Genomic DNA, 115,343 nt, shown 5'->3' on the forward strand with positions numbered 1-115,343 from the left:
ATCTCGCCACGTAGCGTTTCCCAGTCTAGATGTAGCGGCTCTTGGCAGATTTTGTCCAAGTCGGCTTTGTACGTGTCAATTGGCAAGATACCTTGTGAGTACGTGGTCTCATTGAACGCAGGCACGCGCCTTGCTCTTTTGCTAATTTGTTTGACGCTTTCAAGAGATAGAACTGTAATGCTTCAAACGTCTGATGGGTCAGACCAAGCGCGCTGTCGTCAGAGTAGCGTGCGCCATTCTTGGCTAAGTAATAAGCATAGTTAATCACGCCCACACCAAGCGTGCGACGACGCATGCTGCCGTTTTGAGCGGCTTTTACCGGATAGTCTTGATAGTCGAGCAGGGCATCAAGCGCACGGACGATTAGCTCAGCTGGCTCTTCGATGTCACTGACGTTTTCGACTTTACCCAAGTTGACCGCTGATAGCGTACAAAGCGCGATTTCGCCTTCTTCGTCATTGATGTTATCCAGTGGTTTGGTCGGTAGTGCAATTTCCATACATAGGTTTGACTGGCGAATCGGGCAACCGTCGCGTCAAATGGGCTATGGGTGTTGCAATGATCGACGTTTTGGATATAGATACGACCTGTGCTGGCGCGCTCTTGCATCATTAGACTGAACAAATCTGCTGCTGGGATTTGACGGCTACGCACGTTAGGATCATTTTCGTACTTGGTGTATAGCTCTTCGAATTTGTCTTGATCTTCAAAGAATGCATCATATAGGCCTGGCGTGTCACCTGGTGAGAATAGCGAGATATCTTGGCCTTTGATTAGGCGCGTGTACATCGTTTTGTTTAACTGTACGCCGTAATCCATATGACGGACACGGTTGTCTTCGACGCCGCGGTTGTTTTTCAGTACCAGTAATGACTCAACTTCTAAATGCCATAGTGGGTAGAAAAGAGTCGCAGCACCGCCACGGACGCCACCTTGTGAGCAGCATTTAACAGCAGTCTGGAATAATTTGTAGAACGGGATACAGCCAGTATGCTGTGCTTCACCGCCACGGATAGGGCTACCAAGGGCGCGGATACGACCTGCGTTAATGCCGATACCAGCACGCTGTGACACATAGCGTACGATGGCGCTGGTGGTCGCGTTGATAGAGTCTAGGCTATCACCACATTCGATCAATACGCACGAGCTAAACTGGCGCGATGGCGTACGCACACCTGACATGATCGGCGTCGGTAGTGAGATTTTGAATTCTGAAGTCGCATCATAGAAACGTTTGACGAAATCAAGACGATCTGACTTGTCGTATTGGCTAAACAGACACATACCAACCAGCATGTACAAGAACTGCGGGCTCTCATAGACAGTCTTGCTCACGCGATCTTGTACTAGATATTTACCAGCCATTTGCTCAACAGCAGCATAAGCAAGATTCATATCGCGCCAGTGATCAAGATACTCTTCTAACTCATCAAATTCAGCACGGCTGTAGTCCGCTAGGATGTGCTGATCGTATTTGCCAGCATCAGTCAAAGTTTTGACATGGTCATATAGGTGCGGCGGGGTGAATTTGTTATAAGCAATCTTACGTAGATGGAAGATAGCCAAACGCGCAGCCAGATATTGATAGTCAGGCGTGGTTTCAGAGATTAGGTCGGCGGCAGACTTGATGATGGTTTCGTGAATGTCACGAGTCTTGATACCTTCATAAAACTGAATGTGCGACTTTAGCTCAACTTGCGACACAGAGACGTTGTCCAATCCATCCGCCGCCCACGCTATTACCTTATGAATTTTGTCTAAATTAATAGGCTCTAAACGTCCATCACGCTTGGTTACTTGGATTTTATCAATATGTGTCATGTTGGCCTCTATTTTGATTGCTTATAGTGATGCTGCGCGCCGAGTGGGCGGCAGACATTCTTTATAACGCTATTATGCTGGGTTGTGCTAGCTGGTTTTTTTTGGACAAAAAGCTACCACTACTCATAGTGACGGTTAAAATCACTGAGTACTACATATAGCGTGTTTGTTAATTGGTAGGCACAATATAGCGGGAAAATTTTGAAAATACTATATTGATTTTAGGATAAAACTATGTTGCTACAAGGTTGTAGGCAGTCCAAATTTTGGCAAAGGACGATGGGATAAGGGTTAGGCGCAAATGAGGTCAATAATAAAATTTTTGTAAAAATATCGTGAGATTTACTTTTCATTCTCTCGGTTATTGTCGACTGATAATGCGAATCATGGCGGCAATAATGCGGGCGCAGATTGTACATCAAACCACAAAAAATCGCCACCCATAACTTATTACCAGCGAGTGACGATTTGGACTAAAAAGGCGTGAAAGTTTTTTTTAGGCCACTTATAAAACAATACGAACCGTTTTTGCATTATCCAGTGAGGCATAAAGCGCATTCACTTGCTCAGCAGCGGTTAGGTATAAATTGACCCGTGCTGAGTGAAAACGACCTGTTTTAGACGGCTTAACTTCGATAGACGCCAAATCAAAATCAGGGAATTGGCTACCCAAAATTAGCTTCACTTCATTAAGCAAACTCTCACGCTCGCCTTCATGACCGATGATGCTCAGTGGGTAGTTCATCGGGAACTCCCAAAGCTCTGGGTTTTGAATATCAGTCTTTTTGCCTACCAATGCGCCCTTATTTGGCGTCAGGTCAGTGACTTTAACTGATGGCTGATTGCTGGTTGGGTTATTTGCGTTGTTGTCGACGTTATCATTGTTATCTTTTGAATCATCACTCATGATATGAGCCTCGCTTATATAGGTAAATAGGAAAAAGTTAATCAGTCATTAGTAGTAAGTAACTAACTAACATTAAGTCATTCGAAAATCGCTGCTTGCTATAGACATTTAGTTAGTTAGACATCTGCTCAAATCATGCCAAAAGCATAACGCCAGAAACTGAGACAGGCTCAGTATGGTCGTAAGTGGCATTTAAATCAGTCAAGCTATAGTCGATTCAGTTTAAAAGTAGTACAAGGCAACCGAGTGTAGATGTAACAGTGATACTTCAAGCGAGGTTAACGCTGTCATACTTTTATAGTGGAATGGCTATATTAGGCAGAGAATATATGCACTGTTTATAGTGGTCTATGGACGATTATTCAAGTGAAGTCTGTATTTAGTCCGTTCCATCTTGAAGTAAGCTAAGTGGCTTTTATTAAAACTGTTAATAGAAGCTATTGCAAATAACCATTGATAGGAGTGATATCAGGCGGAATATCCGTCTCTCCCAATGCTTCTCTTAGATTAATCTCGATGGTGCGTGATAAGGCAGTCAAAGGTAACTGATTAGCCGCCAAGCCAAAAGGTTCTTCTAACTCTTCACTAAGCGCATCCAAACCAAAAAAAGGTATAAGCAATCACTGCACAAATCAACGGGGTCGCCCAACCAAGTGAAGCTACTAGACCAAAGGGCAACATAATGCAGTATAGATAGGTGGTGCGATGTACCAGTAGCATATAAGCAAAGGGCAGTGGTGTGTTATGTATGCGCTCGCAAGCTGCCAGTACAATTGTCATAGAGGTCAGGCGCTCGTCCATGTTTTGTATGACTTGCTCCGATACCATTCCTTGACGTCGAATATCTCCAAGCTGCTTACCCATCAGGCGCATTATATAATCAGGTACGTTTTTTGCTTGGCGCATACGGTCATGATGTATCGCCGCGACAAAAGGCTCGATATCCGCCCAAGGTGGCGTACCACGCAATCGGTGGCGCACAGCATGGGCAAACGCAATGGTCAGATATACCATCGTTCGCTGAGTATCGCGTGCAGTCTCATTGCTATCCTCGCCATCATCTATGGCAGTCGCATTGCCATCATCTATAAAGGACAGTACTTGGCGCGTTAAGCTACGAGAGTCATATACTAGCTGACCCCATAGTCCGCGAGCTTCCCACCAACGCTGGTAACTGGCATTGTTTCGAAACCCAAGAAACAACGATAAGGCAATCCCGAGCAAGGTAAACGTTGCCATACCATAATAAGGAAACGAGTCAGGCATCCAGTGCTGAATAATCGTGATGAGCGTACTAAGAATAGTAATCAGCAAAATTTGCGGATAAATTTTTGGAATGATTGATCCACGTAGAGTGAAAAATATCTTAAGGGCATTGGGCGTTTGCCGGACAATCATGTCAGTTTCCTAGCGATGGGGTATATGGAGACACTATTCAATGTCTCGTGTGATTCTAATATAGAAACGAAATTTGTAAAGGGTGTTTTGCAATTAGGGAGGTGGTAACATTTCAATAAGATTCAATAGCATTCTTTATAATCAGGTAGTTGTATAACAGTGAAAATAAAAAAATGTGGAAAACTGTTAAAACCACTTTAGCCAATTAATAGCAAAAAGGGTATTATTCTAAAGGAACAAACTAATTTCGGTAGCTTTATTAACATTATTAGGTCGGATGAGTTTGCAATAAACACATTAAGATATTTTGAGTAGCGTGTATTTAAATTAATCATATATAAGGATATAAACATGGCAAATTGGTCAGAGGGTTACATTAGCGATATCGATTATACTTACGGCTATTATCCAGAACTTAGCCCTAATAATGTCAAAATCCCTTTCTTGATGTCAGGACTTGAAGTACCAAAATTCAATACGGCATGTGAACTTGGCTTTGGTCAAGGAGTATCAATCAATACACATTCCGCTGCATCGGATGTCCAATGGTATGGCACTGATTTTAATCCTTCACAAGCAAGCTTTGCTAAAGAATTATCTGATACTTCAGGCAGTAACACCCATATCTATGATCAGTCTTTCAGTGACTTTTGTAATCGTGATGACCTACCGGATTTTGACTTTATCGGTTTACATGGTATCTGGTCTTGGGTGTCTAACGAAAACCGTGGCATTATTGCCGACTTTATTCGCCGTAAACTAAAAGTTGGTGGGGTACTATATATTAGCTACAATACTTTACCAGGTTGGGCTGCAGCTTCTCCTATACGCCATATGCTAACAGAGCATGACCATATGCATGGTAGCCGTGGTAAAAGTATTAGCAGACGTGTCGAAGATTCTATCAAGTTTACGCAAGAGCTTCTTGAGCTTAGTCAGCCTTTAGTACAACAAGTCCCCTCTATTCCACAACGCTTAGAAAACATTAGTAAGCAAAACCCTAATTATTTGGCTCACGAATACTTTAACCGTGATTGGCAACCTATGTACTTTTCTGAAATGGCAGATTGGTTATCACCCACCAAGACCAGTTTTGCTTGTTCAGCCAGCTTTTTAGAAGATTATAGCCCTTGCAGCTATACCAATGAACAAAGCGAGTTTCTCAAAAGTGTCGATGATCCCATGTTTGAACAAAGTATCAAAGATTATATGCATAACAAACAGTTTCGCCGCGATTACTGGGTAAAAGGAGCACGAAAAATCTCCAGTGCTAAGTTAGAAATGACGTGGTACCAATTGCGTTTTATGTTGATTACTAGTGAACAAGACATTCAATACGAGCTGAACAGTGCAGTTGGTAATGTCTCTCTAAACAAAGACATTTATAAGCAAGTTGTCGGTCTCTTAAATGATTATAAGATACATCAAGTAGCTGATTTGCAAAAAAAATTGCCTGATGATTTTAAACAAAGTTGGTTATTCGAGTCTTTGGCTATCTTACACAGTCAAGGGGCAATTGTTCTTGTCCAAGATGATAATGTGATAAAAGAGGTCCAAGAACAGTGTAAGAAGCTTAATGCATATATTATGCAGCAAAGTCTTGTGAGTCCTGAATTGACAGCGCTGGCTAGCCCACTAACAGGGACTGCTTTAACATTTGGAAGATTCCCGCTTATTTTCTTGCATGCTTATATTCAAGGTAAAAACAAACAGGCAGACTGGGTAGATTATGCGTGGCAAGCGCTTAAGAAAAATAACCAGTTATTACTCAAAGATGGAAATACACTTCAAGCAGAAAAAGATAACATCGATGAATTGTATAAAATGGCTGATAACTTCGAAAAATACACCCTTCCTTTGGTGAAAAGATTAAAAATCGTCGAATAATAAGTGAAGTTGTGCTCTCATTTATGTGAAGGATTATGCTTTTCATTACATTGAGGTATGAAGCTATTCTCAACAATGTATATAAGCAGATGGTCTTATCAGAACGTCGAGCGCTCTTTAGAAGAGGGCTCGTTTAGTTAGATATGTTCAATCAAATTCTAAACTTTAAATTCAGATAGCATCGTACTGAAGGGAGTCACTAGGGCAGCGTTCATAGCAGAACCATTAATCAGAATAGCAGCGAGTTCTGGATCTACCTCTTTCTTTTTTCCTTCTCTTTGGTCCAGTTAGGCCATCTAATAAAATAATTCTCTGAATTTCTGGATCTAGCGCACCCTTAATGTAAATTTGTGCCTTAATTAGCAATCTTTCCCAAAGGCTCTCGCACCCTGCTGTTCTAGCCCCTGTATCTAAAATTATCGAGGGAGGTGATCTGAAATTTATAGCTAAAGGAGTTAAATGCTCGCCAAAAGGGCGATGTTTTTATTAATCCACTTTATGTATGTTAAAATGACGCCAAATATCACTTCTTAACTCCATAAAAGCTGTCACCACAAAGATGAATACGCCACCCTAGCTAACCCTCTTCTCAGTAATGATTGCTTCCTATAGCAATTACTCTTATAAAGCGTCTGACGCTTTTTCTTGTGCGCACGCACTGCTTTAACGTTTGTATCACTATTCAATATATCTAGTGGATCATAAAGATTACACCACTAAAAGTACGTTATAACGATAACTCGCTAACTATGATCGTTCACATTTTTATATTTGTCATTTGATAGGTAATGAGCAAAGTACCTAGATAGCAAAGGGTCTAAATATAGATATGCCTAGATAGAAATGTGTCAGACTTTTCATGTGAGCTGATTTTTAACTACTTTTTAGATGCTTTCCAATTAAATGTTTTCCAAATAATGATTAGATACCTCGTTTATTGACAGACTAAAGCAGTTACCCAAACTGAGTTAAATACGTTAAATACAATTAAAGAGCATTGGCTATCCAATGTGAGAGGCGATGTCTTGGCTGGCATGGTCGTCGCTTCGGCGCTTATTCCTGAAGCGATTGCGTTTTCTATCATTGCTGGTGTCGATCCCCAAGTAGGGCTTTATGCCTCATTTTGTATCGCAGTAGTGATTGCGTTTGTCGGTGGTCGTCCAGCGATGATTTCGGCGGCGACTGGTGCGATGGCGTTACTGATGGTGACGCTGGTCAAAGACTATGGCTTGCAGTATTTGTTGGCAGCCAGTGTGCTGACAGGTGTTATACAGATTATCTTTGGTTTCTTAAAGCTGGGTAATCTGATGAAATATGTATCGCAATCCATAGTGCTAGGCTTTATCAATGCCTTGGCTATTTTGATTTTTATGTCGCAGGTTCCTGAGCTGATGCCGCAGGCAGGTTCAAACCTAGTACATGTTTATGGTCTTGTAGCGCTAGGTCTAGTCATTATCTATGGCTATCCATATATTCCAAAGATCGGTAAAGTGATTCCATCGCCATTGGTCAGTATTGTACAGGTCACGCTATAGCCATCTTATTAGGTGCAGAGGCTCGAACCATCAACGATATGGGTCAGCTACCTGACACTCTGCCGATGTTTTTGATACCTGATATCCCGTTGAACTTAGATACATTGATTATTATTTTTCCGTATTCTATCAGTTTGGCGATAGTGGGCTTACTTGAGTCTATGATGACCATGACAATCGTAGATGATTTGACCGATACCAAAGGTGACCGTACGCAAGAGTGTAAAGGCCAAGGTATTGCCAATGTGGTTAGTAGCTTTTTTGGCGGGATGGCAGGCTGTGCAATGATTGGTCAGTCGATCATCAACGTAAAATCAGGCGGTTATACACGTCTTTCTACTCTAGTAGCAGGCGTGTTTTTATTATTGATGGTGGTGTTTTTAAGTGATTGGTTAAAGATTATTCCAATGGCCGCATTGGTCGCTGTGATGATTATGGTGTCTATCGGTACTTTTAACTGGGGTTCATTTAAAGAGCTAAAAACTAAGCCGCTGCAAAGTAATGTGGTCATGATTACGACCGTTGCTGTGGTGGTCGCAACGCACAACTTGGCCTATGGCGTATTGATTGGTGTATTGCTGTCAGCATTGTTCTTTGCCAATAAGATTGAGCGCTATATGAGCGTGCATAGTCACATGGATGAAGCAGCGCAAACGCGTTATTATCGAGTTGATGGACAAGTGTTTTTTTCATCAGCAGAGCGTATGATTGATTCCTTTGATATTAAAGAGTCTGTCTCTAAAGTAGTCATTGACGTGTCGCGCGCGCATTTTTGGGACGTGACAGCAGTCGCCGCCATAGATAAAGTCATCATTAAATTTCGCCGTGAAGGCACTGAAGTAGAGCTCATCGGTTTGAACGAGGCGAGCCAAGCGATGATAGACAATTTCGGTGTGCATGATAAGCCAGATGCTGAGCAAAGTTTAGGCGCGCATTAATTTAGCTACGTATTAATAGTATTATACTGATAAGGATAAAAAAAGCTGAGTGTACCTTGGCTTTTTTTTATGCAAATTAAAAACTGATTAGAAGACTATATTCTTTTATGGATAAAGTTTTTACAAGCTAATAGGATGGCAGAAGAGAAGGAATAGCTAGAAGGGAAGAAGTACTGGTTTGGATGATGCGGTATGAAGATAGTTAATCGTTATATTGAAATATCTAGATGTTATGTAGTAAAACAAAGTAGCTTTAAAGATCATGAGAAATTTTTAAAGCTTCAACAGCTCTTTTTCAACTTCATTGAGAAATGCTTCGATGTTAGCTTCATGACGCTGATAAAACGTCCATTGTCCATGGCGTTCGGACGTAACCAATCCTGCTTTTTTTAACACACCCATATAGTTTGAAATGGTTGATTGCGACAATCCAGCTTTTTCTTGAATGTAGCTGACGCATACACCATCCAGATTAGCATGCTCTGGTAATGACGCTGGGAAGTTTGATCTGTCCTTCAACCACTTTATGATTTGACGACGCATGGGGTTGTTAAGTGCAGATATTATGTTTTCTGTATTCATAAAATGTGTGATATCGATACCTAGTTAATAATCAACAACTGTCAGAGTAGAACATTAGATTTTTAGCTTACTCATTATGGGTCTAGACACCAAAGAGATGTAGATTCTATTTACCGCCAATGTGTCAACCATATATAAATAAACGGCTACTAGTAGAATACTGCTTATAACTAGCGTTTGTATTCTGACTATACGTTTCTATAACAGTAGAGTATACAGCCAAAACTAGATTAATTATGACAGTTGTACTGTCTAGTCATCGGAATATTGTCGAATAGTAACAATATATGACGAGTAAAAAAAGATTGTTTCAAACCGTATTTAATACTAAAGGTTGTTACGACTGACTTATTAAATACACGTTAGTTCTTTGCCAAACCAGCAGTAAAATAGTATTAGAAAGCTTCTGACATGACAAGGGCGTGTTGAATATTCAATACGCCCTTAATGCTTTATGTTCTTAAATTTTATTAACTTTTTTTCTTAATCTGGTTAGCTTCGCGGCAGAGTGCCAGGAAGCTTAATAAACATAGTCGTGATATTTTAGCTTTTTAGAAATGCCTCAATTTTTGGTTTAATAGTCATAGAAACAATGACCATTAACGTCAATCCTACTGGTAATGCAACTAGAAACCCTTCTAACCAACCATTTAAAAATGCTGTTTGATTGGCAAAACCAATCGTCTTTGAGGCAGTACTAAAGGCCAACATAGACTCCATTATGCAAGCCATTAATATGCCTGTGATGAGATTGCGCTTGTACGCTTTGGTATTAGGTAGCTTGTGATTAATAAATTTTTTTGACCAGACCCATCAGTAAGAAGCCAATCGGCATAATCGCATACGCTGCAAGTAGCGCTCTAGACCAGTCTATAAAAAATGTATCGGAATATCCGACATTCATATAAGTCATCACACCTGTTAAGAGATCACCTATGACCGTCATTAAGGCAAGTATTAATAACACTTTGTAGAGCAACGGTGTTTTTTTTAGTGCCATCATTATTAACGCCACTATTTTTATTGGCATCAATGAGCAGGGTCTCGGTATTTGACGGCATAGTATTTGGAGCCATAGTCATTTTCCTATCATCATAAAGAGCGTTTAATTAGTCGGTGTTTTTTTCTGCCTGTCGATCGCTTACAGATTGATCTTCTGCAACACCTGCTTTCCAGTAAGAAAAGGCATATAGCTCATCCTTAGACCACTGTTGCTCGACCTTTAGGTAATGACGAAGGGCTTTGACAGATGAGAATTCGCTAGCGATATAAGCAAAACGGCTCTGCTCTGCAGTTGGCAAATCGAGAGATTTTACTGTGTCGATTAATTGACTGCCTTGCGTTGGATTTGGGTTATGTAACCATGTCATGGTGATATTGGCTGCTGTGGACAACTCTTGTTCATCTTCTACACCGTGTACTTCGATGATGCATTGACCAGTCGCGCTGGCAGGCAAGGTTTCTAGTATTGAGCCGAGCACAGGTATCGCTGTGGCATCGCCAATCAGTAGAAAATTATCTGCATCGGGATAAAGCGCTTTGGTTTTAGGCTTCATTAAGATACCAATCTCGTCGCCAACCTCAGCATGAGTAGCCCAACCTGAAGCAGGCGCCTTGTCACCATGAGCGACAAAATCAATCCAAATCTGTTGTTTTGCTACCTCAGCGCCGCGGTGAGTATAAGTGCGGACAATGAAAGTAGTATTGTCACTTAGGTCAATTGGCTGAGCTTTATCGACAGGAATAAGTACTTTATTGTTTGCACCAACTGTCATAGTCGCGATATTGGCAATAGTATCTGCTTGGCCTGTGAGGTATATACGGATGTAGTGCGGAGTAATCATTTGCTTGTGAGCAACGGTCATGATTTCACGCACTGGTTTCTGATTTATGGTGTTATTCATACGGATCTGTCCTTACTTATTTATCGGTAGTCTTGCTGTTGCTAACGTTGTCTATCATGGTGCGACTGACACGGAAGAATAACGCAAGCTCTACGAGGCTTAAATCTTTCGTTAATTGCTGTCTTGTCCATTCTTCTGCTGCATCAAGCTTTGTCATAACTTCTTCGCCTTTAGAGGTCAGCTGTAGTAATTGGCTGCGACCATCAAGCGGGTTATCTGTCTTCAAGATTAGCTCAGCCGCCAAAAGGTCATTTAAGGCACGAGTGATTTGCGCTTTGTCTCGCTGCATATGTTTAGAGATAGATAGCGCAGTGCTATTGGGGTTATAACAGACACCTTTTAACGTTCTAATATTAGTCACGGACAACTCCACACCTTGCTGACGAATACCTTCTAGCAGCAGGTTGGTATAGGTATGCATCAATTGATGTAGTGTTTCACTCAATGAATTGTTAGACATAAAAACTCTTTGATATAGTTGATAGAAGCAACTATATAGAATAAGGTTGATAGTGTCAACTATAAAGTGATTTTTGAAGAATAGTCTGTGTCTATAATTAGATAATTCTTAATGAAAGAAGGTAGTAGAAGGTAAAGAAAATAGGGATATATTGAACGAGGAGCTCTCGGATTAAAGGGATTTATGACTAGGAGGCTATGCAATTAAAGATCTCTGTAATTAAAAAGCTTTGTAATTAACAAACACTGTGATTAATAAGTTATAGAATTAAAAAGCACGCACAAAAAAAGCTGAGATATACTCAGCTTTTTTATTTTTAGCAACTATCTGAAACCTATTAGCTAGGCTCAATATTTTTCTGAAAATTTAGTCATTTTCAAGGAAAGAGCGCAAGTGCTCAGAACGTGATGGATGACGCAATTTACGCAATGCTTTTGCCTCAATCTGACGAATACGCTCACGCGTTACATCGAACTGTTTACCGACTTCTTCTAGAGTATGATCCGTTGGCATATCGATACCGAAACGCATTTTTAGGACACGCGCTTCACGCTCAGTCAGGTTACCCAATACATCACGCGTCGCTTCTTGCAGACCAGCAGCTGTTGCATCATCGACAGGGCTTGAGATCGTACCATCTTCGATGAAATCACCTAGGTGCGAATCTTCGTCATCACCGATAGGGGTTTCCATAGAGATAGGTTCTTTAGCAATCTTCAGCACTTTACGGACTTTAACTTCGTCCATCTCTAAGCGTTCGCCTAATTCCTCAGGTGTTGGCTCGCGACCCATTTCCTGTAGCAACTGACGTGAAACACGGTTGATTTTGTTGATCGTCTCAATCATATGCACAGGGATACGAATGGTGCGCGCTTGGTCAGCGATAGAACGAGTAATCGCCTGACGAATCCACCATGTGGCGTACGTCGAGAACTTATAACCACGGCGATATTCGAACTTATCAACGGCTTTCATCAGACCGATGTTACCTTCTTGGATAAGGTCCAAGAACTGTAGGCCACGGTTAGTATATTTCTTCGCAATAGAGATAACCAGACGTAGGTTAGCTTCGACCATTTCTTTTTTCGCGCGGCGCGCTTTTGCTTCACCAACAGCCATACGACGTGCCACATCTTTCATATCATGGATTTTCATGTCGAGCTGTTGCTCGTAATCACGAATACGACGTTGTAATAAAATCACATCATCAGTGACTTTTTCTAGCGTACCAGCAAATGCAGGCTTACCTTTGATACGTTCAATCAACCAATCAACGTTGGTTTCATTGCTAGGGAAGGTCTTACGGAACTCTTCACGCGGCATACGACCACGACGAATCACCAAACGCATGATTTGACGCTCTTGCTTACGCACGTCGTCATAGACGTCATGCATGATAGCCATGACTTGGTCTGACAAGCGATTGTTTAGCTTTAACATCATAAAGCGTTCAGCAAGTAGGGCATACGCGGTATCAGCCTGTACGCTACCACGGCCATAATCTAGCAATGCTTGCTTGGCTTTGATAAATAGATGCTCGATCTCTTCTAGACGCAAACGAACCTCTTCTGGGTCAAGACCGCTGGTTTCTTCTTCAGCTTCGTCTTCAACGTCATCTTCGTCTTCGTCATCATCATCAAGCGCCGCTGCTTTCGCATTGACCTTGGCTTTGATAACCGGTGGGTTTTCTTTTTCTTCTTTGATGCGTTCACGCTCTTCTTTCGCTGCTTCTTTTGCTTCTTGGGCTGCGATTTTATCTTCTTCGGTTTCAGGATCTAAGAAACCAGTGATGACGTCAGATAGCTTTTTTTCGCCGTCCTGTACTTTTTGATACTCGTCAAGGACAAACTGTACGGTACCAGGCCAGTAAGACATGGCATGCTGCACATCACGAATACCTTCTTCGATACGCTTAGCAATGGCAATCTCACCTTCGCGAGTTAGTAGGTCAACCGTACCCATTTCACGCATATACATACGTACAGGATCAGTGGTACGACCAGGCTCAGTTTCAACAGAGGCGAGTACTGCCGCTGCCTCATCTGCTGCCATATCATCATCACTTGAATCATCGTTCATCAAGATGTCATCGGCATCAGGAGCTGATTCAAAGATTTTGATACCGACATCGGTCAGCATTTGCACAATGTCTTCGATCTGATCGCTTTCGGTAATAGAGTCGGGCAGCTGGTCATTCACCTCAGCGTAGGTAAGATACCCTTGCTCTTTGCCCATTTGGATTAAGGTGGCCAGTTGAGATGTGGACTTAGAAACTGACTTATCGTTCATAAATACTCGCTTACTTGCATCGGACATTTTTATATTGTGACTCGCTATCGCTCGCTCTTTGCGTTGATCTTATCAATCGATTGATCAAAATATGGCGTAGAGGTTGTCAATAATATCAAAAATGAGTTGATATGAATAAAGGCTCAAAACACTACAATAACAATGCTGAAAAACAGCTAAAAATCAGAAAAGCTAAAAAGACTTCAATATGGTACTTAAAAAAAATACAGTACTTAAAAAAATAGTATCTAAAAGCTGATACGTAAAATAATACCTAAAATTTGTGCTTAACGATGCATGCTCACAATCATTCACCAAGCAGTGCTGTCAATATACAGCGACACAGTTTAACACAGACCACAGTCGTCAAGCACGAGCTAGTGATAGCTACCGACCATTTTTTTACTGATTATTTGCCATCAGCTAAATGATTTGGGAGCGACTCATGCTACTGGGCATAATCATTAGTAGTGGGGGCAGCTGCTAGACTTTTAAAGGGTCAACATTTGAAATTAAACATTAAGACTGCACAGTGACCATCTGGCAGATTGCTCTGCCTGCTGTGCGCGTAGCCAATCATTTAATAATTGGGTTTGTTTACGGACGATCGCAAGCTTAATATGATCAGGGTTCTGTATCAGCTCTTGTATTTTTTTTCTTCATATTGCGCTCAAGCAGCTGGCTGACTAGCTCTTCGATCAGGCCATCAAGCCCCAAAATATTGCGCGCAGTTAGCGCTTTATAAAAGCCGCCCCAATTACGGCTCAGCATCTCTTGGGTCGCAGGCTTCACATTTGATAAGATAAAATGCGCTGCTGCGTTGGCATCTTTTGGCAAATAATTAAGACAGCGTTTGATAGTGCTCACGATGTCAAGCAGAGCCACGTCTTGCAGGTCTTCCCAAGCAAGCGGACGCAGCGTATCGGCTGAAGCCTTTTGTTTGATATGCGCAGGTAGGTGTAAGCCATTAATACCAGACTGTTGCCAAATCGAATCAATAGGGTCGTCGATTAACGCGCGCGGCTGAAACAAAAAGCAAAGCTGCAATTGCTGACTGATGGTCATATCACCATCAAAATCCAGCAGCGCATCTTTAGCCTCGACATTCTGACTGCGTTTACCGCCAAGCTTTTGATAAACGTCATTGTTGAGCAAATAGCGAAAGCTACTGCCTTTGGGCAAGGCGGTCGTCAATGATCGTACTTGGGACATAAGCTTGGCTTTGCCTTCAGCCAGACTCATGTCATAACGTTCACTCAAATACGCAAAAATATACTGTGATAGCGGCATGGCATTAGCGATTTGCTCACGCATGGCATCGCTGCCCTGACTCTTAATAAAAGTATCAGGATCATGATTGTTAGGCAGGGTTAAAAACCGCAGTTCTTTATCATCGGCTAGTACAGGCAGGGCAACTTCAAGTGTACGCCAAGCGGCTTTTTGTCCTGCGCTATCTCCATCAAAGCTCAAAGTAAGCGTTGGATTGAGTGTCAGTAACCGCGATATTTGGCTTTCATTAATCGCTGTACCCATCGAGCAATTGCCCCATAGATACCCGCTTGATAAAGAGCGATCACATCCATATAGCCTTCGACCACTAGCCAGCTATCTGCGCGCTGCTGACGTGATTCATAATAGCCGTATAGTACATGCTGCTTATGAAAGACGGGTGAGTCTGAGGAGTTGATATATTTAGGCTTTACTTCGTCATCAAGCGCTCGACCGCCGAAACCAATAGTGCGGCCTTGGTTATCACGAATTGGAAGATGACTCGGTCTCGCAATAGATCGTAGTCGCGGCCAGACTCTGACTGACGTACCAATCCTAAGGCTTTTAGTCCTTCAATATCCTGCGGAAATTGATGCTCAAGATGCTGCCAACCAAATGGCGCATAGCCAAGACCAAAGGTCTCAAAGATGTCTTCAGTGATACCGCGCGATAAAAAGTAGTGCTTGGCATGGGGGTGCGTGATCAGATTGTGCTGATAGAACTGCTGGATTTGCTCTAGCAGCTCATATAGGTTGCCATCTTTATCATCGCTTTGCTCAATGCCATGAGCGTCCTGCATACCAGCGCCAGTATCCGTATCTGTCAGCCATGCTGGTGGATAGCCACTGTCATCTGCATGGTTTGGCGTATACGGCTCTGAGGAATACGAGTCCATCGAGTAGGAGGCTGAATCATACGCCTCTAATGGTGGAAAGTTCTCATAGCCCTGATTGTCATCATAACTGGCTGATCGATGTAATTTTGGTCACTTTGGACGACATTATTTTGATGACTGTCTTGATAAATGCCTTGACGATTATTTTGATGATTGTCTTTATTTGTACCGTCTTGGCTTACTTTGCTATGTTCTACAGTTGGGCTAGGCACATTGTGAACTGGTGGCGGTGCAATAGGTTTGGGTGCGCGACGTTGATAACTAACGTTTTGCTGTTCTTCTTTCGGTACTTCAATGCCTGTTTGCTTTGATAGTTCATTAACAGCTTCAATAAATGTCAAATTTTCATAATCACGCAAAAAAACTGATGGCATTGCCACCGACGCTACAGCCAAAGCAGTGATAGATGTTTTTTTGTGGATTGACATAAAAGGAAGGCGATTTTTCACCATGAAAAGGGCAGCAGCTTTATATTCACTACCAGCCCGTTTAAGCGTGGTGTGTTTGCCAATGATGCTGATCAGGTCAGCTTGGCTATTTAGTTGTTCAAGAATATGGTTAGGAATGCTCATACAAAAAAACAGTTTACCATAGGTCGATTATGTTGGGGCAGAGGTAATAAGGTGCTGCTAGAAAAATAAGGCCAACATAATGTTGACCTTATTATCAATGAATACAGACTGTGTTAGTTAGGCTAAAAGACTTAACGTAATCAATTATTATCCATATCATTCACACTGTCGTCATTTAGTGTAGTGCGACGTGTCGGATTGGTATTTAGTGGATCGACGTTGGCTTCTCTTGCAGTTGAGCCAGTACTTGATTGGCTGGTCACGCGCTCAGCTGACGCTTCAGGCAGACCTAAGCCTACGCTAATACCATTACGTGCAGCAGCATTATTGGCGACTGGAGTATTGGCAGGCGTCGTGTTTGTTCCTGCTAGTCTCAACTGGGCGGCATTACGAATTATTTGTGTCTTGGTGGCGCCGTTATACTCGCCAGATGCGACTGATTTGTCAGTTGTGTTCGAACGACCAAGCTTGCCAAAGGTAATCTTATTGAGCCAAGTACGGTCACGTTTGGTGCTTAATTTCACACTACCGTTGCTGGTTAGCATTTCTGGGTAGTTGATCTGCAACAGCGTTTTGTACTCATTGGCCAAATCGTTTAGGCCAAGTTTTTCATGGCTATAAGCTAATACCGCAAGAGCATCTGGGGTTGATTCACTCAGCGGGTAATACTGGAATACCCATTTGGCACGGTTGACCGCTGCTACATAAGCTTCACGCTCGATATACCAATTGGCCGCGCTCATTTCGCTCTCAGCAAACTGGTTATAGATGAACGTCATACGCTGAGCGGCATCTGGCGCATATGGGCTGTTTGGATATTTATTGATAAGCTCTTGGAAGTTGGCAAAGGCAATACGCAAATACGCGGTATCACGCTCAGCTTGGTTCAGTTTAAATAACTTTAGGCTTTCAGATGAACCTTCCATATTGGCAACGCCGCGCACATAGTAGGCGTAGCTAACTTGTGGGTTAGACGGATACAGACGGATAAACTGCTCAGCACTTGCTGCCGCCATCTCATACTTGTCGCCTTCGTATTGTGCATACATCATGTCAAGCAAGGCTTGTTCAGCGTACTGTCCAGTTGGGTAGAATGTGCGCAGATTGGTCAGCTCTTCGATGCCTTGGATATAGTGACCTTTGTCAATCTGATTGACGGCCTCGTTATAATACCCTTGCTCTGATTTTTCAGCTGTTTCTACTGCCTCACCATCTTTGGCGCCAGTTAGATTTTTGAAAGTCTGGCAACCCACTAGATTGACGCTAAGCGCCAGTAGGGTTATTGAGGACAGTTTGATAAACGTATTGCCAACAGCTTGCATACTTCTTCTCCGACACAAGACGCATAATAGCAGCGGCGCTATCATGCTATATAAAAGGTTAGTGATAAAAAACGGCGCTAAATAGTCAGCGATCCACTAGCAAAAATTTTTTTATCGAATGCAGTTTTTGTTATGACGTATTGTACTGATAGATTGGGCCTGATACATAGCGCTTGTATAGTAAGCCAGTCATAGACCACATGCATTTAGCCATAATCAAACGGTTTAAATGGCAAACACGGTCAACAAAACTCAATGCTATTTTCAAACTGTATCTAAATACGGCATTCGCATACAGTGCCATAGCATACAGCAAAACATGGCTATACTTTATAGAATAACATTTGCTACGTCTATTTTTTTCGCCATCTATATTGTATAGGCAGTTTAACATGAGCGGCTGTCACGAGCGATATCGAATGTCGCTAGCATGAGTAAATATACAGTAAATTACAGCAATGTCATGTTCTAGAGAGTTAAGCGAGGCATCTTACAGCCCAAAGGTATGCTCAAAAATTATCAGATAGCATGCAGCTTCTATAGGGCTTATGCGTGCGACATGGTACACTAGAGCGGTATTGTCTTCGCTTTTTTGTACATTAAAGGTGGTTATCTACCATTTATAAGCAAAGACTATAATAAAAAAAACGACAATTTTTTATACTGATATTTATAATACTATCTTCGAAGTCACCTCACAAAACACTGTCAGGGACTTTGCCACGTATCAATGTATCAATCCGCTATGAATAATGATGCCATGACTACCAATTTATCACCGAATCAATCGCTAGATACTGATTCATCAGCACAAGAGTCACCAATGCCAAATGAAGTTTTGAACAATAATGAGCTACCTGATAATCAACCAATGATGAGTGAGCAAGTGCATGATGATGCGCTTGATAATGAAGAGTTGCTCATCGATGATGGTAATGATCTGAACGATAGCGACATTGATGATAATGATATTGATGACAGCGATATGGACGGCGACGACGATGAAGCCCCAGTAGCGGGTCAAGCTGTGCCAGTGATTGTAGATATGACGCATGTGGTCACAGAAGATCAGGCTGGTCTGCGTATTGATAAGGTCGCCTCACAAGCGTTTTCAGACTTTTCGCGTGTGCAATTACAGAACTGGATTACTGATGGTAGTCTGCTCTATAACGGCAGTGTTCAAAAACCGAAAGTCCGTGTCAAAGCAGATGACGTATTGCATCTATCAACGACGTTACAGCAGCATGGCGAAGACCAACCAGAAACATAGATATCGATGTTGTTTATGAAGATGATGACGTATTGGTAATCAATAAACCTGTCGGTATGGTGGTTCACCCAGGCGCGGGTAATCAAAATGGCACTTTGGTCAATGCACTGCTATATCATTATCCTCAGCAGCATCATTTACCGCGTGCAGGTCTCGTGCACCGTATTGATAAAGACACCTCTGGATTGCTATTGATTGGCAAAACCAAACCTGCTCAGATGGCACTAATGGAGCAGCTAAAAGACAAATCTGTTTATCGTCACTATAAGTGTGTGGTGGCAGGGGACCAAGCAAGTTTATCTCGTCATCGTCGTATCGATGCGCCGATTGGTCGACATCGTAACCAGCGTACTAAGATGACGGTGATGACTGCTGGCCGCGAAGCGGTAACGCATCTGCTAAATGTCACACCATTGAACGAAAACTACTGTCTACTAGATGTTGGACTTGAGACTGGACGTACGCACCAAATTCGTGTGCATCTAAGTCACATTACTTATCCACTAGTCGGTGACCGTGTCTATGGTGGCCGTCGTCAGTTGCGCTCTGGATTGACAGAAGCTCAGCGTCAAGCTATTAATAATTTCCCGCGCCAAGCACTGCATGCCTATACGTTAGGGTTTGTGCATCCGACGACAGGTGAGGACATTGAAGTCACGACGCCACTACCTGAAGACATGCAAAAACTGATGGCCGTACTAAGCGACGGTTATTATGAAGAGTAAACGCTAATGTTTACTAGATGAGAGGTGAGAGCGAGCAGCCATGACGAACACGTTCCCGATGACAATGATTGCGCAAATTGATGATGTGGCTGTTTTTCAGACGGCTGCTTTTGTGTATGATGATATTGATGACTCTGCTGCTAAAAACCAACGTACAGGGTATGCGGGTCAGTCAAATTACGGCGAGCTGAATTTAGGTCTTCATGTCAATGATAATGCACTGCAAGTATTAGATAACCGCATGAATCTATTAGCTGCTATCAATGAGCAACTGACAGATAAGTCTGCACAAAACGAGCAGCATGCGGCCATTAATCGCTTGCATTGGGTCAGTCAGGTTCATGGTAAACATATTCATGATGTCGACGCTACTACACTGAATATGGCGCCACTGTCTGCTGATGCGATGGTCAGTCAACAAAATGGTCGCGGTCTGGCAATCATGACGGCAGATTGTGTGCCTATCGTGTTATATCAACCTACCAGTGGCAAAATCGCAGCGATTCATGCAGGCTGGCAAGGATTGGCCTGCGGTGTGATACAAGAAACTGTTAATCGATTTACTGATTCAGGCCCTATACAAGCTTGGATAGCGTTTGTATCAGTCAGGAAAATTATGAAGTAAATGTAGACGTTCGTGATAAGCTATTGTCTGGGTGTATAGCCAACCAGACGTTGTCAAAGAAGCATATCGATGACTTTGTGTCGCTATTTTCCATATCGTCTTATGATGACAAGATAAAGTTGGATTTACCGAAGCTTGCTGCTATGCAGTTAGAAGCTGCTGGTGCTACAGTTGTGAATGACTTGCCTGTTGACTGTAGTTACGCAGATACTCACTATTACTCGTATCGCCGCCAGACTCATATGCACCAGCCTGCCACAGGCCGGATGGCACTGGTCATCGTCCGTCGCTAGCAGCTTTATAGTCAGCGAACTACTAAACCGCTACGGTGTTACCCTCCCTAGATGTACTATATGTACAATCTACGGTCGGCTGCCTTGTAGCTGTTTTAGATTTCTTTGGCTATATAATAATGAGTAGTGGTAAGGAAGTGATAGACAATAAAAAACAGCAGATTATTCTGCTGTTTTTTATTTAAGTGCTACATTTGTATTAACATAAGGCCTGCATTATTACAACATATGTATTAGCAAACGGAGTCGCTAGATTTTGGTACTGATAAGCCAAATAAAGGACGTAAATATAGTGCCAAGAACGTACCTGCCATTGCCAGTATGCCCCAGATATAGCCATGTAAGCTAAAAGAAGCGATACCACCGAAGTAAGCGCCGATATTACAACCGAACGCGAGACGTGCACCGTACCCCATCATCAAGCCGCCAATGACCGATGCTGCAAAGTTACCAGTAGTAATCTTAGTAAACTTGAACAAACCACCCGCAGCAGAAGCGATAAACGCGCCAATGATGATGCCGATATTCAATACAGTGGTCGAATCTGCAAAGATAGAAGCTTCAAGCGCCGCTGCATTAGCCCCTTGCCAATAGCCCCAGCTAGCCACATCCATGCCAAAGCCGTTTGCAATTTTAGAGCCCCACAATGTGAATGCTGACGTAATACCCCACGGTTGACCACGTGTAAGCAATGTCAGACCGTTGAGTAAAGCTAAGACGATTGCGGCAGCAAATAGCGGCCAAGAACCACGAAAGATTCGTTTCCAACCAGACTCAGAAGGCACGGGCGCCATCTTCGGTGCGTTTCTTTTTTTCTCAACGACTAACGTCACCCATGCGATAATGCCAAATATAGCAAGCGATACCAGCCATGCCCCTGTATAGCCAAGACCTGTAGAGGTTGCCAAAGAGAAAGGCGCATAAGCGGGCATCTCTTCTGTCCAGAATGGCAAGTGATAAGCCCAATCGTGGCGCCCACTATGAAGAAAATAAAGGTGATGAACATAACAGAGCGTCCACCGCCTACCGCATAGAGCGTACCAGAGGCACAGCCGCCACCAAGTTGCATGCCGATACCAAATACAAATGCACCTACGACTAGACTGACCCCTAATGGCGCGACATAACCTGCGACAGGACCGCCAAATAGCGTCGTGCCATAAGCAAGGATTGGCGCAAATAGCGTGACAGCAACTGCCAACATCAGCATGTGTGAACGCATCGCCTGACCGTTACCCACTGACATCATACGTCTAAAAGCAGAGGTAAAACCAAAGCGAGCATGAAAAAGGGTATAGCCTAACAAAAGACCTATGCCAAGCAAGAGTGATTGAGAGATATGTTGAGTGGCTAGTAGGTATGCAAGCACAATCAATCCTACGATGCCACCACCCATAATTAAGGGTTTTTGCGGTGCGTTTAGGGCCAGATCATCTCTGACGATAGGATCTTTTGTGTCGTTTACAGGTTGAACGAGAGTAGTCAAGGTAATAGCTTCCTTATCCGATGATGTTATCAGATATCATTTTTATAAGAATTTATATGAGTATAGTTGCGCAGGTTTGCAGAATTGGAAACTGTACGGCTGTTAATTCGATTGATTTGGTTTAGCAGTAAGAAGCGCTACATCATAATCCTATTGTTATCAATGTAAATACGAAGTGGTTAGAAAAAGTAGAATTAGTATATGATTATATGGAATAAATAAACCGCTGTGTATATGACCTTATATCAATAGTTATCTATAGTGCTGATAATTATAGGTTTATTAGGTATCAGGAATTTGTTTGTGTCACATTATCAGTTAACGCGACTGACCCATTTATACAAAATATATTAAAAGTATATGTGCTTTGCTTAGTCAGACTTTAATAAATAACTTAAAAACAAAAATACGTCTGATACAATGGGCTTGAATTCAATGAAGTTCATCGCATATATACTGGTATGTATACGTTGACATATAGAGACTATGCGATTGCTCCATCATTATTGATATTTCTGCCAGTTAAATTGACTCAAAGAAACGTTGCTTGATTCTGTTGTATCGCTCGAAAGCTTAAGTTATCGATAAGTACTTATCAGTGAAAATAAGGCCACTAGCTATCGACTGTGGCTAAGTATCCAATATTTTATAAGTTTTATTATTCAACCAATTATTTATTATTAGAGTACGTATGAATACACCTGCTAAATCGTCTAACACATCTACACCTACTGATAACGCGCCTAATGTCTCAATCGCTGTTATCTTCCATAGTAATTATGGTCATACCAAGCGTGTCGCTGAGGCGATAGTACAAGGTGCGCATCAGCAATTGCCAGCCGCGCAAGCCAAGGCTGTCGATGTGTATGATGTTGATTGGGATTATTTAGATCAGGCAGATTTGCTGGTTTTTGGTAGTGCGGTGTATATGGGCAGTGTGACGGCTGAATTTAAGACTTTTATGGATGAGACATCTAAGCGTTGGTATCATCGTAAATGGGAAGGCAAGTGGGCAGCAGCGTTTGCCAATTCGGGCGGCTGAGTGGTGATAAACTTGCTGTATTGCAGCAGATTTCTCTATATGCGATGCAACATGGTATGAACTGGATTGGTTTGCCATTGATGCCGACAGGTCATGAGGCTCATGATTTGAACCGTCTGTCTAGCTTTTTGGGTCTGATGACTCAGTCGCTTGATGGCCCACCTGAAGAGACACCAGGTTCGGGCGATATTGATACTGCTATTTGGTTTGGTGATCATCTGGCCAAAACGATTATTAAGCATCAACCAGCTGATGCTAAGCTATAAAAACAGCTAGAACCGACAGAGCGATCGAATAAAAAAGCAGACATTATTGATGTCTGCTTTTTATTCGCCAATTTTTATTGAGCGGTAAGTTCTATTAAGTGCTAGGATTTTTATGGAGTAACAAGCTTAATAGGGGCGGGCTTCACGGGGATAGGACTGTCAACGAATTGAAACGATTGACAACCTCCTAACAACATCGTTGCCACTAGCAAATAGGTAAAGGCAAATGACTTCATAGTAATATCTCAAAAACGATGCTAGCCCAACGATATGTCACGATTATCCATCATTAGAAATAATAGTAGTGAAGAGTCGGGCTTATTTGCAGACATTATATATAAAAATCAGCTGCTCATAGCAGTTTAAAGGCGATATATGTATTTGACACTGTTTTTACGCAAGCTATCTCACTGTTTGGAGTACGGCTTATCTAACGCTCAGCTTTATTATTCACTATGTATAAAATTAGAAATATTTATAAAAACAGTGTCTGGTTTTGAGTGGCTGAGTAATGAATAAAATCTACAAACCGTATAGATATTCCCTTAGATTTAAGTTATTCACCAATTATTTGCCAACTGTTCGATAGTATCTATAGGCATTTTAACGGGTTGTGTTATAAATAAGAATAGTGATAATATATTGAAAGCTGACCAAATAGTCAAGTATCGTATAGTACAAGTTTTCTAACAAAATTGTTCGATGCTTGCTGATATTTGCAACCGATTTACCTGATATAAAAAGTGCGCTGTGCTGATTTTTTTATCTCTTAAGAATGTATTAGCAAATAAAACAGAATAACCGTACTTAAAAGGTTGCAGCATGATGTAAACCAAGTGCTTACGTTCAGCATTTAAGCCGTCAAACTCCTTAAGCCTTATGCTTATCTTCATTATTTTATTTTAGCCGAGTCTTGCTATGATTAGTTTTTACTTAAATGGGAAACGCCACGAGCTAACCCAGCTTAACCCTAATACGACGGTGCTTGAGTATCTACGATTGCATGAAGGCCAAACGGATACGAAGGAAGGCTGTGGTAGTGGTGATTGCGGTGCCTGTACTGTGATGGTTCAGCGCCTGCCTAACGCTAGCCAGCCAGCGCTTAATGATGAAAATGGTAATAAAGGAAATGCTACGCCACCGTTCTATACGATTAACTCCTGTATTACGCTAGTGTCGCTCATGAATGGTTATCATCTGATGACGGCTTCTTATTTAGCAGATAATCCAGAACATCATCCAGAACGTGCTCTGCTGCATCCAGCGCAGCAGGCCATGGTTGAATGTCACGGATCACAGTGCGGTTTTTGTACGCCTGGGTTTGTGATGTCGCTAGCTTGCGTTTACGAAAACAATCGTATGCAGACAAGTCTAGAAGCAGCAAATCAGGGCGATGCCAAGCAGCTGAGCTATGATGAGGTGGTTGCTTCAATCTCTGGCAATCTATGTCGCTGTACAGGTTATCGTCCGATTATCGAGGCGGGCCTATTGATGAGTGATATCGGTCAGCAGAGAGAAGCAGAGCATTCAGCGGTGAAAGACTTGACTATCAGTCTAGCCACAGACGCGATGCGTAGTACAAAAGAATCAGCAGTATCTGAAAACGTGTCAACTGAGTTAAAGAATGAAGAGCCGAATGGTATGGTACCTGCACTTAATGATGCTGGGCGACAGTTATATATGCCCAAGTCACTAGATGAGCTTAATCAAGTATTGGCAGTCAATCCACAGGCTACGATTTGGGCAGGTGGTACGGATTTAGGATTGAGCGTGACGCAGCACTTAGTCGACCATGAGGTGATTATCCAGCTTTCAGCTGTTGAGGCCCTAAAGTCATGGTCACTACTTGACGCAAAGTCTGACCCAAGCGAAGGTTCAGATAACGAGCAAGCTTCTAGCCAATCTCTAGTACTAGGTGCTGGCATGAGCTATCAGCAGATGTTGCCTGTGCTTGAGCAGTATTTTCCAATCTTTGCACAAGTATTTGAACGCATTGCTTCTCCGCAAATCCGTAATATGGGCACCATCGGCGGCAATATAGCCAACGCTTCTCCAATTGGTGATTTACCACCGATTTTATTGGCGTTAGATGCGTCAATTCATCTGCGTCATTGCGCACCTAATCGTGAAGAGTCAGGTATCGATCTAGATCGTAGTGATTCGGTTTATACGGATGAGATCATACCTTTATCAGAATTTTTCTTAGATTATAAAAAGACCAAACTGCAAGCAGGCAGTTACGTAGTCGCTATCCATATTCCTCTGATGCATGACAATCAGCACTTATTTATTCATAAAATTAGCAAACGTTATGAGGATGATATTTCTGCTTGTTTACTAGCGGTGCGAATCGATGTATCAACAGATGGCATGACGATAGAGAATGCAAAGCTTGGGCTTGGTGGCATGGCTGCCATACCGTTATTAGCTACAACCTGTCAGCAAGCGCTCGTTGGGCAAGCGGCTGAAGTTGCGAGTTTTGAGCAAGCAGCACAAGTCTTGTCTGCAGACGTTACGCCTATGACCGATGTCAGAGCCAGCCGTGAATATCGCTCACATGTGGTACAGCGTCTACTGGTGAAGTGCGGTAAGCAATTGGTAGCAGGTAGACAGACTGAGACTGCTTAATTAGCAGAGTTGTAAATTGCTAATACCGCCTTATCGTTATATTTGCCAAGAATAAAAGAGCATTAATAAAAGCGTCCTAATAAAAGAGATCCGCCATGAGCCATCATTCGTCTTTATTTGACAGTTATAGTATCCGCCGCGTGCGTCCGCCAAAAAAACAAAATTGGTACCTCGGCTAAGCATGATAGTGCGATTAGCCATGTCATGGGGACGGCGACTTATGTGGATGATATTGCAAAACCGCAAGGCACGCTACATCTGGCAGTAGGTAAAAGTAGCCACGCTCATGCACGTGTACTAAGTATGGATTTGAGCGCTGTTAGAGATGCGGATGGGGTGGTAGATGTCTTAAGTTTTAAAGATTTGCCTGCGCAGACGGATATCGGTGCGGTGTTCGACGGTGAGCCACTGATGGTGGATGACATCACAGAGTATGTGGGTCAGACGTTATTCGTAGTAGTAGCGAGCAGTCATCGCGCTGCCAAAAAAAGCTGCGACAAAGGCAGTGGTGGAGTATGAGCCATTGCCAGCGGTACTTAGTATTGATAAAGCGTTAGAGCAAGAGTTATTTGTGCGTCCGAGTCATTTTATGAAGCGTGGTGACGCGGCGACTGCACTTGAGAATTCACCGATTCGCATTGAAGGTCATATTCATATGCGCGGGCAAGAACACTTTTATCTCGAAGGCCAAGTGTCTTATGTCGTGCCTTGTGACGATGGCGGGCTAGAAGTGTATACGTCGTCACAGCATCCAAGCGAAGTACAGCAGCTGGTCGCCGAAGTGACAGATCTGCCATTTCATGCGGTAAACACAGTCGTGCGCCGTATGGGTGGCGGGTTTGGTGGTAAAGAAACGCAAGCCGCTGCATGGGCATGTCTGTGCGGTATTATCGCCAAACGTCATAACGTTCCTGTCAGTATGCGTCTAGATCGTCAAGATGACATGGTGGTGACGGGTAAGCGTCATGAGTTTGCCAACCGTTACGAAGTCGGTTTAGACGAGTCTGGGCGTATATTGGGCGTTGATATGCAATTGGCTGGCTTGTGTGGCTATGCACCAGATTTGTCTGATGCTATTGTCGATAGAGCGATGTTCCATTGTGATAATGCCTATTATTATCCAGCTGCTCATGTTGCGGGTCATCGCTGTAAGACACATACGGTATCTAATACTGCCTATCGAGGATTTGGTGGTCCGCAAGGTCTGATGACTGCTGAATATATGATGGACCATATTGCCTATACGCTGGGGCAAGATCCATTACAAGTGCGTTTGGCAAACTTGTATCAAGATGGTCAAAGTACGCATTACGGTCAGACGATTGAGCATTTCGATTTGGCGACCATCATGACCAAACTGGCAGACGATTGCGATTATGACAACCGTCGCCAGCAAATCCTAGAAGCCAATCAAAAAGCTGCCGCTGAAGGCAGTGATAAACGTTTGGGTCTTGCTCTAACGCCAGTAAAATTCGGTATTTCATTTACAGTGCAAACGCTCAATCAGGCAGGTGCATTGGTACATATTTATACTGATGGCAGTATACATCTCAATCACGGCGGTACTGAAATGGGTCAAGGACTGTATATTAAAATTGCCCAGATTGTTGCCAATGAATTTGACGTTGATCTGGACACGGTCAAAGTATCAGCGACACGTACCGACAAAGTGCCTAACACTTCACCAACCGCCGCGTCATCAGGGACAGACATTAATGGTAAGGCAGCTCAAAATGCTTGTCTAAGTATCAAAGCGCGCATACTTGAATTTGCTGCTGAGCACTTCGAAGTAGCACAAGAAGACGTACGTTTTGAAAAGAACCATGTCTATATCGGTGATAAAGAAACGCTTACTTTTGCTGAAATGATTCAACTGTCGTACCAGAACCGCATCAGTCTGTCGTCTACTGCTATTATAAAACGCCTAAGATATTTTATGATCGCTCTAAAGCATGGGGACGTCCGTTCTTCTACTTTGCCTTGGGTGCTGCCTGTGCTGAGGTTGAGATTGATACCTTGACGGGCGAGTACAAGGTACTACGCTGTGATGTGCTGCATGACGCGGGACAATCGATCAACCCTGCCATTGATATTGGCCAGATTGAAGGTGGCTTTGTGCAAGGTATGGGTTGGCTTACAGCAGAAGAGCTGATCTGGAATGACAAAGGTAAGCTGGCATCTGATAGTCCTGCTAATTATAAAATCCCAACCGCGCATGACTTGCCTAAGCAGTGGAATGTCAAATTGTACGATCGCAAAAACGAAGAACAAACGATTTATAACTCTAAAGCCGTTGGCGAGCCGCCGTTTATGTTGGCAGCCAGCGTGTGGTGCGCCCTCAATAATGCGGTCGCGAGCCTTGGTGATTATAAAAAGAATCCAGAGCTGACCATGCCTGCGACGCCAGAAGCGGTATTAAAAGCAGTCATGCGTATGCAAGGCACGCCGTGGGATTTAACAACTGAAGCAGATACAGATACGATTGATAGTTTAGTCAAAAACGCAGAAGAAAATAGCGACTTATACAACGAAAAAGCAATGCCGCAAGACGTGCGTCACGCTAAAGACATCGATCCAAAAAAAGTCGAAGGTAAACAAACCGATGATCAGGCTAACGCGATAGAGCATCCAAATGTAGCAGGGGCAAGAGGTCCTGCGCACAGTGAATGAGTCGTTAGTACCGCCAGTCGTCTGGTATGAAGGTCTAGCGCGATATCAGCAGCGCGGCATCGCTCACGTGTTGGCGACGGTCGTAGCTGTGAATGGATCTGCTCCTCGAGCGCTACAGGCAAAGATGATTGTCACGCAAGATAGTATCGTGGATACACTAGGCGGCGGCGGTCTAGAGCATGACGTGATCAATACGGCACGGCAGCTATTGAATGGTGAAATAACGGCAACGGTATCAAAAGAATTAAAACCAAAAGTCGCTGAAACTGACGGTGAAAGCACGTTAATACCTTCTAAAGCAGTGCGCCGTGATGCTGTCTACACCAAGCACTACCCGCTAGGTGCGAAATTGGCACAGTGTTGCGGCGGTAGCGTCACCGTTATGTTCGAATGCTTCAATGTAACGCCGCCGATGTCAGTACTAGTGTTTGGTGCAGGGCATGTAGCATCAGCGCTAATGACCATCCTCGCTGAGCTACCTTGTCAGGTAGATTGGGTGGACAGTCGCCCAGAGATGTTTAAGCGTTACTTAGTTAATGAATCTACTACTAATCAATCCAAACTTTATAGCTTACCAGCGCATATTCGTCCGCATATTGATGATGATCCTGTCGATTTTGTGCGTCCATTTATCGAGCAGGGTGGTCAGCGTTTTATTTTGGTTATGACGCATGACCATAGTGTGGATTTTGAGTTAGTACGGGCGGCATTAGATACTGTTTCTGATATCTGCTTAGCTGATGGTAAGCGCTCAGATATCTCATTACCTTATGTTGGCTGTATTGCCTCATCCACCAAAGCCAAGCGTTTTAGAGACCGTTTGATTCAGCGTGGCTACAGTGAGCAACTAGTCAATCAGTTGGTCATGCCAATCGGATTGCCAGTTGGTGGTAAAGAGCCGATGGCGGTGGCCGTGTCTATCGTGGCACAGCTACTACAGCAGTATCATCAGGCTATTTCTTGAACGGCTCACCCCATATAATTTTTATACTTTTTATCAAATTATTAAAGCGCTCAGTACTATTTATCAAAACGCTCAGGACTACCAAGCCATTGTGAGATCTACGAATGACCCTACATATTTATCAAGCTCGACTGCTGCACTATTTGACCGAAAGCGATCGTACTGAGCGTACATCCTCTGATCATTCACAGACATTAGCTGTGGAACGAGACGTAACGTTACTACCAGTGATTGAAGGTGTCCGAATTTATCCTGAATATATCGCTGATGGTGCGCTTGTCGTAGATGGTGTGACAGGGTGCATTGTAGAGTATGGTCATAACGAGACAATATTAGCGAAATATACTAATACCTCTGAGCAAGCAGGACAGTTAGTAGTCAAAGTACATGATTATCGCGATAAGTTGATCATGCCAGGCTTTATTGATACCCATGTGCATTATCCGCAAATAGATATGATTGCTGCTTACGGTGAGCAATTACTTGACTGGCTTAACAATTATACTTTCGTCACCGAGCCAATTTTGGCGATCCGAAAGTAGCGCATGATACGGCACAGTTCTTCTTAAACCAGCTGCTGGCAAATGGTACGACGAGCGCCATGGTGTTTTCTACCAGTCATCCTGAATCAGTGAGCGCATTTTTTTACGGAAAGTCACAAGCTCAATACTCGTATGATCACGGGTAATGTCTTGATGGATCAAAATGCGCCTGATAATTTGTGTGTGCCTGCTGAGCAAGGCATTCGAGATACCCAGAACATCATTGATAACTGGCATGAGCGCGGCCGTCAGCATGTGGCGATTACCCCGCGCTTTGCTATTACTTCGACACCCAAGCAACTACAAATGGCAGGTGAGCTGTATGCCAGTTACGAGAGTGTTTATCTGCAGACGCATCTAGCAGAAAATCATGATGAAATTGCCTTTGTAAAACAATTATATCCCAATCATAAAGGCTATCTCGATGTCTATGATACGATGGGATTACTGGGTCGACGCACCACCTTGGCACATGGTATTCACCTTGAAATATCTGAGTATGAACGCTTACGCGATACTGGTACGCAGATATCACACTGTCCGACGTCCAATCTGTTTCTGGGAAGTGGACTATTCGATTTACCCAAGACGTTAAGTTATACCGGTGTCAGTATCGCCACTGACGTTGGAGCAGGGACAAGTCTGTCGATGCTGACGACTCTGTCAGAAGCGTATAAAATCCAACAACTACAAAGCAATCAACTATCCGCTCATCAAGGCTATATCAAATTACTTTGGGTAATGCCCAGTCGCTATTATTGGACGATAAAATCGGTAACTTTATGCCAAATAAAGAAGCGGATTTTGTGGTCATCGATATGGGTGCAACGGCATTGCTTGAGCGGCGTATGGCGCAGACCAAGACACTGGAAGAGCAGTTGTTTGTACTAATGATGCTGGGTGATGATAGAGTAATTGATCAGACAGTCATCGCAGGCGTGAGTCGCTATCGTAAATCTACTGCTTAATAAATTAGCGAAAAATATGAATAACGAAAAAGCCCTGTTTATGTTAAACATAAACAGGGCTTTTATCAGATTGATTTGTGCTTAATGACAGCTTAGTTGCATTCATCTTTTAACTCAATAGACACATGCCACTCCGTGATATCAATCTCATGACAGTTATTACCCTCGCCATTGATACGATCAATAACTAAGAAATCACTGTCACGCCCAAGCGCGAGTAGAGGGTGATGCCAGACATTAGCATCGTACTGTACACCTTGGTGAGATTTCGCGTAAAACACTGCTAGGTCATCAGGCGACTGCGGCGGCACACCAGCTTTAGCAACTACGACGATATAGTCTTGGCCTTCCATAGATACAAATGCTTGTGTCCCAAGCGGATGATATTCCATGACCGAAAGGGCAATCGGATTCTCACGCTTTTTGGCTCGAAAGATACTCATGCCAACTGCACCACCGTCTAGTTTACTTTCGGCAAGTGCATGATGACGAACCGCATAGCCATTATTGATCTCATAAGTATTATCAGCGGTTTGCTCATTATCACTATAGCGCTCGATGACCGAGCCATAGGGGGCAAAGTTTGCCTTGGTCAAAGGCTTAGCCGTTAGTGTGACACTCATTATTCAGCCTCTTTGCTATCAATATCAGTACATTGTCAGTATTAGCCTCAGCAATTTTGCCATACACGCGTACACGGCTGATACCACCATCTGGGAAGATATTGACCCGAATATGGGTGATAGGCTGGTCTATCTCAAGCTTATCTTTACTAAAAGTATGAACGTCGTCAGCATTGGTTTTTTTGCGGCTCAAGCAGGGTTTCCCAAAACATACTCTGAGTCACTAAAGTTTGCTCTGGTGTATTTGGTGAGTAGACGGCTTGGATCGATACTTTATCAGGATAGTTGCCTTTAAAGTGGGCAGTATCTATCTCGATGGAATCAACGATACCTGCTTGACCTAACGCGATGATGCACCAGTCATTACCTGGCTCACGGCGACGGCGGGTCTCCCAACCATCACCCATATTAGGCGCTTTAGTTGGTAGTAGTAAATTACTAGCAGCACCAAAATGTGCATCGTTACTAGCAATCGCACGACCACCGTTTAACGCGCCAGCCAAGTCAAGCGTCTCGCCTTGTATGTTTAGGCTGGCATCAAGTTGGATATCACCATAGACACGTATTCGGGCAACGCCGCCATCTGGATAGATGTTTAAACGAATATGGGTCACCGTTGGCTCATGATCAATCTCGATAAGCTTATGATTGTGACCTTGCAACGGGGTCATACCCACTAGCGCCTGCCAATTTTTATTGTCCCAGTCTTCTTTGCTTAGACTGGTAAGTTCAGTTTCATCTTGCTGCAGTAGCTCTGGCGCGTACAAGGCATCGACACTGGCGGAAGATGGGAAATTACCTGTAAAGTGACTGGTATCAATATCGAGACCAGTCACTTTGGTTGGGCGCGCAAGCTGGATAACTAAATAATCGTAACCCAAGTGGCGCTTGCGACGAGTTTCCCAGCCGTCCATCCACTTACCGTTGTCATCGAACTTACCCACGACAAAGATAGGCGCATCAGGATTTAGAATACGGCTTTTATCCGCAAAGAAATCATCGGTGGCGAACAGTGATTTTGCACCCAAGCGACTGTCAGCGACGTTTGATTTTTTTGGTAAATGCTGGCAGGGTATCAGGTAGATTATTTGCGGAGATAATTTGTCCAACTTCTGAAGTGTGTTGACTCACAATGATTCCTTTTTTTAATAATGGTGTTTATTAATAACGTATGGCTTATTTTATATATTAATCTATGCCAATTCGCACTCGCTCAGCTAAGCAGAACGAGTACTAGGACGATAGCCTAGCTTACATCCAGTTGGAAGTATTGTCTGACGTGGCAGGATGGTTTTCATACCAGTGCTTGGCGATATCATCACGGCGGCATATCCATACGTCGGGCTTAGCGGTGATATATTGCAAAAATTGTTTTAGCGCTTTGATGCGTCCTGCACGCCCGATAATGCGACAATGCAAGCCAATAGTCAGCATTTTAGGGGTGTGTGCGCCTTCTTCGTATAAGGTGTCAAAGCTGTCTTTGAGATATTGATAAAATGGTTCAGCGTGGGTGAATCCTGGGCTAGAAGAAAAACGCATGTCATTGGTCTCGAGGCTATAAGGTATGACCAAATGCGGCTTGCGCGTGATCAGATTGCCATCTTGGACCTTTACATTGAGCCAATATGGTAACTCATCACCGTACGAGTCAGAGTCATAGGTATAGCCACCTTGTTCAGCGACCAGTTCACGAGTATTTGGACTATCGCGTCCTGTATACCAACCAAGAGGTTGGCCACCGAGCATGCGTTTAAATATTTGGGTGGCACAGCGAATGTGTTCGCGCTCAGTCTCACGGTACATATCCTGATAAGTGATCCAGCGTAAACCATGACTGGCAATCTCATGACCATCTTCTAATACACGCTCGATGATATGCGGGGTCTTTTCAGCAGCGGCGGCACAGGTAAACGTGGTGATAGGAATACCATAATCTTTAAAGACATCTAACACACGCCACACGCCGACACGGCTACCGTACTCAAAAGCAGATTCAATAGACTGGTGACGGTTGTTAAATTCTGGCGTGCCTAAAATATCAGACAAAAAAACGCTCTGATTGTCCATCGCCATGGATGACGCTATTTTCTGCACCTTCTTCGATGTTTAATACAAACTGTACGGCGATTTTTGCGCCACCTGGCCAGTTCGCTTTTGGTGGATTGCCAGCGTAGCCTTTTAGGTCACGAGGATATGTGCTCAGATCAAAGTCACTGGTAATTTTTTTGCTCATTATTTATGTTCCTATATCGGTTAGAGCCTGAAATATTTGTTTGAATATTGCTCATAAAGGACAGTTATTTTTTATCACAAATTAAAGTGATGATGCATAGGCCACGAGTTGTTGGCGCTCGGCATCCGTCAACTGAGTAATATTACCAAGCGGCATATAGCCAGTTTGTACCGCAGTGACGATTTTCGCTTTATGTATTTTTAGGTCTTCTGGTGTCTGCAAAATGATTCCTGCTGGCGGTGCGGCGAAGCCTTGCTGTGTTGGCTGCACCGCATGACAGGTGCTACAGCGCGTATGCACGACATCCATCATGGCGTCATCTGCTGACGCGCTCACTGGTACGGCTTCAGCAATAGCGGCATCATTGTTAACGCTATTAGTAGCATTACTATTAGAATTGGTATTAGCGTTAGCAACAGTATCAGTGTTTGAGTCAGTAGTCGCGCTCGTAGCTGGCGGCGTGCTATCAGTTGTCGTAGGTGCTACTGAGGCAGTAGCAGGCATTGCAGGCGCTGGCTCAATCGGCTCAGGTCGCATCCAGATAATTAATAATACAGTTAATACGGCTGGAATAACCAAGTAGCGTGGTTTTTTATGACCCAAATGCTTTTGGTTAAAGTAATGACGCGCAGTCGCGGTAATGATACCGACGAAGACCAATACCAACCAACCTTTTTCATGAGCATACATCATTGGGTAATGGTTGCTGATCATGGTAAAAATCAGCGGTAGGGTAAAATAGTTATTCATCAGTGAGCGATTTTTGGCTTGTAATGCCAATTCAGCCACTTCTTTACCCGGTTTTTCGCCGCGCCGCACACAGTCAACGAGCGCACGCTGAGCTGGCATAATACCGAAGAATACGTTACCTACCATCACCGTGCCCAAGATAGCACCGATATGTATAAATGAGGCGCGATCACTAAATAGCTGGTAAGAACCCCAGCTCGCGATGACCAGTAAGATAAAAATTAGCGTACTAAAGATAAACGCGTTTTTACCCAAATGACTGCGCACGATTACTTCATAAATGAAGTAACTACCAAATAAGAAAAGCAAGCTGGTAGCAATGGCACCGATACTAGTAAAAGGTACTTTGCTTGGGTCAATTAGGTAGGCAGTTGCATTGGCATAATAGACGATAGACATCATCGCCGCACCCGTCAGCCAAGTGGTATAAGCTTCCCATTTAAACCAATGTAGCGTCTTTGGCATCTCTTCTGGTTCGAGTTTGTATTTGGCAATTTCATAAAACCCGCCGCCATGGACAGCCCAAAGATCACCTGAAATGCCTTTGTCTGTTTTCCACTGTGGCGGTTTGCGTAGCTTAGATCTAGCCACACAAAATAAAACGATGCACCAATCCATGCTACCCCAGCGATAACATGAAACCAGCGGAAAAATAAACTCAACCATTCGAGAAGATAGGCGCCCATGTAATAAATGTCCTTTAATATGACAGTGTCTTAATAAAATGTCTTGGTAATTTCTTTTGATAGTATTTCTTGCAAGCTAAAAACAAAGCAGAGAGCTAAACAGCACCAAAGCTACGATCCGCGATAAGTGCTATAGCCGTGCGCACTAAGCAGAAGCGGCACGTGATAATGACTGGCATCGTTTACTACAAAGTCGATAACCACTTGCGGGTAAAATGCTGTTAGCTGCTGAGCATCAAAATAAGACTGAGTATCGAACGTTACGGTATAGCGGCCAATATTTAGCTGACGCTCTGTGCTATCGATAGCTGTATCAAACTGCCAAGCGTCTGGTGTGACACGGCCATCACTATTGGTTGTACCATGCGCTAGTAATGTGGCGACACCATTGTCTTGTACGCGGTGTAAGGTAACGGCGACATCAGCCGCAGGTTTGCCAAGATGAGTGTCTAAGATATGTGATGATAGGGTGGCAGACATAATGCTTCCTTTAAATTTGTGAGAAATATAAATCGGGTTAAAATACTAGCCTAACTCTGCGACTACTATTTGGTTGTCGAAGCATTACCTAGCAATTTATTTAAACGTAGACGCGTAATTTTATTTTGCTCAGCGGCTGCATTGAGCAGTTCAGTGGCACGATCATTAGGCAGGCGCGCTAATAACAGATCCAGCATTTGCTGCGCGCTTTTACCCGTCGCAAAGACAATAAAAATAAAACCAAATTTATCGAGATAGTCTCGATTGCCTTTGGCAAGTGCTTTGAGCACCTCATCTGCTGCATCGTTAGCCCCTGATTGTTCGTGTGCAGCGTTACTTTGTGTGTTGCGGTATTTTTCTTTTAGAGATGCCACGTTACCGATTTGCGGATGCCCATCAAACGCTTCTAATAGGCTAGCCTCATCGTTTTGTACTTTGTCCCAGATAGCGTCGCTACTTGCTAACAGTACATCAAAGTCTGCAAAAGGGCGGGCGACTGCAAGTTTATAGGCCCATCTTTTACTGGTGCAGCAAGTCAATAGCTGAGCGATGGCGACTTCTTGTGATAGGTCGTTGAATTGCGCTAAGGTTAAGCTCACGATGACATCCTTTTCTAATAGGGTAGCCCGTTATCTGTATTGGGCGATAAATGTTTGATAGAGGTTTATACCTTATGATTATTTGCATAAACTTATAGGTACAAGCAGTAATTTTGATAAGTAGCGGTTGCTTCAGCTTCATAGATGATTTGATTAAGCTAGCAGCTATTAATTGGCTTGAAAACAAAAGCCAGTAATCTATGTGTTCGTAGTCAGACCTTTAGCGCTTATATACGCTTTGCATAATTTCAAGTTATAGTGAACTGACAATATGAAACAGATTTGCTAAGGAAACACTGATATTTTAGCCGTCCAAAACGTATGGCAAGAAGTGATTAATGACGGCGTAATTGATTTACAGTTCCCATTTTGCTAAAACCTGACTAATTGGTCAACTGTTTTATGCGAAATATTTTTATTTAACAGGTTATGCTGATCAAATCTATGTATTTATACAAGAATACACAGCAAAATATAGCGACTATTTTGTCGAACCTGTCTCTTAAAGTGAGATACCACTGCTATGGCTCAAAATAATCAAAAGGAAGAAACCTCAGTGACTGATACGCCTCGCACCGTAGCCAACAAGCCATTCGCGCACAGAACCAAGCGCTTATCTTAGCGGCAGCTGAAGAAGAGTTTGTGCTCCAAAGCTATCGCGGTGCTACGATGCAGGGTATTGCCGATAGAGCAGGCTTGCCTAAAGCTAATGTTCACTACTACTTTAAAAACAAAAAGAATCTCTACATGGCAGTGCTGCGTTCGATCATTCAAGAATGGAACGAAGGTTTGGTAACCATTACAGTAGATAGCGACCCAAAAACAGTCATCGAAAAATTCGTCCGTACCAAGCTACATCAAGCCTTTGTCAATCCAAGTCGCCATAAATTGTTTGCGATTGAAGTTATCGGCGGCGCACCGCATTTGCATGAATTTATGTCCACTACGATGAAGGAGTGGGTACACGATAAAGCACAGGTAATGAAAGAGTGGCACAAGCAAGGCAAAATTGGGATTACTGATCCTCTCCAACTACTGATTTTGATTTGGGCGACTACCCAACGTTATGCTGAATTTGAGATTGAAATCGTTGGATTGATGGATAAGACATCATATGACGCAGCAGATGAAGCGCGTGCGGCAGACTTTCTGGTGCCCTTTATTTTAAAAGGCTGTGGCCTTGAATGATAACAAGATAGCTATTTGACAAGGTTCCTATTTGACAGGGTGTCTATTTAATAAGTCAGGTGCTTAATCAGCGAAGTGCACAGATTGTTTCTATTTTTCTGTGCACCTCGTTTACGGCGAAACACTTCGATATGTTCAACCCTAGCTTGTGTTTAGCATTAAGCGACTTCCTGAGTTGGTTCTAAACCGTCTTTAGCATGCTGTGCTTTGGTATCAAACTCGATGCCATAGTTTTTGGGTAAAATCATATCAAGGGTGATAGCCACAATCCCTGCCATCGTTACCGCTGAGCCAAAGATATTCTGAAAGAACTGCGGCGTTTGTGACAGTACGTCAGGGACAAAGGCGATACCCGTTGCCAGACCCAGTGAGGTGGTAATGATTAAGACATTACGATGCGTAAATTGCACGGTAGATAAGATACGAATACCAGCAGTCGCTACCGTCGCAAACATCAGTAGCGTGACGCCGCCAACGACAGGCTTCGGTAACTGCGTAAAAATAGCACCAAGGACAGGGAATAGCCCCATCAGGCATAAGAGGCCGCCAACATAGAAACCCACGTAGCGACTGGCAATACCCGTCATTTGGATCACACCGTTGTTTTGGCTAAAGGTTGTCACAGGGAAGGTATTGAATACCGCCGCAATCAGAGAGTTAACACCATCTCCTAGTACGCCGCCTTTGATGCGTTTCTCATAGAGAGGGCCTTTGATCGGTTCACCTGATATCATCGAGGTAGCTGTCAAATCGCCTGAGGTCTCGATACTGGTAATAATGTACATAAAGGCAATGGGAATAAATGCCTGCCAATCAAAACCAAAACCATATTTGAAGGGAATGGGAACGGTGAAAAAATCCGCTTCAGACACCAATGAAAATCAATGCGCCCCATAAATACGGCAGCGAGCAAGCCTAACATCAGACCGATAAAGATAGCATTTGAGCGAACAACCTTATTGTTAATAATGCTAATGAGCACCACACTGACGAGTACGCCACCACCTAAGAGTAGGTTTGGAATACTACCGAAATCCTCAGCACCAAACCCACCTGCCAAATCAGTGAGACCTACCTTTGTTAGGGACAAACCAATCGTGACAATCACACAGCCAGTAACAATAGGGCTCATAAATGATTTGAGTTTGGTGATAAATTGACTCAAAAATATCTCAACAAATGCACCGAGAAACGACACACCAAAGATAACGGATAAAATCTCTTCAGGACTACCACCGCGGTTTTTTACTACAAATCCTGCTGTCAATACTGCCGCCAAAAAACCAAAACTGGTGCCTTGCAGTGCCATAAGGCCAGAGCCGATGGGACCGATTTTTCGAGTTTGAATAAAAGTCGCTACCCCAGATACGATCAACGACATGCTAAGAAGATAAGGAATATGTTCCCCTAGACCTAAAGTGCCACCGATGATTAATGAAGGGGTAATAATACCAACGAAAGCAGCAAGTACGTGCTGTATGGCACCTAAGAATGCTTTAATGGGGGTGGGACGGTCATGCAGTCTATACAGTAAATCGGTATTCGCTGGAACGTTTTCACTCATGGTGGTTTCCTCCTAAAATAACTGCTTAGCACCCGATTAACTGTAGATATCAGACAATGTGGTAGATCACGAGATCAAAGTCTTAACCCAATCCTTGACTTGTATTTTTTTGGTACTAGTGCGTTTACAGGTTTGTTACGAAGTAGGGAGGGTTAGGTAACATAGGAAGGTAGATCAAAGACGAGGGGTGCTGACTATTGAAAGTAAATAAGTACTAAGATTTATTGTTATTTCTATTACTGTTTTTTTAATCAAAAAAAGCCCCAACCATAACGACTATGATTGGGGCATTTCAATTTTGCTTGCTTAATATTTATTCCACTATAACCAAAATTGCTACTTTGGGCTTGATGACCATACGGGTGAGCGGATAACGCCTTGCCCTGATTTACCAAACGCTTCGCCACCATTGAGAGATTTGATGGTCAGCACCCCTTTGCCGCCTTGGGTCGAGGCGTAGACCACGCGTTTACCGTTTGGTGAGAAGCTGGGTGCTTCATCAATACCTGTATTGCCAAGATTGGTAGTGATAGCACCATTACTATTCATAATAGCCGCTGAGCGTCCACTCAAAAAGGCAATTTGTGTACCGTCACTACTAAACTGCGGACTGGTTGCATAACCACCGTTTGACACTTTAGTCGTTTGTCCCGTAGCAAACTCGTAGCGATAGACTTGCGGCTTATTAAAGCCAGTTTTATCACTGACGAAAACGAAAGATTTGCCGTCTGGTGCATAGCTTGGTTGTACTTCACTGCTCGGTAAATTAGTGAGCCTTCTAGGTGTGCCACCGCTAGCGCTTATTTCATAGATATCAGCGCTACCTTCAAAACTACTAGAGAATAATATCTTGCTGCCATCAGGAGAGAACGAAGGGCTTAGGTTGCTACCTGAAAAAGGCGTCAGAGTAGTTGCGCTGCCGCCACTGACGTTTTGTACGTAGATGATAGGATATGATTTTTCACGCTGTATTGAGTAGGCGATACGATTGCCATCAGGCGACCATGCTGGTGAAAAAATAGAGCCTGCGACTTCAGTAATGGTTCTAGCATTTTCGCCATCAGCGTCCATCACTTTGAGACGAGAGATCTTTTGCTTGCCAGTCCCTGTTTCCTCAATATAAGCAATGTGTCCTGAGAAGTCTCCTGGAATACCAGTAATCAGCTCGTACACTTTGTCTGCGATGACATGACCGGCATAACGCATACTTTCCCTATTATTGTCGGCGGTTAGGCTTTGCTTGCCTTCTATCACACGACCAGATTTGACATCGATGACTTCATAATCGGTGATTATTTTACCACGATTGGTACGCGTACTGCCGACAACCAGATACGGTATGCCCATGCTTTGCCAAACGGGTAATGTACCTGTCAGCTCTTTACTGCTGTGCGGCTGCTGTGGTAGATCTTGATGGGCTACTTTTAGCTCGGTTTTACTCAAGTCATTTAATATAATCGGTGATAAGACAGAGTCACCCGCAAACGATACAAACGCGACTTGGTTTTGCTGAACAGGAATCTCATAGTCCAGTTCTAGTACAACAGGTGCAGCGAGCACGCTTTGCGATACCAGCAATGCTGAAGTGCTAGCGAGTAACGATACTAGTAGTTTTTTGTGGGTACGCATAAGTAAGTGGAGCTCCTAAAATTAGTATGATATTCATTTTTTATTTAATGAGACAAGCATCTAGATGAGGCAGCAACCTATGCGAGACAAGCCGCTTAACGTCACGTTACCAATATTATAAGGACCTAGCAACTGATTAATTGCTGCCTTTAAACTGTATGGTAAAAGTCGGGTATTTAGGGTCATCAGCATCAATCGGGAGGCTGCCAGTATTGAGTACCGCTTGTCTTGCCGCTTCGTTGACCGTGCTATCAGGTCCAGAGGCAGTCACATTGATCACATCGCCATTTGCATTGACAGTGATGGTCAGGGTGGCGCGTTGAGTAGAACCCCGCGCGGCGGTAGGCGGCGTATAGTTGCGCTTGATTAAATTGATGATTTCGCTGTTGCTGGCACCGCGACTGCCACTGGATGCAGAGCGGCTACTGCCCTTGGACGTACTAGAGGTTGACGTATCACCAGACATAGTAGACTGCCCATCTGATAGGTTAAAGGTTTTCCCTGCATTGCCAGAGCCAGCAGTATCAATCTCAATATTTCGATCGCTAGCAGTGGGACGTTTTATCTTTGGTGGATTGTTTTGCTTTTGACGAAACTCTCCCAGCCTTTTTTTGTTCTTCTATGAGCTGGTCGCGTTTGCTTTGATCGACTTGGTCAAGCTCTTCCATAGCGGATTCGTCTAGTTGTGCTGCCCACTCAGCCATTTTGCGCTCATACTCTTGATTTTGCTCAAGCAGACGTTGTTGATGGTCTTCACTCATAAGTATAGGTTGACCAGCTGGCTCCTCAGATCGTGTAAATACAGGCACGCGCTGAGAGCTTGACTGACTTGGATTTTGAGCACTGACGCTACTGCCAGACACTTCTGGCTGAGCACTACTGGACGAGTCGCTAGTGCTGCTATCCATCTGCATTGCGCTAGCTGCTGCACGGTTGGCCAGTATTTGTCCTTGCATTTCAGCAAGTTGCTCGGGAGATACCATGACCGTCTCAATACTACCAGCAGTCTCAACTTCAGTGGTTTGATAGTTATAAACCAGTATGCCAATGACAAGGCCATGCGCCAGTAAGCTTAGCAACGTAGGCAATGTTAGGCCGTTGCTTTCTGGTTCGGTAGGTACATAGACGGCAGGAGCATTATGCATGGTAAGGATACTCATGAACGTGATTTGTCAGATTGATTACTAGGATTAGCTATTATGATATGAAACGTTTACTAAAGGATATTTATCACTATAAAGAAGGCGTGGGTAGAGGCGCACCGGTCAGTAATCCAACTTTTTCGATACCTGCTTGCTGCAAAGTTGCCATGAGCGTCATGATGGCACCATACTGATTGTTTTGATCGGCATTGATCATCACCTGTACTGGCTCAGCATTACTATTATCGCTCTGAGACTGTAGGTAGATAATGTATTAATCAGCTCAGGCTCACTTACAGGCACGTCAACATTGCTTTCATAACTGATAAAAATATCACCCTTGTCAGTCAACGAGACAATCACAGGTAATTGGCTTTGACTCATGGTATTGGTTTGTTCTTTTGGCAAATCAACATCGACGCCTGTAATCAGCATCGGCGCTGTCACCATAAATATCACCAGTAGCACCAGCATGACGTCAATGTAAGGAACGACGTTCATTTCTGCATTAAGGGCTTTTTTTCTCACGGCCGTAGGGGTTTGGTTTCATAGCCCTGTCACCTGACCTGCATTAACTTGGGTTTCTTTGCTAATAGGTGTTTGTACGCTTACGCTGGTCTCACGCTGCAGCATGCCCGTCATCTCATCACAAAATAAGGCACGCGAGTCATATAGTTGGCTCGATTTTGCTGTGAAGTGGTTGTATGCCAATACCGCAGGGATAGCGGCAAACAAACCCATGGCTGTGGCAATCAGTGCTTCGGCGATACCGGGAGCGACAGAGGCGAGGGTAGCTTGCTCAGTTTGAGACAGTCCCAAAAAGGCATTCATAATGCCCCAAACGGTTCCGAACAATCCGATGTACGGAGCAACGGAGCCAATGCTGGCTAGCGTCGTCAGTCCCGACTCTAGCAATTGCTGCTGGCGACCTAGGCCGACGCGTAGCTTGCGTTCAACACCATCGATAATGTCGTCTTTAGGTTGACGCTTTTTATGCATTCTTAGGTATTCTGAAAAGCCCACATAAAAAAATCTGCTCAAGTCCCTGACGATCAGGAGAGCCTTGAATGCCTTGATATAGTTTGGCCAAGTCTTCGCCTGACCAAAACCAAGTCTCAAATTGTTGATCAAAGTTTTTGGCTGTACCAAGTCGAGCACTCATGCGAAAGATAATAACCCAGCTGAGCAAAGAAGCTAATAGCAATAACGCCATCACAATCTGTACCAATAGACTGGCTTGGGTAATAAGATCAATAATATTTAATGATTCAGGCATGTAATGGACTCACGGATAATTGATAACAGCTGGCTGGAATAGTGGTATCCGAACCAGACAACCCCTAAACAAACACTATTTACTTTTTATTATTTAATACGCAGCACGTTTCTTCACTAAAAATTTGTAACTGTGCTTAGAAAAATACTGCAACGGTAAGTATCGCGATTTAGGTATCGGTATAATAACCCCCTAGTTTACTTCTAAATGAGAGAAAGGTCATTATTAATGTGTTAAACGACTATTTGGTTGGGCTGCTATTGATTCATTCAATAGTTAGTTGGATAACATGAATAATGACCGAGCAAATACTTACTACCTAAAACTTATGACTCAAACCGAATATTTCCTCAATGACGAGTAGAAAGTAGTTTTTCGAATAGCGTCGAGCAGCATGACTATATATAGCTTTTCATGTGGCTTTTCTGACCGATAGTCTTGAAGTCTCTCAAAATCCTATTTTGTACGAGATAGACATTATCAACGATTGAGTTTGTAAGATAACTGGTCTAATATGTTACGCTTTGTTACTACATTATTCTTATTGTGGCATCGTTATTTTTTTCGCTGAGGTCATGTTCAATTTTAGGTAATGATGACTTTTTATTAGCCAGTCGGGGGCGACACTTATGAATGCAATTGAACGCTATTTTGGGATTAATGGTGAAAATACCACGATCAAAACAGAAATCATCGCTGGTATAACCACGTTCTTGACGATGGCTTATATTATCTTTGTCAACCCTAACGTCTTAGCCGATGCAGGTATGGATAAAGGGGCCGTATTTGTAGCGACCTGTATAGCAGCAGCAGTAGGTTGTTTCATCATGGGTATCTACGCCCGACTACCAGTTGCGCTCGCACCAGGTATGGGTCTTAATGCCTTCTTTACCTATGGTGTGGTGCTTGGTATGGGCTACGCATGGCAGACAGCGTTAGGTGCGGTGTTCTTGTCTGGTTGTATCTTCGTACTATTGAGTCTATTCAAGATTCGTGAAGCAATCATTAATGCCATTCCAACGTCTCTCAAAAACGGCGTAGTCGCTGGTATTGGTGCGTTCTTGGCGTTTATTGCATTGCAAAGCGCAGGCATCATCGTCAATCATGATGCAACCTTAGTTGGCCTTGGTGACATGACATCATTTGGTCCTGTCATGGCTTCATTAGGTTTTGTTGTTATCATTGGCCTGTCTTATAAGAGAGTCCCAGGTGCGGTAACCATTGGTATTTTATTGGTTGCACTGATTAGCTTATTAATGGGCTATACGCAGTTCACAGGTATCATCTCTTCACCGCCTTCTATTGCACCGACGCTTATGCAGTTAGACATTGCTGGTGCATTTGATGTGGGCATGATTAGTGTTATCTTTGCTTTCTTATTTGTCGATTTATTTGATACTGCTGGTACTTTGATTGCTACCACTAGCCAAGCAAAACTAACGGACAAAGATGGCAATATCCCGAACATGGGCAAGGCACTACTCGCTGATTCAACAGCGACAGTAGCAGGTTCTTTACTGGGTACTTCATCGACGACCAGTTATATTGAGAGTATCTCTGGTATCGCCTCAGGTGGCCGTACAGGCTTGATGGCTGTTACGGTAGGTGTGTTATTCCTGTTCAGTATCTTCTTCTCGCCACTAGCAGGTATGATTCCAGCTTATGCAACGGCTGGCGCTATCTTTTATGTAGCCGTACTTATGATGGGTACTCTAAAGGACATTAACTGGAGCGACTTAACAGAAGCGGCACCAGTGGTCGTGGTATTGCTATTCACACCGCTTACATACTCTATCGCTGATGGTATCGCACTTGGTTTTATTACCTTCACGGCTGTAAAAGCAATTGCAGGCAAGTTTGCAGATATCAGTATCGCTGTCTGGATTTTGACTGCTATATTGTTGTTCAAGATTATTTTCTTATAATGCAAGGCGTGATAAGACATTGATAGTGTCTTAAACAAGAAACCCTCCTTATCAGCTGATGATAAGGAGGTTTTTTTGTCAGCATTATAAGACTATGGTCTTAATTTGAGCTCAGTATCTTTGGCATTAATGTTTAGTATTTCTGATACCAGTATTAAGTAGGGTGATGCCAAACTATAGGCAATAGTAAACAAAAAAACGTAACCAAAGCGTCATGGCCAATAAAGTGCTTGTAAGTTATTGTTATTTAGATATATATTAATTTATGAAAATAATAAATTTCGTTAGTTTGAAAAAAACTTTCGTGATATTATAGCCGAGTTAAGCGCATCACCTCAATCAACGCCGTAGAGGTTTTTCTTACAGTGAATTAGCATCACCAAAGATGACAGATTTGTGATTATTAGAGCGATTTTTCGGTTCAATAAGGCGATATTTGGTCATCACACTCCTTTCACTACTAACAAGAAGAAGGCACTAATGCCGCTTAGCTTTTCGTTGTTGCCTTTGTATTGTTAACGTAGCCCGTTTAACAGTCGAACGACCTACTTAACCGTCTCCAGCCTATGCTGGATTTTTAGTTTTGTGATGGCGCCGTTTGGTCTTTTGATTATTGCTGTGAATATCCGTCAATAACCACTATTTTTTTGATAGCGGTTATGAGCAGTTATACAGGACGATCAGACTTCCTAAAGCACCATTTATTATGGTTTTTAAACGATAGTTATGGAGTTATTATGAACCCAGTAGACCAGTTTACCCCGCAAGAGCCGATCTTGTTTAATCCTGTTGATATGCTGTCGCCTGAGTATCTCGCCCAGTCAGCAGAAGCGCTAAATAAGCGTATTTCGCCGCTATATAGCGCTGATGAAGAACGTTGGTTGTCTGAGTTATTGCCACTTGCCAAACCCAGTATAGAAGAACGCGATGCTGCTGCTGAGCAAACGCGCAAACTGGTCGAGCACGTGCGTAATGATGGTAAAGCCGTCAAGATGGTTGACTCATTGCTGCTTGAATATAGCCTTGATACTCAAGAAGGTATCTTGCTGATGAGTTTGGCAGAAGCCTTGATTCGTGTACCAGATAATTACACAGCTGATGCGTTGATTCATGACAAAATGAGTGTAGCCGACTGGAAAAAGCACATTAAAAATGATAATGGGTTTATGGTCAATGCCTCTACTTGGGGCATGATGATGACCGGTCGTGTTGTCAGTATTGACAGCAGTACCACGGCATCAGGTTTCTTGGATCGCATGACTAAGAAGATGGGTGAGCCTGTCATTCGCAGTGCGATGCAAAAAGCCATGCGTATCATGGGTCATCAGTTTGTATTAGGCGAGACCATCGAAGACGCCAATAAAAACAGCCAGCCATATCGTAACAGAGGCTATACCTATTCATTTGATATGTTAGGCGAAGCGGCCATCACGCATAAAGATGCGGAAAAATACTTCAACGACTATCTACATGCGATCAGAGCCACGGCGAACGTAAAAGTCAAAGAAGGCATGCCAAAGCCGTCAGTGTCTATCAAATTATCAGCACTGCATCCTCGCTATGAAGCCACGCAAGAAGCGCAAGTAATGGGCTTATTGCGTCAGCGCTGCCTGCTATTGATTGAAGCGGCACGTGAAGTCAATGTCGATATCAGTATTGATGCTGAAGAAGCAGATCGCCTTGAGATTTCTCTAAAACTGTTTGAGTCTTTGTACCGCGATAATTTAACGGCGGACTGGGATGGTTTAGGTATCGTTGTACAAGGGTACTCTAAACGCGCAATCGCTGTATTAGCGTGGCTTGCTCGTTTGTCTACTGAAGTCGGTGATCGTATTCCAGTACGCCTAGTAAAAGGCGCTTACTGGGATACTGAGATCAAACTTGCTCAGCAAAAAGGTCTATCAGGCTATCCAGTTTGGACACGTAAAGAAGGTACGGATACTGCATACCTTGCTTGTGCGCGCTTCTTATTATCAGACCATCTGCGCGGCCTAATCTGGCCACAGTTTGCCACGCATAATGCGCATACACTGTCTTCAATCATGACCATGACTGCACATAGAGATTTTGAATTCCAACGTCTGCACGGCATGGGCGATGCGCTTTATGATCATATTTTGCAAGCTTATGAGATTCCTGTACGTATCTATGCTCCGGTGGGCGCGCATAAAGACTTGCTACCGTACTTGGTACGCCGCTTGCTTGAGAACGGTGCCAACAGCTCGTTTGTTCATCAGTTGCTAGACAAATCTTACCCAATTGAAAAGCTAACGGTGCATCCATACGACAAGCTACTTGGTAATGCAACATTGCACAATCCAGACATCCCGTTACCGTTAGAGATTTACGGTGAACGCCGTGCAAGTTTTGGCCCTAATATCTTTGTAGAGTCACAATGGTTGCCGTTCAAATCAGCTATTGATAGCCATCTGCATAAGACATGGTCAGCAACCTCTATCATTAATGGTAAAGCTGTTGATACCTATGAAGTAGATGGTCAAACGAATCAGCTTGATAAGCAGACTGTACTTGCGCCTTGGAACCATGAAGTTAGTGCTGGTAAAGTAACTTATGCCAACGCTGAAGTGGCTCGCCAAGCGATTGACGTTGCTGTTGCTGGTCAAGATGTATGGAAAAATGTACCAGCTGCTAAGCGTGCTGAAATATTACGTAAGATTGCTGAGCTATACGAAGAGAACTACGCTGAACTAATGGCACTATGCCAAGTTGAAGCGGGCAAAACCATGCAGGATGGTATCGATGAAATCAAAGAAGCCGTTGATTTCTGTCGTTTCTATGCTGACGAAGCAGAGCGTCTAGATGACGTCGTACATGAGTTCACAGACTTGGCTGGTAAGCAGTCTCGTCAAGTGTATAAAGCACGTGGCACTTTCGTTTGTATCAGTCCATGGAACTTCCCATTGGCTATCTATACGGGACAGATTGTAGCTGCACTTGCTGCAGGTAACACGGTAGTAGCGAAACCTGCTGAACAAACCAGTTTGGTAGCTCACTTTGGTGCCCAGTTGATGTATCAAGCGGGTATACCTGCAGAAGCATTGCAATTAGTCATTGGCGCAGGCGAGGTAGGTGGTGCTTTGACGGCTGCTGACAATATCGCAGGGGTGATATTCACAGGCTCTACTCAAACAGCCCAACGTATTAACCAAAGCCTAAACGACCATGCACAAACCAGTGGCGAATTGCCTGTCTTTATCGCTGAGACTGGCGGTCAAAATGCGATGATCGTTGACTCAACAGCATTGCCAGAGCAAGTCGTTAGAGATGCGGTACTATCAGCATTTGGTTCAGCAGGTCAGCGTTGTTCAGCTTGTCGCATATTGTGCGTACAAGAAGAAATGGCGGATGATTTAATCGAGCTGTTGCAAGGTAATATGGCTGAGCTGTCTGTAGGTAATCCTCTATATGCTGCGACAGATGTAGGTCCAGTGATTGATGCGGATGCTAAGCATGGTTTAGAGGCGCACATCGAACGTATGAGTGCTGAGCCGACTGCTACTATTTTGGCACAGACGCCGATGAGCTCAAGCTCAGTCGTCAGTCAAGAGAAGTCTACCTTTGTACTGCCAACCGCAATCGAAGTGAAGAGCATCGATGTGATCGGTGGTGAGCACTTTGGCCCAATCCTACACGTACTACGTTATCAAGCGCGTGATTTGAATAAGCTGATTGATGCCATCAACAATACAGGCTTTGGTTTGACTCTAGGTATTCATAGCCGTATCGAAAATACTGTTGAGCACATTGAGCGCCGTGCCTTTGTCGGTAACACTTACATCAACCGTAACCAAATCGGCGCGGTCGTAAACGTACAGCCATTTGGTGGTTGTGGTCTGTCAGGTACTGGCCCTAAAGCTGGTGGCCCGCACTATGTCGCGCGTCTGATGCAACTTAGCTCAGAAACAGTCAACGCTGAACAGTCAGCTGCTTATATGACAGCGACTGAAACCCAAACTACCACTCAAACAGAACTCGCATAAGGAGTAGCAACATGGCGACTGAATTCAAAAAAAATCATGCCCAGGTTTGTGAATCTTGGCGATTACTCGGCGCAGTCAACCGCGCAACGTATCTACAAGCAGCCATTCCAAAGCTGGCATTGCTCACTGGTGACGCCAATAAAGCAAAGCGTTTATTCAACCATTTGTTGAGCGCTGCGCCTAGCTTGGATGAGATGCATCGTATGACAGGTGCGACAGGCGAGTCAAATGACTTGTATGTGACTGGTCGTGGTAAGACGATGGTCATCGGCGGCGAAACTGCTAGAGCCATGGCAGTATTAGGTCAGCTTATCGCGGCACTCCTAACAGGTAATGAAGTTATATTGCATTGCCCGAGCCAAGATGAGATGTGTAATGAAGCTGCTAAGATACTGCACGACACAGGTATCAGCGAAGATGTATTAAGTGTGGCTAATGATTCGCAAACTGTGACACTTTTATATATCGATCGTCTAGCGCAAGTGGCTGTCTCTGGTAGCCGCAGCGAAGTGCAAGCCGTCAGTCAAGAGCTTGCCAATACTGACGGTATTTTGACGCAGGTTATTAGTGTTACTGATATGGAAGGCTTGTCAGAAATGCTAACGCCTGACTACCTACATCGTTTTGTCACTGAGCGAGTCAAGACTATCAATACCACAGCAATCGGTGGTAACGCGAGCTTGCTTGAGCTTGGTACAGAGTAGAATCACTGCATTAATTACGAATCCGCTTCGCTTTTATATCAACTTTTATAAAGGCTAAGCGGTGTTTGGTAGCGCTATAACTACCAAACTATTGATTGCATAAGATGTATAAGAAAAACCGCTATCTGAGTAATTATCAGATAGCGGTTTTTTTTGTTTATGCTGTTTAACTGAAGCCTGATGACAGGATGTTATTCAGCAATATCAACCATACCCAGCCGTTCTCTAGCCATTCGCTCAAATCATCTGCATCAACATCGGTGACGTCGCTATGTTGTAATGCTTCACCATTGGCCAAGCGTACTAGTACTGCTATCGCCGATTCATCAAGCCCATCGATACGTTGACCATTAGCATACAGTACAGTGCCATCATCGGTCTGGCTATAGAGTAGGCGGTTGCTATAGTCCGCCTGCAATGTGGCCCCTTCTGATAGGGCCTGTATTAGCTCATCGGTATCTAACGTCTCTTCTGGCATCAGCGCATCATATTGGCGTTTACTAACTACTTCAGAAACTGCTTGGCGAATCATATCATCACCGCGATCAGATTGTAGCATCTCTAGTAATTGCGCCTTGATAGCGGCAATACTATCTGCTTGCAATTCACCTGACGCTTGTAGCGCTTGCGGTAGTAGCATCGGGATAAATAGCTTGCTGTCGTTAGTCGCAATATCGGCCACACTATCGATGATTTGCATCAGGTTTGGACGGCGGCAACCAAACGAGAAAGTCAAACAGTCATCTTGTGCCACACCGAAATGTGATAATTTAGGCGGTACATAAAGCACATCACCCGCTTCTAGTATTTCATCAAAAATAAGCTCGCCCATGTTGTCGAACAAGCGTAAAGGCTCATCAGCAACAAACTCTGTCTGGTCATCACAGAATTTGCCCAACTGCCAACGTCTAGAGCCATAGCCTTGTGCCAAAAACACATCGTAGTCGTCATAATGCTTACCAACCGAACCACCTGCTGGTGCGTAAGATACCATGATGTCATCGCGCTGCCATTGTGGAATAAAGTTAAACGCTTGCCACAACTGGCCAAGCTCTGGTGACCATTGCTCAAGATTCTGTACCAATACGGTCCATTGCTCTGGTAAGTTTTCAAAATCCGTTTCATTCAGTGGGCTTTTTTTAAGTTGCCACTGTGCCTGACCTTCTTTCTTACTGGCTGCTTGAGTCAGCAGTCTTGCGCTAGCATCTTCTTCAAGCGCAAGACCAATCATGTCATCTGGTTCAAACATGTCAATTAGCTGTGGCAACCCTTGCTTGATAAGCAGTGGCTTCTTTTGCCAGTATTCAGATAAGAATTGCTCAGGCGTGATAGAGTCGGGTAAACAAAGAGGAATAGAAGTCATTGATAAATCCATATTTTGGCGGTGTACAAGATTAATAATAAGGGATGCTTTATAGGAAGGTTTTAATAGTTTAAGATTGTCATCTATTTGATGTCTATTATTTTGGTGACGTTTATATAGTACATATAAGCAATAACGATTATCAAAATAATAGCTGTCATCAGAGCATCCACTCAATCTTAGGAACGTTATGAAAAAGCTGCATTTTGTTGTCATCATCGCTAGCGTGTTTTTGCTACAAGCCTGTGTCCATAAAATCGTCACAGTACCCGCAAAAATCGCTTACAAAACTACCAAAGGCGTGGTCAAAGGAACCGTTGCTGTAGGTAAAGCCATCATACCGGGTGACAGTGATGACGATGATGATAAAAAAATAAAACCTTACTTATCGACTATGGGTTTTGAATCAAAAGCAATCGAATCAAAAACAATCATAGCGTTCAAAGTAAGGTTGCTAGTTATTCAGATAATAGCTATTAAGATAACAACTGAATAAGATAAAAGTGCTAGCAAGATAGGAGCGAGTAAATAATACTAGGCGCTCCTACCTTTCTAGTCCGATCTTATTATTAGTATGCTCTTATCAGTTATTAAAGCTTGGAAATCCATTCTTTAATAGCGCGTGCTTGCTCAGCGGCATTACCGATATAAGTAGCAGGCGTCAATGCACGTAGGCGTTCTTTATCCGCATCACTAACTGCCGATAGCTCATCGCTTTCGACAAAGGTTAGCATGGCTTCACGAGTCATGGCATTACCACGAGTCAAGGCTTTTAGCTTCTCGTATGGGTTTTCAACACGATAGCGACGCATGACCGTTTGAATCGGCTCTGCCAACACTTCTTGCGCTTGATTCAAGTCATCATTTAAACGCTGTGCATTTAGCTCAAGTTACCTACACCTTTTAGGCAAGCATCAAAAGCAATCATGCTCTGTGCTAGGCCAACACCGATATTACGCAATACCGTTGAGTCCGATAGGTCACGCTGCATACGTGAAATTGGTAACTTCTCACCCAAATGTGCCAGCATAGCGTTGGCAACGCCTAAGTTACCTTCAGAGTTTTCAAAGTCAATTGGATTAACTTTATGCGGCATGGTAGAAGAGCCAACTTCACCGTCTTTTAGGCGCTGTTTGAAATAGCCTAAGCTAATATATTGCCAGATATCACGGTTAAAATCGATCAAGATGGTATTGAAGCGCTTAACGGCATCAAACAACTCAGCGATATAGTCGTGTGGCTCGATTTGAGTCGTATAAGGGTTAAATGTTAGCTCAAGACGCTGATTGATAAACGCTTCAGCATGGCTCTGCCAGTCGACGTCAGGATACGCTGAAAAATGCGCATTATAGTTACCAACGGCGCCATTGATTTTACCTAATAGCTCTACTTGATTGATTTGCTTGATTTGACGGGCTAGGCGGTAGGCCACGTTTGCCATCTCTTTACCCAATGTCGTTGGACTGGCTGTCTGACCATGTGTACGTGATAGCATTGGCTGATCAGCATGAGCAATAGATAAGTCGACGATGCTATCAGTCACTTGCTGCATTTTCGCAACGACCAGCTCGCGGCTGTCTTTGAGCATCAATGCATACGATAGGTTATTAATGTCTTCACTGGTACAAGCAAAGTGAATGAACTCAAGTGAGTCAATCAAGGCATCCTGACCACGGAACTTGTCTTTGATAAAGTACTCAACCGCTTTTACATCATGATTGGTCGTCGCTTCGATGTCTTTGATAGCTTGAGCATCTGCTTCGCTAAAGTCATCAACGATTGCATTCAAAAAAAGCGTTGGTCTGGTCATCAAATGCTGCTAATTCACCAATTGCGCTGTTGTCAGCTAAAGACTGCAACCAGCGAATCTCTACCGTAACGCGAGCTTTGATTAGACCAAATTCAGATAAATAAGGACGTAAACTGTCAGCCTTTGATGCGTAACGGCCATCAATTGGAGAGAGAGCGGTAAGTGGGGTCATGGTTATGCCTCAGTAGTTATGAAATAAAAAAACTGCAAGAGTCTAGATAAAAAAATTACCATATAATAAACGACGTCGAAATCGTTGCGCGTAATATAGCAGAAATATGATATTAAAAAAAGCGGTCTATGCAAATAAAGCGATGTTGACGCCCGTTAAAATCAATCTATTTACTGCATCAACATCTGTGCCTTAAGTTGGGTCTTAGGAATCAATTAAAATCCGCAAGGTGCATCGATAGATTCAATCACGCCGCCGCCTAGACATACTTCATCGATATAAAATACCGCTGACTGACCAGGGGTGACGGCGCGCTGTGGCTCATCAAATACCACACGCACTTCGCTGCCATCAACGTTGGTCGCAAATACGCGACACGCTTGATCTGGCTGGCGATAGCGAGACTTTTCCATACAAGCTAGACCTTCGTCGCTAAACACATCCGCAGGTGGTAAACCATCAATCCAATCGAGCTTATAGGCTTTTAGCTCGTTGCTCATTAGCATTGGATGTTCATGCCCTTGACCGACGATTAAACGATTTTTCTCTAAATCTTTTGCCAATACAAACCACGGTGCCTCTACACGGTCTTTAACGCCGCCAATGCCGATGCCGCCGCGCTGACCCAATGTGTAATACATGAGGCCATCATGAGTACCGATGACTTTATTATCATCAGTAAGTATCTCGCCTTTTTGGGCAGGCAGATATTGCTGTAAGAAGTCTTTAAAACGGCGCTCACCAATAAAGCAAATGCCTGTAGAGTCTTTCTTTTTAGCCGTCGCTAGGTCATGCTCTTCAGCGATCTGACGTACCACTGGCTTTTCAAGCTCACCAACTGGGAATAGCGTTTTGGCGATTTTGTCACCGCCAACCGCATGTAAGAAATAGCTTTGGTCTTTATTATTATCAAGACCGCGTAAGAGCTGCGCAACCTCTTCACCTTCGGCATTGGTATAGTTCACACTGCGGCGCGTGTAGTGACCGGTCGCGATATAATCTGCCCCAAGGGTCAACGCATAGTCCAAAAACGCCTTAAACTTAATTTCTTTATTGCACAAGATATCAGGGTTTGGAGTGCGTCCTGCTTTATATTCTGCCAAAAAGTGCTCGAATACGCGATCCCAGTATTCCATAGCAAAGTTGGCCGTGTGCAGCTTTATACCGATTTTGTCACATACGGCTTGCGCGTCTGCTAGATCATCCATCGCTGTACAGTATTCGGTACCGTCATCTTCTTCCCAGTTCTTCATAAACAGGCCTTCGACCTTGAAGCCTGCCTGTTGAAGTAATACGGCTGATACAGAAGAATCGACCCCGCCTGACATACCGACAATCACATGCTTGGTGCTAGGATTTTCGACATCAGCAAGTGTTAAAGGGCGATGAGCATTAAAAGACTCAGAAACGGTTGTGCTTGAGGTATTTTGTATGGCTGACATAAAACGGCTCAACTATTTATACGTTATCCAAAGTACATGCCGACGCCAAGTGTTATGCAATCACTACAATAGGTAGTCTCAGCACAACAACGTCAGCTTGTCTTTTGGATCTGGTATTATGATAAAATAAACGTCATATTATACCAGTTAATTGAAACTGGTGGCGACCGATGGTGTCTGGCTACCAGTAAAACCACTTTGAAAATTCAGATAGTGGTTTTGAATTATTTTAATCACCTTTAACTCATCTTGGAATAATAATGATAAAAATTGGTCAAGGTATCGATGTTCATGCTTTTCATAATAATGGTCAGCAGCAACAATATGTCATTCTAGCGGGCGTGCCTATTGAGCATACTCACAGTTTGCTCGCACACTCTGATGGGGACGTAGTCTTGCACGCACTGGCTGATGCGCTTCTTGGTGCTTTAGCACTTGGCGATATCGGGCAGCATTTTCCCGATACCGATGCGGCACATGCTGGATTGGATTCACGAGTATTGCTGCGTTATGTTTATAGTAAAGTGCAAGAGGCTGGTTATAGCCTAGGTAATGCTGATATTACGGTAATGTGCGAGCGTCCAAAGTTAGCGCCGCATAATCCAGCAATGCGCGCTAATATCGCTAGCGACTTACAAACAGATATTAGCAATATCAGTGTAAAAGCGACCACGACTGAAAAATTGGGATTTACGGGTCGTCAAGAGGGCATCATGGCCAATGCCGTGGTATTATTAGTCCCTAATGCTGTCGAACCTACATAGATTGAAATTCGTGCTTGTAATACAGCGGCAGTCGCCCCATGTATCAGCCACGTCTTTACACAATTATTTTATATAAATAATCATTTTAATGAACCGCTTTATCAATAGGAGCTTTTATGAGTGAGCAAACCCCAAACACTGCTGCAAACGACGTTGAACAATTGATCCGTGATCAAATTCGTGACAATAAAGTCATTATCTACATGAAAGGCACACCGCAATTTCCACAGTGTGGCTTTTCAGCGCGCTCTATCGAAGTGTTGACTCAGATTGGTCGTCCATTTGCGTTTGTAAACATTTTAGAAAACCCAGAAATCCGTGCAACGTTGCCAAAAATTGCGAACTGGCCAACGTTCCCGCAGTTATGGATTGATGGCGAGTTGATGGGTGGATCAGACATCATCTTGCAAATGTATCAATCAGGCGAGCTAAAGCCATTGGTTGAAGCAAACAGCCCTGCTGCTTAATACTTGAAAGTGTGAATTGGATGTCTTTGATGTCTAATTAGCCTTTGTAAGATACGAGCATAGCAAACCCAGATAGTCATTTAATGGCTATTTGGGTTTTTTTATTGTCGCTATTAGTGTTGTTGGTAGCGTATCTATTCTTGTTCCTATTATTATTTCCGCGCGCCTATGTCATTAGGCTTCGTTGTTTTTATAGGATTTACCCCCATATAGTGTCCAAGATACCAGCGATATAAATAATAATTATCAGATGAGTAAGAGAGCTTTATGAATAACCAAACCAGCGAACAGTCAAACGAGCAAAGAGAAGCGGCTGAGCAGGCGGCGATTGAAAAGCGCCGTGAACGTTTAAAAAATGAATCGACACGTATTATTGAGATTGCTAATACTGAGTCATACTCAGCACTTAAATGTATTCATCAGCTTAGTGTGGCAGGTGGTGCAACTGAAGCAACATATGTGGCTATCGAGCAGCGCATCGTTGTAGACCAAGATCCTGCAGGTGCTTATCATTTGGCACTGTTGGCACAGAACACACCAGATTTGCCTATCGATGCCCGTCAGCTTATCGAATTGGTAGTCAACAAGGGTGATAACCATCAACGCTTGGCATTGCTTAAAAACTTACCATTACCACCGGTTGAGCTTATCAAAGAGCAGATTTTGGCCAGTGATGATGGTGAGGCGATTGGTCAAATGAACGCCTATCTACAGATTAATCCAGAAGGGTATGGTAGCCATCATATGCTGTCTAGTGGTCAATCAGATCAGATCGTACCGCTTAGCCTGGCAATAATAACTAAAATGATGATCAAAATAGTAATTAGTAAGGCAACTAGCAAGACAGTCACCAGAGTAGAGAACTTTTTGCTTAAATTTAATAGTTTTTGTTCTAACGTTTTTTAAGTATCAAAAAAAATTGTTATAATTATGGGTTATTCAGGGCGTGTCCTTAATCTGAACAAAAGCATCTGAATGGGCTAAAAATGGTTAAATATTGCCAAACTATGTCAAATAGCTGGTTAATATCCTGATATTATCTGCGCTATTTTTCTTGTTTGACTGCAATTTACCTCATTTTTATCACCATTTTCAAAATAAGAACACGCCCTAACCAATTATGAACGACTTATCTGAGTCGTTATCTTCTTATAAATTCGACTGACGTTTATTTGCTGCCTGTTTTCTTATTTGAACATAGGATATGGCAATCAGCAGCGTTATGAGTCAAGTGAGGCACACATGCAATACCCAAAACATTACGACGTGATAGTGATCGGCGGTGGTCATGCTGGTACAGAAGCTGCACTAGCGGCTGCACGTATGGGCGCACAGACCTTATTGTTGACGCATAATATTGAGACGCTCGGGCAGATGAGTTGTAACCCTGCGATTGGTGGTATCGGTAAATCGCATCTAGTACGTGAGATTGATGCGCTAGGCGGTGCAATGGCGCTGGCAACGGACAAGGCTGGTATTCAGTTTCGCGTACTAAACAGCCGTAAAGGGGCTGCCGTTCGTGCCACGCGTGCGCAAGCAGACCGCATTTTGTACAAAGCGGCTATCCGTCATACGTTAGAAAATCAGCCAAATCTGGATATATTTCAACAAGCTGCTGATGATATCTTGGTCGAAAACGGCCGTGCGACGCAGTCGTGACTTCTACAGGTATTATCTTTAAGACCGAAACAGTCGTATTGACCTCAGGGACTTTCTTAGGCGGCGTTATCCATATCGGTTTGGAGAACTCAAAGGGTGGCCGCGCAGGGGATCAGCCTTCTATTAAATTGGCAGATCGTTTACGTGAGCTTAAGCTGCCAGTTGGTCGTCTGAAGACAGGTACGCCAGCTCGTATCGATGCACGTAGTGTTGACTTTAGCGTGATGACCGTACAACCAGGTGATACACCGTTGCCAGTGATGAGTTATATGGGTGATGTTTCTATGCATCCTGAGCAGGTCAATTGTTATATAACCCATACCAATGCGCGTACTCATGACATCATCCGTGAAAACCTTGACCGTTCACCAATGTTTTCTGGCAAAATCGAAGGCGTAGGCCCACGTTATTGCCCATCGATTGAAGATAAGATTCATCGCTTTGCGGATAAGGACAACCATCAGATCTTTATCGAGCCAGAAGGTCTGACCACGCATGAGCTATATCCAAATGGTATCTCGACCAGTTTGCCATTCGATGTGCAGTTAGATTTTATTCATAGTATGAAAGGCTTAGAAAACGCCCATATTACTCGTCCGGGTTATGCGATTGAGTATGATTACTTTGACCCACAAAACCTAAAGCCAACGCTTGAAACCAAGTCGATTGATCGTCTGTACTTTGCGGGTCAGATCAACGGTACGACAGGCTATGAAGAAGCGGGCGTACAAGGCTTGCTTGCAGGTACCAATGCGGCATTGGTCACTACTAATAATAGCGAGTTTGACACGTGGACACCGCGCCGCGATGAAGCGTATCTTGGGGTGCTTGTCGATGACTTGATTACCCACGGTACTACCGAGCCGTATCGTATGTTTACGAGCCGCGCAGAGTATCGTCTATTGCTACGTGAAGACAATGCAGATCAACGCTTGACTGAAACAGGTCGCAAGCTTGGCTTGGTTGACGATGTGCGCTGGCAGGCGTATCAAGAAAAAAATGGAAGCTATCGCGACAGAAACCTCACGTCTAAAAGATATGTGGGCAACGCTGCTAATGCTTTAGGTAAGCAAGTGACTGAGCAAACAGGTGAAGTGTTGTCTAAAGAGTCGACTGCCTTCGATTTGCTAAAGCGTCCGCAAATACATTTTGCTGATATCGCGGCTATCACGGACTCAACTGTTGATGCACAAGTGGGTGAGCAGATAGAGATTTCTGTTAAATACGCCGGCTATATCGATCGTCAGCAAGAAGATATTGATCAAATGAAGCGACTAGAAAATACGGCGCTGCCGTTAGACTTTGATTATAGTATTGTGTCAGGACTATCAAATGAGATAGTACAGAAACTTACGCAAGTTCGTCCTGCGACGCTAGCTCAAGCGGGACGCGTAAGCGGTGTAACCCCTGCTGCCATTCAATTGTTGGCGATGACGGTTAAAAAGCATAAAAAAAGCAAAAGCTGCATTGGACTCATAATAGCTATGCAATAAAGCCTTTTATAATAAAGCACTTATAGTATAAAAAGCCCGTAACGACATTTCGTTACGGGCTTTTGTTTGTCAAAAAAACAGTCAGTTTTAAAAGAAAGTCACCTGTAACCTTGTCCTACTTGCTACTTTGTCTCTATACTAGGTCAGTAAATTTTCTTACTACTTGTTAATTTGTCTCGCTGATGTCCATATATTGATGGGCTTGTCACCGAACTGAGTCTACTTATGATTGATGCTATTGTTTTTGCTATTACCATTGTCTTACCCAACCTTGCCTTAATGTGGTTGGGTTTTTTTATGCAACGACGCGGTGAGGCAAGCCAAACTTTTATCGATCAGGCATCAAGTTTTGTCTTTAATTATTGCTTGCCGTGTTTATTGTTTTTTAGCGTGGTTGATAGCGACGTCGATTATGGTAAGCAAATTACGCTTATCCTTGTTGGTATCTTGGTGACGTTTATATTATTTATTGGCGCAGAGTTTTATGCCAAACGCTTCGTCAAGCGTCCTGAAGACCAAGGTGTGTTTGTACAAGGCGTATTCCGTAGCAACATGGCCATCATTGGCCTTGCAACCGTGGCCAACGCTTACGGCGCACAAGGGTTAAGTATCGGTGCTGTCTATATGGGCGTGGTAACGATACTGTTTAATATCTTGGCAGTCATTACCTTGAGCCGCGTATCCAAAAGTGTAGATGACACATGGATTAGTCGCGGTACGATGATCGTAAAAAAATTGCTAACCAATCCTCTAATTTTGGCATTGGTTGGGGCATTCGTCTACAAAGCACTGCCATTGCCACCACTTACAGGGGTGATTCATACCACTGGTGACTTACTGGCAGCGGTGGCTCTGCCGCTAGCCCTGATCTGTGCGGGTGCTAGTATTAACCTAAAGTCTATGTTGCATCCTTCGGGCTTATCTATGCAGGCGAGTATTGGGCGAATTGTCATTGCACCATTAATTGCTATCGCTGTTGGGCTCGGATTTGGGCTATCAGGCGTGCATATGGGGGTGTTGTTTTTGATGGTCGCATCACCAACAGCTGCAGCCAGCTATGTCATGGCAAAAGCAATGGGTGGCAATGATGTATTAGCGGCTAATATTTTGGCATTTACCACTGTTGTCGGCATGTTTGGTATGGCGATTGGGGCAGCGACGTTACGTGCCCTTGGATTGATGTAATGCAGATTTTATACTATCTTTAAATAAGCAAGTACTTTCGCCTTATCTAATTTTGACAGCATTAAAAAAGCCCTCTTTTCAAATAAGGAAAGAGGGCTTTTTATTAATCTAGCGTTCACTATTACGCTTGTCTTCACGGCGCTGCTTACGCTTTGGGCTAGTACGATAGGTCAAATAACCACCGATAGCCATAACTGCAAGAAAGGCGATGATATACATAAATATTGATGAGCCAATCATGAGCGATGCACCGATAATGGGAGTTGCTTCCATGTCAAAAATCCAGTTAAGGTTCATCAATAATTATGCAAGTGTCTCATTTCATTGTAAAGTAAATAAGTTTAGCTCCGGTGTAAGTTCAAGTGAACGGATACGGGCGGCTTGGTCATAGATATTGGCCGTCACAATTAGCTCATCTGGCTGATAGGTTGCCAAAAATGCAGCGAGTCTTGGTTTGACCGTGTCGACAGAGCCAATGAATGATACTGACAATGCATTGTCTACCATCATTTTCTCTGCTTGACTCCAGATACTGTCCATATCGTGGGTAGCTTAGGCATTTGACCTGTTTCGCCACGACGCAGACGTACAAAACTCTGCTGTGCTGAAGTAAAATGATACTCGGCGGTCGCATCATCATCAGCCAGCAATAAGTTTGCAGCTAGCATCACATAAGGCTTATCTAGATAGACAGACGGTTTAAACTGTTCACGGTAAGCCTCAATTGCTTGCCCAAGCATTTGCGGGGCGAAGTGAGAGGCAAACACATAAGGTAGTCCTAAATGTGCAGCCAAAGTCGCACCAAATAGAGAAGAGCCTAATATCCAAATCGGTATGCCTGATTTTGCGCCAGGGAATGCCTGTACAGGGCTGCCATCTGTATCATTACCTAAGAAATACATCAGCTCTTGCACATCTTGTGGAAAGCGTTCGGCATCTTTCATTTGTCGACGAAGTGCCTGAAACGTCGCACCATCAGTACCAGGTGCACGGCCTAGGCCTAGGTCCACACGGTCACCATATAATGCCTGCAAAGTACCAAACTGCTCAGCAATCACGAGAGGGGCATGGTTCGGTAGCATAACGCCGCCAGCACCAATACGGATACGGTCGGTTTTACTACCGATATGCGATAGTAGTACTGAGGTGGCTGCACTGGCGATGCCCGGCATATTGTGATGCTCTGCCATCCAGTAGCGGTTTAAGCCTGATTTTTCTGCTTGCTGCGCGGTTTCCACTGTTTGGGCGATGCCTTCAGCGATGGTTTTGCCTTGAGGTACAGGCGCAAGATCTAAAAAGATAAAGGGATTTTATTACTCATAAATGTTCCAGTAGTGTGTAAATTATTTTCTACTGATATGCTTATAGACAGTGGTAGTTTCAAGTGCCGCTAGTCACTGTTAATGAATCATAACAAATTCAGTTAACTCTGTTTTTAAGCTCGCTTAACAATTATTAAGGTGTATTTATAAAGGTTGTCGTTTGTCAAAATAAGCGATAAATAAACCATAAGTAAGGTAATAAAAGGATTTAGCAGCATTATACTATGGCATTAAAAAAAGATGGCATTAAAAAAAGCAGGCAACCTAAGTTACCTGCTTCTCTAATTATAAGATTATAAGATAATGATAAATTAAATAATCATTATCTTAAGAACCAAATGCAACATTATTTATCTTGGTCGCTAAGTTTGTAAGCTAAGACATAATCACCGATGGTTGTTCCAACTGAACCATGACCACCTGCAACCAATACGACCATTTGCTCACCTTTAGAGTTTAAGTAAGTCATTGGCGTGGCTTGACCACCTGCTGGAATACGGACATTCCATAGCACGTCGCCATTTTTTTTAAGTCATAAGCTCGGAAGTTGTTTTCTGTCGCCGCTGACAAGAATGCGACGCCGCCTTTAGTGATGATAGGTCCACCGATACCAGGTACGCCCAGTTCCAGTTTGATAGGAATAGGAGACAAGTCTTGTACCGTACCATTTTTGCGTTGATAAGCGATATCACCTGTGGCTAGGTCAGCACCAGCGATTGTGCCCATGGTGCTGCTGACAAGGTACGCCTAATGGTGACAAGAAGGGCCCCAATTCTACTGCATAATCTGCACCTTCATTGGCATTGACGCCTTGCTCGCCTTTATTGGTCTCTGCATCGCCCAACGTGTCTCTAGGAATGAGTTTTGAGGTAAATGCCAAGTAAGTCGGCATACCAAACATCACGCCATTCTCAGGATCGACTGCAATACCGCCCCAATTAAAGGTACCAAAGTTACCAGGATAGACCAAGCTACCATTTGTTGATGGCGGGGTATAGCGACCATCATAGTTGAGCTGATTGAACTCAATACGGCACATCATTTGATCGACGAGACTGGCACCCCACATGTCTTTTTCAGTCAGTGGTTCAGGCTCAAAGCTCAAGCCAGAATAAGGCTGAGTTGGCGCTGCGTGCTCTCCCGCTATGAGATAGCCTTGCGGTGCAGGACGTTCTTTAATCGGTACAATAGGCTCACCCGTTGCGCGGTTCAAGACGTATACATCACCTTGTTTGGTTGGTACAACTAGCGCAGGCTGTACACCATCGGCCGTATCTAGATCAAGTAAGGTTGGCTGCGCAGGCGTGTCCATGTCCCAAAGGTCATGATGGACAAACTGCTGAACCCAGCGTGCTTCACCAGTCTCGATATCTAGAGCGACAACAGACGTTGCATACTTTTCTTCAGCGGCATTTCGGTAGCTGCCTAGCTGATCCGGTGTGCGGTTACCCATAGGGAAGTAGGCCAATCCAAGCTCTTCATCGGCAGTAGCGACTGACCATGAATTTGGTGAGCTGGTCTTATAAGTCTGGGTTGGATCATTGACATCGAAAGGTGCTGTATTGTCAGGATCACCTGAGTCCCAGTTCCAAAGAAGCTCACCGGTATTGACATCATACGCACGGATCACACCAGAAGGCGAGTTGACGTCATAGTTATCATTGACAGCACCAGCGACGATGATAGTATCACCCGCGATAACTGGTGGTGACGTAGAATAATAGTAACCTGCTTGATTGAACGGCATGTTATGCATCAAGTCTAATGCACCATCATCACCAAAATCTTGGCAGCGTTGCCCAGTATTTGGATCGAGTGCATACAACTTCGCATCAGACGTTGGGATAAATATCTTGGCATCGCATTGCTTAGATGCATTTTCAAAGGTATTACCAGCAATTTTCTGTACTTGCACGGGGCTGGTCGCTTGACCCGCATAATAAGATACGCCGCGACAGGTTTGGTGCTGACGTTGTAAGTTTTCCTCTACTTGAGGATCAAACTTCCACAGCGTCTCACCAGAGTCGGCATCTAGCGCTAGTACCCAGTTGTGAGGGTACATAAGTATAAACCGTTGCCAATCTTTAATGGTGTTGCCTGATAAGTGGTCTCACCGACATCGTTAGGACCTTTGACATCACCTGTTTGGATTTGCCATGCCAGTTCTAAATCTTTGACGTTATCGGTATTGATTTTATCTAGAGGTGAGTAGCGCTGACCATAATCAGTACGACCATACGCGCTCCATTCGCCATCTGGCGTTTGCTGACCGTTTGATAACGGGTCACCAAGGTTGGCTGAAGTCTCATCTGAGCTGACGTTTTGCTCGTCATCATTTGCAGCAGTCAAGTTAAGCTCACCGAGTTTGTCAGTGGCATTATTAGCTAGACTACCAAAAGAGAGTAGTGCACCTACGATTACGCTTACGAGCAGTCCCCAATAATACAGAGGGCTTTTCTTAGCAGTATTTGTGGTTGATGCATTAGCTGCAGCATTTGCGTTTACTTGAGTTTTAGGCCCACGCATTTTGTTGGATACCCATGGCAGTAGCATGAGCAAACCAAATATAAGCGGGAAGCCAACTCGAGGTGCTAGTGCCCACCAATAGAACCCAGATTCCCAAAGCGCCCAAGCCATGGTTGCTACGATAAATAGTGCATATAACCCGTAAGCACTCCAGTGTTTTTTTGAACAATAAAAAAGCTGTCGTTAGTATAATGACGCCAGCAATGAGGTAGTAAGGACTACCGCCTAAGGACAATAAATAAGCGCCGCCAATGAGTAGAGGGGCGGCAAAAATTGCCATAATGATCGCTACGAATTTTTCCATGAGCGGTATCACCTGTTTACAAAAGAGCAAGTTAATATGTATTGATATTTAGTCGCAAATCAATTTCATTCGACCAAATATCAATACAAGTGTGAATGATATATAAAAGAAACATTGAATAACGTTCTAGAATCTATTTTATCATCCACAGCTCAGTCTAGTAAGGGTGAGCAAGTCTGAGATACTTTATTTAACAAATGCTCATTAATTTGCAAATTGCTTTTGACATAGCTCTATGAAAGCGCGACCATATTGACGGATTTCTGCATCATCGCGTACCGCCATCCAACTGGTAAAGCGACCAAAATGATCGACGGGTATGGCAGTCAGGTTTTGATAATGGCTTGGCTCAAATGCCATTTCTGCGATGATACCAATACCTAGGCCTAGACCGACATAGGTGCTGATCACATCGGCATCGAGCGCCGCTAATACAATATCTGGCTCCAGTCCTGCTTCATCAAACGTCTTGTCAATCGCGCCGCGTCCTGTAAAACCACCGTGATAGGTCACAATCGGATAGCTGGCAAGCGTGGGCAAGTCGATAGACTCTTGGCTAGCCAGTTCGTGATCACTCGGTACGATAACGCGATGCGTCCAGTCATAGTAACGGTAGCATCTTAAATAGTTGTTATGCAGCAAGGACTCAGTGGCAATACCGATATCGGCTTGACCGCGGATGACCATCTGAGCGATGGTCTCAGGATCTGCCTGTTGCAAAATCAGATTTACTTTAGGGAAACGATCTTTGAACTCTTTAACCACTTGCGGCAGTACATAACGCGCTTGCGTGTGAGTGGTAGCAATCGTCAGCGTACCGATATTAGGATTATTAAAGTCTAAACTTAGGTTTTCAATGGTACGAATTTCAGCAAAGATAGACTCGATATGTGGCATAAGCGCTGTGCCCATAGTGGTAAGTCCTGTCAGGCGTTTGCCTTGACGCACAAATACTTCCGTCTTTAACTGGTTTTCTAGCGCAGCAATATGCTTTGATAAGCTTGATTGACTGGTATGTAGCACGGTCGCCGCTTGGCTTAAGTTATAACCGTTAATCACCGTATGCCATACTGTTTCTAGCTGTTTGAGCTGAATCTGCAAATGCCGTTGGTTGACCACTACGTCGATTGCCATAACTTAATCCTATTGTATAAATATACAAACCTCGTCTGTATATGAAAGTAAAAATGTCTGAACATACAGTAATAAAGTAGTGTAAAACAAAGCTATTATTCTTGTATATAATAAATAGCTATCAATTTATGATAATTATGAATATAGAATTTGCATTTTGCAATGCTAAAAAAATATTCGTTCAGTAAATGCTGCTTAGTAAGTGAATGCTTCTTTATTCAGTGAGGTAACTTGATCTAACAATTCATAAAGAACGGTCATTATTGAGCATAAAAAAACAGCTACCTTCTAAAAGATAGCTGTTTGTTAGTTATAAAGTTATTTATTACTATTAATATTTACTACTGTTAATCAGTTGATACTGACCAACTTCAAACTCAGCTTATTTAGCAATATCAAAGCGATCTGCATTCATAACCTTGTTCCAAGCGCGGACGAAGTCACGAACGAATTTCTCTAAGTTATCATCTTGCGCGTATAGCTCAGCATAAGCACGTAATATAGAGTTAGAGCCAAATACCAAGTCTACACGGCTTGCTTGCCATTTGACGTTTCCTGTACCACGCTCACGTACTTCGTAGCTATTAGCAGTGTTGTCTGCTGCTTTTACAGGATGCCATGTATAGTTCATGTCCGTTAAATTGACGAAGAAGTCGTTAGTAAGCACGCCAGCACGTTCAGTAAAGACGCCATGTTGGCTTTGACCATGGTTGGTATCAAGCACTCGCATACCACCAAGCAATACGACCATCTCAGGCGCTGTCAATCCCATTAGCTGCGTACGATCAAGCAGCATCTCTTCCGGTGATACCGCATAGTCGCCCTGAATCCAGTTACGATAGCCATCATGTAGCGGCTCTAAATCAGCGAAAGATTCGGCGTCAGTCATTTCAGCGTCAGCATCACCGCGACCTGGGCTAAACGGTACAGTAATATCTACGCCTGCATCGTTTGCTGCTTGTTCAATAGCGGCGTTACCAGCCAATACAATAAGGTCTGCCAAGCTAACGTCTTTCTCAAAGCCAGACTGAATACTGGTCAATGTCTCAAGCACACGCTGCAATTGTTCTGGCTCATTGCCTGCCCAGTCTTTTTGTGGGGCTAAACGGATGCGTGCACCGTTGGCACCGCCGCGATAGTCGGAAGCGCGGAAGGTACGAGCGCTGTCCCATGCTGTAATGATCAACTCACGACGACTAATGTCACTGTCTAAAATCTGTGCTTTTAGCGTTGCAATATCATCAGCAGTCAAGTCCGTATTACCTGTAGGAATAGGGTCTTGCCATACAAAGTCTTCGCTCGGTACGTCGGCACCTAAGTAACGAGACTTCGGTCCCAAATCACGGTGAGTCAGTTTGAACCACGCTCTAGCGAATACTTCATCAAAGTACTCTGAGTTGTTATGGAACTTCTCTGAAATCTCACGATAGATAGGATCTTTGCTCAATGCCATATCTGCATCAGTCATGATTGGGTTACGGCGAACACTTGGATCATGAGCATCTAACGGACGATCTTCTTCTTTGATATCAGTTGGTTCCCACTGCCATGCACCTGCTGGACTCTTAGTCAACGCCCATTCATGGTTGAACAACAAATCAAAGTACTCATAGTTCCACTCAGTTGGATTGGTGGTCCATGCGCCTTCGATACCACTTGAAACGGTATCACCTGCATTACCACGACCTTTAGGATTGCGCCAACCTAGACCTTGCTCTTTAATGTCAGCGGCTTCTGGCTCATCTTCTAATATCGTTGCATCACCATTACCGTGACATTTACCAACGGTGTGTCCACCAGCGGTTAGAGCGACAGTCTCTTCATCGTTCATTGACATACGAGCAAAGGTAGTACGCATATCTTGAGCAGTCTTTAGTGGGTCAGGGTTACCATCGACACCTTCTGGGTTGACATAGATCAACCCCATTTGCACAGCAGCTAAAGGATTTTCTAATGATTCGCGCTCTTCATCACTGTCGTAACGGTTTTTGGTAGCAGCTAGCCATTCGCGCTCAGAACCCCAATAGATGTCTTTTTCTGGATGCCAGATATCAGCACGACCACCAGCAAAACCTAGAGTTTTAAAACCCATAGACTCATAAGCCATGTTACCTGCCAAAATCATCAAATCAGCCCAAGACAATTTATTGCCGTATTTTTTCTTGATTGGCCACAATAGACGACGTGCTTTATCAAGGTTGACGTTATCTGGCCAGCTGTTCAATGGTGCAAAGCGTTGGTTGCCAGTATTAGAACCGCCGCGACCATCAGAACGACGATACGTACCAGCTGAATGCCATGCCATACGAATCATCAAACCACCATAGTGTCCCCAGTCAGCTGGCCACCATTCTTGTGACTCAGTCATTAGGTTTTTTTAAGTCAGTCTTGACCGCTTCTAGATCTAGCTGTTTAAAAGCTTTAGCATAGTCAAAGTCTTCACCCATTGGGTCAGTCTTTTTGTCTTGCTGATGCAATATGTCTAAGTTTAGAGCATTTGGCCACCAATCTGTCGCAGCAGAAGCAGTGGTAGTGTGCGCTTGATGCATAACAGGGCAGCCACCCATACTAGGACGCTGAGGCTCGTGCGAGTTATCAACGTTTTCGCTATGGATCGTTGGGCCTTGACCATCACCCTGCTCATAGGTTGTGTTAGTAGGCGCATTATTATTGTTGCTTTCGTGATCTACAGGACAACGAGCAGCATCTGGGGCAGTGTTTTTGTCGGTGGTGTTATTGGTTGAGTCGGACATGGTATAACTCCTAGGCTATGATAATCGAAAGAACAAACCGTGAATCTCGGTAGTCGTTGTTTATGTACAAAGCATAACTAAGCTGAGTGGATTTATAAAACTAATATATAAGAATTATAAGTTTTAAATTACCAATCATAAAATACTTGATGTTTTGTTTATCTCAATCATTATTAACGCCCTTGCTTATCATCGCCAGTTAAGAGTAAACCAATAGAGTGCACCTAACCAATCAAGCCTGCGTCAGTTTTACTACTACCTTTATATTACCTATAAATAATGTCATTGTCAGACATCCTTCAAAATAGAAATTAGCAATAAAAAAAGAGAGCTAAGATAACCTTGGTAAAACACTGCGGTTTTTTGCGTTACTATTAAGAAATATAAGCGATTGTACATGGCCTGCAATCGCTAAGTTAATGCAAAAACATCTAGTCAAGATAAAGGTTCTCAAGTACCATAACTGGATTTTGTTGTAATCATAATATTGGTGCAACGTAGAGCAATTTTTATCGATCCTTTTGTCGATAACTGATTCTAAAGATTGATAAAAATTGTGCGCGGTTGTGTTCTTTGTCTGAATTGTTGGTGAGTTATTATGTCTGCTGTCAAATCTGTACCGCCCAATCAACCAATTGCCAAAAAGTCATGGGGCGAGGCTACAAAAGCTTATCTCGATCCTCGTGTCATTATTATGCTGTTTTTGGGGTTCTCAGCGGGTATACCTATTCTGCTGATTTTCTCAAGTCTGTCGCTATGGCTGAGAGAAGCAGGCATTGATCGTAGTGTCGTCACTATGTTCAGCTGGGCAGCACTGGGGTATTCGTTCAAGTTTATTTGGGCGCCATTGATTGATGCGCTCCCTGTACCGTTTTTGACCAAGTGGCTGGGGCGTCGTCGTAGTTGGATGGTGGTATCACAGCTGCTTATCGTGCTGGCAATCTTTTTGATGGCAAGGGTAAATCCTGTTAGCGAAGATGTCTTGGTTTATATGGCAGGCGCGGCCGTGCTGCTTGGGTTCTCTTCTGCGACGCAAGATATCGTGATTGATGCGTACCGTATTGAGCTTGCGCCGCCGTCTATGCAGTCTATCTTGTCCTCTATCTATGTGTCAGGCTACCGTATCGGTATGATTGTCGCAGGGGCAGGCGCGTTATATTTGGCTGATTATTTCGGCTCAAATGAGACGTTTTATAGTTATGAAGCATGGCGCAATACCTATTACATCATGGCAGGAGTCATGACCTTAGGGGTGTTAACGACGTTTGCTAGTTATGAGCCAACCGCTGAGACCCTGCAAAGTAAAAAGCAGAAGGGTAACTTAAAAGTATTCCTAATTTATTCGGCGTTACTGCTTATCCCAGGTCTGCTGTTTGGTGTTATTTACCTGATTAATATTTTGATCAATACAGTATTTGATAGCACAGTGGCCTTGATACCACTAATGGTAATGCCAGCGATTAAATTTTACTTTTTAGCATTGGTCGCGTGCGCGCCATTGTTATTACTGTACTTTATTATCAATCAACCAAAAATCATTAACAAAGCTCCGTTGGTCGCTGAAACTCGTGAAGACTACGTCAGACTGGTAGCGTTGTTTGTTTTTTCAGTGATTGCCTTTATCGCTGCTTATATATTGATGGGACAAGTCTTACCAGAGTTCGAAGGCGCGTTTTCTAGCTTCTTTGTAGAAACCTTGCACTTATTAGTAAGCCTAGGCGCGGCGATGGCCGCAGGTTATGCCCTGGTACAAGTAGGACTGGTAAAAAAAGAAGTGGCCATGGCAACATGGATCGAGCCTGTTTTAGACTTTTTCCGACGTTATGGCAAAAAAGCCTTGCTGCTATTAGCCTTGATTGGTCTATACCGCATCTCAGATATCGTCGCAGGCGTGATCTCCAACGTGTTTTATCAAGATATGGCTTTAGCAAAACAGATATCGCCAATGCCGTAAAACTGGTCGGTGTGATTATGGCAATTGCAGGTGGCTTCTTGGGCGGGATTTTGGCTCAACGTTTCCGTATTATGCATGCCATGATGATTGGTGCAATTTTAGCGTGTGCGACTAACCTGTTGTTTGTAGTATTGACATATAACCCAGGTAGCCTGCCAATCATGTATATGGCAGTGATATTTGATAACTTGGCTGCGGGCCTTGCGAGTGCTGTATTCATCGCTTTCTTATCAGCACTAACCTCGATTCGCTTTACTGCTGTACAGTATGCGATTTTTCCTCATTGATGACGTTGATACCAAAAGTGATGGGTGGTTATTCTGGTGCTATCGTCGATAATATGGGTTATCCGTTTTTCTTTATCTTTACCTTTGCTATCGGTATTCCAATTCTGGCACTGATCTACTTTGTTGATAGACATATTGTCATTGGTGATAACGACGATATTTATGGCGATGACAATAATGATGGCAGCGGTGGCAATGGGGTAGGTGACAAACTGAGCAAAACCAATCCTAACCTGACCGATACCAAAGAGCCGCCACGCGCATCAGAGTAGTTTAGGCCCTTTACTGATCTTTCTATTATTTTTAAGAGTGACTTATGTCAGCATCAACCATCGGTCAAATTAAGCAACACATTGGACAACTGACAAATGATAATACGAGCAACCAGCTGCCGTCGTTTTGGCTAACGGACTGGTTGTTACATGTCACTGATAAGCCCGCGATAGCGTTGATGACGGATGAAGATTACCAGCTGAGTGACAGCGAGCTTGCACAGTTCAGTGATGGTGTGAATAAGATGCAGCAAGGCATACCGCTTGCATACTTGACTGGGCAGCAAGAATTTTGGTCACTTAATTTTAATGTCAATGAGCATACCTTGATTCCTAGACCTGATACCGAGGTATTGGTTGAGCAAGTATTGAACTGGATAAATGCTCAGCCAGCACAACTTAATAATAAGCGATTGTTAGATTTGGGCACAGGGTCAGGTTGTATCGCCATTAGTCTTGCTCATGAGTTAAAGCACGCTAATTGGCAAATCGTGGCGGTCGATTTATCGTCAGAGGCGCTTAAGGTTGCTCAGCATAATGCCGTGAGCAATAATGTTGCCAGTATTGAGTTTGTCCAAAGCAGTTGGTATCAAGCGTTACCTATTTACGATGAGCCGCAGTTTGATATCATCGTCTCTAACCCTCCGTATATTGATGAGACAGACGAGCATTTGGCAGGTCTAATAGCTGAACCGATTAGTGCGCTCAGTGCGCCCAATCAGGGTTTGGCTGATATCGAACATATCGTCCAGCAGGCAACGACATATCTCCGTACAGGTGGGTTATTAGCCATTGAACATGGATATGATCAAGGGGATGCGGTTCGGCAGCTGTTTCTAGACAATGGGTTTGAGTCGGTACATACCGTAAAAGACTACGGTGGTAATGATCGCGTCACGCTAGGGCAAGTCCAATAGATAGTTTTTTGGTAGTAGATTTCTTTGATTATAGGTTGTAGATGAATATGGTAGAAGAGAAGGTAAAGCTATCAGATGACGAGCTGCTCCGTTATGCTCGACAAGTTTTATTAGACGGTTGGGATATGGATGCTCAGCTGCGACTAAAGATAGCACGTGTGGTCATAATAGGGGCAGGCGGCTTGGTTGTCCTGCTTCTGAGACATTGGTGCGTGCTGGGATAGGTTATGTCCATCTGATTGATGATGACGAGATTGAGGCGAGCAATCTACAACGGCAAACGCTGTTTTTGCCAGAAGATGTTGGTCAGTCTAAAGCACTGACCGCAGCGCATATGTTAGCGCGCATCAATCCTTTGATAAAGACTCGCGGCACAGTCGCACGATTAGATGAAGACAACGCTTATGAATTGCTCGATATGGCAGCAGGCAAGCCTGACTTACTCTTAGACTGTACGGATAATTTTGCCACGCGCGACATCATCAATCGTATTAGTGTACGCTACCAGATTCCCTTGTTATCTGCCTCAGCAATTGCGATGCAAGGGCAGTTAGCACTGTTCGAACCTCAGCTCGATACTGGTTGCTATCATTGCGTGTTTGGCTCAGTGGTGCTTGACGAAGCCGCTGACGAACGTACGTGTGCCAACTCTGGTGTGCTAGCCAGTACCACTGCCGTCATGGGCAATTTGCAAGCCAATACTGCACTGCAATATTTAGGATTAACCAAAAATCTACTGACAAACAAGCTGCTCATATGGGATGGTAGTCAGATGCAGCAGCGGCTGATGGGCTATCGAAAAGACCCACAGTGTCCAGTCTGTAGCAGTCCTATAGTCAATCCTCTATAAATTGGATACGGTGTCAGGCTTGCTTAGTCTACGAGTTGTAGTACTTTCACTCGCCTTCCTTGTATCCAAATTATATTGAACCGACTATAACTGAATAATCTGATTTTAACGCATTTTTATATTGTATTGCCTATCTTCAAACATCCCTCTTATTACCATAGTTGTTTTTTTATGAAAATTCATCGTCCGCATTTATTAAAGCATACTTTTAATGTTATGAACCGTGTTCGCCAAACAGCGAGCGTAGCAGGTCTGTCTGCGTTAAGAGTGGCAAAAGGTGAGAAACCTGACGCGATGCTACTCAAAGAAACTTTTGAGCAGTTAGGCACGACCTATATCAAAATCGGTCAATTTATCGCCAGTACGCCGTCATTGTTTCCACGTGATTATGTCAAGGCTTTTCAGAGCTGCTTGGATCAAACCACGCCATTGTCTTATGCTTATATTGAGCAAGTGCTAAAAGAAGAACTAGCGACTGATGGCATGACCCTTGATGATACGTTTGCGCATATTGACTCAGAGCCGCTAGCCTCGGCTTCTATCGCTCAAGTGCATGCAGCACGGTTGCACAATGGCGATGAAGTGGTGCTAAAGGTACAAAAGCCTGGTGTCGAAACCATCATGCAGACTGACCTGGGTGTATTGCATGGCGTAACTAAGCTACTTGAAATACTAATGCCTTCAATGAAGTTTGCGAGTATTGCACCGATTATTGATGAGATTCGCCTGCGTATGCTTGCCGAGACGGACTTTATCGCCGAAGCCCAGAACATCCGCGATTTTCAACAGTTCTTAGCGGTATCAGGTAATACTCGTGTCGTTGCACCAACTGTCTATGAAGAGCTGACTACCAAGCGTGTGCTAACGATGAGCCGTCTCTATGGCGTCTCTATGGTGGATGAGTCACTCATGCGTCAATACTGCGCTGATCCTGCTCAAGTCATGGCAGACACGTTAAACACATGGTTTGCTAGTCTCATGCTGTGCAATAGTTTCCATGCTGATTTGCATGCTGGTAATTTGATGCTATTGACCGATGGCCGTATTGGATTTTTAGATTTTGGTATCGTCGGTAAGCTCAAAGCTGAGAGCTGGCGTGCATGTATGGGCATGATGCAAGCCATGCAAGACAGTGACTATCAAGCCATGGCTCGGCATATGATTGATATGGAAATGACGCATGGTGGCAATAAAGTCGATGTGGCTGCACTGGGGAATGACTTACAGCGTATGATGACAACCATCATGGCAGAAGATAAAACCTTTACCAGTGGTGTACCTTTCAATAGTAAAGAACAAGCCGATGAGCTGAATAAAATGATGCTTGAGATTGTCGAAGTTGGTAAACGTCATGGCATCCATTTCCCACGCGACTTTGCTCTATTAACCAAACAGATGTTGTACTTTGATCGGTTTATGCGTACGCTAGCTCCAGACATGGACATGTTTAGCGATCAGCGGGTACAAATGCTAGGACAGGATACAGTAGAGACGCCAGCGTTAGATGTATCATAGTTTTTGCTGATATTTTATCTCGACCTAACATATCTAATAACTGTTTATTCTTGCTTTTTTACTACTGCTTTTGACTGTCTAACACAAAGGATTGTGTGCTAATTGCCACAAAAATGGCGCTGTCATGATGACTGCTTTTAAAAGCCGTATGATCCCGACGATTACCAACGAAGCTGCCATTGCCTGTATCGGTATGTACTGCATGGCAGTCGTTATGGGCTATGGCCGCTTTCTGTTTACCGCCACCTTACCTGATATTATGGTGCAATTGTCGTTATCAACGACGATTGCAGGCTGGCTGGCATCAATCAATTATATCGGTTACTTTATTGGTGCTCTTATCGCTATGTTTGTGCCTCAGCGCTCGACATGGCAGGCGATGACGCTGTGGGCGATTATCAGTGTTGTCACCACGATGTTACTCGTCATACCAAATATGTCGCTCACGCTATGGTATATCATTCGCTTAATTGCAGGCATTGCAAGTGGTGTGGCGATGATTCTAAGCTCATCTTTTGTGATTCAAACCCTTAGCCCTGAGCGCCGTTCTGTATTGTCAGCAGTCCACTATGCAGGTATTGGCGTTGGTATTAGCGCCTCTGCCATCGTGACGTGGTGGCTATTAAAACTAGGCTATCACTTCGATGTAATTTGGCTGGTCGCAGGTGTCACCAGTTTGCCGCTTGTATGGCTACTGTATGCGATAAAGCCAAGACAAGTACGGGCTGTTGATTCACAGCAGATTGATGCCAAACAACACGTGTCAGTGCACCAGACCTATGTAAACTTTAAACGCTCCTTATACGAAGCAATTTCTGGACACCATAAAGCGCTTGCTTTACTTTTTGTCAGCTACGTACTGGCAGGGTTTGGTTATATCAGCTCAGCAACTTTTTTACCCGTTATGGCAGCACAACGTCTAACAACACAGACGTATGCTGGACTCATGATTTGGTTGGTTGTTGGTATTTTTGCGATGTTGTCAAACCCCCTATGGGGCGCGCTTGCCAAACGTATCGGTGAAATAAAAACCTTAATGGGGCTAACAGTATTGCAAGCATTTGGCATGTGCTTGCCTATATGGTTTGATGGTGCACTTGGATTGTATGGTAATGCTGCGATTTTAGGGTTGACCTTCGTCGGTATGGTATCAATGACACTAACGCTATTTAAAAATATTAATCCGGCCTATTCTAATTTACTGATTGCTCTAGCGACGTTGGCCTATGCATTGGGGCAGTTTTTAGGACCTTGGTAACAGTGGCACTGGCAGGGCAAGATAGTAATTTCAATGCAGGCTTACTTGTCGCTGCTATTGGATTAATGATTGGATTTGTACTATTGGTATGGTTTCGTCGACAGTCGACAACGACCGCATAGATCGTCTAAACCACGCTACGGCTAAATACTTCTCGTAATTCAAAACTGGTATGAACTTGAGCCACGCCTTCGATACGATTGAGACGATGTAATAAAAACTCTTCGTAATGTGTCATATCACGTACTCTGACCTTAATTAGATAGTCTTCGGTGCGACCTGTGACAATACTACAGCTGATGACTTCTTCAAAGCTCTGAACCTTGCGTTCAAACTGCTCAAAACGTTCTGCTGTATGACGATCCATACTAATAGCGATAAACACGGCCAGTGGATAGCCAAGTTTTTGCGCATCGGTTTTGGTATGGTAGCCAGTGATTATGTTTGCATCTTCTAAGCGCTTTATACGACGTGCGCAAGGGGTGGCAGACAGGTTGACGCGTTCAGCAAGTTCAGTAATACTCATGCGCGCCTGCGTTTGCAATAAGCGCAGCAACTGTCTATCTGTCTCGTCTATATCTGCAGTCCCTATACTATCAATATGATTATCTGGCATTTCTTAAGCCTTAATAGTGAATTTATTCGATTATAATGTCTAAATTGTGTTTTTCCACTAAAATAACAGAAAATAAAGTAAAAGAAAGCAGGTTTCTCTCTGTTAAACTTTGATATTATTATGGTATGAACACTAGTTATCTCGTATGATAAATACTGATCTAATCAACAGCTAATCGCCTAGCTAAATATATAAACAACCATATCATCTAAGGATTGATTATGTCTGACCAAGCCACGCACACTGCAGCCACAGGGACTGCAAAGATTACACCAAAAAGTGCCGCTTTTGACTTCCGTAAATACCGTCCATTTGCATTTGCGCCATCGCTGCCAGATCGTACTTGGCCAAGCAAGACGATTGAGAAGTCACCGATATGGGCAAGTGTGGATCTGCGTGATGGTAACCAAGCACTGATTGATCCGATGACCATTGAACAAAAAATGCGTTTCTTTAAGACTTTAGTAGATGTTGGTTTTAAAGAGATTGAGATTGGTTTTCCGTCAGCGGCGCAGGTAGAGTTTGACTTTGCGCGTAAGCTTATCGAAGAAAACCACGTACCTGAAGATGTAACGCTACAAGTATTGGTACAAGCGCGCGAGCATTTGATTGCCCGTACTTTTGAATCGTTAAAAGGTGCAAAACGTGCGGTTGTCCATGTCTATAACTCAACCAGCCGTGTACAACGCGAAAAAGTCTATGGCAAAGATAAAGCTGAAATCAAAGAGATTGCTATTGCAGGCGCTAAGCTATTACAAGAATATGCAGCAAAATACCCTGAGACAGATTGGGTATTTCAATACTCGCCAGAGAGTTTTAGCCAGACAGAAACTGAATATGCCGTAGAGGTTTGCGATGCAGTGTGTGACGTATGGCAACCACAGCAGGGTCAGGAAGTTATCTTTAACTTGCCAGCGACGGTCGAAGCATCTATGCCTAATGTCTTTGCTGATCAAGTAGAGTACTTCTGCCGTCATCTAGCGCAGCGTGAGCATGTTATTGTTAGCTTGCATACTCATAATGACCGTGGTTGTGCCGTAGCAGCAGCTGAGTTGGGTGTGCTTGCAGGTGCCGATCGTATCGAAGGCACATTGCTTGGTAACGGTGAGCGTACAGGTAACATGGATATCATGGTCATGGCCATGAACTTGTTTAGCCAAGGTATCGATCCTGAGCTTGATTTTAGCAATATGAGTGAAATCGTACAGGTGGTGAGCGAATGCAATAACTTACCATTGCACCCACGTCATCCTTATGTAGGCGAGTTGGTCTTTACGGCATTTAGTGGCTCACATCAAGATGCTATCAAAAAAAATCTCTCGACTACAATGAAAGCAATCAGAGCAAAACAGCCAATGTCTGGGACGTGGCTTATCTACCCATTGATCCTGCGCATATTGGCCGTAGCTACCAAGACGTGGTACGTATCAATAGCCAGTCAGGCAAAGGTGGCGTCGCATATATCTTGCAGCGTAACTACGGTTTTAATCTACCACGTTGGATGCAAATTGACTTTAGTCGTGTGGTACAAAAACAAGCTGAAGCGGCAGCACGCGAGCTGCAAAATGACGAAATCCTACAGACCTTTGAAGATACTTACTTGCAGCAGGGTAAGTTTGAACTACTAGACTATAGCGTCAACAATAAAGGCGGCGCGGTTTACTTTAGTGGTCAGGTGCAGATGAATAGCGATACCATTAATATTGATGGCACAGGTAACGGTCCATTATCATCGTTTATTGACGGACTTGCACAGCATACGGGCAAATCACTACACATTATTAACTATGCAGAGCACGCGATTAACCCGCATCATAACAGCGGTAATGGTATCGATGATGATACCAATAGTGATAACAAAACCAATGCCAACGCTGCTGCTTACATTCAGTTAAATGTTGATGGTGAAGTGTATTCAGGCATCGGTACTTGCAGCAGTACGGTGTCAGCCATGCTAAAAGGGGCGTTGTCAGCTTTTGCTCAAGCGCTAAATACAGAAGCTGCTTAGTGTTAAGTAGTCATTGATACCACGCAAAATTCTGTATGCTAATAACGCCATCGCTCCTTGTCTCTAGCAAGTAAAGCGATGGCGTTATTTTTTGCTATAAATACCTATGAAATTCCGACTATAGATTTATGAGCAATAGCATAATGTTACTTGTGTTTTTGGTGTCTAAGACTTACGCTAATGTGTATATTAAAATATTATAAATAAAAGGTTAATTATGGAACCTATCTCATTTGCTTCATTCACACTGGCATCTATTTTGGCTTCATTGCCTGCAAACGGTGAGGCTATTACCAAGCCGACCATCACCACTCATATTAGTCCAGCCATTGCTGGACAGTGGGAAATAGACTTGGACAGTAGCGCTCATTCTACTCAAGCCATGACGACCAAGGAAGCGGAAGCTAACCAGTCGGCAAATACTGCGCAACAACCTAGCAGTGTAGAGCCTAAGGTGATGACGGGCATGGATGGCGGCGTACTGACTCAAAGTGAAGAGCGGGTTCTAAACATTCAACCAACGACTAGTAAGAACTTACTTGCGTCAGTTGGTCAGTCTAACCAGTGCCGCGAGCTATATAACTTTAGTGCGGATAATGAGATGTGGTCTGTTAGTGGCAAAGAGTGGACATACGGCCGCTATCTAGTCACTCACCGTGAAGAAGGGCTGCCAGTTATTGCGATCAAGACTGTTTATGATAATAATGAAGTGGATTGCTCAGGCAATCAGATCGACCAGACTGATGAAGCGTTAATTGCATTTATCAATCATGATGGCAACCAGATGCAATGGTGCGCTGATCCTGATGGTAACGAATGCTTTATGAACTTCAATAGAGTGTTGCCATAATTAGATATGCTCGTTGTACTTTATGTATGATTGACAGCTTATTGATGACATAAAAACCGCTATATTAATAGCGGTTTTTTATGTGCTGTTTTAATTAAACTTAGCGAACTCTATAAGTATTTTAGCCTACGAGTCTTTTTTTAACTTTATTCGCAGTCAGCAGCTCTCTTTCGAGATAGTGAATATTTTGCGCTTCACGAGTAAAGTTCTCATCCGCCAAAATCACATCACGATGCAAAGGTATATTGGTTTTGATACCTTCGATAATCAGCTCATCAAGGGCATGTACTGTCTTAGCAATGGCTTGCTGACGAGTTTGACCGTGACATATAAGCTTACCAATCAACGAATCATAATAGGTCGGTATCTCATAGCCAGGGTATAGATGAGAGTCAAAACGGATACCAGAACCACTTGGCGTGAACAATTGACTGATAGTACCTGGGCAAGGTACGAAAGTCGCTGCATCTTCGGCATTGATACGACATTCGATCGCATGACCCTGAATCTCAATCTCACTCTGACGATAAGACAGGCCGTAACCGGCAGCAATTTTGAGCTGTTCGACAACAACATCAATACCAGTAATCATCTCAGTCACTGGATGCTCAACCTGTACACGAGTGTTCATTTCAATAAAGAAAAACTCGTTATTTTCAAATAGAAACTCAAACGTACCAGCACCGCGATACTTAACAAGCTCGCAAGCTTTTACACACGCCTTTAAGATCGGTTCACGTACATCATCTGGGATGTCAGGCGCAGGTGCTTCTTCTAGTACTTTTTGATGGCGACGCTGCAATGAGCAATCACGGTCATATAGATGGATAGCATTACCATTACCATCACCCAACACCTGTACTTCTACGTGGCGCGGGTTCTGTAGATAGCGCTCCATATAGACAGTGTCGTCACCGAACCAGAGTTCAGCTTCTTGTTTGGCCGCTTGTACTTGACCAATTAGTTCGTCAAAGCGTTCAACCACACGCATACCACGTCCACCGCCGCCAGAAGCCGCTTTAATCAATAGTGGGAAGCCGATATTGCGTGCTTGCTCTTCAGCATTATGCAGGGTCACAGCGCCAACTGAGCCAGGTACGGTTGGTACGCCCGCTTTTTTTTCATAGCGTTGATGGCAGAAACTTTGTTGCCCATGAGGCGAATATGATCAGCATTAGGACCAACGAAGGTCAATCCTGCTTCTTCTACTTGTTCAGCAAATTCAGCATTCTCAGACAAAAAGCCATAACCGGGATGGATAGCATCTGCACCAGTGATTTCAGCAGCGGTTAAGATGGTATTGATATCAAGGTAGCTTTGGTTAGCATTAGGCTTGCCAATACAAATTGCCTCATCAACAAAGCGCAAGTGCATCAAGTTGGCATCCGCAGTAGAGTAGACACCTACCGTTTCGATACCTAGCGCTTTACAGGCGCGGACGATGCGCAGGGCAATTTCGCCTCTGTTGGCAATGAGCAATTTTTTTATCATGGGTTCATCCTTGTCGAAGCGTCAGTCATTGACTGAGTTTCGATACATAGCATCATGTTATTTAGCATTGACGCGGTATATATACCAAAAGTCAGCCATAATGAAATAAAGTATGGCAAATATCGTTACGCTTTATAGCGTATGACAGGTTGACCGAACTGTACGACTTCAGAGTTATCTACCAAGATTTCGTCAACAATACCACTTTGAGTCGCTTCAAGCGGGTTCATGATTTTCATGCTTCGATAATACCTAAAGTATCACCTGCCTGAACCTTTTGACCGACTTTCACAAATGGTGGGTCATTAGGGCTTGGTGCTGAATAGAAAACACCAACCATTGGTGAAGACTCAACGCTACCCGCTTTTTCTGCAGGTTTGCCTTCGACAGCGGCAGCAGCGTTCGCAGTTGGGGCAGCCATCATAGTTGGCGCAGGCGCGTCATAGTGACGAGTTAAGCTAATATGCTCGTCGTCAGAACTGATTTCTAAATTAACCAGTTCACTTTCTTCCATAAGGGCGATGAGGGTGCGTATTTTTTCAATATCCATAGTTTTTATCTGGCCTTGTACTAAATTCGAGAAATAGTGTAACTAAATATTGTCTAATTAATTACTAATGATACCTAGATTCAGGGCAATGAGCAATCAATGTACAGTTGTTAACTGAGAATTTTTACATATTTTGACGTAAGCCATCTTTTTAGCAAGAAAATATCTACGATTTTTCATAGTCTGTATGATCAAATGACGCTGACAATGATTATAAAATGCAATCCATAAGCAATTGGCTTAACCCCATAGCACAGTTAAGCGTTTTTGCTGATAGCGTAGACGCAAAGTAAGTAAAATAGATGATAAGAATAAACCTGTAATCAACGCCATCCAAAATCCTTGTGCGCCAACGTCAGTGAAACGCACTAGATAGACGCCAAGTGGTAGGGCCACTAACCAGTAGCAGAAGAGCGTTACCCACATCGGTATAGTGGTATCTTGCATACCGCGCAATATACCAGCAACGTTAACCTGCCAGCCATCAAATAATTGATAGGCAAGTGCAAAGATAAGCAAATGCATAGACTGGGCTCTAACTTCTGGGTTATCCGTGAATGCTGCTGCCAGTTCTGGTCTGAATAGCCATATCCCAAGCATACAAGTCAAAGCGATCAATACGGTCCATACCAGTCCAGTAGCTTGCACTTGGCGCAGTGCTAATAGGTTTTTTTGGCCAAATCGATTGGAGACCATGATAGTGAGCGCCATGGCAACAGATATCGGTATCATAAATAGCTGTGAGGTCACTGACAGTGCTACTTGATGCGATGCTGTTGCCAACTCACCCAATGGACTGATAACGAGTGCGCCTAAGCTAAATAAACTGGCTTCAAAGAAGATAGAGATACCAATAGGGATACCAAGTTTTAACAGCTTTTTTTTATCTGTGTACGATTAGGCTAGAGAAGCCATAAAAAAATCGCGTGCTCACAAATTCGCGACGTTTCGTGAAGCTAGTATAGGCCGCCAATAATAGGACATTTATCCATAATACTAGCGCTGTAGCCACCCCGCAGCCTGCACCGCCCATTTCTGGCATGCCAAATAACCCATGAATAAAAATATAGTTCAAGGGGATATCTGCGAGTAGGCCAATGATACTAATGACAGTCACAGGCTCAGGACGACCCAATGCCTCACAATAACTGCGTAGAACAGCATATACAGCGAGCGCTGGGAAACCAAATGAAACACCATGTAAATATTGCGTTGCTATCGGCTGAATGTTTTCTGGGACACCCATAATACCAAGAACATTGGGAGCCAAATTAACAATGATAAAACCGATAATGCCAATGACACTGGCGTCCATAAGGACTGCTGCGTGATATGCGGTACTTGGCCGTGCTGGTCTTGACCAATCGCTTCACCAATCAGAGGCGTGGTTGCGATAAGCACACCTGTGGCCAATAAAAACAATGGTAGCCAAATACCAGAGCCAACGGCTACCGCAGCCAAATCAAGCGCTGAGACTTGACCTGCATGATGGCATCGACCACGCCAAGTGCGGCTTGGCAAAACTGAGTGATTAAGATAGGGAGGGCAAGTACGCCTAAACGTAAGCTGTAGCTTTTAAAATCTTTGAAAGACAATGGAAAAACCATGGTAAGCAACTTTTTATTCTTTGCGGTAATTGTTATTAAGGTTATTATTAATAAACAAACACTGCTATCAATCGATTAAGGTTGACGCAGCAAGGAGAGCGTAGTGCCGACGATAATACTCCGATAAATAATATGAGCAAGCTTATAATGTTGCATAAGTAGATAGGCAGAGTATGAAAATAAAAATAAAGACACTAAAATAAAAATAACCCGTCGATCCAAGTAGTGGATTGACAGGTCATATACATAGTAAGATGGTAAAGAAGCCACACTATGATGTCAACGCTTTAGCGCCGCTATACAGGTATTAATCTTAGGTTTTTTTGTACTCTATTTCATAGTTGATGAACAACAGATAATAGCCAACTCAATGAGTTTAATCCGGCAGCAACTCAAGTGTCTCCGCCATATCCATAATCGATCGCCAATGTTTGGGCTCTAATGGAATCACTGTTAACTGCTGACAGCCTTTCCTCAATAATAACGAGTCTTCCAAAGCTGGCAAAAACTTTAGCTCTGATAGTGGTAATACCTCTGTAAAAGCTTGCTCAAAAGTGAGATCGACCATATACCAGCGAGGTTCCTCTTCAGTCGCAATAGGATCATAATGACGGTGTTCAGGGTGAAACTGAGTAGGATCAGGATACCCTGCTGTAGTAACTGTCATAGTACCAGCGACTCCAGATGGCTTGGCGCTAGAGTGATAAAAGAATACCTTGTCACCAACTTTCATATCATCACGCATAAAATTACGTGCGCGGTAGTTGCGGACACCGTCCCAACCGTCGGTGCCCAAGCGCTGCAAATCTTCAATACCAAAAAATTTAGGGTTGGATTTCATTAACCAATACGCCATATACCTATCCTTCGATTTTTTTATTTATTTTTCAATTTGTTCTTAAAATTATCAGAGTTAGTTTCTCTTAACTCATTCTCAAACCCGTTTTTAATAGTTTCTGTTCTTAGTAGAAGCTGTTTTTAACATATTCTCTATATATTGCCCATAAGTTGCCATGGTGAATAGGGCGTTTATACGTGTTTTTGTTAATAGTTTTATGATAGATAGGCTTTTCTTTATCTCATCTAGTCGCTATCCTAGCGTTACTTTTGATATCGATCATTATTGCTCACTACAAAATAAGTTTATTTATGCCCAAAGTGAATACAGACAGTATGCCAAATGACCTGAATACGTTAAGTCTTACTGAACCAACGACGGATACTATCGAGGTCAATGTGACAGACATTCCATTGTCTCTTTACATTCACATCCCGTGGTGTGTGAAGAAGTGTCCTTATTGCGATTTTAATTCGCATGAGCTACCGATGGACAGTGAGCTATCCATGTATGAAGAATACGTCGATGCGTTACTGCTAGACGCCGCAATGCAGCAGCCTTTAACTCAGGGCCGAAAAATTGGTTCGATATTTATTGGTGGTGGTACGCCATCTTTGCTACCCATTGCTCAGTATCAGCGACTGTTTACTGGTTTACGGTCATGTTTTGAATTTGCAGAAGACATCGAAGTCACGATGGAGGCGAACCCTGGCACGCTTGAGTATGCACCATTTTCTCAGTATTTAGAGGTCGGTATCAATCGTCTGTCTATCGGCGTACAGAGCTTTGCCGCCGATAAGCTAAAGGTACTGGGGCGTATCCACGATCCTGTGCAAGCGTTATCAGCAATTCGAGCTGCCAAAGCGGCTGGATTTGTACGGGTTAATGTCGACCTGATGCACGGTCTACCGCAGCAAACCATGAATGAAGCGCTAGAAGATATCCAAATGGCGCATGATGCTGGCGCAACGCATATCTCTTGGTATCAACTGACTATTGAACCAAATACCGTGTTTTACCGTAGCCAGCCTATTTTACCCGATGAAGACAATTTGGCAGATATAGAACAAGCAGGTCAGTCGTTATTGCAGCAATTAGGCTATAACAACTATGAGGTATCTGCGTGGGCAGGTGAGTCAGACAAACCATGTCGTCATAATATCAACTATTGGCAGTTTGGCGACTATTTAGCAATCGGCGCAGGAGCACATGGTAAAGTGACGATCAGTCGTAATGACAGTATCGATAATGGCTCTTTAGAACTAAGAAATAAAATGGAAGATGACTTGTTAGTAACGCCAGGCATCTATCGTTTTAGCAAATCACGTTTGCCAAAAGATTATGTAGTGGTGAGTTCAGATGCCACAAAGGAATCTGACATAAACCAAATAACACCAAAAATGGTTGGCTGGCAAGCGATTGATCAAGAAGAGTTGGTGAGCGAGTTTATGTTAAATGCGCTGCGCCTACACGGCGGCGTTGCTTGGTCGATGTTTGAAAAGAGAACTGGATTAGCGCTCAATAGTGTTATTAAACAAGTAAACAGTCTAGTTGCACAAGGGTTATTGGTAGATAGTGATACGCAGTTGCAACCGACTGTATTAGGTCAGCGTTATCTCAATCAAATATTACGCGCTTTTTTTATAAAACGGCACTTAGATGATTGTTTAATAGCAGCGAGGTACTAACATAAAAAAGGCTTATCAAATAAATGATAAGCCCTTTATAAAATCTAAAAAAATCAAACCTTAGATTTTATCTTGTACGTCTTGTGCGCCGCCAGTTACAGCATCACCAGCGCTTGATACGTCTTGGCCAAAGCCTTTGAACGTGTTGCAACCAGTTAGAACGAACATAGCAGTTAAAGATGCGATGATTACTTTTTTTCATAATAGTATCCTCAAAGATAAATGAGTGGTTATAAGTAACAACAGTGATGCTAAGCATCGTGCTCAAGATTCACTGAAGAGGTATTGGATGAGACAGTCATACATAAATGCTATCGCGTTATCCATTACAGACATCATAATGAAAGTTAAAAACGCTGCACAGTATCAAAATGTAATTATTGGCAGTAAACTGTAACTTTCGATTACCTACCGCTCATAAATTTAAATAATAGAGCGCTGAATATTTGTGGAGTAAGAATGACCATCCATATCGTGCTAGTAGCACCAAAAATGCCAAGTAACACTGGCAATATTATTCGACTGTGTGCCAATAGCGGGGCACAGCTGCATTTAGTAAGACCGTTAGGGTTTGAGCTTGATGATAAAAAGCTACGCCGCGCAGGCCTTGATTATCATGAATATGCTCATTTGCAAGTGCATGACGATTGGACAGCTGCGAGACAAGCTCTAAAAACTGCTGATTGCAATGTCGTTACCGCATTGACAACCAAGCTTAGCAAACCGTTTTACGATTATGACTTTGGTAAAAACTCGGACTCTGACGCATCTGATAATTCTGCTATGCCTAATATTGCGCTGGTTTTCGGTTCTGAGACAGCAGGTCTGGCAGACGATATACGTGAAGATATTGGTGCTGATAACTGGCTAAGATTGCCCATGCTAGCTGACTCGCGCAGTTTGAACTTATCAAATAGCGTAGCCATTTGTTTGTACGAAATATGGCGTCAGCAAGGATTTTCAGGCGATGAAGGTCGTAGTATTGGGTATGAGACATTAACAGTCTATGACCCAAAATAGCTATTTGTTTAAACAATAGCTATAGATTTAGAAATATTTGCGTACTCAATGAGCAGTTATACACTGCTCATTAATCTATGATGATTTTATAGTGCGACGTCGATCATATCTTATCGCTTATCATATCTTATCGACTATAAAGCACTTATAAACAGTTTGGTGGTTTGGGTAAGCCTGCTAAGCGATTGACATGACGTGCAACCAAACCTGTATTAAACAATTGCTGTAGCTTTTGATTGCTAATATTAAGTTCTGGCAAAGTTTTTTTGTAGCCATTTGATTAGTGGACGGGTTGCTGGCGCGTGATTAAATTTGTCAAAAACGCGCGCACTTGTTGTAAAATTTCTAAATGCTCATCGCTCAGATTGACCTCGAGTGTGTCTGCCAATTGCTGTGCGATAGCAGGTGTCCAAATTGTATGATCACACAGATGACCGTCTTGATCTAGTTCGATATCAGCCGCCGATAATGCAGCGTTGTGAGTAGTCATGTCATTACTCATAAGGCAATCGTCACCACTTTGTCAATCTGACTGCTCTGAGTCAGATTCACCCATTCTGCGTCGGTTAAAATAGCAGTCAACTTAGTCTCTAAATTAAGTTTGCCAGTTGTATTTGCCGTGAGCTGTGCGATGTCATCTGCTAATGCGTAAATACCAGCAATACCATCTATATCGCTATCATTTAAATAAGCATTGAGCCAGTCGATAAAAGCAGGGGTGCTGCCGAGCAATATAATACTATCGCCTTTGCGCCAAGTGCGAAACATCTCTTCAGTACTGCGTCTAAGGGTATCCATCGTGCTATGCAATTGATATAAAGTTGCCATAAAAGTGTCCGATTACGTGCTTTATTATTTTATAAATCTAAGTTATACAGTGATTTAAAAGGTAAGTATCTGCTCAAAGTCTTGCGAGTTGATGACCTCTGGCACGAGTGTGAGCTGTGAGGCCAGATCTGTTGGCAGCATACCAGTGACCCAGCCACTAAAGACATCATCAGGTAGCCAAGCTGCGGGCATATCGTAAAGCTCAAGTGATTGAATCATGCCATGCAGCCGCGAGTCAGATTGCATCAATAAGCCAAAGACAGGCGCATCTAAGAACAGTTGCACTTCATGACCAAATGTCGCTAAAGTTAGCGCAAGCGCACAACCTTCGTAGCTTGCTGCTTCAGTGGGCGTGTGCAGCTGAATTAATAATCTCATTATGTATTCCTAAAAATAGTTACCGCTACCGGTGATCTCAATAGACAAACCATCAAACGACACGCTATCAAAATTGTATCAAACGACAGTTATCCTGCATCATCATCGCAAGTTCACTGAGTCCCACTAATGTAAACCCTGTCGCAAGATTGGCACCGTCAAGCTGATGGCGTGAGCTATTGTCTACATCACTCACGCCGCGGCTAAGGGCTGTACTGACACAGACAGGCAGGGGTAATTGATACTGCTCAGCCAAAGACTGCCATTCTTTGGTCAAGTCTAATTGATCGGCTGACTGCCAACGCAATCGATTGGCTATATGAGCCGAGTCGCCATAAAAGAAGACGTTGAGCAGGGGTTGTTCAGAGGTAGTATTATCGCTGCTGCCTGTACTATTAGTGTCAGTGTTATCAACATCATGACTATTCGCTGCGCGATTCAGGTAAGCGCGTGCATAGCGTAACGCCAAGTGTGCCAGTGGGTGACTAGGGTCAGCAGTAATCAGTAGTAACGGGGTAGTGGTCGTCATAAGGCGCAGTATCACATATTATAAATAAGAGTTTAAAAATTATGGCCGAGTTGCTATAAATGCTTTGTATAAAGTCATTTGGTCGTTATTATTATAGTGCTTGTGTGCAAATTTGCGTGACAGAAAACAGAATTTATACTGATAATGAGACATGCAGCGGATCATACTGTCACATCAAATAGCGGCGCGTCGTCTCTATCAAAGATGTTTATGCTAACATAAAGCGCCGCAAACCAAGTAGAGTCACTGTTATTTAACGTGGTTTTATCTCAAGTGTAAGCACATTGAGTATTATTATTTGATGCTGTGACTGCCTCGTAAGAAAAAACAATAAACTTATGAGCTAGGTTCACGTAGTCTTACCATTCTATGTAAGGAGTTTTTGTCACTATGTTACCTGCTATGCCCTCACGTGTGAACAATGGTACAGATTATCAGCCTACCGTAGAACAACTGCAAGTCCTGCAGACAGCGAGCGAGTTTGCTTATCAGATTTGGGAAAGTCGGACCGTTTCATGTCAGACGTTTTTGCGTAGCTATCCATTGAATAGTACGCTGACCCGCCAGCAAATTGATGATCTGATACAAGATTATACGCTAGATGAGAACTATCAACTCGCTGATGAAATCAAGGTCATGAGTGGTTTGCGTCACTTGCGCACGCTGCTGATGATGCGCTGGATTTGGCAAGATGCCTTGCAGACGATCAGTCTGGAGCAGCTGACCGATGAGTTGTCTGAGTTTGCAGATGGCTGTATCTCTTTTGCTAAGGATTATACTTATCAGCACTTGGTTGCTAAGTATGGCGAGCCGACCTTTATCAATGAACAAGGCAATGTACAGATTGATGATATGGCAATCATGGCCATGGGTAAGCTTGGTGCGCAAGAGCTGAATTTATCAAGTGATATTGACCTAATCTTTGTACATCAAGCGCGCGGAGAGACCAATGGTAATAAAGCAAAAGGCACACGTAGCATAGATAATAAACGTTTTATGACCAGATTGGGTCAAGGCATTATTAAACTGCTCGATAACAAGACCGCCGACGGTTTTGTCTTTCGAGTAGATATGCGCTTACGTCCATGGGGCGATGGTAGTGATTTGGCCATTCATCTGTCCGCATTACAAAAATACTTTACGATGCATGGCCGTGCATGGGAGCGTTTTGCTTGGTTAAAAGCACGCGTAGTCGGACAAATAGACCAGCCATTTTATGAAGAAATACAAGCGCTGATTAAGCCATTTGTTTTTCGTTATTATGTGGACTACAGTGCGTTTTCAGCATTGAGAGAAATGAAGTCTCTTATCCAAAACCAAGTTGCACAGCGTGAAGACTTGGACAATATCAAGCTTGGTGCGGGCGGCATTAGAGATATTGAGTTTATTGTACAGGCCTTTCAGCTTATCTATGGTGGTCGGCATCCACAGCTGCAAATAAAACCTTGCTTGCAAGCGATGCAAGTATTGTGTGAGCTTGGCTACTTGGAGCATTCAACTTACGAGCAGCTACAAGCCGCGTATCGGTTTTTACGCCGGCTTGAGCATGCTATTCAAGCGATTAATGACCAACAGACCCAGCGCTTACCACATGATGAGCAATGGCAGCATAATCTAGCAGTGACGCTGAATTTTGAAAACTGGCATGCCTTATTAGATCAGCTTAATCGTCATCGCGAAAGTGTCAATGTGCCGTTTGAGCGTATGGTCACTGAGCGCCAAGTACCTGATAACGAAGATACCGACCTAGAGCCAGAGCACTTAGATGAGCAAATTGCCCGTTTAAATGAAGTGCTAACAAAAGAAAATCGCGAGGTACTACAGAATTTTTGGCAATCAAAAATGGTGGCTAATTTAAGTGATGAAGCCAGAGGGCGTTTAGACGACGCATATCCTGTCATTGTCCATGCGTTGTTAGCGCATCAAGAACAGCAGCAACTTGCCAATACTGCTTTACCGAGATTGATCTCACTGCTTGAAGCGATTTGTCGCCGTTCTATCTACTTGGTCATGATTGCTGAAAACCCTAATGCAACGATTGAGCTGATTCCAATGCTATCTGCCAGCCCGTGGATCGCAAAAGAGTTGGCTCAGTATCCTGTATTATTGGATACATTTTTGCAGCAGCGTTATCGCCATCTGCCAGATAAGCGTGAGCTGCGTGATATCTTGCGCCAACAGTTGCTACGCGTCGAGCCAAACGATGAAGAAGAGCTGTTAAGCGTCCTGCGACTGTTCAAAAAGAATCAAGTGTTGGCGGTTGCTGCTAGCGATGTATTGGCGGAGCGTCCAATAATGAAAGTGTCGGATTCATTGACTTATATCGCTGAAGTAGTACTAGAAGCAGCATTGGAGCGTGCTTTTGCAGAGATTGTTAACCGTTATGGGTATCCTATTGGCCAAGATGGCGACCCAGTCACTGAAGCGGACTGCGGCTTTGCAATTATCGGTTATGGCAAGCTTGGTGGCTTAGAGCTATCGTATTCTTCAGATTTGGACTTGGTATTCTTACACAAGATAAAAGAGCAAGGCATGACCACTGGTGAAAAATCAGTCAGTGGTATGAAGTTTGCCGCGCGTCTTGTACAAAAACTGATGAATTATCTCAATACTCAAACCCGTGATGGCCGTGCCTATGAGATTGATATGCGTCTGCGACCCTCAGGAAATGCTGGCATGATGGTAGTGTCTTGTCATGCGTTTGAAACCTATCAAATGGATAAAGCATGGTCATGGGAGCATCAAGCGTTGGTACGTGCTCGTGCGATTTGTGGAGACAGACGAGTCACTGCACGCTTCTGTGATATTCGCCGCGATGTCTTGTCGTTGCCACGGACACTGGATCAAGTACGTAGTGAAGTTACTAGCATGCGTATCAAAATGCAAAAGCATCTAGGCACGAGCCAATGGCAGCAGGAAGCGGGCAAATTTCATCTTAAGCAAGATGCAGGCGGTATTGTAGACATTGAGTTCTTAGCACAGTTTGCCGTATTGGCCTACTCGCATGAATATCCGAGTTTGACCAAATGGAGCGATAATGTGCGAATTTTTGCAGAAGTTGCCTTGCTTGGTATTTGGGATGACCAAGTCTGTCAGGATTTGACCGATGCCTATCTAAGAATACGTGCTGCCACGCATCAATTGGCACTATCAGAGCAGTCTTTGCTCGTTGATGAGTCATTGTGGCAGGAGACGCGAGCGTTAGTACAGTCACAATGGCAGCATCTTATGGGTGTGGAGACAGACGACGAGTAATATCGTAACTTGTATGATTAAGGCCTTGCCGATAGTCCAAGAGACGCTTAAACTGTAAGGCCTTGTGATAATTAAAAAGCGTAATTAAAAACTATAGGGTCTCAAACCAAAAGATTTCATTTGCCAATACGGCCAGTGATATAATCGGTCACACATCATCTTAATACTGTTAGCTGTTCGTCATAATCAAGCTGTGCTTTAAGCAATAAAAATGGGCACTGCGGTGTTATCATACGATGTTGATCACTACTGTTAAATAAAACCTACCTAAAAAAGTTAGACGTCAGTGCTAGCATAAGGACAATAAAATGAATATGGCAACACAAGATGGTAAGCTTTGGATGAATGGCACGATGATCGAACAGCCAGATGCTAAAGTTCATGTGCTCACACATAGCTTGCATTACGGCATGGCTGTGTTTGAAGGCGTACGAGCTTACCAAACAGCGGATAATCGTACTGCTATTTTCCGCTTAAAAGAACATACCGAGCGTCTACTTGGCTCAGCTAAAATCTTTCAAATGGACGTACCTTTTGATGCTGCCACTCTAGAGCAAGCACATAAAGATGTGGTAAAGCAAAACAACTTGGCAGAAGCCTATATTCGTCCGCTTATTTGGGTAGGTGCAGAAAAGCTTGGCTTATCTTCACGTGACAATAGCATCAATGCTATGGTTGCTGCATGGCACTGGGGTGCTTATCTTGGTGAAGAAGGCATCAAAAACGGTATCCGTGTAAAAACGTCATCTTATACGCATCACATGCCAAACGTGACTATGTGTAAGGCTAAAGCCTCTAGTAACTATCCTGTATCTATCATGGCCAACCAAGAAGTGACGCGTAATGGCTATGACGAAGCTATCTTAATGGATCCACAAGGGTTTGTATGTCAGGGTGCGGGCGAGAACTTATTTTTGGTAAAAAAATGGTGAGCTACATACGCCAGACCTATCAGGTGGTGCATTAGACGGTATCACCCGTCGTACTATCTTGCAGTTCGCAGCTGACCTAGGTATCAATGTCATCGAACGCCGTATCACTCGTGATGAGTTTTACTTAGCTGACGAGATATTTATGACAGGTACTGCTGCTGAAGTGACGCCTATTCGTGAATATGACGATCGCATCATCGGTAATGGTGGCCGCGGTCCATTGACTGAAAAACTACAGACCTTATACTTTGATGTGGTTCATGGCCGCAACGAGAAATATATGGACTGGTTAAGCTTTATTGATTAAGCTTTATTAATTAAGTCTTAACATGACGCTGTATAAAGAAAGCTAAGACTTTGATGGTCTTGGCTTTTTTTGATTTGTTATGGGGAGGATATCGACAAGCTCGCACATATATGATGGATGTTGTATCATAGCTGCGCTTGGCCGCTAATTATCTATTAGCAAGCATCATGAAGCTGGTCATCTGTAGGCCATACTGCCGAGCGTGACACAGCTTTGGCGCAAAGGTGTGCCGGGTAAAAAAAATGTGCTAGGTAAAAGCTGGGTAGAAATAGTATAAATTCGCCCCTTTTTCTGGTATTGGTCGTACGCCTAATAAAACAATGGAGAAGCCGTTGAGAGTCTTACATTTTGTCACTGGTGGCTTTTCAGGAGCGACGAAAGTTGCTATTGATTTGGTCGAGGCTCACGATCAAATCGAATCAACGGACAGCCTATTAGTATTGCGCCGAAAAAAAACGACGGTCGCAGAAAAGCTGACAGAGCTTGAAGAAAAAGGCATCGACTATCAAATAGTCACAGGTAAGACGCACCTTGCGACTGTCCATGAATTAAAAAAACTATGTGAGCAATGGCAACCTGACATATTGGTTGCGCATGGGTTTCCTGAGCACTTACTTGGAAGACGAGCAGGACTGTTGGCACAGGTGCCTTACCTAGTACAAGTAGAGCATAATTCTAAAGAGCGCTACACACCGTGGACGCGACATCAAACACGTAAACTCAGTAAATCTACGGCCAGTATTGTGGCGGTCTCTGAAGGAGTGGCTCAGGTGTTGTCTTCGCAAGGTCTTCATGCACCCATTCATGCCATTCCAAATGGTATCGATACCACTCGATTTGGAGGTGCTCACCCCATAGCTGTCCATCAAAGGTCGCAAGATCTGATCATGGTGGGGCGCTATGCCAAAAGTAAGGATCATGTTACTTTGATCGAAGCGCTACAGCAGTTAAAACAAAAAGGTGTCACTCCCACCCTGACTCTAGTAGGGAGTGGCCGTAAGCGCTATCAAAAACAAATACATGACCTAGTGGCTCGTTATGAGTTACAAGATCAAGTGACCTTTATAGAGTACAGTAGTGAGGTTGAAAAGCTATTGCGCCAACATAAAGTGTTTGTCATGTCGAGCCGTTTTGAAGGGTTGAATCTTGCAGTATTAGAGGCTATGGCCAGTGGCTGCGTCGTAGTAGGTAGCACCGCGATGGGGGTAAAAGAGCTGATTGATGATAAAGCAGATGGATTTTTATTTCCTATCGGCGACTCAGCAGTGCTAGCAGATATCTTAGAGACCGTGCTGTCTGATCCAAAAAAACTACCAAGCGTTTGCTCATGCCGCAAGAGAAAAAGTCTTAAACCACTATGATAAAAATTATGTCACTCAGGCATATTATGAGTTGTTTAAGCAGCTGTTAAGTCAGTCTGAGTAGTATTTTATCACTCTAAACATCGGTAGCTTGATAAAAAGGAATTTGACTTTTTATATGACGCTCGACTTTTCTTATATTTCGTGTATTGATGGTCTTGCTCATTGATCGAAAAGGTATGATAAGCTTTTCGCCAATACCATCGACCAATACAAACTCTGGCTTCCCTTGTCGCTGTTCGGTGTACATAATGCCAGCAATATTGACCTCTCCAAATACCACGTGCATATCACAACACTCATCAAAAAACTGATCTAATGCTGCCGCGTGACGGTCAGTAAACAGCCCTTCTTTTACCAGATCATAGACTGAGAAAGCCCGACCACTAGGTGAGGTGATTCTCTCGGTGACCAGGCCTAGTCCTTGGTCTGTCGCAACAAAACCGTACACCGTCTCGATAGGAAAGGTGAACTTCAACGCTCCATAATGACTTTTACAAAGCTGCAGGTACTGTAGTAGCTCTCTACGAAACTGCCTATAGATGCCTTGGGATCTGTGCGCGCGCAGTTTATACTGCCCAGCTCTACCGCCATCAGGCGTCGCATGTTCAGACTTTATGATTTTGATAACTTTGTTGCTATCGTCTGGATATTCAAAGACTATTTTTTGAGTCCCTTCACCTAGTGGTTTTAATTGTTCGATATCTAACATTGATTAATCATTCCTGTCTGGCTAAGAATCTAAGCAAGAATTATTAGCATATAAAACTATAATTTATAATAATTAATAGTCATTCACTAAGTGGTCTAAAAAAGAACCTTTTTTAAACGTCCGATACTTATAAGTTAGTTTGTGAATACTGGACTCTCTTTTGATAATATCTAAAAAATCTTTATTAAAATTTTTATCTAAAGATTCCTGTAAAAGATGTGGCTGTTTATTAGATAAGAAAGCTTGAGCCTGCCACTTATTCAGATATTCCCTATTAGAGTGAATTACATTATATGCAATAAAATGGAAACAGAAATAATCAATCAGCCTAGCCTCATTTTTCCAGTAATTAAATAGTGTTTGTTTTATATCTTTAATAAAGGGCTGGTTCGGTTGAGCATGCATAAACCAACTAGAAAAAGCATGAAATTCATAATTTGGATGGTCTTCTGGTACATAAAAAGCAAAAAAAATCTGAGTTTAGTATTTTATCTTGAGGACTGCTGGTTAATAAGACGGTGGCATCAATCCACGTTCCACCATACTTTTCTAGTAAGCAAATACGGACGATATCAGAAAAATGAGTATTCGAGATAATGCCAGCTTTCTTTTTTCTAAGAATGAAGTCTGGCAAATCTATGTATGCTAATAAACTATTTTCATCTAGTATAATAATATCTCGTCCAGATGAGTGTTCTTCAACACTTTCAAAGCATTTTTTGATAATGGGAGGTGCTTGGTCAGAACCTTGAAACCATAGCTGCCATATAGGCAGTTCTTTAGGGGGAACTCTCTTTGAAATTGGATGCTCGGTAGAAGTTTCAGTGTATTGCTTAAGATAGTTTTGTACTTGCAAGTTTTTTCTATAATCTACCTTCATTACCGTATTTAGATACTGTCTAAAATCTCGTCTTAATTTTCTAAAAGGTACTAATGTAGAAGCAATTTTTATCAGCCTAATAGAGTTTTTATGTGAGATCATATTTTTATCCAAAATTTAATGATTAGAGGCTAATTATAGTATCAGTAAGTCTTTTGTTATCAGTATCATCAAAGCTAAGGTTGAATAATTTGATAGTGTTTTGACGTTGCACCGATAATGTATCATTCCCTGCTAGCTTCTTTAGCATTATACTGAGTAGAGACTCTAAGTCATATAACTTTTCACCAACTACTATGTTCTCTACTTCGTTATAAATCTCACGGCTTTTTGATTTATAGACATGCTCGTCAAATACATAAAATAAGATAGGTCTATCTAATATTAAATAGTCAAAAAAATATTGAAGAGTAGTCTGTGATTAAGCAATCAGCTTCAGACAAACATATGTTTGTATCTGTAGAACCGTCAATAAATATAATGTTATTGTACATGGTTGTATTGATATTATTTTTAGTATTAGGATGAAGTTTGATTTTAAAGAGACAGTTGTTTGTTTGGCAAAAATCATTGATTTTATCTAAGTCTAAATAGTCGCTATTTAAAAAATCGACTTCAGTATCACGCCAAGTAGGTGCATAAAGAAATACATATTCCTTACTATCGGATGGTTTTAGTGATTTTAGATAAACAGTGCGTGGATATGGAAAGTTTAGGATTTGGTTTTTACTAATTTTAAAAGCTTTTCTATAAGAATAGCTATATACAAAATTAGAGGGGCACAAAACATAGTTCACAGCCCTATAGATTTCAGGATGTTTTATTTTACTTCTGATAGAGCCATCAAACTTACGCGTTAAAGGACCTTTTTTGATATCAAACTCAATTTTTTTAAGAGGAATGCCATGCCATAAGTTAATTGCGATAGCATTTTTACTATATTGAAAACCTATATCAGAGATGTAACAGGTATATATAAAGTATTTAGCTGTAAAGCTGTGAACAATAGCTTTGTAGCTACCTTTGATATAGCATTCATAGCCTAATGAGGAAATATAGAAATATTCACTTTTGTTCTTTGCTATCCATATCTTGCGAATATTGTAAGGGTTGTATGCATCCTCAAACAAGTAGCGACTGTTATCGGAAAAAGGACTGTGACTTGCAAATATCCATTTTTTAGGATTTCTTCTGAATAGTCCTGAAACTAAATAAATAACTCTCTTCAATACTTTGTCAATCATAAGCTTATTCTTTTATTAGTTCGATTACTTCTGTCGTAGATATTGAAGGTGTACGACTTAAATATATAACTTCACAAATATCACTACAGAAGTCAAACCGTCCTTTCCAGTCATCACCCATGACTAGAATATTTGCTTTACAATCTATAATATATTGTTTTTTTAGATCCAATGACTCTTCGTAGAAAACTTCATCAACATAGCGTATAGATTTAATTATTTCCATCCGAGATGACTGGCAATAAATAGGATTTTTTTGCTTCTTATCAAAATTTAAAGCATCGGTTGAGATACCAACAGTTAGAAAATCACCGTATTCTTTAGCTCTTTTTAAGATATTTAAGTGACCGATATGAAATAAATCAAAGGTGCCGAAAGTGATTACTTTTTTTATTCATATATATCTCTTTGTAGTATGCAAAATATTTACTGAAACATTACTTCTTTAGCAAACAATGTTTTTTTTGCTTGACGCATCAGCCGAGAAGTCTCTCGTTTAACTTTGTGTAGACCTGTTTTTCTCTCCGAGTGCATACGATCTTTGCGCTCTTTTACAAGCGCACTAGGGAGCGCGGGCTTTTCTTTATTTAAAAGCATTTCTTGTATACATAACGCAGGCATCATCTGGTACACAGGTTCTGAGCCGCAAGCGATAAAGTCATCAAACATCAGCTCATCAAGTGGTCGTAGTTGATTCTGAGCAAGAGAGTCTAGATACTTTTGTGCGCCTTGCAAAGTAAGTATATAGCCTGCCGTTCCTAAGTTTTCGCCCTTTAATTGAGTTATATACCGATTCGTTGACTCTATAGGATACATATCAGACGATACAAAGACCTTTTTAGTAAAGGCTTCTATCTTAATGATATGCCATTCTCGTTTTATCCAGTCAGATGAATTTAGTAAAAACTCGGCATCCTTGCCCAAATAAACATCGTCTTCAAAGATTGCCAAATAGGGTATCTTCTCATCAATCATTTTTTTTGCCAAACTGAAACATGACTCATCATACACGCAAGCTCGCCAGCTGTAAGGTTGCTGTCTTCTAAGTTGATTGGCAAGTTTTTGGCGTATGATGCCGCTATATCTGGCGTCAAAGCGTCGAAAAACTCAAAATCAATATGATGGTTTTGGAACTCGTGGGTGATATGCTGTCTACGGTCTATAGCAGATTTAAGGCTGATAACGATACTTTTCATAATATAAGGGCTACTTATGGGAATATGAGTTTTTGATGGCAATACTTTTGTTATGCAGTATTCTTTTTTTCTTTTTTTAAGCTATAAGACCAGTCTCTATTCTCTAGCTCTTTACGTTGGATGTTTTTTTGCTTTTGCTTCACTCCAAATATCACTGTCCATATCCGTGGGCGTGACCAACGCTGGCCAAACCCCCAAACCTTTAGCGCTTTGGCTGAGCCAGTTTTGAAAAAACACATCAACTGGCATGGTAATCGTTTTGCCTTTTTCTATAAACTCTGCTGCCCCTTTTCTAGACCATATCAACCTAGGCCTAAAATAGGAAAATAATAAGCATGCCACAAAGTATGATTATTAATTTGGGTAATATCTTTCGCTAGCTTTCTTTTATTAGCGGCAATATTAATTAAATGCCACTCCAGATTTTTATTGGCGTACAAAAAAATCTAACAACTGTATGGTAACGCTCTTAAAATAATTAGACAACTGCATATCATCTTCTAAAACGACTAGGTAGTCGGCATCGCTCTCTAAAAATGCCGACACACAATGATAGTGGCTAAGATAGCAACCGATCTCGGAGTTTAAAAGGCTACGACCGAGAGTCTGTCTTGCTTGCCGGTCGTCATAATCCTCAAAACTAGACAGTGGTTTGCCACGTCCATCAAAAGCAGGAAACCTCTCAAAACTCCAATCGATGCTATCGAGTTGTTGTTTGGCACTTTCCAGCCGCTCATTACTACCATCAAGATTGATTAGATAGGTCTGTATTTTCATAGTTCTCATTAAGTATTAATGTCCTTTAACACGATTGCTATTTGCAGAGGTCCAATTCATAATTTCATATAAAAAGCAATCATCATTGCCAATGGTCTTTTAACCATGGGCTTGGCTTCACATGTCGATACCATTTACCGCCACTACCAGCAATTGCATCGGGCGGGTTAATCTCACCATGGAAGATAACGATTTTTGCATTATCCGGCAGAGTAGGTGTGCGTACAAAGTTAAAAGGAATCGGCGCAATACATTGGTACTTGAAACTGACACACCATGTCTTATCCCAATACTCTAGGTGGTGATGTTCACGCAAATAGTTAGAGAGGTAAGCCTGCTCGTGACGTACTTGGGTGCGAATGGTTTCAAAGTTCCGCTCAAAATTGGACAGCAAATCAGGATAGGTATTCATGCCAATATTAAAGCGATAAACAGAGCTATTGCCAATCATGCGCCAAGGTTTTTTTCCAGTCGCGGATGATGACGACACTGTCCTCATGCTCAGCTTGGTAAGTAAAAAACGCATCGATATTATCGACAATGACGATATCAATATCTAAAAATAGGGCCACACCTTTTAAATCATATAGCTCAGGCTTAAAGGTAGTCAGTTTTTTCCAACCACGTTCCGGACCTGCTGGCAAATCCATATCGGGTATAGGATAACAGGCAATCGCAGGGTCAATACCTGTGCTGTCATCGGTCAAGCAAACCATTTGGAAATCTAAGGTTAGATGTCGACTAATCATGTTATAGAGACGATTGACGTATTCAGGACCATATTTGTCGCCCCATTTCATACAGATGATATAACGCTGTTCAGCAACATTTGTGCTGGTCTGATTAGGATCTGTAGATGAATTCTTAGTTACGTCAGATGTCATAGTGCACTCGTATTGAGATAATAGTCAGATAAATGAAGGACTAATAAAAGTAAAAGAATATAGAGTTCAGCCAATATTAGCATAGCTGTGACTGATGGTACGTCTAAACTGATGGTATGTCTAAATAGTGCAACGCTAGGTTGGTGATGACTAATGATTGTCGAGCTTAGTGTTATCATTTTTAACGCTATCGTTGATATCGCTAGCAGAACGATTAGAAACGTTAGAATGGTGAGATTTGATAAAGGCCGCTAACGTCTCTTGATCTGCCTGATAAGGATTATTCAAACTTGGTATATGCTTAAAACGTCGATAGCCCCACATATAGTGACTACAATTGTCCCTAATTATGTGCTCCATGGCCTGATTGAGAGCGTGAGTCGCCACTTCAGTATTACGGTCGTATAAAGCAGGATCGTCGAGTTTGTAGCAGTAAATATCAAAGCCGCGTCCATCGGTACGGCGAATACAAGATAAGCCAACCAGTGCACATTTGGTTTTGCTTGCCAATTTGGAGGCAAGGGTGCTAGTTAGGGTTTCGATACCAAAGAACGGAACGACAACGCCGCCTGATGGCTCTGGAACGTGGTCTGGCAGTACGATACTAAAACCACCTTGCTTGAGTGTTTTAAACACGGCTTTAACGCCGCTACCATCAGTAGGTACCAAAGTCGCGTTGAGTCGCGCACGTCCTTGAAGGATAAAATCGTTAGCGAATTTGCCGTCAACTGGCTTATACATAATGGTTGGCGCACCAAACTGGTTGAGCCAAGCATTCATCATCTCCCAAGTGCCGAGATGCGGTACGATAGCAAGCATGCCATTTGGATTGGCAAGACCCTCTAAAAAAATGTCTTTATTATGGACATCACGAATCTGAGCGATACTCCACTCAGGTGGCATCGCCCAGCTTTTTATAGATTCAATACTGGTCAAACATTGATGATAAATAATGTCTTTGGTCAATGCGCGCTTTTGCTGCTCAGACAGTGTATGAGTAATCAGCGCCATATTGATCTGAATGGTACGCATGATACTTAGACTGGGTATCTTAATGATAACCCACGCAACAAAACGTGCCAGCATCTGCAATACAGACAATGGCACGACTTTGAAAATATGATACGGATTCATGACCACTCACATGGCAATGAATCACGTAGCAAGCACTGTAGACAGCAACCGCGCATCATCAAACGATTTATTCAGCAGGCTTGTTGGTATCAGCCTGTGCTTTTTCACGCACACGGATACCAAGCTCACGTAGTTGTTTGCTATCAACGCCAGCAGGTGCTTGAGTCAATGGGCAATCAGCCGTTTTGGTTTTTGGGAAGGCGATAACGTCACGGATAGAGCTTGCGCCTACCATCAACATAATCAAACGATCCAAACCGAATGCTAGGCCGCCATGCGGTGGCGCACCGAATTTTAGAGCATCAAGTAAGAAACCAAACTTGTCTTCAGCTTCTTGCTCACCAATGCCCAAGGCTTCAAGTACAGCTTGCTGCATATCGTAAGTATTGATACGTAAACTACCACCACCAATCTCAGTACCGTTCAATACCATGTCATAAGCGATAGAAAGGGCAGATTCTGGGTTGTTTTTCAACTCTTCAACTGAGCCTTTAGGCTTAGTGAACGGATGATGCATTGACGTCCAACGACCATCGTCAGTCTCTTCAAACATTGGGAAGTCAGTTACCCAAAGTGGTGCCCATTCACAAGTCGTCATTTCAAGATCTAGACCGATTTTTTGGCGTAATGCACCAATTGCATCGTTCACGACACTGGCTTTATCCGCACCAAAGAAGATAATGTCGCCATCTTCTGCAGCAGTACGCTCGATCAAGCTCACAAGCACGTCATCAGTCATGTTTTTGATGATTGGAGACTGTAGGCCTGACTCTTTATCCACACCGTTGTTGATGCTGCTAGCGTCATTGACTTTGATGTAAGCCAAACCGCGTGCGCCATAAATACCAACAAATTTGGTATAAGCATCGATTTGCTTACGGCTTAATGATGCGCCACCAGGAATGCGTAGGGCAGCCACACGACCTTTAGGATCGTTCGCAGGGCCAGCAAATACTTTGAAATCGACGTCTTTCATCAAATCTGCAACGTCAACCAACTTTAGAGGAATACGTAAGTCAGGCTTGTCTGATGCATAGTCACGCATTGCTTCTGCGTAAGTCATGCGTGGAAACTGCTCGAACTCAACGTCCATCATTGTCTTAAACAAATGCTTGATAAGACCTTCGTTGATGTTCATGATTTCTTCTTCGTTCAAGAAAGAAGTCTCAATATCTACCTGAGTAAATTCAGGCTGACGATCAGCACGTAAATCTTCATCACGGAAGCATTTAGCAATTTGATAATAACGGTCAAAACCTGACACCATCAATAATTGCTTAAATAGCTGTGGTGACTGCGGCAAGGCAAAGAAGTTACCTGGACGAGTACGTGATGGTACAAGATAATCACGCGCACCTTCAGGCGTTGCACGAGTCAAGATAGGCGTCTCAACATCCAAGAAACCATGGTCGTCTAAATAACGACGAATCGCTGACGTTGCTTGGCACGGAACACCATACGCTCTTGCATTTGCGGACGACGCATATCAAGATAACGATACTTTAGACGCAGGTCTTCAGATACAGTCGTTTTTTTCGTCATTCAATGGGAATGGCGGCGTTTCAGATTTAGCCAGTACTTCAATTTTTTTTGCCCAATAGCTCAATTTGGCCACTGGTCATACTATTATTTTCAGTACCTTCATAACGGCGACGTACGCGGCCAGTTATCTTTAGCACGTATTCAGGACGTACAGCATCAGCTGCTGCGAAAGCTTCTGGGGTATCAGGGTCGACCACGACCTGTAAGATACCAGCGCGGTCACGCATGTCTAAGAAAATCACGCCACCGTGATCGCGACGACGATGTACCCAGCCTACGATACTAATGGTTTGCTCAAGCAAGCTCTCGGTTACGGCTCCGCAATATTCGTCTCGGTATTCGCTATGCGTCATAGTGCTTTGCGTCATAATATGGTTATCCAGTTATCAGCCCAATTCGAAGTACAATAATGCAGCCATTGCTGTGCGTTTCAAGCTATTTGCAAAAAAAACACACAAACAACGCGATTAAGACATATGGTCATCACGTTGGCTGCAGAAAATTTGATATAAACGCATATTATGCCTAATCTGCCTTTGTTATACAACCGGCTGAGTTCAATCAAAGAACAGTAGTCTGCAAGTATCTAACGTATTTATTCAGTGATATTTATATTGGGTTAAATATTGTCATCATGCTTGAAAACACCGCTTAGTGTGCACATATCAACCGCACGCTAATAAAAACAGCCATATCAATATATTTACTGACTTGAGGATTTGTAACCATGCTATTTCATCCCCCTAAAAACCCTGTTGAGCTTAAAATACGCCACTTAAATGATGCTCAAAAGCAGCGCCGTGAAGATTTGATGGAAGCCACCCAAGGCAAAGCTGCCCTCAAACAGTTCAAAAAAAGTCATGGCCAAAAAAAGCCAAGCAAGCATTGAAAGCAAAGACTAAAAATAAGAAAAAAACATACCGATGACAAGGCACAAGTTTTTGTGCTCGATTTTGACGGTGATATAAAAGCAACTGCAGTCAAACATTTGCGTGAAGAAATCAGTACTCTAATTAGTACCGCAAATAAAGGTGACGAAGTTATCGTCCGTCTCGAATCAGGCGGTGGTCTGGTACACGGCTATGGTTTGGCCGCAGCACAGTTGGTTCGCCTAAAGGATGCTGGCTTAAAATTGACGGTTTGTGTTGATAAAGTGGCGGCGAGCGGTGGTTATATGATGGCTTGTGTAGCAGACAAGGTAGTAGCCGCACCATTCGCTATCATTGGTTCAATCGGTGTGGTGTCGCAGCTGCCAAATTTCCATAAATGGCTAAAAAACCATGACGTCGATTATGAGATGTTTACCGCTGGTGACTATAAGCGTACGGTGACTGTATTTGGTGAGAATGATGCCGAAGACCGTGCCAAATACCAAGAAGAGCTAGAGCAGACGCATGAGCTATTCAAACACTTCGTAAACAATTATCGTCCAGAACTCGATGTTGCCAAAGTAGCTACGGGTGAACATTGGTATGGCGAAGATGCGTTAAAGCTTAATTTAATTGATAGTCTACAGACTTCAGACAGCTATATTTTGGAACGTATGGAAGACAACGAAGTGTACGCACTATATTCACGTCAGAAGCCGACGTTGGCAGAAAAATTAGGATTGGCTCAAGCAGCAGAAGCGACACTGAGCATGGCCGTAGATAAATTACCTGATGCACTTGCACGTTTTGATTTAAATAGTCGCCTAAATATTCTGAAATAATGTTAGTTATCATTATGATAGTTAAGTAAGGGTGCTTTAGTGCTCAGAAATTTTTAGATACATTGTTTATATTTTGTAAAAAGGCGTGGCCTAGCTGGTCGCGCCTTTTTGCTGTTTATTGACAATTGCTGTGTTATAAATGTAGCTCACGGAAAACAGTATACGTGCGTGCACTAAAGCTCTAGTAGAGCTTTTTATCAACATTTGATTCAGACAATCAATAAAGAAAAGGAAGTCATTTATGTCTAACGACAATTTAATGTTTACCGCAACAGAACATGGTCAAGCCATGCATGCCAAAGTCAAAGCGTTCATCGAAACGAATATTGAGCCTATCGAAGCCCAATTCTGGAAGATTGTCATAAGAAAAACCCTGATGGCAATTGGGAAAACTGGGATTGGCCAGAAGCCTACGAAAACCTACGCAAGCAAGCACGTGAAGAGGCTTGTGGAATTTATTCTTGCCAGATGACACATTAGGTGCAGGACTATCAGTCACTGATTATGCGCCTATCGCAGAGTTGACTGGTCGTAGTTTGCTAGCACCTCATGTATTTAACTGCAATGCACCTGATAGCGGTAATATGGAGCTATTATGGCGTTACGGTACTCAAGAGCAGCAAGACAAGTGGCTTACCCCAATCCTAGAAGGTAAGACACGCTCTGTATTCTGTATGACTGAGCCTGACGTGGCTTCAAGTGATGCAACCAATATGCAAGCAACCGCCGTAGTAGATGGTGATGAGATTGTCATCAATGGTAGCAAGTGGTGGTCATCTGGTCTTGGTGATCCAGCGGTTGATGTCTTGATTGTGATGGCATATACCGCGGATGAAAGTGCAGACCGTCATCATCAGCATTCGATGGTACTTGTGCCAGTCAACACACCAGGTGTAAATATTAAACGTATGCTTAAAGTGTTTGGTGATTATGATGCACCGCACGGCCATGGTGAAATTAGCTTTGAAAATGTGCGTGTGCCAGTCAGCCACTTTATTGGTGGACCTGGTAAGGGATTTGAGATTGCCCAGGGTCGTCTAGGGCCAGGTCGTATTCATCATTGCATGCGCTGTATCGGTGCTGCCGAAAAATCTCTTGAGTTAGCGGTCAAGCGTGGTATGTCACGTACTGCCTTTGGTAAGCCATTACTACAATTGGGTGGTAACTTTGAGCGTATCAGCGAAGCCCGTATCAAAATCGACCAAGCACGCTTGCTCACATTGTACGCCGCCCAAAAAAATGGATGCTCAGGGTACCAAAGCCGCATTGACGGAAATCTCTGCTATTAAAGTAGTGGCGCCAACTGTGCTACAAGAAGTCGTCGATATGGCGATTCAGATTCATGGTGGTATGGGCGTGTGTCAAGATACCTTGCTACCGAATTTCTACGCGCAAGCACGTGTACTACGTTTGGCAGATGGTCCAGATGAAGTACATAAAACCATGATTGCTAAATTAGAGTTAAAACGTCAGGGCTTTAGTCGTTCTGCTAAATCTGACAAAGCTTAGTCTTAAGTTTGATCTTAACAAACGGTTGTGTGAGTTAGTTTTGATTTGCTCACGCAACTATCAAGAATAAGCCAATCAAAATGCTAATTAAGAATTCACTATTAACAACTTAGTAGTGAATTTTTCATCACTAGAGCGAGTCCTCATTTCAAAAATAGCGAGAAGAATGAGATAAATTGAATTGAGAACTGGCTCGCATATCTGTTATAAAAATAAATGACCACATGATAAGGAATGTCTCATGGCAACTGATAATAAAGTACTAGACAAAGGCGGTGCCGTACGCGAAGGTGAAGAGCTTGATGCCAAAGCAGTCAGTGAATGGCTTCGCGGTCAAGGCGTCGACGTGGTAGGCGAGCCTACGGTCACTCAGTTCTCAGGCGGCGCATCAAACTGGACGTATCGACTACAGTATGAGGGTGAAGATAAAAACCAAGACCTCATATTACGTCGTCCACCAAAAGGTACCAAGGCAAAATCTGCCCATGATATGGTGCGTGAGTACACCGTTCAAAAAGCATTAAAAGATGCTTATCCTTATGTACCTGAGATGATTGCGCTATGTACGGATGAAGCTGTTATCGGCGCTGACTTTTATGTGATGGAGCGGATGGAAGGTATTATTCCTCGTGCAGAATTACCAGAAGGTATCGATCTAAATCCTGAGCAAACGCGTCTGCTTTGCACCAATGTATTAGACGCTTTGGTAGAGCTGCATCAGATAGACTATACCGAGCATCCTGATTTGGTCAATTTGGGCCGCGGTGAAGGTTATTGCGAACGCCAGATCAGTGGTTGGGATAAACGGTATGTCAAAGCAAAGACGCCAAACGTACCGAGCTTTGCATTGGTCAGACAATGGCTTGCTAAGCACACACCAGCTGATAGCAAAACTTGTATCATTCATAATGATTGGCGCTTTGACAATGTCATACTTGATGCAGATGAGCCGACCAAAGTTATTGGCGTGCTCGACTGGGAGATGGCAACCCTTGGCGATCCATTGATGGACTTAGGTAGTGCGTTGGCTTACTGGATTGAAGAAGATGATAATATCATCATGCAGCAGTTCCGTCGTCAGCCAACACATTTAGAAGGCATGATGACGCGCGATGAAGTGGTTGAATATTATCTAAAACAGTCAGGTTTAAAGATAGATAACTGGACCTTTTATGAAGTGTTCGGATTGTTCCGCCTCTCAGGCATTATTCAGCAAATCTACTATCGTTATTATCATAAGCAAACCACTAATCCAGCGTTCAAAAACGCTTGGCTCGTTATACATGTCATGCATGCTAAATGTTTGAAACTGGTTGCGCAATACGAAGGCGAAGCTTTATTCAATGCGCATGTGCAGCCGCATTTAGAAGACATAGGCGTAGATGCTGCTGCTATTGAGCAGTTACCAAGCCCTGTTCAAAAGGTGGTCAAAAGTATTTTACCAAAAGGTTATTTTGCAAAAGCACCTGACTCTCCTGAAGCGTAAGCATTCAGCAAACCGTACTTTAGCAAATATGATATAAGGTAATAACTTATGACAACCATACTTTTAGCACGTCATGGCCAAGCGTCTTTTGGACAAGAAAACTATGATCAACTCTCAGAACTAGGTACTATCCAAGCCCAAATGCTAGGTCAGCACTATGCAGCCACACAGCGCCGCATCGATGCCATATTTACTGGTAGGTTGGTTCGACAGCAAGACTCAGCACGTCATTTTTGGGAGCGTTACCAATCATCTGTACATGCCAATAATAGCAATGGCACAGCTGTTGCGCCCGCAATCAACTTTGATCAGCCAGATAGTTATATTCTGCCGCAATTTGATGAATTTAATCATAAAGACGTCTTCGTTAAGTCAGCAGAGGCATCGGGCAATCGATCTGATATCTCAGCTGAAATCGCCAAAGCAGAATCGCCAGCTACCCGACTGGCTGAGCTATTTGATCAAGCGATGCAGCGCTGGCATGCTGGTGACAATGATCAAGACTATCTTGAAAGTTGGCCACAGTTTAATGATCGTGCACAGCAAGCCCTTGAACAAGTACGTACAAAAGTAGCAAGTATGAGCTTAGATCAGGACAGCACCGTACTCATATTCACTTCAGGCGGTGTCATTGCTGCAATCACTGCACAGTTATTGCGACAAGGCAGTCAGACCGCTTATCAGCTGAATAAAAGCTTGGTTAATACGGGTGTGACCTCTATTACTTTAAAAAAATCAAAGTTCTCGCTTGTTATCTTTGAATGAATACAGTCATTTATTTTCTGATGGTAAACCATTCGTGACATGGCGATAATTTTGCGCGTAATTTTACGGTTAATATAGTGTCATATCTGTTTAAAGTATAAGCCTTATCGACGTTTATACTAAGAAATACCGATTTGATTCTGTGCAATATCGATATACAAAGGACTGTACATGCAAAACAAATTAATAAAATTGGTTGCTAAAAGTGCGCGCCATAGCAAAAACCAGATAGTAGGTGCGGTTCGACCTGCAAGCTATCTAAAAGACTTGAGTCAGCAGCAAGTAGGCAAAGGTAAAACGGTGCTTATCACAGGTGCCAGTTCAGGTCTGGGCGAGGGCATGGCTAGACTGTTTGCTAGCCTTGGCTACAACTTGGCTATATGTGCGCGTCGCACTGATCGTTTAGAGCATCTAAAATCAGAGATGATGGACAAGTACCCTGATATCCGAGTCGAATACCAAGCACTAGATGTGAGTGATTATGATACGGTTTTTCAAGTATTTGATGCTTTTGCAGATGACTTTGGTAGCATTGAGCGAGTAGTGGTCAATGCTGGCATTGGTGATAGTCGCCGCATTGGTAAAGGGCATTTTGAAACCAATCGTCGCACTGCTGATGTCAATTTTGTCGCCGCACTGGCACAGTGTGAAGCCGCCATGAATATCTTCCGTGCTCAGAACAATGGCCATTTGGTCGTGATATCGAGCATGTCAGCCATGCGCGGATTGCCTAGGCATCTGACGACCTATGGGGCAAGTAAAGCTGGTTTGGCTCACTTAGCAGAAGGCATTCGTGCTGATATGCTTCTGACCAATTTACCTATTAAAGTTTCTACGATTTACCCAGGTTATATTCGCACCGAAATCAACGAAGCTCTAAGCCATTACCGTTCGAAGTCGATACAGATACGGGTACTAAAGCAATTGTCGCAGCTATCGAAGCGGGTGTGGATGAAGCCTGTGTGCCGAGCCTGCCTTGGTCTATGGTCAGCCATGCGATGAAGCACTTGCCATTACAAGTAATGAATAAACTAAGTTAATAAAATTGGTTTCCTAAGGTAGAAAAGAAGAAGCCTACTACAATAATAGTAGGCTTCTTCTATTTGCTCTGAAATAGCAGAGCAAGTATTACAACGTTTGAGGATTATTTGACATATGCTGTTCACGCAGCTTTTGACGTAGTACTTTACCAACATTACTCTTTGGTAGTTCACTGACAAACTCAATATGACGTGGACATTTATAACCAGTCAAATTTTCAAGTGCGAATTCTTTGATGACTTCTTTAGTGACGTTATTATCGGCAGGTACGATATAAATTTTAACCGCTTCACCTTGATTTTCATCAGGAATACCAATTACGGCACAATCGACAATACCATCACAATCAAGCATGACAGATTCGATCTCATTCGGAAATACATTGAAGCCTGAAACTAAGATCATGTCTTTCTTGCGATCTAGTAGAGTAAAGTAGCCTTTTTCATCCATGCTAACGATATCGCCAGTGCGGAAGTAGCCATCACGAGTAAAGTCATTGCTATTGTCTTTATTAAAGTATCCTGACATTACGTTTGGACCTTTGATACACATCTCGCCTGCTTGATGCATGCCAACACGCTCACCGTTTTCGTCAATCACGATAATATCGACACTCGGTACAGGTATACCAATAGTACCGTTGAACTTGCGGTCAGTGATAACGTTGGCAGTACACCAGCCACGCCTTCAGTCATACCCCAACCTTCAACCATAGGGCAGCCAGTCACTTCTAACCAACGTGCTGCGGTTTGCTCAGTTGCCGCCATACCACCTGCTTGCGTGATACGTAGCGAGCTAAAGTCCAAATCTTTAAAGTTTGGTTGGTCAAGTAACCCTTTAAATAGAGTGTTGACTGCAGGGAAGATGTGGAACGGTTGTTTTGATAAGGTTTTGACAAACCCTGGCATATCGCGCGGATTAGGCACTAGGATAAAGGTATAACCTGAACGCATACCGAGCAAACTCAGCATAAAGGCAAAAATATGATACAGCGGTAAAGCCATAACCATATTGATATATACCTCATTTATACCTGAGGTCACAGGGCGATACCATGCCTCTGATTGCATAGCCGCAGCAACGACATTACGTTGAGTTAGTACAGCACCTTTAGATAATCCAGTCGTACCACCTGTATATTGCAAAATCGCTTTTTGTTGTAGGGTAGTCTTTGGTGCTTGAATCGGTAGGTTTTTTTCCCTTTTTTTAATACTTCAGGGAATTTAGTGACATTGTACTTAGGGTCATTCAGGTTGTATTTTGGAACCAAGCGTTTAACCTGACGAATCACCGTATTGACCAAAATACCTTTCAGACCCATCATATCGCCCATTTTCGATAGCACGATACGTTTGATATTGGTCTCTTCAATAACTTGCTCAAGCGCTTGGGCAAAGTTGTCAACAACAAAGATAACCTGAGCGCCCGAGTCATTCAATTGGTGACGCAGTTCACGACCCGTATATAGTGGGTTTATCGGCGTACAAACATAACCTGCACGCAGAATACCAATCATAGTCGGTAGGTATTGTGGCACGTTCGGCATCATGAGAGCCACTACGCTACCTTTAGGTAAACCTTGAGCTTGTAACCATGCTGCTACTGCCAGTGAAGCGTTATCAACATCACCATAAGTATGCGTCACACCCATACAGATAGTCATCGGATGCATACGAAAGCGGTTAAAACACTCTTCATATAACTCTATGAGGCTTTCATACTGATCAGGATTAATCGTCTTGGGTACATTTTCTGGGTATTGAGCAAGCCAAGGTTTATCTACAGTCATGATTAGCGTCCTTAAATATTAAAATAAATTAAGGCTCTATAAAAAAGTAGTCACATCCATGTCAACAATTTAAATCGCTGTTCCGTTAGCAAGAAATTGTCGAGTGCTATCCTATATGTTCACATACTGCTAAAATACGGGGCCCTTATAAAGTTTGATTTAATCACAGAGCATAAATAGCTCATCAGATTAAAAAAACCAATTAATGTTTTGGTAATGAAAATAGCTACTAGTAATGCTGCTAATCAATCGATATGAATCATAATTATATAAGATCAAAATAACAGAAAGTATAGTGACACATTTTGGCAATACATTAACATAACTACAACCGTGTCTGTTATTCTTATACAAGAACTTGATAGTTTACAGTTAAATTTGATAAATGAAACAATATATGTTGAATAATTAAAAAAATGCCTAGACAAATAATTTACTTTCTTATCAAGTAATTAACATGAAATTTATTCAAAAAAATGTCATATAACTGAATATGAAAGTAGATTTGTAGTAATTATAATAGAGAAATTTTATAGTTGAATGACAGAAAATAAATATACAAAAAGGGCATCTTACAATTACTGTAAGATGCCTTTAGTAAAAATAAATTCATGTTTTTAGAATTTTTTTAAAAATTGTCTCTATTTATACTTGAGGGTAGTCTGCATTGTGTTTTTCACGCAATTTTTGACGCAGTACTTTACCGACATTACTCTTTGGTAAGTCGCTCACAAACTCAATGTGACGTGGACACTTATAACCCGTTAGATTGTCTAACGCAAAATCTGTAATCACTTCTTTGGTAACATTATTGTCTTCAGGTACTACGTATATTTTGACCGCTTCACCTTGATGACTATCAGGAATGCCAATTACCGCGCAGTCAAGAATACCATCACAATCAAGCATCACGGACTCAATTTCGTTTGGAAATACATTGAAGCCTGAAACCAAAATCATGTCTTTTTTTGCGATCTAGCAGTTTAATATAACCTTTGTCATCCATGCTGACGATATCACCAGTGCGGAAATAACCATCACTAGTAAAATCAGCACTACTGTCTCTATTCAGATATCCAGAGGTTACGTTAGGGCCTTTAATACATAGCTCGCCCCCTTCATTTAAATCTACATGTCTACCGTCTTCATCGATAATAATAACATCTACGCCAGGTGCCGGTACACCGATAGTACCGTTAAACTCACGATTGGTAATAACGTTGGCGGTGCCGACTGCAACGCCTTCTGTCATACCCCAACCTTCGATCATCGCGCAGCCAGTTACTTCTAACCAGCGATTCGCAGTTTGCTCAGTAGCCGCCATACCACCAGCTTGTGAGATACGTAAAGAGCTAAAGTCCAAATCTTTAAAATTAGGATTATCGAGCAATCCTTTAAAGAGGGTATTTACTGCAGGGAAAATATGGAACGGTTGTTTTGATAAGGTTTTAACAAATCCAGGAATATCGCGTGGATTAGGGACTAGTATAAAGGTATAGCCTGAACGCATACCAAGTAGGCTAAGCATGAATGCGAATATATGATACAGCGGCAGCGCCATCACCATATTGATATACACTTCGTTAATTTCTGATGTGATAGGGCGAGTCCATGCCTCGGATTGCATCGCTGCTGCTACGATATTACGCTGTGACAAAATAGCGCCTTTCGAAAGTCCTGTGGTACCGCCTGTATATTGTAAAAATGCTTTTTGATCCAAAGACATTTTTGGTTGCTGAAAAGGTAAGTTTTTACCTTTTTTCAATACTTCAGGAAACTTAGTAACGTGGTATTTAGGATCATTGAGATTGTACTTGGGTACTAAACGTTTGACCTGACGAATAATCGTATTGACCAAAATACCTTTCAAACCCATCATATCGCCCATTTTCGATAGGATGACACGTTTGATAGCTGTTTCTTCAATGACTTGCTCAAGCGCTTGGGCAAAGTTATCAACCACAAAAATTGCTTGAGCACCAGAATCGTTCAGCTGATGGCGTAATTCTCGGCCAGTATATAGTGGGTTGACAGGGGTGCACACATAGCCTGCACGCAGTATCCCAATCATGGTTGTAGATACTGTGGAACGTTTGGCATCATGAGAGCGACGACACTACCTTTTGGCAAGCCTTGGTTCTGTAGCCAAGCAGCGACTGCCATTGAAGCGTTATCAATATCACCATAGGTATGAGTCACTCCCATACAGATGCTCATTGGGTGCCCACGGAAGCGATCGAAGCATTCTTCGTACAGCTCCATGATGCTGCTATATCTATCGGGATTAATGGTTTTTGGCACACCGGCTGGATATTGAGAAAGCCAAGGTTTGTTCGATATCATAGTTAGCATCCTTGCGATTTGATATAGGCTAAAGTATTTTAAGAAGGTATTTGTCAATCTATCAATAGTACAAACCACCACTTATTTAGGTGGTATATACCATATTCAATAGCATCCCTGTCTCTTGATTAATAGCTAGTTTTTTTGCTGCTGTCACAGCATTTTATTCAATGAGTATTTATATAAAGCATTAAATAGAACAAATAAATAAAAAGTTCAGTAATAAAAATAATGCTCGTTCTAAAACTATTTATCTGCTGCTCACAAATAAAGTATCAAAAAAACGATACATTTAAGCAATACATTAGCATGAATTTAGTCTAAAACAATAACAGTAAGCGATACTGATCAGTACATATATTAGCTTATAAGAATATAGTAACTTTGCTGGCTGACAAAAGAAGGATTAGATAATTAATATTGGTGAGCTGACAAAACACAAAGGAATGTAGATGCTAAGATTATTGCGGTAAAATAAATTGATCTTTTTTTATTAAAGAAACGTCGATAAATGAGTAATGCACTGATAGTGCAGCCAAGCGTGCTGCTGACACATATCAGGAACATAGTAACTATTTGATAGCGTACGGCTTGAGTAGGATCGGCGCCTGCTAGGATTTGACCCGTCATCATGCCTGGTAAACTAACAATACCGACGACTAGCATAGAGTTTAAAGTTGGAGTCATGCCATTAGTGATAGCTGCTTTTATCTGCTCATGGACGGCTTCGAATGGCTTAGCAGATAGACTGAGCATCATCTCGATACGCCCTGATTGCTCATGAAAGGATTCAATCAATTGATTGCTCGTCAACGAAATAGCAGTCAGAGAGTTCCCTAATATCAGGCCTAATATAGGAATAATGAATTGCGGTGTATACCAAGGCTGCACATTCAAAATTGCTATAATCGCAATCGCCGTTACTAGTATTGCTGAGATACCGACTGCCAATAGCGTATCTGTTAATAACCCCTTATAGCTACGTTTAACGCGATTTTTGGCGGCACTTCCTGCAATTAGAGTCATGACCGTTAAGATAAGTAGTACTTCATACCATTGTTCACGTGCAAAAATCCACGCCAGTATCAGCCCAATAAAGCTAAGCTGTATAATCGTACGAAGTGCCGCTATCAAAAGGGTCTTGCTTAGTCTTAAACGTAAGCGCCAAGAGATGAGTAATACAATGATAATTAGGCTGCTAGCAAGAGCAATATCACTATAAGTGAGAAAAATTTGCATATCATTCGTACCACTCGTATGAGCTTATTTAGGAAGTAATTATGGTAATAGTACATGGTGAGGGTTGAAGTTATTAACGTGCTAAATTGTCCGAGCAGCTATATGAAGACTTACTCATTTGATTAAATATTGCCAATCAAGAGGATGTCAAGAGTCTGCGGTAAGTACACCTGCTTGCATGTGCCAGTGTCTATTTGCCAAAGGCATAATATCTTTTGTGTCGTGAGTCACCCATAGGAGTGTGCGCTGTGCATCTGTGTGCAACCAGTTGATAAGTAAGTTGACTAGCTGTGCTGAAGTGTCCATGTCCAAAGCAGCAGTTGGTTCATCTAGCAATAGAACTTGTGGACTAAGCTGCAATAGACGCAATGTATTGACCAGTTGACGCTCGCCACCAGATAAGTGCTTGGCGTCTTGTTGCAAAAAGTCTGCACTTCTGTCCAAATGTTCAAGCTGAGCAATATGCCAGTCTCTATCAAAAGTCTGCGATTGGTGAGCGTGCAATTGATAAGGTATTTGTAAATTTTCAAGGACACTACCGTCTAACAGCTGTGGGTGCTGAGCAAGTAGGGCGACCTGCTTGCGCCACCGTACAGGTGCAGTCTCATGAATATCGTGATAAACATTATTCGACGTGTCATCGTGCAAACGAACAGTACCGCTGCTCATTGGCAATAATCCTGCTAATATTCGCAATAGTACTGATTTACCGCTACCAGACGCTCCTGTCAAAACAGTGACTTGCCCTGACAATAGCGTACCGCTCGCATCGCTTATTAGCGTTCGATCATGAGTTGATGGCTCTTTATCCAGTGAAGTGTTTGCGGTTAGCTTGCTTGTCCACTTTTGATAAATGCTAGACGGCATAGAAGGTTTTTTTCAGTGCTTCTTTGCTATCTTTAATGCTATGAGTACGTATCGTTCGTTGGCTATGTACCCATAGATTATCAAATTCAAGCAACACTCTATCCGTATCTATGCTCATAGCGTTCTACTGCTGACCATTCACTTGCTCGTCGATAGCCTGTTCGATCGTAACGCGCAGTTTTTTTTGGTACACGAATAGGACGCATTGGTGGGGTTGTCGCTGAAGTATCTGGTTTATCGCTGCCTATTTCATCATTACTCATTGGCTCTGGTTTGACGAGATTTTGTACGCAGGCAATGACGATTTTGGTGCTGCTTAGTAGCTGGCTATCATCTGTTTCGGTAGTACTATGATTTGGTAGATTGCGATATATACTTTGGTAAAAGATGATGCTGGCAGGTTTTAGCTCCACTTTATCAATACGTACGCTGATTACCTCATCTAATAGAATGGCTCTTTT

At 43.0% G+C, this 115,343-nt stretch carries 78 protein-coding genes and 32 pseudogenes (2 of these 110 running past the window's edge); 42 read left to right on the forward strand and 68 right to left on the reverse strand.

All coding sequences use genetic code 11. From position 1 onward, the window contains the following. The 4 genes and pseudogenes from nrdA to TT11_RS02040 form a co-directional block, all read right to left on the reverse strand. Window positions 1-1,821, reverse strand: a pseudogene (gene nrdA / locus TT11_RS02025) (class 1a ribonucleoside-diphosphate reductase subunit alpha); it reaches 454 nt to the left of the window's first position. Window positions 1,822-2,326: 505 nt separating this feature from the next. Then, a complete protein-coding gene (locus tag TT11_RS02030; RefSeq protein ID WP_057762424.1) occupies window positions 2,327-2,617 on the reverse strand; it encodes a YbeD family protein in 291 nt (96 codons plus the stop codon). 548 nt (window positions 2,618-3,165) lie between these two features. Then, entirely contained in the window at window positions 3,166-3,327 is a 162-nt protein-coding gene (locus TT11_RS02035) for a bestrophin family ion channel (RefSeq protein WP_261868910.1), read from the reverse strand. Then, window positions 3,314-4,126, reverse strand: coding sequence for a bestrophin family protein (locus tag TT11_RS02040; protein WP_261868911.1), 813 nt, complete (start codon window positions 4,124-4,126; stop codon window positions 3,314-3,316). Before TT11_RS02040 ends, TT11_RS02035 begins: the two co-directional genes overlap by 14 nt. Window positions 4,127-4,477: 351 nt before the next feature. Here TT11_RS02040 and TT11_RS02045 point away from each other — a divergent pair, with 351 nt between their 5' ends. Both TT11_RS02045 and TT11_RS02050 read left to right on the forward strand, forming a co-directional pair. Next, a complete protein-coding gene (locus TT11_RS02045) occupies window positions 4,478-6,013 on the forward strand; it encodes a class I SAM-dependent methyltransferase (RefSeq protein WP_261868912.1) in 1,536 nt (511 codons plus the stop codon). 1,034 nt (window positions 6,014-7,047) lie between these two features. Beyond that, window positions 7,048-8,486, forward strand: a pseudogene (locus TT11_RS02050) (SulP family inorganic anion transporter). Window positions 8,487-8,759: 273 nt separating this feature from the next. Here TT11_RS02050 and TT11_RS02055 read toward each other — a convergent pair. The 9 genes and pseudogenes from TT11_RS02055 to TT11_RS02090 form a co-directional block, all read right to left on the reverse strand. Then, on the reverse strand, window positions 8,760-9,068 hold the full coding sequence (locus TT11_RS02055; RefSeq protein ID WP_101204781.1) for a helix-turn-helix transcriptional regulator: 309 nt from the start codon (window positions 9,066-9,068) through the stop codon (window positions 8,760-8,762). 543 nt (window positions 9,069-9,611) lie between these two features. After that, window positions 9,612-9,800 carry a DUF2798 domain-containing protein gene (locus TT11_RS02060; protein WP_261868913.1) on the reverse strand — a complete coding sequence of 63 codons (189 nt, stop codon included), beginning with the start codon at window positions 9,798-9,800 and terminating at the stop codon, window positions 9,612-9,614. A 55-nt stretch (window positions 9,801-9,855) separates the two neighbouring features. Continuing rightward, window positions 9,856-10,068 (reverse strand): DUF2798 domain-containing protein, encoded by a 213-nt coding sequence (locus TT11_RS16850; RefSeq protein WP_370587750.1) that lies wholly within the window; start codon window positions 10,066-10,068, stop codon window positions 9,856-9,858. Then, a complete protein-coding gene (locus TT11_RS02065; protein WP_261868914.1) occupies window positions 9,998-10,144 on the reverse strand; it encodes a hypothetical protein in 147 nt (48 codons plus the stop codon). The genes TT11_RS16850 and TT11_RS02065 overlap by 71 nt, the downstream gene beginning before the upstream one ends. Window positions 10,145-10,177: 33 nt before the next feature. Then, window positions 10,178-10,972 (reverse strand): siderophore-interacting protein, encoded by a 795-nt coding sequence (locus TT11_RS02070; RefSeq protein ID WP_261868915.1) that lies wholly within the window; start codon window positions 10,970-10,972, stop codon window positions 10,178-10,180. 16 nt (window positions 10,973-10,988) lie between these two features. Next, entirely contained in the window at window positions 10,989-11,432 is a 444-nt protein-coding gene (locus TT11_RS02075) for a MarR family winged helix-turn-helix transcriptional regulator (RefSeq protein ID WP_261868916.1), read from the reverse strand. Between the two features lie 366 nt (window positions 11,433-11,798). Further along, window positions 11,799-13,721 carry an RNA polymerase sigma factor RpoD gene (rpoD, locus tag TT11_RS02080; RefSeq protein WP_191115137.1) on the reverse strand — a complete coding sequence of 641 codons (1,923 nt, stop codon included), beginning with the start codon at window positions 13,719-13,721 and terminating at the stop codon, window positions 11,799-11,801. Window positions 13,722-14,233: 512 nt separating this feature from the next. Beyond that, window positions 14,234-16,457: pseudogene (locus tag TT11_RS16855) on the reverse strand (DNA primase). 140 nt (window positions 16,458-16,597) lie between these two features. Continuing rightward, entirely contained in the window at window positions 16,598-17,779 is a 1,182-nt protein-coding gene (locus TT11_RS02090; RefSeq protein ID WP_261868917.1) for an outer membrane protein assembly factor BamD, read from the reverse strand. Window positions 17,780-18,539: 760 nt separating this feature from the next. On the opposite strand from TT11_RS02090, the pseudogene TT11_RS02095 reads away from it, so the two are divergent. The 3 genes and pseudogenes from TT11_RS02095 to TT11_RS02105 all read left to right on the forward strand — a co-directional run bounded on the left by TT11_RS02095 (window position 18,540) and on the right by TT11_RS02105 (window position 20,692). Continuing rightward, window positions 18,540-19,774: pseudogene (locus TT11_RS02095) on the forward strand (RluA family pseudouridine synthase). Window positions 19,775-19,814: 40 nt separating this feature from the next. Beyond that, window positions 19,815-20,399: a polyphenol oxidase family protein gene (locus TT11_RS02100; protein WP_261868918.1), complete on the forward strand. Its 585-nt coding sequence runs from the start codon at window positions 19,815-19,817 to the stop codon at window positions 20,397-20,399. A 23-nt stretch (window positions 20,400-20,422) separates the two neighbouring features. Next, on the forward strand, window positions 20,423-20,692 hold the full coding sequence (locus TT11_RS02105) for a laccase domain-containing protein (RefSeq protein WP_261868919.1): 270 nt from the start codon (window positions 20,423-20,425) through the stop codon (window positions 20,690-20,692). Between the two features lie 233 nt (window positions 20,693-20,925). Here TT11_RS02105 and TT11_RS02110 read toward each other — a convergent pair whose 3' ends face one another. Beyond that, entirely contained in the window at window positions 20,926-21,600 is a 675-nt protein-coding gene (locus TT11_RS02110) for a YeeE/YedE family protein (RefSeq protein WP_261868920.1), read from the reverse strand. After that, complete coding sequence (locus TT11_RS02115; RefSeq protein WP_261868921.1) at window positions 21,522-22,178, reverse strand: YeeE/YedE family protein; 657 nt, start codon at window positions 22,176-22,178, stop codon at window positions 21,522-21,524. The genes TT11_RS02110 and TT11_RS02115 overlap by 79 nt, the downstream gene beginning before the upstream one ends. A gap of 691 nt (window positions 22,179-22,869) precedes the next feature. Here TT11_RS02115 and TT11_RS02120 point away from each other — a divergent pair. The 7 genes and pseudogenes from TT11_RS02120 to TT11_RS02145 all read left to right on the forward strand — a co-directional run bounded on the left by TT11_RS02120 (window position 22,870) and on the right by TT11_RS02145 (window position 31,181). Further along, window positions 22,870-23,486 (forward strand): annotated as a pseudogene (locus tag TT11_RS02120) (flavodoxin family protein). Between the two features lie 918 nt (window positions 23,487-24,404). Beyond that, on the forward strand, window positions 24,405-26,114 hold the full coding sequence (locus TT11_RS02125) for a xanthine dehydrogenase small subunit (protein ID WP_261868922.1): 1,710 nt from the start codon (window positions 24,405-24,407) through the stop codon (window positions 26,112-26,114). 117 nt (window positions 26,115-26,231) lie between these two features. Further along, window positions 26,232-26,633: a hypothetical protein gene (locus tag TT11_RS02130; RefSeq protein ID WP_261868923.1), complete on the forward strand. Its 402-nt coding sequence runs from the start codon at window positions 26,232-26,234 to the stop codon at window positions 26,631-26,633. 70 nt (window positions 26,634-26,703) lie between these two features. Then, window positions 26,704-28,784: pseudogene (gene xdhB, locus TT11_RS02135) on the forward strand (xanthine dehydrogenase molybdopterin binding subunit). Beyond that, a complete protein-coding gene (locus TT11_RS02140; protein WP_261868924.1) occupies window positions 28,777-29,748 on the forward strand; it encodes an XdhC family protein in 972 nt (323 codons plus the stop codon). The pseudogene xdhB and the gene TT11_RS02140 overlap by 8 nt, the downstream one beginning before the upstream one ends. Before the next feature lie 104 nt (window positions 29,749-29,852). Next, entirely contained in the window at window positions 29,853-30,290 is a 438-nt protein-coding gene (locus tag TT11_RS16860) for a hypothetical protein (RefSeq protein ID WP_370587737.1), read from the forward strand. 153 nt (window positions 30,291-30,443) lie between these two features. Then, complete coding sequence (locus TT11_RS02145) at window positions 30,444-31,181, forward strand: amidohydrolase family protein (protein ID WP_370587738.1); 738 nt, start codon at window positions 30,444-30,446, stop codon at window positions 31,179-31,181. Between the two features lie 169 nt (window positions 31,182-31,350). On the opposite strand, the gene TT11_RS02155 is transcribed toward TT11_RS02145, so the two are convergent. The 6 genes and pseudogenes from TT11_RS02155 to uraD form a co-directional block, all read right to left on the reverse strand. Next, complete coding sequence (locus tag TT11_RS02155) at window positions 31,351-31,881, reverse strand: ureidoglycolate lyase (RefSeq protein WP_261868925.1); 531 nt, start codon at window positions 31,879-31,881, stop codon at window positions 31,351-31,353. Between the two features lie 43 nt (window positions 31,882-31,924). Continuing rightward, window positions 31,925-32,960: pseudogene (alc, locus tag TT11_RS02160) on the reverse strand (allantoicase); the annotation flags it as partial. Between the two features lie 172 nt (window positions 32,961-33,132). Then, window positions 33,133-34,114: pseudogene (gene puuE / locus TT11_RS02165) on the reverse strand (allantoinase PuuE). 81 nt (window positions 34,115-34,195) lie between these two features. Then, a pseudogene (locus TT11_RS02170) lies at window positions 34,196-35,550 on the reverse strand (urate hydroxylase PuuD). Window positions 35,551-35,661: 111 nt separating this feature from the next. Next, a complete protein-coding gene (gene uraH, locus TT11_RS02180; RefSeq protein WP_057759601.1) occupies window positions 35,662-36,030 on the reverse strand; it encodes a hydroxyisourate hydrolase in 369 nt (122 codons plus the stop codon). A gap of 65 nt (window positions 36,031-36,095) precedes the next feature. Next, window positions 36,096-36,629, reverse strand: a complete 534-nt coding sequence (gene uraD / locus TT11_RS02185) for a 2-oxo-4-hydroxy-4-carboxy-5-ureidoimidazoline decarboxylase (RefSeq protein WP_261868927.1) — start codon at window positions 36,627-36,629, stop codon at window positions 36,096-36,098. Window positions 36,630-37,271: 642 nt separating this feature from the next. On the opposite strand from uraD, the gene TT11_RS02190 reads away from it, so the two are divergent. Continuing rightward, the gene (locus TT11_RS02190; protein WP_261868928.1) at window positions 37,272-37,817 is read left to right on the forward strand and encodes a TetR/AcrR family transcriptional regulator; all 546 of its coding nucleotides are present in this window, start codon (window positions 37,272-37,274) and stop codon (window positions 37,815-37,817) included. A 158-nt stretch (window positions 37,818-37,975) separates the two neighbouring features. Here TT11_RS02190 and TT11_RS16865 read toward each other — a convergent pair. The 6 genes and pseudogenes from TT11_RS16865 to tolQ all read right to left on the reverse strand — a co-directional run bounded on the left by TT11_RS16865 (window position 37,976) and on the right by tolQ (window position 43,428). Then, a pseudogene (locus TT11_RS16865) lies at window positions 37,976-39,381 on the reverse strand (nucleobase:cation symporter-2 family protein). 336 nt (window positions 39,382-39,717) lie between these two features. Then, complete coding sequence (locus TT11_RS02200) at window positions 39,718-41,010, reverse strand: translocation protein TolB (protein WP_261868929.1); 1,293 nt, start codon at window positions 41,008-41,010, stop codon at window positions 39,718-39,720. 136 nt (window positions 41,011-41,146) lie between these two features. After that, complete coding sequence (locus TT11_RS02205) at window positions 41,147-41,476, reverse strand: cell envelope integrity protein TolA (RefSeq protein ID WP_261868930.1); 330 nt, start codon at window positions 41,474-41,476, stop codon at window positions 41,147-41,149. 79 nt (window positions 41,477-41,555) lie between these two features. Continuing rightward, window positions 41,556-42,155, reverse strand: a complete 600-nt coding sequence (locus tag TT11_RS02210) for a hypothetical protein (RefSeq protein WP_261868931.1) — start codon at window positions 42,153-42,155, stop codon at window positions 41,556-41,558. Between the two features lie 88 nt (window positions 42,156-42,243). Then, window positions 42,244-42,702 (reverse strand): annotated as a pseudogene (gene tolR, locus TT11_RS02215) (protein TolR). Continuing rightward, window positions 42,699-43,428: pseudogene (gene tolQ / locus TT11_RS02220) on the reverse strand (protein TolQ). Before tolQ ends, tolR begins: the two co-directional pseudogenes overlap by 4 nt. 629 nt (window positions 43,429-44,057) lie before the next feature. On the opposite strand from tolQ, the gene TT11_RS02225 reads away from it, so the two are divergent. The 3 genes from TT11_RS02225 to TT11_RS02235 all read left to right on the forward strand — a co-directional run bounded on the left by TT11_RS02225 (window position 44,058) and on the right by TT11_RS02235 (window position 50,058). Next, window positions 44,058-45,353 carry an NCS2 family permease gene (locus TT11_RS02225; protein ID WP_101204806.1) on the forward strand — a complete coding sequence of 432 codons (1,296 nt, stop codon included), beginning with the start codon at window positions 44,058-44,060 and terminating at the stop codon, window positions 45,351-45,353. Between the two features lie 737 nt (window positions 45,354-46,090). Beyond that, a complete protein-coding gene (putA, locus tag TT11_RS02230; protein WP_261868932.1) occupies window positions 46,091-49,354 on the forward strand; it encodes a bifunctional proline dehydrogenase/L-glutamate gamma-semialdehyde dehydrogenase PutA in 3,264 nt (1,087 codons plus the stop codon). A gap of 11 nt (window positions 49,355-49,365) precedes the next feature. Further along, window positions 49,366-50,058, forward strand: coding sequence for a 1-pyrroline-5-carboxylate dehydrogenase (locus TT11_RS02235; RefSeq protein WP_057759629.1), 693 nt, complete (start codon window positions 49,366-49,368; stop codon window positions 50,056-50,058). Window positions 50,059-50,224: 166 nt separating this feature from the next. Here TT11_RS02235 and TT11_RS02240 read toward each other — a convergent pair whose 3' ends face one another. Further along, window positions 50,225-51,421, reverse strand: a complete 1,197-nt coding sequence (locus TT11_RS02240; RefSeq protein ID WP_261868933.1) for a cupin domain-containing protein — start codon at window positions 51,419-51,421, stop codon at window positions 50,225-50,227. Between the two features lie 190 nt (window positions 51,422-51,611). Here TT11_RS02240 and TT11_RS02245 point away from each other — a divergent pair. Continuing rightward, window positions 51,612-51,794 (forward strand): annotated as a pseudogene (locus TT11_RS02245) (NF038104 family lipoprotein); the annotation flags it as partial. A 217-nt stretch (window positions 51,795-52,011) separates the two neighbouring features. Here TT11_RS02245 and purB read toward each other — a convergent pair. Further along, a pseudogene (gene purB / locus TT11_RS02250) lies at window positions 52,012-53,403 on the reverse strand (adenylosuccinate lyase). 215 nt (window positions 53,404-53,618) lie between these two features. Continuing rightward, window positions 53,619-54,731 carry a tRNA 2-thiouridine(34) synthase MnmA gene (mnmA, locus tag TT11_RS02255; RefSeq protein ID WP_370587751.1) on the reverse strand — a complete coding sequence of 371 codons (1,113 nt, stop codon included), beginning with the start codon at window positions 54,729-54,731 and terminating at the stop codon, window positions 53,619-53,621. A 374-nt stretch (window positions 54,732-55,105) separates the two neighbouring features. On the opposite strand from mnmA, the gene ispF reads away from it, so the two are divergent. The 5 genes and pseudogenes from ispF (at window position 55,106) to TT11_RS02280 (ending at window position 60,413) form a co-directional block, all read left to right on the forward strand. After that, window positions 55,106-55,609 carry a 2-C-methyl-D-erythritol 2,4-cyclodiphosphate synthase gene (gene ispF, locus TT11_RS02260; RefSeq protein WP_201571428.1) on the forward strand — a complete coding sequence of 168 codons (504 nt, stop codon included), beginning with the start codon at window positions 55,106-55,108 and terminating at the stop codon, window positions 55,607-55,609. Between the two features lie 116 nt (window positions 55,610-55,725). Continuing rightward, the gene (gene grxD, locus TT11_RS02265) at window positions 55,726-56,076 is read left to right on the forward strand and encodes a Grx4 family monothiol glutaredoxin (protein WP_057759647.1); all 351 of its coding nucleotides are present in this window, start codon (window positions 55,726-55,728) and stop codon (window positions 56,074-56,076) included. A gap of 267 nt (window positions 56,077-56,343) precedes the next feature. Beyond that, window positions 56,344-56,982, forward strand: coding sequence for a hypothetical protein (locus TT11_RS02270; protein ID WP_261868935.1), 639 nt, complete (start codon window positions 56,344-56,346; stop codon window positions 56,980-56,982). Between the two features lie 341 nt (window positions 56,983-57,323). Next, a pseudogene (gene mnmG / locus TT11_RS02275) lies at window positions 57,324-59,228 on the forward strand (tRNA uridine-5-carboxymethylaminomethyl(34) synthesis enzyme MnmG); the annotation flags it as partial. A gap of 225 nt (window positions 59,229-59,453) precedes the next feature. After that, window positions 59,454-60,413, forward strand: a complete 960-nt coding sequence (locus TT11_RS02280; protein ID WP_101204815.1) for an AEC family transporter — start codon at window positions 59,454-59,456, stop codon at window positions 60,411-60,413. 108 nt (window positions 60,414-60,521) lie between these two features. Here TT11_RS02280 and TT11_RS02285 read toward each other — a convergent pair whose 3' ends face one another. From TT11_RS02285 to katG, 9 genes and pseudogenes are all read right to left on the reverse strand, one after another. Beyond that, window positions 60,522-60,686 (reverse strand): hypothetical protein, encoded by a 165-nt coding sequence (locus tag TT11_RS02285; RefSeq protein WP_160021934.1) that lies wholly within the window; start codon window positions 60,684-60,686, stop codon window positions 60,522-60,524. A 48-nt stretch (window positions 60,687-60,734) separates the two neighbouring features. After that, window positions 60,735-61,714 (reverse strand): annotated as a pseudogene (locus tag TT11_RS02290) (LLM class flavin-dependent oxidoreductase). A 367-nt stretch (window positions 61,715-62,081) separates the two neighbouring features. After that, the gene (locus TT11_RS02295; protein WP_261868936.1) at window positions 62,082-62,204 is read right to left on the reverse strand and encodes a hypothetical protein; all 123 of its coding nucleotides are present in this window, start codon (window positions 62,202-62,204) and stop codon (window positions 62,082-62,084) included. Continuing rightward, complete coding sequence (locus tag TT11_RS02300; protein ID WP_261868937.1) at window positions 62,201-62,461, reverse strand: hypothetical protein; 261 nt, start codon at window positions 62,459-62,461, stop codon at window positions 62,201-62,203. The genes TT11_RS02295 and TT11_RS02300 overlap by 4 nt, the downstream gene beginning before the upstream one ends. Next, window positions 62,439-63,797, reverse strand: a complete 1,359-nt coding sequence (locus TT11_RS02305) for a PQQ-binding-like beta-propeller repeat protein (RefSeq protein WP_261868938.1) — start codon at window positions 63,795-63,797, stop codon at window positions 62,439-62,441. The genes TT11_RS02300 and TT11_RS02305 overlap by 23 nt, the downstream gene beginning before the upstream one ends. Further along, window positions 63,773-64,261, reverse strand: a complete 489-nt coding sequence (locus tag TT11_RS02310) for a hypothetical protein (protein WP_261868939.1) — start codon at window positions 64,259-64,261, stop codon at window positions 63,773-63,775. Before TT11_RS02310 ends, TT11_RS02305 begins: the two co-directional genes overlap by 25 nt. Beyond that, complete coding sequence (locus TT11_RS02315) at window positions 64,248-64,565, reverse strand: hypothetical protein (protein WP_261868940.1); 318 nt, start codon at window positions 64,563-64,565, stop codon at window positions 64,248-64,250. The genes TT11_RS02310 and TT11_RS02315 overlap by 14 nt, the downstream gene beginning before the upstream one ends. A 204-nt stretch (window positions 64,566-64,769) precedes the next feature. Further along, window positions 64,770-65,699: a LysR substrate-binding domain-containing protein gene (locus tag TT11_RS02320; protein ID WP_261868941.1), complete on the reverse strand. Its 930-nt coding sequence runs from the start codon at window positions 65,697-65,699 to the stop codon at window positions 64,770-64,772. 382 nt (window positions 65,700-66,081) lie between these two features. Further along, a pseudogene (gene katG, locus TT11_RS02325) lies at window positions 66,082-68,266 on the reverse strand (catalase/peroxidase HPI). Between the two features lie 784 nt (window positions 68,267-69,050). Between katG and TT11_RS02330 the strand changes: the two are divergent. From TT11_RS02330 to TT11_RS02360, 7 genes and pseudogenes are all read left to right on the forward strand, one after another. Continuing rightward, window positions 69,051-70,406: an MFS transporter gene (locus TT11_RS02330; protein WP_261868942.1), complete on the forward strand. Its 1,356-nt coding sequence runs from the start codon at window positions 69,051-69,053 to the stop codon at window positions 70,404-70,406. A gap of 17 nt (window positions 70,407-70,423) precedes the next feature. Continuing rightward, window positions 70,424-70,693 carry a hypothetical protein gene (locus TT11_RS02335; protein WP_261868943.1) on the forward strand — a complete coding sequence of 90 codons (270 nt, stop codon included), beginning with the start codon at window positions 70,424-70,426 and terminating at the stop codon, window positions 70,691-70,693. Beyond that, on the forward strand, window positions 70,693-70,965 hold the full coding sequence (locus TT11_RS02340) for a hypothetical protein (RefSeq protein WP_261868944.1): 273 nt from the start codon (window positions 70,693-70,695) through the stop codon (window positions 70,963-70,965). The genes TT11_RS02335 and TT11_RS02340 overlap by 1 nt, the downstream gene beginning before the upstream one ends. 44 nt (window positions 70,966-71,009) lie before the next feature. Further along, window positions 71,010-71,882: a peptide chain release factor N(5)-glutamine methyltransferase gene (gene prmC / locus TT11_RS02345; protein ID WP_261868945.1), complete on the forward strand. Its 873-nt coding sequence runs from the start codon at window positions 71,010-71,012 to the stop codon at window positions 71,880-71,882. 47 nt (window positions 71,883-71,929) lie between these two features. Beyond that, window positions 71,930-72,732, forward strand: a pseudogene (locus TT11_RS02350) (ThiF family adenylyltransferase). Between the two features lie 171 nt (window positions 72,733-72,903). Beyond that, window positions 72,904-74,247: an AarF/ABC1/UbiB kinase family protein gene (locus TT11_RS02355; protein ID WP_261868946.1), complete on the forward strand. Its 1,344-nt coding sequence runs from the start codon at window positions 72,904-72,906 to the stop codon at window positions 74,245-74,247. Window positions 74,248-74,371: 124 nt separating this feature from the next. Next, window positions 74,372-75,505, forward strand: a complete 1,134-nt coding sequence (locus tag TT11_RS02360; protein WP_261868947.1) for a YbfB/YjiJ family MFS transporter — start codon at window positions 74,372-74,374, stop codon at window positions 75,503-75,505. A 127-nt stretch (window positions 75,506-75,632) separates the two neighbouring features. Here the strand turns inward: TT11_RS02360 and TT11_RS02365 are convergent, their stop codons facing one another. Further along, a complete protein-coding gene (locus TT11_RS02365; protein WP_201547308.1) occupies window positions 75,633-76,121 on the reverse strand; it encodes an Lrp/AsnC family transcriptional regulator in 489 nt (162 codons plus the stop codon). A 221-nt stretch (window positions 76,122-76,342) separates the two neighbouring features. Between TT11_RS02365 and leuA the strand changes: the two are divergent. Together leuA and TT11_RS02375 are read left to right on the forward strand one after the other, a co-directional pair. Further along, window positions 76,343-78,129 (forward strand): annotated as a pseudogene (gene leuA / locus TT11_RS02370) (2-isopropylmalate synthase). A gap of 217 nt (window positions 78,130-78,346) precedes the next feature. Then, window positions 78,347-78,979 (forward strand): hypothetical protein, encoded by a 633-nt coding sequence (locus TT11_RS02375; protein ID WP_261868948.1) that lies wholly within the window; start codon window positions 78,347-78,349, stop codon window positions 78,977-78,979. Between the two features lie 121 nt (window positions 78,980-79,100). Here TT11_RS02375 and accC read toward each other — a convergent pair. The 6 genes and pseudogenes from accC to TT11_RS02395 form a co-directional block, all read right to left on the reverse strand. After that, window positions 79,101-80,470 (reverse strand): annotated as a pseudogene (accC, locus tag TT11_RS02380) (acetyl-CoA carboxylase biotin carboxylase subunit). A gap of 125 nt (window positions 80,471-80,595) precedes the next feature. Beyond that, window positions 80,596-81,020: pseudogene (accB, locus tag TT11_RS02385) on the reverse strand (acetyl-CoA carboxylase biotin carboxyl carrier protein). Window positions 81,021-81,260: 240 nt separating this feature from the next. Next, a complete protein-coding gene (locus TT11_RS16870; RefSeq protein ID WP_370587752.1) occupies window positions 81,261-81,896 on the reverse strand; it encodes an MATE family efflux transporter in 636 nt (211 codons plus the stop codon). Window positions 81,897-81,903: 7 nt separating this feature from the next. Further along, a pseudogene (locus tag TT11_RS16875) lies at window positions 81,904-82,541 on the reverse strand (MATE family efflux transporter). Further along, window positions 82,469-82,627 (reverse strand): hypothetical protein, encoded by a 159-nt coding sequence (locus tag TT11_RS16880; protein WP_370587739.1) that lies wholly within the window; start codon window positions 82,625-82,627, stop codon window positions 82,469-82,471. Before TT11_RS16880 ends, TT11_RS16875 begins: the two are co-directional and overlap by 73 nt. A 376-nt stretch (window positions 82,628-83,003) precedes the next feature. Continuing rightward, the gene (locus TT11_RS02395; protein WP_261868949.1) at window positions 83,004-83,483 is read right to left on the reverse strand and encodes an EVE domain-containing protein; all 480 of its coding nucleotides are present in this window, start codon (window positions 83,481-83,483) and stop codon (window positions 83,004-83,006) included. Between the two features lie 317 nt (window positions 83,484-83,800). Between TT11_RS02395 and hemW the strand changes: the two genes are divergently transcribed. After that, entirely contained in the window at window positions 83,801-85,153 is a 1,353-nt protein-coding gene (gene hemW, locus TT11_RS02400) for a radical SAM family heme chaperone HemW (protein ID WP_261868982.1), read from the forward strand. Window positions 85,154-85,213: 60 nt separating this feature from the next. On the opposite strand, the gene TT11_RS02405 is transcribed toward hemW, so the two are convergent. Beyond that, window positions 85,214-85,321, reverse strand: coding sequence for an entericidin A/B family lipoprotein (locus tag TT11_RS02405; RefSeq protein WP_261868950.1), 108 nt, complete (start codon window positions 85,319-85,321; stop codon window positions 85,214-85,216). Window positions 85,322-85,612: 291 nt separating this feature from the next. Between TT11_RS02405 and TT11_RS02410 the strand changes: the two genes are divergently transcribed. After that, complete coding sequence (locus TT11_RS02410) at window positions 85,613-86,173, forward strand: tRNA (cytidine(34)-2'-O)-methyltransferase (RefSeq protein ID WP_261868951.1); 561 nt, start codon at window positions 85,613-85,615, stop codon at window positions 86,171-86,173. Between the two features lie 145 nt (window positions 86,174-86,318). Here the strand turns inward: TT11_RS02410 and TT11_RS02415 are convergent. The 4 genes and pseudogenes from TT11_RS02415 to tusD all read right to left on the reverse strand — a co-directional run bounded on the left by TT11_RS02415 (window position 86,319) and on the right by tusD (window position 87,908). Beyond that, window positions 86,319-86,675, reverse strand: a pseudogene (locus tag TT11_RS02415) (TusE/DsrC/DsvC family sulfur relay protein). After that, window positions 86,672-87,001 carry a hypothetical protein gene (locus TT11_RS02420; RefSeq protein ID WP_261868952.1) on the reverse strand — a complete coding sequence of 110 codons (330 nt, stop codon included), beginning with the start codon at window positions 86,999-87,001 and terminating at the stop codon, window positions 86,672-86,674. The pseudogene TT11_RS02415 and the gene TT11_RS02420 overlap by 4 nt, the downstream one beginning before the upstream one ends. Window positions 87,002-87,055: 54 nt before the next feature. Then, window positions 87,056-87,379: a hypothetical protein gene (locus TT11_RS02425; protein ID WP_101204423.1), complete on the reverse strand. Its 324-nt coding sequence runs from the start codon at window positions 87,377-87,379 to the stop codon at window positions 87,056-87,058. A gap of 67 nt (window positions 87,380-87,446) precedes the next feature. Beyond that, the gene (gene tusD / locus TT11_RS02430) at window positions 87,447-87,908 is read right to left on the reverse strand and encodes a sulfurtransferase complex subunit TusD (protein ID WP_261868953.1); all 462 of its coding nucleotides are present in this window, start codon (window positions 87,906-87,908) and stop codon (window positions 87,447-87,449) included. A 390-nt stretch (window positions 87,909-88,298) separates the two neighbouring features. Here tusD and glnE point away from each other — a divergent pair, with 390 nt between their 5' ends. From glnE to TT11_RS02445, 3 genes and pseudogenes are all read left to right on the forward strand, one after another. Next, window positions 88,299-91,163 carry a bifunctional [glutamate--ammonia ligase]-adenylyl-L-tyrosine phosphorylase/[glutamate--ammonia-ligase] adenylyltransferase gene (glnE, locus tag TT11_RS02435; RefSeq protein ID WP_261868954.1) on the forward strand — a complete coding sequence of 955 codons (2,865 nt, stop codon included), beginning with the start codon at window positions 88,299-88,301 and terminating at the stop codon, window positions 91,161-91,163. Window positions 91,164-91,471: 308 nt separating this feature from the next. Further along, a pseudogene (locus tag TT11_RS02440) lies at window positions 91,472-92,402 on the forward strand (branched-chain amino acid transaminase). A 332-nt stretch (window positions 92,403-92,734) separates the two neighbouring features. Beyond that, window positions 92,735-93,763, forward strand: a complete 1,029-nt coding sequence (locus tag TT11_RS02445) for a glycosyltransferase family 4 protein (protein ID WP_261868955.1) — start codon at window positions 92,735-92,737, stop codon at window positions 93,761-93,763. 76 nt (window positions 93,764-93,839) lie between these two features. Here the strand turns inward: TT11_RS02445 and TT11_RS02450 are convergent, their stop codons facing one another. The 7 genes and pseudogenes from TT11_RS02450 to TT11_RS16895 form a co-directional block, all read right to left on the reverse strand. Further along, entirely contained in the window at window positions 93,840-94,475 is a 636-nt protein-coding gene (locus TT11_RS02450) for a PhoP regulatory network YrbL family protein (RefSeq protein ID WP_261868956.1), read from the reverse strand. 72 nt (window positions 94,476-94,547) lie between these two features. Beyond that, a pseudogene (locus tag TT11_RS16885) lies at window positions 94,548-95,457 on the reverse strand (capsular polysaccharide synthesis protein). 22 nt (window positions 95,458-95,479) lie between these two features. Further along, on the reverse strand, window positions 95,480-95,740 hold the full coding sequence (locus TT11_RS16890) for a CDP-glycerol glycerophosphotransferase family protein (protein ID WP_370587753.1): 261 nt from the start codon (window positions 95,738-95,740) through the stop codon (window positions 95,480-95,482). Window positions 95,741-95,747: 7 nt separating this feature from the next. Then, window positions 95,748-96,599 (reverse strand): CDP-glycerol glycerophosphotransferase family protein, encoded by an 852-nt coding sequence (locus tag TT11_RS02465; RefSeq protein ID WP_261868958.1) that lies wholly within the window; start codon window positions 96,597-96,599, stop codon window positions 95,748-95,750. Window positions 96,600-96,603: 4 nt separating this feature from the next. Then, on the reverse strand, window positions 96,604-96,993 hold the full coding sequence (locus TT11_RS16620; RefSeq protein ID WP_370587755.1) for an adenylyltransferase/cytidyltransferase family protein: 390 nt from the start codon (window positions 96,991-96,993) through the stop codon (window positions 96,604-96,606). A 32-nt stretch (window positions 96,994-97,025) separates the two neighbouring features. Then, the gene (locus TT11_RS02470) at window positions 97,026-97,574 is read right to left on the reverse strand and encodes a glycosyltransferase family 25 protein (protein WP_370587740.1); all 549 of its coding nucleotides are present in this window, start codon (window positions 97,572-97,574) and stop codon (window positions 97,026-97,028) included. Continuing rightward, window positions 97,571-97,762 carry a glycosyltransferase family 25 protein gene (locus TT11_RS16895; RefSeq protein ID WP_370587756.1) on the reverse strand — a complete coding sequence of 64 codons (192 nt, stop codon included), beginning with the start codon at window positions 97,760-97,762 and terminating at the stop codon, window positions 97,571-97,573. The genes TT11_RS02470 and TT11_RS16895 overlap by 4 nt, the downstream gene beginning before the upstream one ends. Here TT11_RS16895 and TT11_RS16900 point away from each other — a divergent pair. Next, the gene (locus tag TT11_RS16900) at window positions 97,721-97,831 is read left to right on the forward strand and encodes a hypothetical protein (protein WP_370587757.1); all 111 of its coding nucleotides are present in this window, start codon (window positions 97,721-97,723) and stop codon (window positions 97,829-97,831) included. The genes TT11_RS16895 and TT11_RS16900 overlap by 42 nt on opposite strands. 14 nt (window positions 97,832-97,845) lie before the next feature. On the opposite strand, the pseudogene TT11_RS02475 reads toward TT11_RS16900, so the two are convergent. The 4 genes and pseudogenes from TT11_RS02475 to aspS form a co-directional block, all read right to left on the reverse strand. Next, a pseudogene (locus tag TT11_RS02475) lies at window positions 97,846-98,572 on the reverse strand (glycosyltransferase family 25 protein). An 82-nt stretch (window positions 98,573-98,654) separates the two neighbouring features. Further along, window positions 98,655-99,372: pseudogene (locus TT11_RS02480) on the reverse strand (glycosyltransferase). Between the two features lie 234 nt (window positions 99,373-99,606). Next, window positions 99,607-100,590, reverse strand: coding sequence for a lysophospholipid acyltransferase family protein (locus tag TT11_RS02485; RefSeq protein WP_261868959.1), 984 nt, complete (start codon window positions 100,588-100,590; stop codon window positions 99,607-99,609). Window positions 100,591-100,657: 67 nt separating this feature from the next. After that, window positions 100,658-102,485: pseudogene (gene aspS / locus TT11_RS02490) on the reverse strand (aspartate--tRNA ligase). A gap of 374 nt (window positions 102,486-102,859) precedes the next feature. On the opposite strand from aspS, the pseudogene sohB reads away from it, so the two are divergent. The 5 genes and pseudogenes from sohB (at window position 102,860) to TT11_RS02515 (ending at window position 108,605) form a co-directional block, all read left to right on the forward strand. Next, a pseudogene (sohB, locus tag TT11_RS02495) lies at window positions 102,860-103,843 on the forward strand (protease SohB). Between the two features lie 259 nt (window positions 103,844-104,102). Continuing rightward, window positions 104,103-105,352: pseudogene (locus TT11_RS02500) on the forward strand (acyl-CoA dehydrogenase family protein). A 241-nt stretch (window positions 105,353-105,593) separates the two neighbouring features. Continuing rightward, on the forward strand, window positions 105,594-106,838 hold the full coding sequence (locus tag TT11_RS02505; protein WP_261868960.1) for a phosphotransferase family protein: 1,245 nt from the start codon (window positions 105,594-105,596) through the stop codon (window positions 106,836-106,838). A gap of 48 nt (window positions 106,839-106,886) precedes the next feature. Continuing rightward, entirely contained in the window at window positions 106,887-107,603 is a 717-nt protein-coding gene (locus tag TT11_RS02510; protein ID WP_261868961.1) for a histidine phosphatase family protein, read from the forward strand. A gap of 171 nt (window positions 107,604-107,774) precedes the next feature. Further along, window positions 107,775-108,605 carry an SDR family oxidoreductase gene (locus tag TT11_RS02515; protein ID WP_261868962.1) on the forward strand — a complete coding sequence of 277 codons (831 nt, stop codon included), beginning with the start codon at window positions 107,775-107,777 and terminating at the stop codon, window positions 108,603-108,605. Between the two features lie 126 nt (window positions 108,606-108,731). On the opposite strand, the pseudogene TT11_RS16905 reads toward TT11_RS02515, so the two are convergent. The 6 genes and pseudogenes from TT11_RS16905 to TT11_RS02560 form a co-directional block, all read right to left on the reverse strand. Then, window positions 108,732-110,433, reverse strand: a pseudogene (locus TT11_RS16905) (AMP-binding protein). Window positions 110,434-111,078: 645 nt separating this feature from the next. After that, window positions 111,079-112,776 (reverse strand): annotated as a pseudogene (locus TT11_RS02540) (AMP-binding protein). 414 nt (window positions 112,777-113,190) lie between these two features. Continuing rightward, window positions 113,191-114,015 carry an iron export ABC transporter permease subunit FetB gene (fetB, locus tag TT11_RS02545; protein WP_261868966.1) on the reverse strand — a complete coding sequence of 275 codons (825 nt, stop codon included), beginning with the start codon at window positions 114,013-114,015 and terminating at the stop codon, window positions 113,191-113,193. Window positions 114,016-114,162: 147 nt separating this feature from the next. Further along, window positions 114,163-114,882: an ATP-binding cassette domain-containing protein gene (locus TT11_RS02550; protein ID WP_261868967.1), complete on the reverse strand. Its 720-nt coding sequence runs from the start codon at window positions 114,880-114,882 to the stop codon at window positions 114,163-114,165. Further along, window positions 114,872-115,000 carry a hypothetical protein gene (locus TT11_RS02555; RefSeq protein WP_261868968.1) on the reverse strand — a complete coding sequence of 43 codons (129 nt, stop codon included), beginning with the start codon at window positions 114,998-115,000 and terminating at the stop codon, window positions 114,872-114,874. The genes TT11_RS02550 and TT11_RS02555 overlap by 11 nt, the downstream gene beginning before the upstream one ends. Next, window positions 114,981-115,343 carry the 3' portion of a hypothetical protein gene (locus tag TT11_RS02560; RefSeq protein WP_261868969.1) on the reverse strand. 72 nt of this gene lie beyond the right edge of the window, so only the last 363 of its 435 coding nucleotides appear in the window; the start codon falls outside the window, past its right edge; the stop codon is at window positions 114,981-114,983. Before TT11_RS02560 ends, TT11_RS02555 begins: the two co-directional genes overlap by 20 nt.

It is taken from the genome of Psychrobacter sp. JCM 18901, from assembly GCF_000586435.1.
Classification (GTDB): Bacteria; Pseudomonadota; Gammaproteobacteria; order Pseudomonadales; family Moraxellaceae; genus Psychrobacter.

Bases quoted from the DNA above. Each gene is read 5' to 3' on its own strand.
- TT11_RS02040 (WP_261868911.1), bottom strand. From the start codon at position 4,126: ATGATTGTCCGGCAAACGCCCAATGCCCTTAAGATATTTTTCACTCTA.
- TT11_RS02045 (WP_261868912.1), top strand. From the start codon at position 4,478: ATGGCAAATTGGTCAGAGGGTTACATTAGCGATATCGATTATACTTAC.
- TT11_RS02055 (WP_101204781.1), bottom strand. From the start codon at position 9,068: ATGAATACAGAAAACATAATATCTGCACTTAACAACCCCATGCGTCGT.
- TT11_RS02060 (WP_261868913.1), bottom strand. From the start codon at position 9,800: ATGGCTTGCATAATGGAGTCTATGTTGGCCTTTAGTACTGCCTCAAAG.
- TT11_RS16850 (WP_370587750.1), bottom strand. From the start codon at position 10,068: ATGGCACTAAAAAAAACACCGTTGCTCTACAAAGTGTTATTAATACTT.
- TT11_RS02065 (WP_261868914.1), bottom strand. From the start codon at position 10,144: ATGGCTCCAAATACTATGCCGTCAAATACCGAGACCCTGCTCATTGAT.
- TT11_RS02070 (WP_261868915.1), bottom strand. From the start codon at position 10,972: ATGAATAACACCATAAATCAGAAACCAGTGCGTGAAATCATGACCGTT.
- TT11_RS02075 (WP_261868916.1), bottom strand. From the start codon at position 11,432: ATGTCTAACAATTCATTGAGTGAAACACTACATCAATTGATGCATACC.
- rpoD (WP_191115137.1), bottom strand. From the start codon at position 13,721: ATGAACGATAAGTCAGTTTCTAAGTCCACATCTCAACTGGCCACCTTA.
- TT11_RS02090 (WP_261868917.1), bottom strand. From the start codon at position 17,779: ATGCAAGCTGTTGGCAATACGTTTATCAAACTGTCCTCAATAACCCTA.
- TT11_RS02100 (WP_261868918.1), top strand. From the start codon at position 19,815: ATGACGAACACGTTCCCGATGACAATGATTGCGCAAATTGATGATGTG.
- TT11_RS02125 (WP_261868922.1), top strand. From the start codon at position 24,405: ATGATTAGTTTTTACTTAAATGGGAAACGCCACGAGCTAACCCAGCTT.
- TT11_RS16860 (WP_370587737.1), top strand. From the start codon at position 29,853: ATGACCCTACATATTTATCAAGCTCGACTGCTGCACTATTTGACCGAA.
- TT11_RS02145 (WP_370587738.1), top strand. From the start codon at position 30,444: ATGGATCAAAATGCGCCTGATAATTTGTGTGTGCCTGCTGAGCAAGGC.
- TT11_RS02155 (WP_261868925.1), bottom strand. From the start codon at position 31,881: ATGAGTGTCACACTAACGGCTAAGCCTTTGACCAAGGCAAACTTTGCC.
- uraH (WP_057759601.1), bottom strand. From the start codon at position 36,030: ATGTCTGCCACCCTATCATCACATATCTTAGACACTCATCTTGGCAAA.
- TT11_RS02200 (WP_261868929.1), bottom strand. From the start codon at position 41,010: ATGCGTACCCACAAAAAACTACTAGTATCGTTACTCGCTAGCACTTCA.
- TT11_RS02205 (WP_261868930.1), bottom strand. From the start codon at position 41,476: ATGTCTGGTGATACGTCAACCTCTAGTACGTCCAAGGGCAGTAGCCGC.
- TT11_RS02210 (WP_261868931.1), bottom strand. From the start codon at position 42,155: ATGCATAATGCTCCTGCCGTCTATGTACCTACCGAACCAGAAAGCAAC.
- TT11_RS02225 (WP_101204806.1), top strand. From the start codon at position 44,058: ATGAATGCAATTGAACGCTATTTTGGGATTAATGGTGAAAATACCACG.
- putA (WP_261868932.1), top strand. From the start codon at position 46,091: ATGAACCCAGTAGACCAGTTTACCCCGCAAGAGCCGATCTTGTTTAAT.
- TT11_RS02235 (WP_057759629.1), top strand. From the start codon at position 49,366: ATGGCGACTGAATTCAAAAAAAATCATGCCCAGGTTTGTGAATCTTGG.
- TT11_RS02240 (WP_261868933.1), bottom strand. From the start codon at position 51,421: ATGACTTCTATTCCTCTTTGTTTACCCGACTCTATCACGCCTGAGCAA.
- mnmA (WP_370587751.1), bottom strand. From the start codon at position 54,731: ATGTCAGGCGGGGTCGATTCTTCTGTATCAGCCGTATTACTTCAACAG.
- ispF (WP_201571428.1), top strand. From the start codon at position 55,106: ATGATAAAAATTGGTCAAGGTATCGATGTTCATGCTTTTCATAATAAT.
- grxD (WP_057759647.1), top strand. From the start codon at position 55,726: ATGAGTGAGCAAACCCCAAACACTGCTGCAAACGACGTTGAACAATTG.
- TT11_RS02270 (WP_261868935.1), top strand. From the start codon at position 56,344: ATGAATAACCAAACCAGCGAACAGTCAAACGAGCAAAGAGAAGCGGCT.
- TT11_RS02280 (WP_101204815.1), top strand. From the start codon at position 59,454: ATGATTGATGCTATTGTTTTTGCTATTACCATTGTCTTACCCAACCTT.
- TT11_RS02285 (WP_160021934.1), bottom strand. From the start codon at position 60,686: ATGGAAGCAACTCCCATTATCGGTGCATCGCTCATGATTGGCTCATCA.
- TT11_RS02295 (WP_261868936.1), bottom strand. From the start codon at position 62,204: ATGACTTACTTAAACTCTAAAGGTGAGCAAATGGTCGTATTGGTTGCA.
- TT11_RS02300 (WP_261868937.1), bottom strand. From the start codon at position 62,461: ATGGGCACAATCGCTGGTGCTGACCTAGCCACAGGTGATATCGCTTAT.
- TT11_RS02305 (WP_261868938.1), bottom strand. From the start codon at position 63,797: ATGTACCCTCACAACTGGGTACTAGCGCTAGATGCCGACTCTGGTGAG.
- TT11_RS02310 (WP_261868939.1), bottom strand. From the start codon at position 64,261: ATGCGTGGGCCTAAAACTCAAGTAAACGCAAATGCTGCAGCTAATGCA.
- TT11_RS02315 (WP_261868940.1), bottom strand. From the start codon at position 64,565: ATGGAAAAATTCGTAGCGATCATTATGGCAATTTTTGCCGCCCCTCTA.
- TT11_RS02320 (WP_261868941.1), bottom strand. From the start codon at position 65,699: ATGGCAATCGACGTAGTGGTCAACCAACGGCATTTGCAGATTCAGCTC.
- TT11_RS02330 (WP_261868942.1), top strand. From the start codon at position 69,051: ATGTCTGCTGTCAAATCTGTACCGCCCAATCAACCAATTGCCAAAAAG.
- TT11_RS02335 (WP_261868943.1), top strand. From the start codon at position 70,424: ATGGCAATTGCAGGTGGCTTCTTGGGCGGGATTTTGGCTCAACGTTTC.
- TT11_RS02340 (WP_261868944.1), top strand. From the start codon at position 70,693: ATGACGTTGATACCAAAAGTGATGGGTGGTTATTCTGGTGCTATCGTC.
- prmC (WP_261868945.1), top strand. From the start codon at position 71,010: ATGTCAGCATCAACCATCGGTCAAATTAAGCAACACATTGGACAACTG.
- TT11_RS02355 (WP_261868946.1), top strand. From the start codon at position 72,904: ATGAAAATTCATCGTCCGCATTTATTAAAGCATACTTTTAATGTTATG.
- TT11_RS02360 (WP_261868947.1), top strand. From the start codon at position 74,372: ATGATGACTGCTTTTAAAAGCCGTATGATCCCGACGATTACCAACGAA.
- TT11_RS02365 (WP_201547308.1), bottom strand. From the start codon at position 76,121: ATGCCAGATAATCATATTGATAGTATAGGGACTGCAGATATAGACGAG.
- TT11_RS02375 (WP_261868948.1), top strand. From the start codon at position 78,347: ATGGAACCTATCTCATTTGCTTCATTCACACTGGCATCTATTTTGGCT.
- TT11_RS16880 (WP_370587739.1), bottom strand. From the start codon at position 82,627: ATGGTTTTTCCATTGTCTTTCAAAGATTTTAAAAGCTACAGCTTACGT.
- TT11_RS02395 (WP_261868949.1), bottom strand. From the start codon at position 83,483: ATGGCGTATTGGTTAATGAAATCCAACCCTAAATTTTTTGGTATTGAA.
- hemW (WP_261868982.1), top strand. From the start codon at position 83,801: ATGCCAAATGACCTGAATACGTTAAGTCTTACTGAACCAACGACGGAT.
- TT11_RS02405 (WP_261868950.1), bottom strand. From the start codon at position 85,321: ATGTTCGTTCTAACTGGTTGCAACACGTTCAAAGGCTTTGGCCAAGAC.
- TT11_RS02410 (WP_261868951.1), top strand. From the start codon at position 85,613: ATGACCATCCATATCGTGCTAGTAGCACCAAAAATGCCAAGTAACACT.
- TT11_RS02420 (WP_261868952.1), bottom strand. From the start codon at position 87,001: ATGGCAACTTTATATCAATTGCATAGCACGATGGATACCCTTAGACGC.
- TT11_RS02425 (WP_101204423.1), bottom strand. From the start codon at position 87,379: ATGAGATTATTAATTCAGCTGCACACGCCCACTGAAGCAGCAAGCTAC.
- tusD (WP_261868953.1), bottom strand. From the start codon at position 87,908: ATGACGACCACTACCCCGTTACTACTGATTACTGCTGACCCTAGTCAC.
- glnE (WP_261868954.1), top strand. From the start codon at position 88,299: ATGTTACCTGCTATGCCCTCACGTGTGAACAATGGTACAGATTATCAG.
- TT11_RS02450 (WP_261868956.1), bottom strand. From the start codon at position 94,475: ATGTTAGATATCGAACAATTAAAACCACTAGGTGAAGGGACTCAAAAA.
- TT11_RS02465 (WP_261868958.1), bottom strand. From the start codon at position 96,599: ATGATTGACAAAGTATTGAAGAGAGTTATTTATTTAGTTTCAGGACTA.
- TT11_RS02470 (WP_370587740.1), bottom strand. From the start codon at position 97,574: ATGATTGATGAGAAGATACCCTATTTGGCAATCTTTGAAGACGATGTT.
- TT11_RS16900 (WP_370587757.1), top strand. From the start codon at position 97,721: ATGGTTTTGGAACTCGTGGGTGATATGCTGTCTACGGTCTATAGCAGA.
- TT11_RS02485 (WP_261868959.1), bottom strand. From the start codon at position 100,590: ATGAATCCGTATCATATTTTCAAAGTCGTGCCATTGTCTGTATTGCAG.
- TT11_RS02505 (WP_261868960.1), top strand. From the start codon at position 105,594: ATGGCAACTGATAATAAAGTACTAGACAAAGGCGGTGCCGTACGCGAA.
- TT11_RS02510 (WP_261868961.1), top strand. From the start codon at position 106,887: ATGACAACCATACTTTTAGCACGTCATGGCCAAGCGTCTTTTGGACAA.
- TT11_RS02515 (WP_261868962.1), top strand. From the start codon at position 107,775: ATGCAAAACAAATTAATAAAATTGGTTGCTAAAAGTGCGCGCCATAGC.
- fetB (WP_261868966.1), bottom strand. From the start codon at position 114,015: ATGCAAATTTTTCTCACTTATAGTGATATTGCTCTTGCTAGCAGCCTA.
- TT11_RS02550 (WP_261868967.1), bottom strand. From the start codon at position 114,882: ATGCCGTCTAGCATTTATCAAAAGTGGACAAGCAAGCTAACCGCAAAC.
- TT11_RS02555 (WP_261868968.1), bottom strand. From the start codon at position 115,000: ATGAGCATAGATACGGATAGAGTGTTGCTTGAATTTGATAATCTATGG.